This is a genomic window from Pseudomonas sp. MWU16-30322 (assembly GCF_020515535.1).
Taxonomy (GTDB): Bacteria; Pseudomonadota; Gammaproteobacteria; order Pseudomonadales; family Pseudomonadaceae; genus Aquipseudomonas; species Aquipseudomonas fluorescens_H.
In genome coordinates this window covers 1-113,775 of sequence record NZ_JAIWYL010000012.1, presented here as the reverse complement: position 1 = coordinate 113,775, position 113,775 = coordinate 1, and the positions used below count along the sequence as shown (strand labels likewise).

General features: G+C 60.2%; 108 protein-coding genes, 1 tRNA gene and 5 pseudogenes (1 of these 114 only partly in view). 77 read left to right on the top strand and 37 right to left on the bottom strand.

The features are described 5' to 3' along the window. The 26 genes from LCH64_RS23600 to LCH64_RS23475 all read left to right on the top strand — a co-directional run. Positions 1 to 81 carry the 3' end of a hypothetical protein gene (locus LCH64_RS23600; protein WP_047297555.1) on the top strand. It extends 249 nt beyond the left edge of the window, so 81 of the gene's 330 nt are visible here — the last part of the coding sequence; its start codon lies off the left edge, out of view; the stop codon is at positions 79 to 81. Further along, the gene (locus LCH64_RS23595; RefSeq protein WP_226501422.1) at positions 78 to 422 is read left to right on the top strand and encodes a hypothetical protein; all 345 of its coding nucleotides are present in this window, start codon (positions 78 to 80) and stop codon (positions 420 to 422) included. The genes LCH64_RS23600 and LCH64_RS23595 overlap by 4 nt, the downstream gene beginning before the upstream one ends. A gap of 190 nt (positions 423 to 612) precedes the next feature. Next, the gene (locus LCH64_RS23590) at positions 613 to 801 is read left to right on the top strand and encodes a hypothetical protein (protein WP_226501421.1); all 189 of its coding nucleotides are present in this window, start codon (positions 613 to 615) and stop codon (positions 799 to 801) included. A 63-nt stretch (positions 802 to 864) separates the two neighbouring features. Further along, the gene (locus LCH64_RS23585) at positions 865 to 1,056 is read left to right on the top strand and encodes a DUF2158 domain-containing protein (protein ID WP_226501420.1); all 192 of its coding nucleotides are present in this window, start codon (positions 865 to 867) and stop codon (positions 1,054 to 1,056) included. A 49-nt stretch (positions 1,057 to 1,105) separates the two neighbouring features. Further along, positions 1,106 to 1,729: a putative metallopeptidase gene (locus LCH64_RS23580; RefSeq protein ID WP_226501419.1), complete on the top strand. Its 624-nt coding sequence runs from the start codon at positions 1,106 to 1,108 to the stop codon at positions 1,727 to 1,729. Between the two features lie 31 nt (positions 1,730 to 1,760). Next, positions 1,761 to 2,222, top strand: coding sequence for a DUF2280 domain-containing protein (locus LCH64_RS23575; protein ID WP_226501418.1), 462 nt, complete (start codon positions 1,761 to 1,763; stop codon positions 2,220 to 2,222). Next, positions 2,209 to 3,510, top strand: coding sequence for a terminase family protein (locus LCH64_RS23570; protein WP_226501417.1), 1,302 nt, complete (start codon positions 2,209 to 2,211; stop codon positions 3,508 to 3,510). The genes LCH64_RS23575 and LCH64_RS23570 overlap by 14 nt, the downstream gene beginning before the upstream one ends. After that, positions 3,507 to 4,925 (top strand): DUF4055 domain-containing protein, encoded by a 1,419-nt coding sequence (locus LCH64_RS23565; RefSeq protein WP_226501416.1) that lies wholly within the window; start codon positions 3,507 to 3,509, stop codon positions 4,923 to 4,925. Before LCH64_RS23570 ends, LCH64_RS23565 begins: the two co-directional genes overlap by 4 nt. After that, a complete protein-coding gene (locus tag LCH64_RS23560; protein ID WP_226501415.1) occupies positions 4,900 to 5,988 on the top strand; it encodes a minor capsid protein in 1,089 nt (362 codons plus the stop codon). Before LCH64_RS23565 ends, LCH64_RS23560 begins: the two co-directional genes overlap by 26 nt. Positions 5,989 to 6,012: 24 nt before the next feature. Further along, entirely contained in the window at positions 6,013 to 6,762 is a 750-nt protein-coding gene (locus LCH64_RS23555; RefSeq protein WP_226501414.1) for a hypothetical protein, read from the top strand. Between the two features lie 137 nt (positions 6,763 to 6,899). After that, positions 6,900 to 7,628 (top strand): hypothetical protein, encoded by a 729-nt coding sequence (locus LCH64_RS23550; RefSeq protein WP_226501413.1) that lies wholly within the window; start codon positions 6,900 to 6,902, stop codon positions 7,626 to 7,628. Positions 7,629 to 7,640: 12 nt separating this feature from the next. Further along, complete coding sequence (locus LCH64_RS23545; RefSeq protein ID WP_226501412.1) at positions 7,641 to 8,603, top strand: major capsid protein; 963 nt, start codon at positions 7,641 to 7,643, stop codon at positions 8,601 to 8,603. Positions 8,604 to 8,648: 45 nt separating this feature from the next. After that, the gene (locus tag LCH64_RS23540) at positions 8,649 to 9,239 is read left to right on the top strand and encodes a hypothetical protein (RefSeq protein WP_226501411.1); all 591 of its coding nucleotides are present in this window, start codon (positions 8,649 to 8,651) and stop codon (positions 9,237 to 9,239) included. Positions 9,240 to 9,296: 57 nt separating this feature from the next. Continuing rightward, positions 9,297 to 9,800 carry a DnaT-like ssDNA-binding protein gene (locus LCH64_RS23535; RefSeq protein WP_226501410.1) on the top strand — a complete coding sequence of 168 codons (504 nt, stop codon included), beginning with the start codon at positions 9,297 to 9,299 and terminating at the stop codon, positions 9,798 to 9,800. A gap of 33 nt (positions 9,801 to 9,833) precedes the next feature. Then, positions 9,834 to 10,007 (top strand): hypothetical protein, encoded by a 174-nt coding sequence (locus LCH64_RS23530; protein ID WP_226501409.1) that lies wholly within the window; start codon positions 9,834 to 9,836, stop codon positions 10,005 to 10,007. A 44-nt stretch (positions 10,008 to 10,051) separates the two neighbouring features. Beyond that, positions 10,052 to 10,420, top strand: coding sequence for a hypothetical protein (locus LCH64_RS23525; RefSeq protein WP_226501408.1), 369 nt, complete (start codon positions 10,052 to 10,054; stop codon positions 10,418 to 10,420). Continuing rightward, positions 10,417 to 11,013 carry a hypothetical protein gene (locus LCH64_RS23520; protein WP_226501407.1) on the top strand — a complete coding sequence of 199 codons (597 nt, stop codon included), beginning with the start codon at positions 10,417 to 10,419 and terminating at the stop codon, positions 11,011 to 11,013. Before LCH64_RS23525 ends, LCH64_RS23520 begins: the two co-directional genes overlap by 4 nt. Further along, the gene (locus LCH64_RS23515; protein ID WP_226501406.1) at positions 11,010 to 11,426 is read left to right on the top strand and encodes a phage tail terminator-like protein; all 417 of its coding nucleotides are present in this window, start codon (positions 11,010 to 11,012) and stop codon (positions 11,424 to 11,426) included. Before LCH64_RS23520 ends, LCH64_RS23515 begins: the two co-directional genes overlap by 4 nt. 70 nt (positions 11,427 to 11,496) lie before the next feature. After that, complete coding sequence (locus LCH64_RS23510) at positions 11,497 to 12,153, top strand: phage tail protein (RefSeq protein ID WP_226501405.1); 657 nt, start codon at positions 11,497 to 11,499, stop codon at positions 12,151 to 12,153. A gap of 3 nt (positions 12,154 to 12,156) precedes the next feature. Beyond that, positions 12,157 to 12,537 carry a phage tail assembly chaperone gene (locus tag LCH64_RS23505; protein ID WP_226501404.1) on the top strand — a complete coding sequence of 127 codons (381 nt, stop codon included), beginning with the start codon at positions 12,157 to 12,159 and terminating at the stop codon, positions 12,535 to 12,537. Positions 12,538 to 12,584: 47 nt separating this feature from the next. Then, positions 12,585 to 12,857, top strand: coding sequence for a DUF1799 domain-containing protein (locus LCH64_RS23500; protein ID WP_226501403.1), 273 nt, complete (start codon positions 12,585 to 12,587; stop codon positions 12,855 to 12,857). 27 nt (positions 12,858 to 12,884) lie between these two features. Then, a complete protein-coding gene (locus LCH64_RS23495) occupies positions 12,885 to 15,935 on the top strand; it encodes a phage tail tape measure protein (RefSeq protein ID WP_226501402.1) in 3,051 nt (1,016 codons plus the stop codon). Then, positions 15,935 to 16,273, top strand: coding sequence for a phage tail protein (locus LCH64_RS23490; RefSeq protein WP_221614771.1), 339 nt, complete (start codon positions 15,935 to 15,937; stop codon positions 16,271 to 16,273). Before LCH64_RS23495 ends, LCH64_RS23490 begins: the two co-directional genes overlap by 1 nt. 9 nt (positions 16,274 to 16,282) lie before the next feature. Further along, the gene (locus LCH64_RS23485; protein ID WP_226501401.1) at positions 16,283 to 17,032 is read left to right on the top strand and encodes a phage minor tail protein L; all 750 of its coding nucleotides are present in this window, start codon (positions 16,283 to 16,285) and stop codon (positions 17,030 to 17,032) included. Between the two features lie 2 nt (positions 17,033 to 17,034). Beyond that, positions 17,035 to 17,820, top strand: a complete 786-nt coding sequence (locus LCH64_RS23480) for a C40 family peptidase (RefSeq protein WP_226501400.1) — start codon at positions 17,035 to 17,037, stop codon at positions 17,818 to 17,820. 2 nt (positions 17,821 to 17,822) lie between these two features. Continuing rightward, a complete protein-coding gene (locus LCH64_RS23475) occupies positions 17,823 to 17,969 on the top strand; it encodes a hypothetical protein (protein WP_226501399.1) in 147 nt (48 codons plus the stop codon). Between the two features lie 283 nt (positions 17,970 to 18,252). Here LCH64_RS23475 and LCH64_RS23470 read toward each other — a convergent pair whose 3' ends face one another. After that, on the bottom strand, positions 18,253 to 18,501 hold the full coding sequence (locus LCH64_RS23470; protein ID WP_226501398.1) for a protein L: 249 nt from the start codon (positions 18,499 to 18,501) through the stop codon (positions 18,253 to 18,255). Between the two features lie 131 nt (positions 18,502 to 18,632). Here LCH64_RS23470 and LCH64_RS23465 point away from each other — a divergent pair, with 131 nt between their 5' ends. The 6 genes from LCH64_RS23465 to LCH64_RS23440 all read left to right on the top strand — a co-directional run bounded on the left by LCH64_RS23465 (position 18,633) and on the right by LCH64_RS23440 (position 21,104). Beyond that, positions 18,633 to 19,037: a GNAT family N-acetyltransferase gene (locus tag LCH64_RS23465; protein WP_226501397.1), complete on the top strand. Its 405-nt coding sequence runs from the start codon at positions 18,633 to 18,635 to the stop codon at positions 19,035 to 19,037. A 77-nt stretch (positions 19,038 to 19,114) separates the two neighbouring features. Then, on the top strand, positions 19,115 to 19,456 hold the full coding sequence (locus LCH64_RS23460) for a hypothetical protein (RefSeq protein ID WP_226501396.1): 342 nt from the start codon (positions 19,115 to 19,117) through the stop codon (positions 19,454 to 19,456). Between the two features lie 16 nt (positions 19,457 to 19,472). Further along, positions 19,473 to 19,802 carry a hypothetical protein gene (locus LCH64_RS23455; protein WP_226501395.1) on the top strand — a complete coding sequence of 110 codons (330 nt, stop codon included), beginning with the start codon at positions 19,473 to 19,475 and terminating at the stop codon, positions 19,800 to 19,802. A 2-nt stretch (positions 19,803 to 19,804) separates the two neighbouring features. Continuing rightward, positions 19,805 to 20,203, top strand: a complete 399-nt coding sequence (locus tag LCH64_RS23450) for a DUF2846 domain-containing protein (RefSeq protein ID WP_226501394.1) — start codon at positions 19,805 to 19,807, stop codon at positions 20,201 to 20,203. A 26-nt stretch (positions 20,204 to 20,229) separates the two neighbouring features. Then, entirely contained in the window at positions 20,230 to 20,838 is a 609-nt protein-coding gene (locus tag LCH64_RS23445) for a tail assembly protein (protein ID WP_226501393.1), read from the top strand. Beyond that, positions 20,835 to 21,104 (top strand): hypothetical protein, encoded by a 270-nt coding sequence (locus tag LCH64_RS23440; protein ID WP_226501392.1) that lies wholly within the window; start codon positions 20,835 to 20,837, stop codon positions 21,102 to 21,104. The genes LCH64_RS23445 and LCH64_RS23440 overlap by 4 nt, the downstream gene beginning before the upstream one ends. Here LCH64_RS23440 and LCH64_RS23435 read toward each other — a convergent pair. Continuing rightward, on the bottom strand, positions 21,082 to 21,306 hold the full coding sequence (locus LCH64_RS23435) for a hypothetical protein (protein ID WP_003225208.1): 225 nt from the start codon (positions 21,304 to 21,306) through the stop codon (positions 21,082 to 21,084). The two genes, LCH64_RS23440 and LCH64_RS23435, sit on opposite strands and share 23 nt — an antisense overlap. Positions 21,307 to 21,436: 130 nt before the next feature. Between LCH64_RS23435 and LCH64_RS23430 the strand changes: the two are divergent. The 8 genes and pseudogenes from LCH64_RS23430 to LCH64_RS23395 all read left to right on the top strand — a co-directional run bounded on the left by LCH64_RS23430 (position 21,437) and on the right by LCH64_RS23395 (position 28,888). Then, positions 21,437 to 25,003 (top strand): annotated as a pseudogene (locus LCH64_RS23430) (phage tail protein). Continuing rightward, the gene (locus LCH64_RS23425) at positions 25,000 to 25,353 is read left to right on the top strand and encodes a hypothetical protein (protein ID WP_226501391.1); all 354 of its coding nucleotides are present in this window, start codon (positions 25,000 to 25,002) and stop codon (positions 25,351 to 25,353) included. The pseudogene LCH64_RS23430 and the gene LCH64_RS23425 overlap by 4 nt, the downstream one beginning before the upstream one ends. Continuing rightward, on the top strand, positions 25,350 to 26,012 hold the full coding sequence (locus LCH64_RS23420; RefSeq protein ID WP_226501390.1) for a hypothetical protein: 663 nt from the start codon (positions 25,350 to 25,352) through the stop codon (positions 26,010 to 26,012). Before LCH64_RS23425 ends, LCH64_RS23420 begins: the two co-directional genes overlap by 4 nt. A gap of 26 nt (positions 26,013 to 26,038) precedes the next feature. Next, positions 26,039 to 27,043 (top strand): hypothetical protein, encoded by a 1,005-nt coding sequence (locus tag LCH64_RS23415; protein WP_226501389.1) that lies wholly within the window; start codon positions 26,039 to 26,041, stop codon positions 27,041 to 27,043. After that, positions 27,043 to 27,393, top strand: coding sequence for a hypothetical protein (locus LCH64_RS23410; protein WP_226501388.1), 351 nt, complete (start codon positions 27,043 to 27,045; stop codon positions 27,391 to 27,393). Before LCH64_RS23415 ends, LCH64_RS23410 begins: the two co-directional genes overlap by 1 nt. Beyond that, positions 27,386 to 27,679 (top strand): hypothetical protein, encoded by a 294-nt coding sequence (locus tag LCH64_RS23405; protein ID WP_226501387.1) that lies wholly within the window; start codon positions 27,386 to 27,388, stop codon positions 27,677 to 27,679. Before LCH64_RS23410 ends, LCH64_RS23405 begins: the two co-directional genes overlap by 8 nt. Positions 27,680 to 27,735: 56 nt before the next feature. Continuing rightward, positions 27,736 to 28,061: pseudogene (locus LCH64_RS23400) on the top strand (cell wall hydrolase); the annotation flags it as partial. 152 nt (positions 28,062 to 28,213) lie between these two features. Further along, a complete protein-coding gene (locus LCH64_RS23395; RefSeq protein WP_226501386.1) occupies positions 28,214 to 28,888 on the top strand; it encodes an SGNH/GDSL hydrolase family protein in 675 nt (224 codons plus the stop codon). Positions 28,889 to 29,062: 174 nt separating this feature from the next. Here the strand turns inward: LCH64_RS23395 and LCH64_RS23390 are convergent, their stop codons facing one another. After that, positions 29,063 to 30,238, bottom strand: coding sequence for an acyltransferase (locus LCH64_RS23390; RefSeq protein WP_226501385.1), 1,176 nt, complete (start codon positions 30,236 to 30,238; stop codon positions 29,063 to 29,065). A gap of 141 nt (positions 30,239 to 30,379) precedes the next feature. Between LCH64_RS23390 and LCH64_RS23385 the strand changes: the two genes are divergently transcribed. Both LCH64_RS23385 and LCH64_RS23380 read left to right on the top strand, forming a co-directional pair. Then, on the top strand, positions 30,380 to 30,805 hold the full coding sequence (locus LCH64_RS23385; RefSeq protein WP_226501521.1) for a cell wall hydrolase: 426 nt from the start codon (positions 30,380 to 30,382) through the stop codon (positions 30,803 to 30,805). Beyond that, a complete protein-coding gene (locus LCH64_RS23380; protein ID WP_226501384.1) occupies positions 30,805 to 31,308 on the top strand; it encodes a lysis system i-spanin subunit Rz in 504 nt (167 codons plus the stop codon). The genes LCH64_RS23385 and LCH64_RS23380 overlap by 1 nt, the downstream gene beginning before the upstream one ends. Here LCH64_RS23380 and LCH64_RS23375 read toward each other — a convergent pair. Together LCH64_RS23375 and LCH64_RS23370 are read right to left on the bottom strand one after the other, a co-directional pair. Further along, a complete protein-coding gene (locus tag LCH64_RS23375) occupies positions 31,298 to 31,981 on the bottom strand; it encodes an SOS response-associated peptidase family protein (RefSeq protein WP_226501383.1) in 684 nt (227 codons plus the stop codon). The genes LCH64_RS23380 and LCH64_RS23375 overlap by 11 nt on opposite strands. Before the next feature lie 22 nt (positions 31,982 to 32,003). Then, positions 32,004 to 32,729: a hypothetical protein gene (locus LCH64_RS23370; RefSeq protein WP_226501382.1), complete on the bottom strand. Its 726-nt coding sequence runs from the start codon at positions 32,727 to 32,729 to the stop codon at positions 32,004 to 32,006. 328 nt (positions 32,730 to 33,057) lie between these two features. On the opposite strand from LCH64_RS23370, the gene LCH64_RS23365 reads away from it, so the two are divergent. Beyond that, positions 33,058 to 34,122 carry a fimbrial protein gene (locus LCH64_RS23365; protein WP_226501381.1) on the top strand — a complete coding sequence of 355 codons (1,065 nt, stop codon included), beginning with the start codon at positions 33,058 to 33,060 and terminating at the stop codon, positions 34,120 to 34,122. 53 nt (positions 34,123 to 34,175) lie between these two features. On the opposite strand, the gene LCH64_RS23360 is transcribed toward LCH64_RS23365, so the two are convergent. Both LCH64_RS23360 and LCH64_RS23355 read right to left on the bottom strand, forming a co-directional pair. After that, entirely contained in the window at positions 34,176 to 34,385 is a 210-nt protein-coding gene (locus LCH64_RS23360) for a hypothetical protein (protein ID WP_226501380.1), read from the bottom strand. Positions 34,386 to 34,584: 199 nt separating this feature from the next. Then, positions 34,585 to 34,672 (bottom strand) — tRNA-Ser (locus LCH64_RS23355). A 122-nt stretch (positions 34,673 to 34,794) separates the two neighbouring features. Between LCH64_RS23355 and LCH64_RS23350 the strand changes: the two genes are divergently transcribed. Further along, positions 34,795 to 35,466 carry a Bax inhibitor-1/YccA family protein gene (locus LCH64_RS23350; RefSeq protein WP_003224442.1) on the top strand — a complete coding sequence of 224 codons (672 nt, stop codon included), beginning with the start codon at positions 34,795 to 34,797 and terminating at the stop codon, positions 35,464 to 35,466. Positions 35,467 to 35,535: 69 nt separating this feature from the next. Here LCH64_RS23350 and LCH64_RS23345 read toward each other — a convergent pair whose 3' ends face one another. Together LCH64_RS23345 and LCH64_RS23340 are read right to left on the bottom strand one after the other, a co-directional pair. Next, complete coding sequence (locus LCH64_RS23345) at positions 35,536 to 35,862, bottom strand: YceK/YidQ family lipoprotein (protein ID WP_003224443.1); 327 nt, start codon at positions 35,860 to 35,862, stop codon at positions 35,536 to 35,538. A 58-nt stretch (positions 35,863 to 35,920) separates the two neighbouring features. Next, complete coding sequence (locus LCH64_RS23340; protein ID WP_007915449.1) at positions 35,921 to 36,358, bottom strand: Lrp/AsnC family transcriptional regulator; 438 nt, start codon at positions 36,356 to 36,358, stop codon at positions 35,921 to 35,923. Positions 36,359 to 36,508: 150 nt separating this feature from the next. Between LCH64_RS23340 and LCH64_RS23335 the strand changes: the two genes are divergently transcribed. Further along, positions 36,509 to 37,405, top strand: a complete 897-nt coding sequence (locus LCH64_RS23335) for a DMT family transporter (protein ID WP_226501379.1) — start codon at positions 36,509 to 36,511, stop codon at positions 37,403 to 37,405. Here the strand turns inward: LCH64_RS23335 and LCH64_RS23330 are convergent. The 3 genes from LCH64_RS23330 to LCH64_RS23320 form a co-directional block, all read right to left on the bottom strand. Next, entirely contained in the window at positions 37,392 to 39,281 is a 1,890-nt protein-coding gene (locus LCH64_RS23330) for an acyltransferase family protein (protein ID WP_226501378.1), read from the bottom strand. The two genes, LCH64_RS23335 and LCH64_RS23330, sit on opposite strands and share 14 nt — an antisense overlap. Positions 39,282 to 39,360: 79 nt before the next feature. Further along, a complete protein-coding gene (locus LCH64_RS23325) occupies positions 39,361 to 40,401 on the bottom strand; it encodes an FUSC family protein (protein WP_226501520.1) in 1,041 nt (346 codons plus the stop codon). Between the two features lie 46 nt (positions 40,402 to 40,447). After that, positions 40,448 to 42,073 (bottom strand): NADP-dependent glyceraldehyde-3-phosphate dehydrogenase, encoded by a 1,626-nt coding sequence (locus LCH64_RS23320; protein ID WP_003224452.1) that lies wholly within the window; start codon positions 42,071 to 42,073, stop codon positions 40,448 to 40,450. Between the two features lie 372 nt (positions 42,074 to 42,445). On the opposite strand from LCH64_RS23320, the gene LCH64_RS23315 reads away from it, so the two are divergent. The 14 genes from LCH64_RS23315 to LCH64_RS23250 all read left to right on the top strand — a co-directional run bounded on the left by LCH64_RS23315 (position 42,446) and on the right by LCH64_RS23250 (position 56,682). After that, a complete protein-coding gene (locus LCH64_RS23315; protein WP_226501377.1) occupies positions 42,446 to 42,808 on the top strand; it encodes a c-type cytochrome in 363 nt (120 codons plus the stop codon). A gap of 76 nt (positions 42,809 to 42,884) precedes the next feature. Then, complete coding sequence (locus LCH64_RS23310; protein ID WP_226501519.1) at positions 42,885 to 44,213, top strand: D-arabinono-1,4-lactone oxidase; 1,329 nt, start codon at positions 42,885 to 42,887, stop codon at positions 44,211 to 44,213. 74 nt (positions 44,214 to 44,287) lie between these two features. Next, complete coding sequence (locus tag LCH64_RS23305; RefSeq protein WP_226501518.1) at positions 44,288 to 45,496, top strand: DSD1 family PLP-dependent enzyme; 1,209 nt, start codon at positions 44,288 to 44,290, stop codon at positions 45,494 to 45,496. A 266-nt stretch (positions 45,497 to 45,762) separates the two neighbouring features. Continuing rightward, a complete protein-coding gene (locus LCH64_RS23300; protein WP_226501376.1) occupies positions 45,763 to 46,374 on the top strand; it encodes a transposase in 612 nt (203 codons plus the stop codon). A 74-nt stretch (positions 46,375 to 46,448) separates the two neighbouring features. Next, positions 46,449 to 48,047, top strand: coding sequence for a ShlB/FhaC/HecB family hemolysin secretion/activation protein (locus LCH64_RS23295; RefSeq protein WP_226501375.1), 1,599 nt, complete (start codon positions 46,449 to 46,451; stop codon positions 48,045 to 48,047). A 12-nt stretch (positions 48,048 to 48,059) separates the two neighbouring features. Next, positions 48,060 to 49,859 carry a MotA/TolQ/ExbB proton channel family protein gene (locus tag LCH64_RS23290; protein WP_226501374.1) on the top strand — a complete coding sequence of 600 codons (1,800 nt, stop codon included), beginning with the start codon at positions 48,060 to 48,062 and terminating at the stop codon, positions 49,857 to 49,859. Positions 49,860 to 49,870: 11 nt separating this feature from the next. Then, positions 49,871 to 50,296 carry a biopolymer transporter ExbD gene (locus LCH64_RS23285; RefSeq protein WP_003224462.1) on the top strand — a complete coding sequence of 142 codons (426 nt, stop codon included), beginning with the start codon at positions 49,871 to 49,873 and terminating at the stop codon, positions 50,294 to 50,296. Positions 50,297 to 50,299: 3 nt separating this feature from the next. Further along, a complete protein-coding gene (locus LCH64_RS23280; RefSeq protein WP_226501373.1) occupies positions 50,300 to 51,004 on the top strand; it encodes an energy transducer TonB in 705 nt (234 codons plus the stop codon). A gap of 53 nt (positions 51,005 to 51,057) precedes the next feature. Then, positions 51,058 to 52,755 (top strand): putative porin, encoded by a 1,698-nt coding sequence (locus LCH64_RS23275; protein ID WP_003224465.1) that lies wholly within the window; start codon positions 51,058 to 51,060, stop codon positions 52,753 to 52,755. A gap of 18 nt (positions 52,756 to 52,773) precedes the next feature. After that, positions 52,774 to 53,403 (top strand): DNA repair protein, encoded by a 630-nt coding sequence (locus tag LCH64_RS23270; RefSeq protein ID WP_201137799.1) that lies wholly within the window; start codon positions 52,774 to 52,776, stop codon positions 53,401 to 53,403. A 21-nt stretch (positions 53,404 to 53,424) separates the two neighbouring features. Beyond that, positions 53,425 to 53,895 carry a YbjN domain-containing protein gene (locus LCH64_RS23265; RefSeq protein ID WP_003224470.1) on the top strand — a complete coding sequence of 157 codons (471 nt, stop codon included), beginning with the start codon at positions 53,425 to 53,427 and terminating at the stop codon, positions 53,893 to 53,895. After that, positions 53,892 to 54,839: a peptidylprolyl isomerase gene (locus LCH64_RS23260; protein ID WP_226501372.1), complete on the top strand. Its 948-nt coding sequence runs from the start codon at positions 53,892 to 53,894 to the stop codon at positions 54,837 to 54,839. The genes LCH64_RS23265 and LCH64_RS23260 overlap by 4 nt, the downstream gene beginning before the upstream one ends. 161 nt (positions 54,840 to 55,000) lie before the next feature. Next, the gene (locus LCH64_RS23255; RefSeq protein WP_226501371.1) at positions 55,001 to 55,981 is read left to right on the top strand and encodes a LysR family transcriptional regulator; all 981 of its coding nucleotides are present in this window, start codon (positions 55,001 to 55,003) and stop codon (positions 55,979 to 55,981) included. A 191-nt stretch (positions 55,982 to 56,172) separates the two neighbouring features. Then, entirely contained in the window at positions 56,173 to 56,682 is a 510-nt protein-coding gene (locus tag LCH64_RS23250) for a GNAT family N-acetyltransferase (protein ID WP_226501370.1), read from the top strand. Between the two features lie 19 nt (positions 56,683 to 56,701). Here the strand turns inward: LCH64_RS23250 and LCH64_RS23245 are convergent, their stop codons facing one another. Continuing rightward, on the bottom strand, positions 56,702 to 57,394 hold the full coding sequence (locus LCH64_RS23245) for an aspartate/glutamate racemase family protein (protein ID WP_226501369.1): 693 nt from the start codon (positions 57,392 to 57,394) through the stop codon (positions 56,702 to 56,704). 205 nt (positions 57,395 to 57,599) lie between these two features. Between LCH64_RS23245 and LCH64_RS23240 the strand changes: the two genes are divergently transcribed. Next, positions 57,600 to 58,091: a hypothetical protein gene (locus LCH64_RS23240; protein WP_226501368.1), complete on the top strand. Its 492-nt coding sequence runs from the start codon at positions 57,600 to 57,602 to the stop codon at positions 58,089 to 58,091. Positions 58,092 to 58,221: 130 nt separating this feature from the next. On the opposite strand, the gene LCH64_RS23235 is transcribed toward LCH64_RS23240, so the two are convergent. Further along, positions 58,222 to 58,443 carry a CcoQ/FixQ family Cbb3-type cytochrome c oxidase assembly chaperone gene (locus tag LCH64_RS23235; RefSeq protein ID WP_103485598.1) on the bottom strand — a complete coding sequence of 74 codons (222 nt, stop codon included), beginning with the start codon at positions 58,441 to 58,443 and terminating at the stop codon, positions 58,222 to 58,224. 15 nt (positions 58,444 to 58,458) lie between these two features. Next, on the bottom strand, positions 58,459 to 59,886 hold the full coding sequence (gene ccoN, locus LCH64_RS23230) for a cytochrome-c oxidase, cbb3-type subunit I (protein WP_003224481.1): 1,428 nt from the start codon (positions 59,884 to 59,886) through the stop codon (positions 58,459 to 58,461). A gap of 225 nt (positions 59,887 to 60,111) precedes the next feature. Here ccoN and LCH64_RS28400 point away from each other — a divergent pair. From LCH64_RS28400 to LCH64_RS23210, 4 genes and pseudogenes are all read left to right on the top strand, one after another. Next, a pseudogene (locus LCH64_RS28400) lies at positions 60,112 to 60,201 on the top strand (metal ABC transporter ATP-binding protein); the annotation flags it as partial. Between the two features lie 39 nt (positions 60,202 to 60,240). After that, positions 60,241 to 61,914 carry a nitrite/sulfite reductase gene (locus LCH64_RS23220; protein WP_226501367.1) on the top strand — a complete coding sequence of 558 codons (1,674 nt, stop codon included), beginning with the start codon at positions 60,241 to 60,243 and terminating at the stop codon, positions 61,912 to 61,914. Beyond that, positions 61,911 to 62,390 carry a DUF934 domain-containing protein gene (locus LCH64_RS23215; protein WP_226501366.1) on the top strand — a complete coding sequence of 160 codons (480 nt, stop codon included), beginning with the start codon at positions 61,911 to 61,913 and terminating at the stop codon, positions 62,388 to 62,390. The genes LCH64_RS23220 and LCH64_RS23215 overlap by 4 nt, the downstream gene beginning before the upstream one ends. Before the next feature lie 284 nt (positions 62,391 to 62,674). Continuing rightward, a complete protein-coding gene (locus tag LCH64_RS23210) occupies positions 62,675 to 63,649 on the top strand; it encodes a hypothetical protein (protein WP_226501365.1) in 975 nt (324 codons plus the stop codon). Positions 63,650 to 63,793: 144 nt separating this feature from the next. On the opposite strand, the gene LCH64_RS23205 is transcribed toward LCH64_RS23210, so the two are convergent. After that, positions 63,794 to 66,163 carry a tetratricopeptide repeat protein gene (locus LCH64_RS23205; protein ID WP_226501364.1) on the bottom strand — a complete coding sequence of 790 codons (2,370 nt, stop codon included), beginning with the start codon at positions 66,161 to 66,163 and terminating at the stop codon, positions 63,794 to 63,796. Between the two features lie 214 nt (positions 66,164 to 66,377). On the opposite strand from LCH64_RS23205, the gene LCH64_RS23200 reads away from it, so the two are divergent. After that, positions 66,378 to 67,049, top strand: a complete 672-nt coding sequence (locus tag LCH64_RS23200) for a DUF3313 domain-containing protein (RefSeq protein WP_226501363.1) — start codon at positions 66,378 to 66,380, stop codon at positions 67,047 to 67,049. 48 nt (positions 67,050 to 67,097) lie between these two features. Here LCH64_RS23200 and LCH64_RS23195 read toward each other — a convergent pair whose 3' ends face one another. The 15 genes and pseudogenes from LCH64_RS23195 to LCH64_RS23125 all read right to left on the bottom strand — a co-directional run bounded on the left by LCH64_RS23195 (position 67,098) and on the right by LCH64_RS23125 (position 85,278). After that, positions 67,098 to 68,102 carry a DUF3829 domain-containing protein gene (locus LCH64_RS23195; RefSeq protein WP_226501362.1) on the bottom strand — a complete coding sequence of 335 codons (1,005 nt, stop codon included), beginning with the start codon at positions 68,100 to 68,102 and terminating at the stop codon, positions 67,098 to 67,100. Beyond that, positions 68,099 to 69,727 carry a J domain-containing protein gene (locus LCH64_RS23190; RefSeq protein ID WP_226501361.1) on the bottom strand — a complete coding sequence of 543 codons (1,629 nt, stop codon included), beginning with the start codon at positions 69,725 to 69,727 and terminating at the stop codon, positions 68,099 to 68,101. Before LCH64_RS23190 ends, LCH64_RS23195 begins: the two co-directional genes overlap by 4 nt. A 100-nt stretch (positions 69,728 to 69,827) precedes the next feature. Further along, positions 69,828 to 72,332 (bottom strand): fused MFS/spermidine synthase, encoded by a 2,505-nt coding sequence (locus LCH64_RS23185; protein WP_226501360.1) that lies wholly within the window; start codon positions 72,330 to 72,332, stop codon positions 69,828 to 69,830. Positions 72,333 to 72,525: 193 nt separating this feature from the next. Beyond that, on the bottom strand, positions 72,526 to 74,115 hold the full coding sequence (locus LCH64_RS23180) for an arylsulfatase (RefSeq protein WP_226501359.1): 1,590 nt from the start codon (positions 74,113 to 74,115) through the stop codon (positions 72,526 to 72,528). A 71-nt stretch (positions 74,116 to 74,186) separates the two neighbouring features. Further along, on the bottom strand, positions 74,187 to 75,209 hold the full coding sequence (locus LCH64_RS23175; RefSeq protein WP_226501358.1) for an HAD family hydrolase: 1,023 nt from the start codon (positions 75,207 to 75,209) through the stop codon (positions 74,187 to 74,189). Then, the gene (locus tag LCH64_RS23170) at positions 75,206 to 76,621 is read right to left on the bottom strand and encodes a hypothetical protein (RefSeq protein WP_226501357.1); all 1,416 of its coding nucleotides are present in this window, start codon (positions 76,619 to 76,621) and stop codon (positions 75,206 to 75,208) included. The genes LCH64_RS23175 and LCH64_RS23170 overlap by 4 nt, the downstream gene beginning before the upstream one ends. After that, positions 76,618 to 78,198: a VWA domain-containing protein gene (locus tag LCH64_RS23165; protein ID WP_226501356.1), complete on the bottom strand. Its 1,581-nt coding sequence runs from the start codon at positions 78,196 to 78,198 to the stop codon at positions 76,618 to 76,620. The genes LCH64_RS23170 and LCH64_RS23165 overlap by 4 nt, the downstream gene beginning before the upstream one ends. A 1-nt stretch (position 78,199) precedes the next feature. Beyond that, positions 78,200 to 79,192 (bottom strand): VWA domain-containing protein, encoded by a 993-nt coding sequence (locus LCH64_RS23160; RefSeq protein WP_226501355.1) that lies wholly within the window; start codon positions 79,190 to 79,192, stop codon positions 78,200 to 78,202. Further along, positions 79,179 to 79,778, bottom strand: a complete 600-nt coding sequence (locus tag LCH64_RS23155) for a DUF4381 domain-containing protein (protein WP_226501354.1) — start codon at positions 79,776 to 79,778, stop codon at positions 79,179 to 79,181. Before LCH64_RS23155 ends, LCH64_RS23160 begins: the two co-directional genes overlap by 14 nt. Next, entirely contained in the window at positions 79,775 to 80,710 is a 936-nt protein-coding gene (locus LCH64_RS23150) for a DUF58 domain-containing protein (RefSeq protein WP_226501353.1), read from the bottom strand. Before LCH64_RS23150 ends, LCH64_RS23155 begins: the two co-directional genes overlap by 4 nt. Next, entirely contained in the window at positions 80,707 to 81,687 is a 981-nt protein-coding gene (locus LCH64_RS23145; protein ID WP_226501352.1) for a MoxR family ATPase, read from the bottom strand. Before LCH64_RS23145 ends, LCH64_RS23150 begins: the two co-directional genes overlap by 4 nt. Positions 81,688 to 81,709: 22 nt before the next feature. Beyond that, entirely contained in the window at positions 81,710 to 82,660 is a 951-nt protein-coding gene (locus LCH64_RS23140) for a transporter (protein ID WP_226501351.1), read from the bottom strand. 12 nt (positions 82,661 to 82,672) lie between these two features. After that, a complete protein-coding gene (locus LCH64_RS23135; protein WP_226501350.1) occupies positions 82,673 to 84,085 on the bottom strand; it encodes a DUF1254 domain-containing protein in 1,413 nt (470 codons plus the stop codon). A gap of 46 nt (positions 84,086 to 84,131) precedes the next feature. Continuing rightward, positions 84,132 to 84,515 (bottom strand): annotated as a pseudogene (locus LCH64_RS23130) (hypothetical protein); the annotation flags it as partial. Between the two features lie 337 nt (positions 84,516 to 84,852). Then, the gene (locus LCH64_RS23125) at positions 84,853 to 85,278 is read right to left on the bottom strand and encodes a YciI family protein (RefSeq protein ID WP_096797339.1); all 426 of its coding nucleotides are present in this window, start codon (positions 85,276 to 85,278) and stop codon (positions 84,853 to 84,855) included. Between the two features lie 365 nt (positions 85,279 to 85,643). Between LCH64_RS23125 and tpx the strand changes: the two genes are divergently transcribed. The 7 genes from tpx to LCH64_RS23090 all read left to right on the top strand — a co-directional run bounded on the left by tpx (position 85,644) and on the right by LCH64_RS23090 (position 98,803). Further along, complete coding sequence (tpx, locus tag LCH64_RS23120; protein WP_003224497.1) at positions 85,644 to 86,144, top strand: thiol peroxidase; 501 nt, start codon at positions 85,644 to 85,646, stop codon at positions 86,142 to 86,144. 176 nt (positions 86,145 to 86,320) lie between these two features. Further along, the gene (locus tag LCH64_RS23115) at positions 86,321 to 87,628 is read left to right on the top strand and encodes an MdtA/MuxA family multidrug efflux RND transporter periplasmic adaptor subunit (protein ID WP_226501349.1); all 1,308 of its coding nucleotides are present in this window, start codon (positions 86,321 to 86,323) and stop codon (positions 87,626 to 87,628) included. Beyond that, positions 87,625 to 90,726, top strand: coding sequence for an MdtB/MuxB family multidrug efflux RND transporter permease subunit (locus LCH64_RS23110; RefSeq protein WP_226501348.1), 3,102 nt, complete (start codon positions 87,625 to 87,627; stop codon positions 90,724 to 90,726). The genes LCH64_RS23115 and LCH64_RS23110 overlap by 4 nt, the downstream gene beginning before the upstream one ends. Positions 90,727 to 90,868: 142 nt before the next feature. Beyond that, complete coding sequence (locus tag LCH64_RS23105) at positions 90,869 to 93,976, top strand: efflux RND transporter permease subunit (protein WP_226501347.1); 3,108 nt, start codon at positions 90,869 to 90,871, stop codon at positions 93,974 to 93,976. Further along, a complete protein-coding gene (locus LCH64_RS23100) occupies positions 93,973 to 95,442 on the top strand; it encodes an efflux transporter outer membrane subunit (protein WP_226501346.1) in 1,470 nt (489 codons plus the stop codon). The genes LCH64_RS23105 and LCH64_RS23100 overlap by 4 nt, the downstream gene beginning before the upstream one ends. 288 nt (positions 95,443 to 95,730) lie before the next feature. Then, complete coding sequence (locus LCH64_RS23095) at positions 95,731 to 97,812, top strand: EAL domain-containing protein (RefSeq protein ID WP_226501345.1); 2,082 nt, start codon at positions 95,731 to 95,733, stop codon at positions 97,810 to 97,812. 244 nt (positions 97,813 to 98,056) lie between these two features. Then, a complete protein-coding gene (locus LCH64_RS23090; RefSeq protein ID WP_003224509.1) occupies positions 98,057 to 98,803 on the top strand; it encodes an SDR family oxidoreductase in 747 nt (248 codons plus the stop codon). Positions 98,804 to 98,937: 134 nt separating this feature from the next. Here LCH64_RS23090 and mapR read toward each other — a convergent pair whose 3' ends face one another. The 3 genes from mapR to LCH64_RS23075 form a co-directional block, all read right to left on the bottom strand. Then, on the bottom strand, positions 98,938 to 100,347 hold the full coding sequence (gene mapR / locus LCH64_RS23085; protein WP_008087199.1) for a GntR family transcriptional regulator MpaR: 1,410 nt from the start codon (positions 100,345 to 100,347) through the stop codon (positions 98,938 to 98,940). A 168-nt stretch (positions 100,348 to 100,515) separates the two neighbouring features. After that, positions 100,516 to 101,946 (bottom strand): cytochrome c oxidase accessory protein CcoG, encoded by a 1,431-nt coding sequence (gene ccoG, locus LCH64_RS23080; RefSeq protein WP_103484500.1) that lies wholly within the window; start codon positions 101,944 to 101,946, stop codon positions 100,516 to 100,518. A 195-nt stretch (positions 101,947 to 102,141) separates the two neighbouring features. Continuing rightward, entirely contained in the window at positions 102,142 to 102,390 is a 249-nt protein-coding gene (locus LCH64_RS23075; RefSeq protein ID WP_226501344.1) for a DUF3203 family protein, read from the bottom strand. A gap of 122 nt (positions 102,391 to 102,512) precedes the next feature. Between LCH64_RS23075 and LCH64_RS23070 the strand changes: the two genes are divergently transcribed. Further along, positions 102,513 to 103,025, top strand: coding sequence for an MgtC/SapB family protein (locus LCH64_RS23070; protein WP_226501343.1), 513 nt, complete (start codon positions 102,513 to 102,515; stop codon positions 103,023 to 103,025). A 41-nt stretch (positions 103,026 to 103,066) separates the two neighbouring features. Here the strand turns inward: LCH64_RS23070 and LCH64_RS23065 are convergent, their stop codons facing one another. Continuing rightward, complete coding sequence (locus LCH64_RS23065) at positions 103,067 to 103,225, bottom strand: hypothetical protein (RefSeq protein WP_003224520.1); 159 nt, start codon at positions 103,223 to 103,225, stop codon at positions 103,067 to 103,069. Positions 103,226 to 103,442: 217 nt separating this feature from the next. Here LCH64_RS23065 and LCH64_RS23060 point away from each other — a divergent pair, with 217 nt between their 5' ends. From LCH64_RS23060 to LCH64_RS23045, 4 genes are all read left to right on the top strand, one after another. Then, on the top strand, positions 103,443 to 105,440 hold the full coding sequence (locus LCH64_RS23060; protein ID WP_226501342.1) for an alpha-1,4-glucan--maltose-1-phosphate maltosyltransferase: 1,998 nt from the start codon (positions 103,443 to 103,445) through the stop codon (positions 105,438 to 105,440). A 183-nt stretch (positions 105,441 to 105,623) separates the two neighbouring features. After that, positions 105,624 to 108,965: a maltose alpha-D-glucosyltransferase gene (gene treS, locus LCH64_RS23055; RefSeq protein WP_226501341.1), complete on the top strand. Its 3,342-nt coding sequence runs from the start codon at positions 105,624 to 105,626 to the stop codon at positions 108,963 to 108,965. Between the two features lie 2 nt (positions 108,966 to 108,967). After that, positions 108,968 to 111,199: a 1,4-alpha-glucan branching protein GlgB gene (gene glgB / locus LCH64_RS23050; RefSeq protein WP_226501340.1), complete on the top strand. Its 2,232-nt coding sequence runs from the start codon at positions 108,968 to 108,970 to the stop codon at positions 111,197 to 111,199. A 223-nt stretch (positions 111,200 to 111,422) separates the two neighbouring features. Then, entirely contained in the window at positions 111,423 to 111,797 is a 375-nt protein-coding gene (locus tag LCH64_RS23045) for a hypothetical protein (protein WP_226501339.1), read from the top strand. Positions 111,798 to 111,860: 63 nt separating this feature from the next. Here LCH64_RS23045 and LCH64_RS23040 read toward each other — a convergent pair. Together LCH64_RS23040 and LCH64_RS23035 are read right to left on the bottom strand one after the other, a co-directional pair. Further along, positions 111,861 to 112,079 (bottom strand): annotated as a pseudogene (locus LCH64_RS23040) (hypothetical protein); the annotation flags it as partial. 194 nt (positions 112,080 to 112,273) lie between these two features. Beyond that, entirely contained in the window at positions 112,274 to 113,056 is a 783-nt protein-coding gene (locus LCH64_RS23035; protein WP_003224531.1) for an endonuclease/exonuclease/phosphatase family protein, read from the bottom strand. Between the last annotated feature and the right edge of the window lie 719 nt (positions 113,057 to 113,775).

Here is a 113,775-nt window from a genome sequence, read left to right as displayed (position 1 = left end):
GCAGCCATCAACCGGGCCATCAAAGCCGCTGACCTCTGGGCGCTCATTCGCCAGCGGTTCGGGGGAGGCAATCCACCATGAGTCTTGAACTGATCAACTCTATCGCCTGCGGCTTGATTGCCTTGTGGGCGACCTGGTGTGTTCTGAGCGGTCGAGTGCGGGACGGCGTCATCGGCAAGCTGATCTATTCGGCGATCGCCATTAGCGGCTTCGTGGTTATGGCGCGCAGCCAGAACATCTTCTTCGGCCCGACCAGTGCCGGACTGACCTTGCATGTCGCCCTGGCTCTGGCCGGTTCCCGGCACATCTTCATGGTCACATGCTGGCAGCGGGTGAAGGTCTGGCTGTGCCGGACGCTGAACTGCGAGCACTGCCTGCACTGTGACAAGGCACCTGGTGGTATCGAGCGCCGGAGCAAGTAAACCGCGCCATGTTTTCGAATGCGCCAAATCGTGGCGCGCAATCATGAGGAATCACCCATGGACAACCAGCACAAGAAAATCACCGGCTAGGTGTTGACCAGCGCCTGCTTGCACTGGCCAAGACGAACTTGCAACAAGGCTTCATGTGGTTTGTGCGCTCTGTCGCGAAGCCTGCTGATCCATTCAGCTGATGGGCAAAGTCACGCGCTTACGGCATGTGCTTCCCATGGGGCAGGACGTCAACGCTGCTGTAAGCGCTCTCGACAAGGCCATTGCCGATGCCGTGGACGCCGCCAAGGCTGCCGGGCTGCCCCAGGGCCTGATCGTTGGATTGCTCCACGGCCATGCCCATGCCCAGACCCAAAACATGGTTAGCTAAGGCCTGGTTGAAATGATGTCATTTGCGCATCATCATACGAGCTCATTAAAAAGGAGTTGTGCAGTGTCTAATATTGAAAAAGGTGATGTTGTTGCACTTAAAAGTGGCGGGCCGAGCATGACGGTGAATGATATTGTCGCTGAGTGGGGGACCGGCGAGATGTTAGCGAAATGTACATGGTTCAATAGTTCTGACATGACACAGCACGAAAACTTCGCCCTCTTCACGCTTAAGAAGATTGACTTGGAAGGATAGGCAATCAGGACCCCGCGCAATGCGGGGTCTTGTTTTATGAGTGTGGCGCATGAATAGACCATTCCCGTCATCCGCAATGCTCGCGAGATCCGAGTTATCTGACTTCGGTATCAGCCTCACCCCAGCTCCCGAAGTGTGGGAATGGCTCCAAGCCGAGATCCTTGCCGACACCGGCAGCATTTACAACGAAGACCATGCTCACCTGCTGGATGCAGACATCCGGGTCATGTGGGCGTCGTCGAGCTTCGAGAAGCAGGGCAGGACAGTGCTTGGCCAGGCCGAGCAAGTAGGGTTCCGCACCGGAGGCTGGCAGAAAGCCCGTATGGAGCAACAGATGCGTGATTGGTTCGGCGACGTGCCGGCTTTCATCATCACTCTGGCTGCTGACTACTGCGCCGACTGTACCGATGCTGACTTCTGCGCATTGGTCGAACACGAGCTGTATCACATAGCCCAAGCGACCGATAAGTACGGCCAGCCAGCATTCACCCAAGACGGATTGCCAAAGCTTGAGATGCGCGGACACGACGTCGAGGAGTTCGTCGGTGTGGTGCGTCGCTATGGAGCAAGCCCAACAGTTCAAGAGCTGGTGGACGCTGCAAACAATCCTGCTGAGGTGGGGAAAATGAACATATCGAGGGCCTGCGGAACCTGTCTGCTCAAGTCGGCCTGATTCTGGACAGGCTCTGGACGGATGAAAACCTATGGCAGCCCTTCAAAACGACGTGAAGGCCTTTATCGTTCAGGCCTTGGCGTGCTTCGACACGCCGTCACAGGTTGTTGAAGCCGTCCAAAAGGAATACGGGATAACGGTGACTCGCCAACAGGTAGAGACGCACGATCCCACAAAGGCATCAGGGAAAGGCCTGGCCAAGCGCTGGGTGACGATGTTTGAAGACGCCCGCAAGCGCTTTCGCGAGGAAACCGCCGAGATCCCGATCGCCAACCGCGCCTACCGTCTTCGGGCCATGAACCGGTTTGTCGAGCGGGCCGAGACGATGAAGAACATCGGCCTCGCCATGCAGATCCTTGAACAGGCCGCGAAGGAAGTCGGCGACGTCTACGTCAATCGCCATCGGAAGGATGAGCCTGACGACGAACCGGCAATCCCGACGCGCATTCAGGTCGACGTAGTGGATGCGAGGAAGCCGAATGCCGAGCCTTAACGTTCCGCAGTCGCAGTTCCTCCTGTTGCCCCACAAGTTTCGCGCATTCGTTGCTGGATTCGGCTCCGGAAAGACCTGGGTCGGATGCTCAGCGCTCAGCAAGCATTTCATGGAGTGGCCGGGCGTCAACGCCGGTTACTTCGCTCCGACTTACCCGCAGATCCGCGACATCTTCTATCCCACTATGGAGGAGGTGGCCTACGACTGGGGGCTGAAGACCAAGATCAACCAGGCGAACCATGAGGTTCACATCTACAGCGGCCGGCAGTATCGCGGCACTGTGATCTGCCGGTCGATGGAGAAGCCACAGACCATCGTGGGCTTCAAGATCGGCCACGCTTTGGTGGATGAGCTGGACGTGCTGACGTCGATCAAGGCGCAGCAGGCCTGGCGCAAGATCATTGCCCGGATGCGTTACAACATCCCTGGGCTGAAAAACGGCGTGGACGTGACCACGACGCCGGAAGGCTTCAAGTTCGTCTTTCTCCAGTTCGTGAAGCAGTTGCGCGACAAACCGGCGCTGAAGGAAATGTATGGGCTGATCCAGGCCAGCACCTTCGACAACGAGCTGAATCTGCCGGATGACTACATCGCCTCGCTGATGGAGTCGTACCCCGAACAGTTGATCCGCGCGTACTTGAACGGCCAGTTCGTCAACCTGACGTCCGGGTCGATCTACCACGCTTACGACCGCAAGCTGAACCAGTGCTTCGACACGGTCCAGCCCGGCGAACCGCTGTTCATCGGCATGGACTTCAACGTCGGCAAGATGGCGGCGATCACCCACGTCAAGCGTGATCAGGGACTGCCGCGCGCCGTGGACGAGTTGATGGATGGCTACGACACGCCGGACATGATCCGGCGTATCAAGGAGCGGTACTGGGAGCACACCGGCAACGACTTCAGAAAGACCTGCGAGATCCGCATCTACCCAGACGCCTCCGGCGATTCGCGCAAGTCGGTCAATGCCAGCCTTACCGATATCGCCATGCTCAAGCAGGCAGGCTTCACGGTCATCGCGCCGGCGGCCAACCCACCAGTGAAAGACCGGATCAACGCCATGAACGCCATGTTCTGCAACGCGCAGGGCGAGCGGCGTTACCTGGTCAACCCGTTTACCTGCCCGACCTACGCCGACGGCCTGGAGCAGCAGATCTGGGCGCCCAACGGTGAGCCGGACAAAAGCCAAGGTAACGACCACGCCAACGATGGCGGCGGTTACTTTATTCACCGCGAGTACCCGATTATTAAACCGGTCACCGCTATCAAAATGGGATACGCCCGATGAGCAACGACGTCTCCTTCAAGCGGGCGGACTACATAGAAGTACTGGATCGCTGGTCGACCGTGCGCGATGTCTGCGCTGGCCAGCACCGGGTTGTCGACCGACTGCCTTACATCAACGCTCACGACAAGTCGCCGGAGAACGTAGACCGAAACAAGGCCTATCGCGAACGGGCGGTGTTCAAGAACGCCACCGGTCACACGCGCAATGGCTTGCTCGGTTTGGCGTTTCACAAAGATCCGACGCTGACAGTCGCCAAGAAGATGGAGTACCTGCAGGACAACGCCAACGGCTCCGGCGTGAGCATCTACCAGCATTCGCAGGGCACGCTCGAAAAGGTGCTTGAGGCTGGGCGGCATGGTCTGTACGTCGACTATCACCAAGACAGCGGCACCGGTGGGCACTCGGTGATCCTGTCGTACTGCGCAGAAGACATCATCAACTGGCGTACAGGCATGGTGAACGGTCACAGCGTTCTGACCCTGGTGGTGCTGCGCGAGTCGCCGGAGATCGAAGACGGCTTCGGCTTCAAGGTGGTAGAGCAATACCGGGAACTGGCTCTCGAGGATGGTGGCTTTGTCTGCCGCGTTTGGCGCCGGTCCGGGCCGAAAGGGGGCGGGCCGCTGGCTGTTGTTGAGGAGTTCAAACCCACCGGCGCCGCCGGCCGCCTGAAGGAGATCCCATTCACCTTTGTCGGCGCGCAGAACAACGACCCGAGTATCGACGAGTCACCGCTTTACGATATCGCCATGATCAACCTGGGCCACTATCGGAACAGCGCCGACTACGAGGACAGTGTCTTCTGGTGTGGCCAAGCTCAGCCGTGGATTTCCGGTCTAGACGAGCAGTGGCGCGACTGGATGGAGAAGAACGGTGTTTATGTCGGCTCCCGCGCGCCGATGATGCTGCCAACCGGTGGCGCCTTTGGTTATGCCCAGCCGCTGCCGAACACGCTGGTCAAAGAGGCAATGGCCGACAAGAACCAGATGATGATCGAACTGGGCGCCCGAATGGTCGTGGCTTCTCTCTCATCCAAGACGGCGACCGAAGCCCGCGGTGATCAGTCGGCATCGACGTCGGTGCTTGCCGGCTGTGTGGCGAACGTCAGCGAGGCGTACACCCGCGCGATCATGTGGTGCTGCGCCTACATGGGCGTCGACGACGCGAAGGTCGCTTACCAGATCAACCAGGAGTTCGTGGAACTGACGGCTGATCCGCAAATGATCACCGCGCTGGTCGGCCTCTGGCAGAACGGCGGCTTCGCCAAAGCGGATCTTCGGGCGTACCTGCGCAAGTTGGGCCTGATCGCGCCCGAACGCACAGATCAGCAGATCGATGGTGAGCTGGCAGAGCAAAGTGACGGCTTGGGCCTGGACGACGAGGACAAAGTAGATGGCGGCAAACCAAGCAATCCTTGACGCCACGATTCGGCACGCGGTCTTTCTCGAAAAGCTGAAGGCCGGGGAGGTCGGCAAGTTTGCTCCCTTCCTCAAAGAGATCGACCGCTCGATCCGCGATCGGCTGACTCAGTCGGATCTGACCGAGTACAACGTGAAGCGGCTGGAGGTGCTGCTGAAAGAGGTCGACAGTCTGCTGCTGGGCATCTTCGACCGTTACAGCGCGCAACTGAACCTCGACCTGATCGACATCGCCAACTACGAGGCTGAGTTTGAGGCGTCGAGCCTGGCCCGGTCGGCGCCGGTGGGTGTCTCGTTGGATGTGGTTGCGCCCACGGCGGCGGCTATCCGCACCGCGGTGCTGACCAATCCCCTCAGTGTGCGCGGCACCGGCGGAGGTAAGCTGCTGAAGTCGTTTATCAAGGGATGGACCAGTGCTGAGTGCGAGCGCGTCACCGGCACGATCCGGCAGGGTTTCTTCGAAGGGCAGACGAACTTCCAGATCATCCGCAACATCCGTGGTAGCAAGGCAACCGGCTACAAGGACGGGGTTCTTGCCACCACCAACCGCAATGCCAGCACGGTGGTGCATACCGCGATTCAGCATGTGTCGTCCCAGGCGCGCATGGAGGTGGCCAAGGCCAACACGGACATTGTGTCCGAGGTTGAGATGGTCGCCACGCTGGACAGCAAGACCAGCCAGCAGTGTCGGTCGATGGATAAGCGCCGATTCCCGGTCGATTCCGGGCCGCGCCCACCGTTTCACCCGAATTGCCGAACCACGTTCGTCCTACTTACCAAGCTCAACGAGATGTTCGCCAAGGGCGCTACGCGGGCGGCGGTGGGCGCAGGTGGAGCAGGGCAGGTCAGCGCGAGCCTCGACTATTACCACTGGCTTCAACAACAGCCCGCGTCGTTTCAGGACGTGGCAATCGGGCCGGTGCGGGCAAAACTGTTCCGCGAGGGCGGCCTGAGTGTCGATCGCTTCGCAGAGCTGCAGCTTGATCGCAACTTCGCACCGCTGACGCTGGTGCAGATGAAAAGTCTGGAGCCGCTGGCTTTTGAGCGTACGGGTTTGCTATAACGCCTCCAATAAAATGGAGGTGGTATGAAGTATTTTGTTGTATTCGGCTTACTTATTGCGTGCGCGGTGAGCAGCCTTTTAGGCCTGACTCTGGGCATAAACCTAAATCCAAGTTCGACTACCAAATATGTACTTAACTGGGGGAGTTTAGGTGACTGGGTTGCCGGGCTAGGTACATTTTTTGCCGTTGGTGTTGCACTATGGCAGTCATTTGCTCAATCGCAAAAGGAGCGAATCAGGACTCTCGTCATTGATAAAAGTGAGCCCCATTCCTGGACGCTGCGTATTGTTTCAGAGGGACTAATACCCGTAACCGTTTTAGGCGCTGAGATTCATTTAAAGGAACTCAGGTGTAAGCTCCCATTTTCAAATGTGCAGAAACTGAATCTGCAGTTTCCTCAGCGGCTTGAGCGAGGTGATGTGCTACAGCTGATTGAGGTAGATGGTGGAAGCTTTGAAAAACTTGCAGAGGCATTGGCAGCGCCATTGGTAGCCTCCCTAAGTCAAATCGGAGTTCGCCCTCGTGATATGAGTTATGGGCTGAATGAAGAGTATTTCGCTGCCCTAGAGTCCCATAGAAAAGCAAAAGCGAAAATTGTGATTAGATTGGCTCATGACGACGTCAGCCATGATATGGCTTCGAGCCTAGTTGACGATTTGTTTTCGATAGTTATTGCTAAACACAGAGCGTTAGCGGAGAAGGAAGCCAAACAAAAAATAGCGGAAGACCAAGCTTTTTTAGATGAGATTCGACAGTTCGCATCCAAGGAATAATTTTTCCTGTGGCTCTTAATCTCAAACCTTAATTGCAAGTAATTTTAAATAAGCTTCATTGTTTCAGAGCAAACCGCCCTCGGGCGGTTTTTTATTGTCTGCAAAGCGGGCAACACTTACCCAAAGGGTGCATCAACGTGGCAGAAGAAAACGAAATCGACCTGAACAACCCGGCAATCAAGGCCGCTATCGCGACTGCCGTTGAGGCCTCCGTATCTGGTCTGAAAACCAAGAACTCCGAATTGCTGGGCAAGCTGAAGGAAACCACCGGCAAGCTGACCCAGTTCGAAACGCAGTTCGAAGGCATCGACATCGACGCTGTGAAAGGCCTTCTCAGCCGGGCCGGCCAAGACGAAGAAACCAAGCTGCTGACAGAGGGCAGAGTGGACGAGGTATTCAACCGCCGCACCGAGCGCCTGCGTGGCGACTACGACAAGCAGTTGAAGACCGTCACCGCGCGAGCCGAAAAAGCCGAAGCCTTCGCCGCCAAGTTCCAGGGCAAAGTCTTAGGCGATTCCGTGCGCGGTGCAGCGCTGAAAGCGGGTGCTCTGCCTGAAGCAACTGACGACATCATCCTGCGCGCCAAAGGCGTGTTCTCGCTGAACGAAGAGGGTGAAGCGGTCGCCGTTGATGAATCCGGCCAGGTCATCCTCGGCAAGGACGGAAAGACCCCTCTGACCCCGCTCGAATGGGCGGAATCCTTGCGCGAAAGCGCACCTCATCTGTGGCCCAGGGCTACAGGAACGAATGCCCTGGGCGGGGGTGGCGGCCAGGCTGCATTGAAGCGCTCCGAAATGACTGCCGAGCAAAAGCGCGACTACCAGCGCAAGCACGGCCAAACCGCATACCTGCAATTGCCCAAGTAAGGGGATTCACCCATGGCAACGACTGTGAACAGCGACCTGATCATCTACAACGATGAGGCGCAAACCGCATACCTGGAGCGTGTCCAGGACAACCTCGACGTATTCAACGCATCGTCCAACGGCGCGATCGTGCTCGACAACGAGCTGATCGAAGGCGACTTCCGCAAGCGCTCGTTCTACAAGATCGGCGGTTCGCTGGAGCATCGCGACGTCAACTCCACCGGCAAGGTGACCGCGAAGAAGATCGGCGCGGGTGAAGCTGTTGGAGTCAAGGCGCCGTGGAAGTACGGCCCGTACCAGACCACCGAAGAGGCTTTCAAGCGCCGCGGTCGTCCGGTCGACGAGTTCTCCCAGATCATCGGCGCCGACGTTGCCGACGCCACTCTGGAAGGCTTCATCCAGTACGCTACCGCCGCGCTGCGCGCCTCGATCAGCTCTAATGCTGACATGGTGGTTTCGGCCAACATCGAGACCGACGGCAAGAAGACCCTGACCCGCGGAATGCGCAAGTTCGGTGACAAGTTCGGTCGTATCGCGCTGTGGGTCATGCACTCCAGTGCTTACTTCGACATCGTCGACGAGGCGATCGCGAGCAAGGTCTACGAAGAAGCCGGTGTCGTAATCTACGGCGGACTGCCAGGCACCCTCGGCAAGCCGGTGCTGGTCACCGACACCGCGCCTGCAGATGTGATCTTCGGCCTGCTGCCAAACGCTGTGGTGATCACTGAATCGCAAGCGCCTGGCTTCCGCTCTTACGCGGTGAATGACGAAGAGAACCTGGGTATCGGCTACCGCGCGGAAGGCACCGTCAACATCGATGTTCTCGGCTACAGCTGGAAGGAAGCCGCTGGCGGTGCGAACCCAACGCTTGCCGCCGTGGGTTCGGCTGCGAACTGGGTCAAGCATTCCAACAGTAACAAGGTGACTGCTGGCGTGCTGATCACCCTGACCACTACGCCACCAGCCGGCGGCTGATACTGGCCCTTACAGCGGCCAGCAATGGCCGCTACGGAGACTTTTATGGAACTGGTTTACTCCACTCAAAACTCGGACTTCGATCCGGAAAAGCGGTACCGCAACCCAGCGCACTTTGATCGACCTGAAGCGGGTGTGACCCACGCAGTTGTGATTGGCGACTGGCCGAAGGTGGTCGAGGCTTATGAGGAGCAGGGCGTCGAAGTTTCTTTGTTGAAACCGCTGACCAGCCAGCCAGGTGAATCGGATCGTGCCGACACCATCGCCAGTCTGGAGCAGGACAACGCCATGCTGCGCGCCGAGCGCGACGGCATCCTGCGACTGATTCAGGCCGCCGAGGGGCAATCGGAGTTGGAACACCCGGGCGCCGGCGAACTGCCAGTCCGCTTGTTCGGTGCTCTGAAAGAGATTAACGAGGGTTTCGAAGCTCTCACGAGCGAGCGTGACAACCTGGCGAGCGAGGCCGAATTGCTTCGCGCTGAAGTCTCGCGCCTGAAGGCTGCTGCAGAGCCAGTCGACAATGCCGAAAAGATCGCTGGCCTCAAAGCGCAGCTCGACGCCGCCAACGTGACGTATCGGGCGAATGCTTCGGTAGAATCGCTGGAAAAGGCAGTTGCTGACCTGCAGCAGGCGTAATAACCCGGGTGCCCGGTAACGTGGCACTCGATCCAGAACACCACAGCGAGCTGATTCATGACTCTCATCATCGAGGACGGTACCGGCAAGCCTGACGCCGAAAGCTACGCATCTGCCGAAGACTTGGCCATGTACGCCGTGAAGTTCGGTGTGACCATCCCGGCGGAGGTTCCAGCGCAAGAAGCGCTGCTGCGCCGGGCCGCGCTGGCAATGGACGGCATGACGTGGAAAGGGCGAAAGTCCAACAGCGAGCAGGCTCTGTCCTGGCCACGCCGCGGCGTCGAGCTGGATTACGAGATCAAGCCCGACAGATATCTGCCAGCGCGGATCCAATACGGACAGATGGCGTTGGCCGCCGAGATCCACACCGACGACGTCGACCCGATCGAGAAGCGCAAAGGCGCGGTCACGCTAGAGCGTGTCGAGGGCGCGGTAACTCGCGAGTACGCGACGATCCCGAACACCAGCGGCCGACTGTTGCCGGCGGCGCCGGATCGCCCGAGCGCGACGCAGTTTGCCGACTACCTGCAAAAGCGTGGTTTGTTCGCTGTTCGGGCCTGATACATTGGTCTGATCACCGTCAGGTAGCCGACCATGAGCATCGAAGACGAAAAGTTACGTTTGAAATTCACTGATGAAGAATGGCTTGAGATCGAAATTCAAGCTGCATCTATGAAGATGAGCGTCCAAGAATATCTGCGGATGATTCTAAAGGAGGGCATCGCCGAAATGATCGGCGAGCCTGATCCAGCCAAAACTCTTCATTAAAAATTCTGACGGCCTGAATTCAGGCTAAAACGCTTGGAGCCACCATGGCCTTCTACGACGAAATGGCCGTGATGGCTCTGGAGATGATCACAGAGTTCGGCCAGCCCGTGACCATCAGCAAGACGGTGCCGGGCGAATACGATCCAGATATCGGCGGCGAAGCTCCAGGCGTGCCCGTGGAGCAGACCGCCCAAGGCATCCTTCTCGACTTCACCGGTCAGGAATTCCAGACCAACAGCCTCATCAAGCAGGGCGACAAGAAACTGAAGATCGCCGCGCAGGGGCTGGAATGGGTTCCGGGTCTGCTGGACAAAGTGATCATTCAGGGGTGCACCTGGTCCATCGTGCCGCCGTTGAAAGAGGTGAATCCCGCCGGGACGCCGATCCTCTATGAGTTGCAGGTGCGGTCGTGAGCCGGGCGGGTGCCGGCCAGTCCGGTAGCTTTGCGCTGAGCCTTGCCGAGTTTGCAGCCCAGACCAGCGAAGCCATCGACGCGAGTGTGCGCGAGATCATCATCGAGGTCGGCAGTAGCCTGATCCGCATGTCTCCCGTGGGTAACCCGGAGATATGGGCGCAGAACGCTGTCGCGGCCCAGTACAACAAGGCCGTTGACGTCCACAACTCCGCGCTGCGCAGCGATCCTGCCAACCTGACCAAGGGCGGCAGGCTCAAGAAGGGTCGCAAGCTCAACGACGGCATGGACATCGTCGCACCGGAAGGCTATGTCGGCGGCCGGTTCCGGGCGAACTGGCACCTATCCATCGGCGTGGTCGAGAATGTCACCTTCGACGAGGTGGATCCTAGCGGCGCCGAGACCATCGCGGCATTGGTCGCCGCCATCAGCGACTTCACCGCCGGCCAGATGGTCTACCTAATCAACAACTTGCCCTACGCGATCCCGCTAGAGTTCGGCCATTCCACACAGGCCCCCGGCGGCATGGTCCGGGTCACCGTGGCTCGCTTCCAGCAGATCGTGCAGGAGGCCATCAGGAACAATCAGGTATGAGTCACGCGATCATCGCCTCGATCTATGAGGCAAAGCTCATCACTTGGAACAATGCCAGGCCGCAGAAGCTGAAGATCGTCTTCGAGAACACGGTCTACACGCCAGCAGCGGATGAAACTTACCTGCGGGCGTTTACGATACCGGGTGATACCACGAGCAACACGATCGGCGGCGATCACCGGCTGTTCACAGGTGTGTTTCAAGTCAGCATCATCGCGCCGGCCGGTACAGGGAAAGCAAAGACGAATCCTATCGTCGATGAGCTGACAGGCCTGTTCCCTCTGTATGCTCGGGACACGAAAGGGGCTGTGACTGTGGTGACTATGTCGCCAGTTGATCCGGGCTCAGGCATCACCGGCGATTCCGCGTACACCGTTCCGGTCTCGTTCACCTATCGAGCCGACACCAACTAATCCGCCCATTGGGCAAACCCAGAACCCGCCATCGAGCGGGTTTTGTCATTTCTGAAAAGGGGAATCACCCATGGGCTACAAAATTCCGAACGGCGGCACTTTCCAGCACGCTGCTACCTATGCCGCTGCATTGGCGTTCGCTTCCATCACTAACGCTACAGAAGCGGTGGCCACGGTTGTGGGCGGTACTCTCGTCGCTGGCGATATCGTTCTGCTGACATCTGGCTGGAGCAAGCTCGACAGCAAGGTGGTCCGAGTGAAGGCGGCGACTGCTACGGCGATCACGCTGGAAGGCATCGACACCACCGACACCCAGATCTTCCCGGCCGGTGGTGGTGCGGGCACCATGCGCAAGGTTCTGACCTGGGTGCAGATTCCGCAAATCTCCGACGTTGCCTTCTCCGGCGGTGAACAGAACTACCTCGACGTGGTTTTCCTCGAGGATGACCAGGGCAAGCAAATTCCGACCGACAAATCGGCAGCCAGCATGGTGCTGACCTTGGCGGATGACCCTGCTCAGGACTTCAACAAGGTGCTGATGAAGGCTGATGCCGGCAAGCAGGTTGAGGCTGCGCGCCTGAACCTGCCGGGCAATGACACGCTGCTGTACGGCGCTTACACATCGTTCTCCAAGCAGCCAGCAGTTTCCCGCAACAACCTGCTGACTCGCACTGTGAACCTGGCTCTTCAGGCCGAGCCGACCCGCTACCTGACCGCAGTGGTGTAACCCATGGCAAAAATCAGAATCGCCCAGAATCCGACGTTCCAAGCAATGGTGCTGATCCCGATCGTTGGCAGCGCGCCTGAAAAGATCGAGTTCACGTTCAAGTATCGCGACCGGCTGGAACTGGCCGCGCTTTTCGATGAGTGGAACGAGAATCGCAAGGAAGCCTTGGTCGCGCTCGGGGATCAACCATCGCTTTCTGAAGTGGTTGCTGCTGATGCAGCCCAGCAGGTTCAGCAAATCAAGGATCTGGTGGCTGGCTGGGCCTTCGACGACAAGTTCGATGAGAAGAGCATCACCGCGCTGGTGAAGTCGTGCCAAGGCGCAACCGAGGCGGTAGTCGAAGCCTACCAAGGCGCCTACAACCAGGCCCGCCTGGGAAACTGACGGACGCCGCGCGCGCACTTTATGCGCCAGCGGCGCCGGTTGAGTTGATGAGCATGTTCGGCCTCGCACCGGGCGATCTGGAAGAGGAAACAGAGGTCTGGCCATGCAACTGGCCGGCCTTCCTATTGTTCAACCGAATGTCCACGCAGTGGCGGGTCGGCACCGGTGGTGCCATCGGTCTTGATTACAACTGCATTCGAGACGTCGCCGGCTTCCTTGGCATCAAGAAAAAGAAACTCGCTGAAATCTTCCCTGACCTGCAGGTGCTGGAAGGCGAAGCCCTGCGCGTCATGGCGGAGGAAAGGGAAAACAGCCCGTAATTACGGGCACTTATTCAGGGTGAGTCGATGAACATTGCAGAGCTCGGCGTCAAGATCGACTCGGCCGATGCAATCGAGGCCAAAACGAGCCTTGATGAAATGGCAAAGGCCGGTGGCCGGGCCGAGCAGTCCGCCGTTTCGCTGATGAACGAAATGCAGGCGCTGGAGAAATCGCTTTCTACCAGCGCCAAGACCACACAGGACCTCGCCAAACAGCGTGATGCGTTGGCGAAGCTGACTAAGACCGGCGCCTATGGCGAAGCTGAAGCCGCGAAGATCTCGGCGCAGCTCGACAAGCAGCAGGTAGCGCTGGCCAAGTCGGCAATGGATGAACAGAAGGCACTGAACAGCCTGCTGGGCGCCATTGACCCGGCTCGCGCTGCGCTGGCGAAGCTTGATACCCAGGTCGAGCAACTGGGCAAACATCTAGATGCCGGCCGGATCAGCCAGGACGAGTACAACACCGCCCTGAGCAAGATCGACAAGGACTACGACAAACTCAACAGAACCACCACTGGCTTCGACGAGCTGCGCCTAGGCACTCGTCAGGCACAGGAAAACGTCGTTCAGCTGGGCAATGCGCTTTCCTCGGGCGACTGGGGGAGCGGTGTACGAGCGGTTGCGCAGTTGGGTGCTGGTGCGGGCGAGGGTGCCGCAGGCTTGCTTGCGATCCTCGGGCCACTTGCGCTGGCCACCGCCGCTGTGGGTGGACTGGCGTACGCTTTCTACAAAGGCAGCGAGGAGCAGGACAGCTACAACAAATCGCTGATTCTTACCGGCAACTACGCCGGCGTCAGCGCTGGCCAGCTTGGCGACATGGCGCGTCAGGTTAGCGCCACAGTTGGCACCACCGGCCAAGCGGCTGAAGTTCTGGCGCTGCTGGCGGGCAATGGCAAGATTGCGGGAGAGAGTTTCACCGGAATCACCCAGGCTGCCGTGTCGATGCAGGAGGCGACTGGCAAGGCCGTAAGCGAGACGGTTGCTGAGTTTTCCAAGCTTGCCGACGATCCAGTCAAAGCATCTGCCGCGCTGAATGAGCAGTACCACTATCTGACTGCGTCGGTTTACTCGCAGATCACCGCGCTGGAAAAGCAGGGCGATCATGCCGGTGCTGTGAAGCTGGCTACCGAGTCGTTTGCTGACGCGATCAACGAGCGCACTCCGAAAATTCTGGAGAACCTGAGTTTCTGGGAGAAGGGCTACAACGCTGTAGCGCGTGCCGCTGATGGGCTGAAGAACATCGGGCGTAGCGATATTGGCGCCGATATCGAGCAGGCTCGTCGGGATCTATCCCGGGCTCAGTCCGGTGATGTCGGCCTATTTCAGAACAAGCAGGAGATGATCGATCTCTACCAGAATCGACTCAACATGCTTGAGGATCAGAAGGCTGCTGAAGCCGATATCGCCAAGTGGCAGGGAGAGCAGGCAAAGGCCCAAGGGGAAGCCATCTCGTCGATGGCGAAGGTGGACGCACTCACAAAGTCAGCTTGGACGAATGAACAGAAGCGCACCGAGGCGATCAAGGAGTACAAGCGACAGCTCGAAGATATCCGCAAGGTCGCGCCCAACGACCCTCGCCTGAATCAGGCCGCGATCGACAAGAACCTGGCGAACATCAACGACCAATTCAAGGATCCCAAGGCTGCCGGAACTCAGGTCGATTTGACCATCTTCAACAATGCCAAGAACAACCTGACAGCCATAAGCGAAGAGTACAAAAGCGCCCAGAAGGAGCTGGACGCCGCGCAGAAGGCTGGACTCATTTCTCAAGCCGACTATGCCCTGAAGCGCGAAGCGCTGATCGGCAATGAGCGCGACGAGGTGACAGCGGCCTACGAGGCTGAGATCGCCGCACTGGAAGCCGCCAAGGCGAAAAAAACCACCTCTGCTGCGCAAAGCATCCAACTAGACCAGAAGATTGCCGATGCGCGAGCGGGGATGGTCAAGGCGCAGAAAGAGGCGGACAGCCAGCTTGAGGTTCTGGCCACGAACGAGAGCGGTCGGCTTGCTCGACAAGAGCGGTCGATCACGACCTACGTTCAGGCACTGGCCCAGCAACAGAGGGCTCTGGAGTTGGCAGGACAGCGCGCCGTTCTCGGCGTCGGCCAGGGCGATCGTCAGAACGCTCTCAACAACGAGCTGAACAGCCAGCAAGACCGGTTCGCACAACAAGCGCTGGAACTCGCGAATCAGAAGTCAGATCCATCGCGGAATATGTCGGAGGAAGAGTTCTCCCGCAAGTCGCAGGCGCTCGCCGACGCGAACAAGGCGGCCACCGACCAAATCCGCCAGAACTACGCGGATGTGGAAAAGGCGCAGGGTGATTGGACCAAAGGCGCGACATCGGCCTGGGCCAACTACCTGGACTCGGCGAGCAACATTGCCGGCCAGACGAAAACCCTGTTCGGCAACGCCTTCAGCTCGATGGAGGATGCGGTCGTCAACTTCGCCATGACCGGGAAGCTATCGTTCGCCGACTTCACCAAGTCCATTCTGGCGGACATGGCGCGGATCGCGACCCGTCAGGCCAGTTCCGCGTTGCTGAGCAGCCTTGTCGGTGCTGCCACCAGTTACTTCACTGGCGGAGGCGGCGGTAACGGGCTGGCGGCTGGATCTGCTGGTGCAACGTCTTCGAATCTCGGCGCGTCCTCGGCTGGTTATTCCAGCAACTACTTCCCGCAGGCGCTCGGTGGTGCCTGGTCGTCGGGCGTGCAGATGTTCGCAAACGGCGGCGCCTTCACCAACAGTGTCGTCAGCACGCCGACCGCCTTCGGGATGGCCGGCGGCCGAGCGGGCGTAATGGGTGAGGCGGGGCCGGAGGCGATCATGCCGCTGACCCGCACTTCCAGCGGCAAGCTGGGTGTTCTTGCTGCCGGCGGTGGCTCCGGAACTGCAATCAGCATCAGCGCACCGGTCACGGTGGTGACGCAGGATCGAGGCTCAGAGGGGATGCAGATCGACCAGCAGGCTCTGTCGAGAAACCTGCAATCGCAAATGCAAGCCGTGGCCGAGAAAGCCGTCGCTGACTCTTGGCGCGCGGGCGGTACCAGCTTTCGAAATGCAAATGGGAGGGCATGATGGCCATCGAGAAATTCACCTGGCCAACCGAGCGCGGAGAAACACCCGATATCACTTATCGGGTGCGCACCTCGAAGTTTGGCAACGGCTACGCGCAGAACGTCGGCGACGGCCCGAACAACAAAGAGGACTCCTACCCGGTTACCTGCGTCGGCCAGAAAGCCAAGGTGCTTGAGATCATGGCGTTCCTCGACCGGCACGCCGGTGCGAAAGCGTTTCTCTGGACAACACCGCTCGGCGAACTCGGACTATTCACCTGCAAAAATCCCGCTCCCACACCTATGGGCGGCGGCGTCTTCAAACTCACCGCCACGTTCGAGCGGGCATTCCAACCATAAGGGGCAATCATGCCGCTGATCAGTGATATCCAGGTGCTTGAGCCTGGCAGCGAAGTGCTGCTCTTTGAATTGGACGGCACAGACTATGGCGCGGACGTTCTGCGTTTTCACGGGCACGCAATTCCGCACACGGCAGCCGAACTGATTGCCGCCGGCGACAATGCAGATCAGCTACCGGCGAAGGCAATCTACTGGCAGGGCAACGAGTACAGCGCTTGGCCGATGCAGATCGACGGTATTGAGGCAAATGGCGACGGCACGGCGGTGCGGCCGACGTTGTCGGTTGGCAACGTCAATGGGCGCATCACTGCGCTCTGTTTGGCGTTCGAGGATCTGCTCGAGTTCAAACTGACGATGCGGCACACGCTCGGCAGCTACCTCGATGCGGCGAACTTCCCGGCCGGCAATCCAACGGCAGACCCGACCCAAGAGACGATCGAGGTCTGGTACATCGACCAGAAAACGAACGAGGACGGGGAAAACGTCAGTTGGGAGCTGGCCAGCCCGGGCGACGTCGGCAACGAGTCGATTGGGCGGCAGGCCACGACGCTTTGCCACTGGTGCCTCACTGGTGGCTACCGCGGGCCGAACTGCGGCTACACCGGACCATACGTGACCAAGGACGGAATCGTTACCGATAACCCCGAGCTGGACGAGTGCGACGCCACTTTGGGCAAGGGCTGCATACCTCGCTTCGGCGAGGGTAACCCGCTGCCGTTCGGTGGCTTCCCTGCTGTTTCCTTGATAGCGCGGAGCTGACCATGCGTAAGCACATCTTGAACGCGATCCAGGCACACGCGGCGGCCGAGTACCCGAAAGAGTGCTGCGGCCTGTTGATAGCCATGGGCCGCAAACAGCAGTATTACTCGTGCCGCAACATCTCGACCGAGCCGAACGAAGAATTCCGGATCGACCCGGAGGAATACGCGGCAGCGGAGGACCTCGGCGAGGTGATCGGCGTGGTGCACTCGCATCCGGATGCCACCAGTCGCCCGTCACCGCGCGACCTGGCCATGTGCGAGGCGACGGCCATGCCGTGGCACATCCTCAGTTGGCCCGAGGGCGACCTGCGCACCGTGATTCCTTCCGGCGAGGTGCCGCTTCTCAAACGGCCATTCGTGCACGGCGCCTGGGACTGCTGGCAGGTCTGCGCGGATTGGTACAAGCGCGAGTGGGGGCTGGGGTTCGAAGCCTTCAAGCGCGCTGACGGCTGGTGGGAGAGCAAGGACAACACCAGCCTGTACGAAGCGAACTACGAGGCAGCCGGCTTCTACCGAGTCGATCAACCGCAGCGCGGCGACATGATCGTGATGGAAGTGGGGCGCACGGTTTACCCGAACCACGCCGGGATATTCCTCGGTACTGATCCGGCGTTGCCGGGAGAGGATGCTGCGACGTTCGGCCCCGGGCCTTTCCTGCTGCATCACCTGTACGGCAGGCCGTCAGAGGTCATTGTCTTCGGCGGGCCATGGCTGGACAGGACGCGCCTGATTCTCAGGCACAAAAATGCAAGATTGCTCAATAATGCGATTTGTCGCAGGAGGTAGGTATGGAAAATTCAGATTCGCTTGAAAAACGAGTTTCTCCTCTTGAAGAATGTGTGGAGCAGCAAACCGCTGACAACAGCAAAATGCAGCTCCACGCCGAGAAGCTTGCCGAATTTATCGCGGGGCTTTCGGCTGCTCATCACGAATGAGGCATGCTGATTTCGCGGTCTCGATTACTTTGTTGTAGGTCGCATAGCCGCCTTGTCCATCATCTTTATGAGTTGATCGCATCTCTTCGACCAACCTGACAAACAGCTCATGATCGAGCGAGTCGGTTTTCCTCACAGATGCAATTAACGCTGTCACGATTTGGCTGAGTGCAATTACTGTTTCGCTTCAAGCTGGGTTGCTCACATTGACCTCCAGGTCATTAACGCGCCGAAATTGGCGCAATCCCAGTCCTTGGGCTTGCAGGCAAAGGACTGGGGGAATTCAGCTTGTTTTAGTTCTCACGATCAGTTGCCAAAGGACTTCTACCGAAGAATCAGCGTGCTGATGCCTGTTTTGAGGGGGAAATGGCTGACCAGCATTCGACGTGATTTCGTCACCGCACCCTTGGCAACGATAGATTCCAGAAACCGGAACCGTGTCGCCGATCTCGTAGAGGGTGGTCCAGTGGGCGTGTCCGGGCGAGTTAGTTTCACTGATGTATCGACGCGTGGCTTGAGTTACGTATGCCATTGCGCTCTCCTTGAGCTTTGGAGGCATAAAGCTACTATGCCGCCACTGTTTCGAGCTACTGGGCTTTCGTCCACGCTGGATGGAAGGCCAGTGGAAACTTAAAGCTGTTTTCCGGATGCGGGGGATTGGACATGACACTCAAGCTTTTGTACGTCGCTCAAGATGAAGCGAAAAAGATCGCGGACCAACTGCTAGAAACTGATCCGGAGGCTTTTCCACGGGCGATGGACGGAAAAAGTTCGAGGAAACAAGAGTGCGTTTTGATTGAAAATAACGGGAATCCGATTGGATTCGCTAATGTGACGTCCGGGGACGGAGCTTGCGAGATTTACAGGTTTTTCATTGCGGCCGATGACCGGAATAGCGGATTCGGTAAGGCTGCTGCGAACCTGCTGATGGAGGATCTTCAGGCAAGAAAAATTTATCAGGGCTGCTATCTGGAGATCGCCGAAGACAAGATCGAGTTTTGGAATAAAGCGATTAATGATCTCGAGCTACTGAGTGATGATACCGGAATGCATTACAAAGAGTTTTGATGCCCAGCTCCACCGCACCGTTCTATTCTGGGCTTTTCCAGTGATACCTTTCCCGCTTTCCCACAGGAGTGACCTGCATGAAATTGATCGTAGGAGCGTTGGCGGTAGCGCTGTTGGCGGGTTGCTCTGATAGCGGACCAATAAAGGTTGGGCCTGACACCTACACGATTTCGACTCGGGTGCCTTTCGGCGGACCTGCCTCTGCGAAAGGCCAAGCCTTGAAGGAGGCGAACGTGTTTTGCGCCTCACAGGGGCGTGAAATACTCCTCGACCACATGCAGGCAAGTGAATGTGCGCTGCATGGTGGTTGCGGCGAAGCGGAGATCTATTTCTTCTGTTTGGCAGCCGGTGATCCTCAGTTGAAGCGGCAGAAGTACAGTCCTGATCCAACTCAGAAAATTGAGATCGACCAGCGTTGAATTTTGGATTTAGAGAATGTGTAGCCTGTCTCGCTTAAACGAACTATTTTTCGAGAACAATTGCGTTGCTGCGATCAAGCTCGAAATGGTGGATTTCAAGTACAGCCTCAGCTTGACTATGTCCTCATCGGAAGACCCAGAAACAGAGGGTGTGACGGCTGTTTTTCATGATGTCAGCTCACTGAATCTAAGCGGCTTCGGCGGCGGACTAACCCAATTCATGGACCTCGTCGTGACTCGCTTCGACCGCGGTCTGGATAGAATCCGTTACGAGCTAAGGGATATTGAGGACGAAAAAATTTCGTTCTATTTCTTCGCCTTCAGCGTGCGAGACCATAAGGAGTAAATATGCGGATTTTGATAGGGGCGCTGGCGGTAGCGCTGTTGGCGGGGTGTGCGACTTCGCCAGTTCCGTCCAGTGAAGCCGACCCGGTCCCATCGTCCCGATTGTTTGCGTTTCAAACCCCGGCGCATGGTGATTCGGTACTCATTGTCACCCGGGATACTGGCTTTGTTGGCAGCGGCTGCAATACGACGGTAAGCATCGACGGTCGCCGGGCAGCAGAAATCGCCTCAGGCGAGACCGCGAAATTCCGCGTTGCTCCAGGTGAGCACATTTTATCTGCTTCATCCTGCGGAAGCGGCCTGAAAGAAAGGGAAGCGAACATCAAAGCAGGAATCACCAAGAAATTCAGGATATCCATAGACTCAGCAATGAGCATGGACTTATCACCCACCATGCAATGACAGAAGCCGCCTTCGGGCGGTTTTTTATGTCCGGAGAAAAAGCCTTGGCAGCCACGCTCAGTAATAACCCAGCCATGACCACCATTCTTCTTTCTGGCCCGCTCATCAAGCTGTTCGGCCGTGTTCACTATCGTGAGCTTGGCAGCAGATCCGTGGGCGAGGCCTTCAAGGCGCTCAAGTGCACACTGGAAGGATTTGAGGCGGCGATCAAGGACCTTGAACGAAAGGGGATGCGTTTCGCGATTTTCAGGAATAGGAAAAACGTAGCTGAAAAAGATTTCGGCCTCGGTGGAACCCAAGAGATTCGCATCGTCCCGGTCATTTCTGGCAGCAAGCGGGCAGGCCTTCTTCAAACAATTATTGGTGCGGTTCTGGTAGTTGCCGGCTCGTACTTTGGCCAGCCCTGGGCCGTGCAATTGGGCGCTGGACTGGTAGCTGGTGGCGTCATTCAGATGCTCAGCCCTCAAGCCAAGGGTTTGAAGCAGAGCGCCTCCCCCGAAAACGCCCCGTCCTATGCCTTCGGCAGCGCCAAGAACACCACGGCCAGCGGAAACCCGGTACCGATCTGCATCGGCGAACGCCGGTGGGGCGGGATGATCATCTCGGCCTCGATCCTGGCCGAGGACAAAGCATGACCAACCATTCGACTTACCAGATCACCGTTCGCGAGCTGTATCGGATCGAGAATGGGGCTGTTTGCGGCGACGAAGCGATCGTCGCCATTACATCTCAGGGACAGGAGATCGACCGCCTTCGGTTCGCTGGGAAATGCTGCTCGGCAGACGGCTTCTCGCGCAACTACTGGGGCAAGGCCGGGCTAACCGCCTCGCTGATTTCTGGTAACTGCAAGATCGAATTCAGCGTGCAACAGCCTGGCGCTATGGCTGAATTCCGCCCATGAAGTTGTCGGTGCCAAGTTCGTGAGAGCCGTACTCCACCTGATATCCAGTTCCGCGATTCGCGGCTTCAGACTCAGCAGCGTCCTTCGATGCGTAAATGTCGATGAACTTCCAAGGCGCTGATTGAATAACGCCCCAGCCAAGCACCCAGCCAGAGTTGTCGGGATCTTTCGGCAAATTCTTCGCAAGACTTCTGATTGACATGACCGCTCCTTGGTTGTGAGAGGTCAGGAAATTACTACTCCACAGCGCGTGGTCGCTACTGGCATTTCATCCACGCTGTATGGACACCCACACCGCCCATGAGGCGGTTTTTTTATGCCTGGAGGAAAGTATGGGCGCAGCGCAACAGATCGAGATCTACGGCGAGAAGGGCGGCAGCAGCAAGCCGAAGTCGCCGGTCGAAGCCAGCGACAGCCTGCGCTCGACCAACCTGGCGAAACTGCTGATCGCCGTGGGCGAGGGTGAGTTCGACAGCATCCCGACCGATTACGACATTTACCTGGACAACACGCCGATCCGCGATGCCAGCGGCAACTACAACTTCCCGAACGTGAAGTGGGACTGGCGCCCGGGCTCAGTGGATCAGACCTACATCCCGGGCATCCCGTCCGTGGAAAACGAGACCTCGCTGAACATTGAGCTGCGCAGCGATTCGCCGTGGGTGCGCTCGATCACCAACACCCAGCTTTCCGCCGTGCGCATGCGTTTGGCGTGGCCGGCGCTGCAACGGTCCGATGACCAGGGCAACGTCGGCGGCTACCGGATCGAGTACGCCATCGACGTGGCCACGGATGGCGGCGCCTATCAGCAGGTGCTGGTGGACGCCGTCGACGGCAAGACCACCACGCGATACGAGCGATCGCGCCGCATCGATCTGCCGACCGCCACCACGGGCTGGCAGATCCGCGTGCGCCGCCTGACGCCGAACCAGAACAGCAACAAGGTCGCCGACACCATGCTGGTGGCCGGCTACACCGAAGTGATCGACGCCAAGCTGCGCTATCCGAACACCGCGCTGCTCTATATCGAGTTCGACGCCGAGCAGTTCACCAACATTCCGGCGGTGACCGTGAAGTGCAAGGCACGGCGCTGGATGGTGCCGAGCAACTACGACCCGATTCAGCGCACCTACACCGGGACGTGGGACGGCTCGATGAAGTCGGCCTGGACCAATAACCCGGCGTGGATCACCTACGGCATCTGCACTGAAGACCGTTTCGGCCTGGGCAAGCGCATCAAGCCTTTCATGGTCGATAAGTGGGAGCTGTACCGCATTGCCCAGTATTGCGACCAACTGGTGCCGAACGGCCTCAGCGGTCAGGAGCCGCGTTTCCTCTGCGACATGAACCTGCAGGGCAAGGCTGACGCCTGGTCGCTGCTGCGCGATATCTCGGCGATTTATCGGGGCATGACGTATTGGGCGTAAGGCCAACTGGTGATGCAGGCGGACATGCCGCGTGCGCAGGACTTCGACTACGTCTTCACCCGGGCCAACGTCATCGACGGCAAGTTTTCGTATGGCAGCGCCTCGGCGAAAACCCGGTACACCCGGGCACTGGTCAGCTACGACAACCCGGCGAACAACTACGACACCGACGTCATACCGTTCGCGGATCTGGATCTGCAGCGCCGTTACGGCGACCGGCCCACCGAGCTGAGCGCCATCGGCTGCACCCGCGCCTCCGAGGCCCAGCGCCGCGGCAAATGGGCGATCTTGAGTAACAACCAAGACCGCACCGTGTCGTTCAAGACCGGCATGGAGGGCGTGATTCCGCTGCCGGGCCACATCATTCCTGTGGCGGACTCACTCCTTGCGGGCCGGGAGGTCGGCGGCCGGATCTCGTCAGCGGCTGGCCGCGTGGTGACGCTCGATCGCGATACCCAGGCCAAGGCGGGTGATCGATTGATCATCAACCTGCCGGGCGGCCGCGCCGAAGGGCGCACCGTACAAAGCGTCAACGGCCGCGCCGTTACGGTGACTGTCGCCTACAGCGAGCCACCGGTCGCGCAACTGCAATGGGCGCTCGATGCTGACGACCTGGCAATTCCGCTATACCGCGTTCTGCGCACCAAGCGCACCACCGAGGGCGACTTCGAGATCAGCGCGCTGCAGTTCGAGCCGAGCAAGTTTGCCTACATCGACACCGGTGCGCGCCTGGAAGAGCGGCCGATCAGCGTGATTCCGATCACCGTTGTTCCGGCGCCGCAGAGCGTTTCGCTGACGTCGACGTCTTCGGTGGTGCAGGGCCTTTCCGTGGCCACGATGACCATCAGTTGGCCTGCCGTGGATGGAGCGGTCGGCTACGACGTCGAATGGCGCAAGGACAGCGGCAACTGGATCAAGCTGCAGCGCACCGGCATGACCAACGTGGACGTGGTCGGCATCTACGCCGGTGCTTACGTGGCACGGGTCCGCGCGGTGAGTGCGTTCGACATCTCGTCGCAATGGCGCAACTCGATCTTGACCAACCTCAAAGGCAAGGAAGGCTTGCCGCCGGCACTGAGCTATTTGACGGCCACGCCGCTGCTGTTCGGCATCTACCTGAAGTGGGGTTTCCCTGCTGGCGCCGAGGATAGCCAGCGTACTGAAATCTGGTATGGGCCCACTACCAGCTTGGACGCCGCTACCAAGTTGACTGACCTCGCGTACCCGCAGAGCGATTTCTCAATGCTCGGTCTGCGCGCCGGCGTGACGCTCTATTTTTGGGGGCGGATCGTCGACAGGATCGGCAACATCGGGCCGTGGTACCCGATCGGGATGGGTGTGCAGGGGCAGTCGAGCGCGGACGCGGCGGCGATTCTGGAGATGATCGCCGGCGAGATCGGCCGCACGGAGCTTGGGCAGGATATTCTCGACGAAATCGACAAGATCCCGGGGTTGCAGGCGCAGATTGACGCACTGGATGCGCTCAAAGGCTACGACCCGCAGGAGACCTACGAGGAGTACGACCTGGTCGTGGTGGGTAAGCGGATCTTTCAGGCGACCGGACCGGTGCCGGTCGATAAGCCGCCGCCCAACCCGGCCTACTGGCTCGATGTCGGCCAAACCGTGCAGACAGCCAACGGGCTTGCTCAGCAGGTTGCCACCAACACCGCCGAGATCACTGAGCTCGACGGCGTGGTCACGGCGCAGGCGACGGCGTTTCAGGCACTGCGCGCGGCTTCGCGAGATGACAATGGCGAGGGCGAACTGGCGGATGCCCTAAAAGGCTGGTCCAGCACTGCTGCGATTGCCACGGAAGAGAAGGTCAGAGCCTCGGAAAACGAAGCGATGGCACGGCGCGTGACTACCTTCGACGCCAAAATCGGAGAGAACGCGGCGAACATCACCGAGCTTGAAGAGGTGGTGGCCACGAACGAATCAGCGACCGCGACGAAGATCGATCAGCTGAATGTTTCCGTCGGACAAAACTCGGCGGCCATCCAGCAGACGGCCACAGCCTACGCGGACACGGCCGGCAAGCTGAGCACAATGTGGTCTGTGAAGATGCAGGTCACAGCGAATGGGCAGTACGTTGCGGCCGGAATTGGCCTGGGCATTGAGAACACCGGCGCCGGCTTGCAAAGCCAGTTCCTGGTCAGTGCTGACCGGTTCGCCATCGTCAACACCATCGCCGGAGGTGCGATCTCGGTTCCGTTCGCGGTTCAGGGCGGCCAGGTGTTCATGAACTCGGCGTTCATTCAAGACGGCAGCATCACGATGCTGAAGATCGGCCAATACCTTCAATCTGACAACTATATCCCTGGAACACTTGGCTGGAGGCTGGATAAAGCCGGCAACCTTGAGTTCAATGGTCCAGCGCCTGGGGGAGGTCGTTTAACGATGACCAACCGAGCAATCAAGGTTTTCGACCAAAACGGGGTGAAGCGCGTGCAACTTGGAGACCTCGACGCATGACTTATGGAGCGAGAGTCTGGGACGAGAACGGCAATCTGGGGATGGACACCAACAGCTTCACGTACCAGGTGTTGTGGCAGGGCGTGATTGATTTCAGCGGTACTACGCCCAGCTACACGCTCAACATCCCGGGATTCAATCCAACCAACTGCGTTTTCATGATCATCCCGACGAGGGCGCAGGATGTGCAGTCATCTGAAACAGATGGCTCTGGTAATGCAAAGTCTTATCCGTATGTGACGACGGCGGTGGGACAAGTGGTTGTTCGTCCCAAGAACCCTTCGGCCAGCGCCTCAACAATTCAATCAAGAATCGTCGCCAAAGGCTACGCAATCAGGTACGGGACATGAGGTATGGCTTTCAGAGCATCAATGACAACTCGTTTGTTCAAATCGATTCGGAGGCGCCGAGGCTCTGCGTTCTTACCAAAGGTACCTATTCCGGCGTTGCAACTGCATCAGGAACGTTTGCCCGAGCAGTGACCAGCCAAGACCCGCCAATGGTGTTCATTCGTCCTGATCAGGGCGGCGCGATTCAGGTTCCAATTTCTGTGTGGTTCACCGGCGGTCCGGGTAACTGGACTGGTTTTGCCATGAACGCATCAAAAGTCAACGAAACCCTGAGCGGTCAGTATTTCGTGGCGGCATGGGCTTCGATGGGAACCGCGGCGTACGGGATGCGACTTTGGGATGGTGCTGGCGCACTCGTTTACGACAGCGGTGCGCCGGCGGTTGTCGTCACTTTCGCTGCTGGCAACTGGACTTATCTCGGAACTGAGCAGCTCAGCGTTGGGCGCCGGTACTTATGGGGTATCAGCAAAAGCCTCGGGGTAGGTGAGTACGTGTCCCTCAATCCTTTCACGATGAACTGCCACAACGACGGTTCTGGTGGTGGCTGCGCTCTCGGGGTCGATTACGCAAACGGTCGAATCATGATGTACAGCCTCGCCTTTACAGCCTGGACCGATCAGGGCCACCGGCCATTCCTCTGCGCCAAATTGCTGGCCTGACCCTAATACTTTTCTGGAGATAATCGATGCCCTGGTACAAAACCGGGACGGTTTCTGTCGTCCAAAATTCCAATGCAGTGCTCGGCATAGGTACTGCGTTCATTGCAGGCTGCCGCGTGGGTGATGCGTTTCGCGGCCCAGATGCCGGATGGTACGAGATTATCGGAATCGGCAGCGATACGACGATTTCCATCTCGCCGAACTATCAAGGTACGACCAGCACATCAGGTACTTACGCGCTGGCGCCAATGCAAGGCTACGTGAAGGACTCGGCTGATGCGCTTCGGGCGCTGGTCAACCAATTCGGTGGGGTGATCGCCGTGCTTGGCAATACCCCGACGACCGTCGGTGTTCGAAGTGCGCTCAATCTGACCAATACGGACGGCTTGCCAGAGGGACCGACGAACAAATACATGTCCGCTAACGGGGTGCGAAGCATCACTCTGACTGGATTGGATGTTGTAACGCAGGGTGCGGTCGCTTCGACCGACACCATTCTGTCGGCGATCGGCAAACTCCAGGCTACGAAGGCGGCCAAGGGCGTAAATGCGGACATCACGCAGATCACGGGGCTGACGACCGCGCTCAGCATCGCGCAGGGCGGTACCGGCGCGACGACCGCGCCGTTGGCTCGCGCTGCGCTTGGGCTGACGATCCTCGGCACGGTCAGTCAGTCCGGCGGAGTGCCCACGGGCGCGCTAATGGAGTACGGAAGCACCGCGACGGGACAATTCTGGAAGTTTGCGAGCGGGCTGATGATCTGTACGCAGGCCGAATCGAAATCGCTCAGCTTAAGCAATCCTTATGGCGGTTCCTATTTTGATTCGGCGAGCTGGACCTACCCGGCGGCCTTTGTTGCCGGGTCGTCGCCTTCAACGTACCTGACTGCGCTTTTGTCCTCCCGTATTACTGATACAGCCTCAACAGGGACAACCAGCAATTCGGGCGCCACACTTTTTGTGCTCGATCGCAGTGGTCCGGCTGCAGGCGCTTATGCACTTAAGTGGCTCGCCGTAGGGAGGTGGTTTTGATGAATATTGTTCTGGTCCCCCAGCGCCGTGACGACACGTTGGTGATCATTAAATCAGGTGAAACGCTCATTCTGAACGGGGAAGTATTCGATTTTTCCCTCATGGGTAATGGTGACACCCTGCCACAGGCCGCTATTCACTCAGACTGGTTTGCCAGCGACATCACCCGAATCGACGGCGAGTTGGAAATCACGCTGATTTTGCCGCTCCCCATCAACTACAGCCCAGAGCAGGCGTTTCCAGCACCTCTGGAAAACGTGCCGGATGGTCGAGTTGCGTTTCCGCAACCCTTGCCGGTCCCGGCGATTGTCGACGCGACCACAGATCGGCAGGAGGTGGCTGATGAGTAATATCGAATGGTCGATGCTGGTCACGAAGGAAATGAAGGACGCCGCCGCGGCCAAGGCGCTTTTCGAACAAAAAGCTCAGGTCGAAGATGCATGGCGAGCCCGGGAACTGGAAAACGTTGCGCGCCAACTGGAGGCCATCGAGGAAGACGAGGCCGAAGAAACCCCGCCTGATCTTTTGCCCGGAACACGCAAGCAATGGCTGAAGTATCGAGGCCAGGTCAGCAACTGGAAAGCCGGCGCTGATCGCTTTCCTGAGCAGGCAGATCGCCCCGTCCGCCCCGAATGAACGAATCATCAAATAAGCCCGCCATCGAGCGGGTATTTTTTGCCTGGAGAAAAGTGATGCCTGTAACCGAAAAAGACCGCGACATCCTCGCCCGCACACTGTGGGGCGAAGCCCGCGGCGAGGGAACAGCTGGCCAGATCGCCGTGGCCCGGACGATTCGCAACCGTGTTTTCGATGGAAAAACCAATTCGTGGTGGGGCGAGGGCTACGCCGGCGAGTGCCAGAAGCCGTACCAGTTCAGCTGCTGGAACAAGACCGACTCGAACTATCAGTTCCTGATCGGCGTGAAGCAGATCCCGTTCCGTGAGCTGGCGCAGTGCGGATTGCTGCTGACCAGGTAATCGACGGTAAGGTGCCTGATCCCACGGGCGGAGCCACGCACCTGAATGCAGGGGGGCAAACTGTTTGGGCGTCTGCTCTCGTGTCACAGATGAGGGATTGGGGGCTTTGGCCGTAACGATTTCCGGGCGACGCCTGACCCAAATCTCTGTAACATTGCGGGCTGACCTATCTCTGGGAAGAGAAAATTAAGCCGTGAAACGATTTTTCCTGTTACTCCTCGCATTGGCCTCAGTTCCCGCATTTGCGGATATACAGCACACCAGATGCATTATCGCTGGCGATTCAATTCAAACTTACGTGTATGCGAAGGGGCGTCCAGGTGACGCTAGCAAGCTTACAGCGAGCCTCATCCCTACAATGACCAACGTTTCTATAGCCAACATGTCGGGCGGTGGACAGCGCATGGCGAGCGGCGGCGCACCAGGGTGGGGGCTTGCTCAAAATCTTCAAGCCCTTTGGTACGTGACTGGAAGTAAGCAACCGGACTGCATGATTATTACTCTCGGAACTAATGACTGGGGAAGCCCTGAAATTGGCCTGAAAGAATACGCGGACGCTTACAAAAAAGTCATCGATTACAGTAAAGAAAAAGGCGTGACAGTGGTCTGCGTTCTTCCAACTTGGAACAAGGAAGAGAAGGTCCTGAAGCCGCACGCGGATGGCGAGTGGACGATTCAGCAGTTTCGAGATGAAGCTGCAAAAGTCTGTGGTGATGAAGGTCTGAAAATCTTCGACCCTACGAAAATTGGACTCAAGCCATCGGATTTTCCTGATGGGCTACATATGGGTGCCCACGGCCACCAAATCTTCGCTAAAGCGTTTGTAAAGCAAATGCAGGAATGGAAAATATTCCCAACCAAAGCATAAATTTGTCTATTGAAGAGCCCGCCTTATTGGCGGGCTTTTTTATGCCTGGAGAAAGCCATGCCCATCACTCAGCAGCAGTTGCTGCAGATCCTCCCGAACGCCGGCGCCAAAGCCGGCGTTATGACCAGATACACCTAAATGCATCTGGCCATGAGGTTATGACGAATTGGTTGATTACACGAATGCAGGCTCACGGGTATTGGCTTTAGATACCAGATATTTTTTGGATTTCTCGATGCCTCGCTTCCTGAGCGGAGTCTCTACGAATCGGTAGTTCAGCTCGGCAAACACAGCGATCAAGACAATAGCGGTCACACAAAATCGGATGTTGTAGTGGGAGTCGAACTCGAATCCTACACCCTCAATCCTTGACCAAATCTCTCGGGTCAGCCAGAAGGAAGGATTGTGAACTAGGTAGATTGCAAACGACCTCGCACCGATATAGGCAAGGACGCTTCTGGTTTTTCCTTCAGGAAAAAGGTAACCGCCCTGATACGAACCCAGCCAGACAGTCACAGTACAAAGCAAAGTGACCATGGTGAAAACAAAAGGTATAACGCCACCATTGGATGGCGTTATTAGGATTGCAGCTACTAAAGCGAGGGCGGTGAAGTATTTTATTGCACTATTAGCCAGGAATTTAGGCTCTATAAGCGTATAAGCTTTGGTGTTTTTGAAGATTGCCAAACATACACCTAGCAAAATTCCATCCATGCGGGTGTAGAGTACGTGCAAGAAACTGGAAGAGTTGAAATACATAAATCCGGTTCCGATCAACACGGCAGCCCCAAGCCACATGATCCACCGAAGCTTCAGGAAGAACAGGAAGGGGAACAAGAAATAGAACTGCTCCTCAAGCGAAATGCTCCAATAGATACCATTGCTTCCGCAGAGTTTATTGCCCAGGGTGCTGGCGTAACAGCTCGCAAAGTGAATGTTCGATACAAACATTGCAACTGACAGGCCATCGAATATGTTGGCTTTTAGTGTTCCGAATATACCTGACTGATTAAATGTTACTGACAATACGCTCACAATGAAAAGCCAGAGCATTGCAGATGGGAATATCCTGTAAGCCCTGCGTATGTAAAAAGAAACCATTTCTTTCACGAACGTTGATTTGTCCTCTAGCCTTGCTGCTGAGTGAAAAGTTTTATAAAAAGCGTTAGCAATTACGAATCCAGAGATACAGAAGAATATATCGACACCGGCCCATAGCCCATATGACCAATTGCCGATTTGAGGATACCAAAATAGCAGATTTCCTAAATGACCCATGACTGGCAGGAAGACGGCAATTGCTCTTAATGCTTCTATTTCATAATTTTTTTGGTGCTTGATGACAGACATCGGGGGAGTCCCTTCATTTTTTTCGCGAGAGTTTACACGAGTAGTGAATTATTTCTGAGTAATTCAATGAGGTGCGCGCGCCGTGTGAACGCGGAATACAAGCCCGCCGTCGAGCGGGATTTTTTTGCCTGGAGAAAACAGATGACCGCAACTGAAAAAGATCGCGACGTGCTTGCCCGAACAATCTGGGGTGAGGCGCGCGGCGAAAGCCTTGCTGGAAAAATTGCTGTGGCATGGACCGTTCGCAACCGGGTGAACGATGGCAACACCAGTTCGTGGTGGGGGCAGGGCTACGCCGGCGTGTGCCAGAAGCCGTACCAGTTCAGCTGCTGGAACAAGGGTGACCCGAACTATCCATTCCTGAGTGGCGCGCGGGAGATCCCGTTCCGTGAGCTGGCGCAGTGCCGGATTGCTGCTGACCAGGTAATCGACGGTAAGGTGCCTGATCCCACGGGCGGAGCCACGCACTACTACGCGCGCAGCATGAAGGCGGCGCCGGGGTGGGCGGCGAAGGCGAAGCAGACGCTGCAGCTTGGTGGCCACGTCTTCTTCAAGGATGTGCCGTAATGGTCGTTCCGTGGCGAGAGATCGGTGCGGCCGCGCTGTTGCTGCTCGGCGCCGGCAGCGCCTGGCAGTTCCAAGACTGGCGCTACGGCCGACAGCTCGCTGAGCAGGCCAGACTGCACGGGGAGACATTGAACCAACTTGCCACGGCCGGCGCCGATGCGCAGAAGGCCGAGCAGGACAAGCGGCTGGCGCTCGAACAGCGGCTGACGGCCAGTGACAAAACCCACTCCGAGAAAATGACCAATGCTCAAAAAGACCAGGCTCTGCTTCGCGATCGCCTTGCCACTTCTGATCTGCGGCTGTCAGTCCTCATCGATGCGGGTGCAGCCGGTGGCTGTTCAGTGCCTGCCACCCCCGGCGCCGGCGGCGTGGATCATGCAGCCGTACGCGCCCAACTTGACCCGGCGCATGCTCAACGAATTATCGCCATCACCGAAACCGGCGACCGGGGGCTGATCGCGCTGCAGGCATGCCAGGCGTATATCCGAGAGCTCACTCGCTGACTGGGCGGATCAGGTCGGAGCCCTGATTTCGGACATTCCCCACCGCGCGGTCGACTTTGAACCATTCGAACACTTCGGTCGGCTCCCCCTGATGAAGAACCATCTGCTCCGCACGCTCTTTCTGCGTTGCCGGGTCCAGCCATTCACGGGCGAGCTCTGGTGACAGTACGACCGGACGCCGGTCGTGGATGTCCACCATGCCGCCGGCGCTGTCGGCGGTGATGATCACGAACCCATCGTGCTCGCCCGGCCCGTGCTCGTCGTTCGGGTATTGGCCAATGGCGGCGCACAGGATCGGCGACTGGTCCCGGTGCCTGATCAGGTACGGCTGCTTCTTCGGCCCGCCTTCGTCGACCCACTCGAACCAGTTATTGATCGCGATGATCGCCCGGTGCGGCCAGATTGCGCGGAAGAACGGGCCGTGGGCGACTTTCTCAACGCGTGCATTAATTGGCGCGGCACGATCCTTTGCCCAGTGTGGGCGCCATCCCCACCGAACCATGTCGGCGTGCAGGAACTGGCCTTCTTGGTGAAAGAGGGCCAGTTGCGCGGTTGGCGCGGCGTTGTACCGCTCGAAAGGCTGCTTCCCGGTCGAGTTGACCAGGGCGTTCGGCATGCTCAGCGCCGCCACGAAGTCGTGAATGCCGCTGTACTGGGAGAGTCGTCCGCACATTGCCAGATCCTCGCATGAGCCTTCAGCGTAGACCCGCTGGCGCTGGCTTCGTCACAAAACCTTTTCCGGCGCAGGTTGGGCAGTCATCACGCGCATCAAAGCGATCGGCGCAGGTGGGGCACATACAGAAAATCGCTGACTCGATGTGAGGGCGAACCCTTTCAAAGGCGTGTAGGTTGCGCTCTTCCTGGGCTACTTGAGCCGCATCAACCAGAGCGCGGTAAGCGTCTGGATCATCCATTGGCTTGTAATCAATCCCGCGAACGACCCGTTCGGTTTCAACCAGCCGGTACCGGCGCCCATTCAGTTCCAGAATCAGGCCCGAGATTGTCCCAATCTTTCGGGAAAGCCCCAGAGTCAGCCGCACCCCGTCCGCGCCAGAGTAAACCTTGCCGTCGTAGGGAAAGGAGGCGCCCCGTGGTTCGTCGCTTTCGAAATTGAAGATCGACCGGCTGATATTGCCAAGCAACTTTCCGGTGTCGACCTGCACGACATCATAGGTCGACGCTCCGCGATACTGGCCTGGCGAGTTTTGCAGCTCCTCCACGGCGTGCCAGTAGGCGGCGTCTGCCATCTCGTTTAAGTCGAACCGCTCAAGCTGGTCGATCAGTCCTTCTGCATACAGTGCCGCCGCGATCTGATGAAGGGTTTCACGATGCGCCTCGGGGTTTTGCATGCGAAAGTCCTGGTCGTCGAGAGTTGCGCGCCATCGCTGGAGCCGGAGGGATTTGGCTTGGTCGAAATTCATGGAAGGAGATTCGCTGTACAAATGCTGTATGCATGTACAGTAATTGAGACGAGGCAGGTGGGCGAGGTCAGCTCGACGAACTGCATGTCAGTCGTCGATTCGAACTGAATACTGAGCGGTAAGACGGGGGGATTGCATGTTCCCGGTCTTCCGAGGCCACTCCATGCGCACTAGGAAATTTCCTACAAGATGACGGGAAGCAAGCTACAGGCCTAACAAGGTTTTCCACCGAAAATCTCACCCCCGTACTGGCGTTCGCACCAGTAATTACTGAACTCGCAGTCTGATGGTCATGGTTCGATCAGGCTCATTCACTAGGGCCTGAGAAATGAAAATTGGATCACGATTACTGAGCTATGTGTGCTTGTCAGCCCTGACGCTGGCTTCGGCGCCTGCGCTAGCCATTTGCACCTGGGTTTCGGGTAACAACGCCCCCAAGCAATTGACACTTGCCGCCGGTACAGTGTTTGCACCGCGGGACGTTCCGATCGGTACGACACTGAATACCACATCGACGATGCTTCAACTTAACTTTGGCGATACGCTGAGCTGCTATGGTTCTGCCACATACAACACGACCCTTATCGGCCCCCTCGCTCTAAATGTGCCCGTCGATGTGTTGAGTGTTCCAAGCAATGCGCTGCTACAAACCAACGTGCCCGGAATTGGTTTGGCAATTTATATGACAGGCTTTGCATCAGCTTGGCAGCCACCGGTAGGCAACCCGTCCCGTTTCATTCCCTTCAACATGAGTCGCACAGCACCGTCAACGGCGACCATGTCCCAGGCCATGATGCGTTACGCGCTGATCAAGACCGGTGAGATCGCCCCGGGCACACACAGTATTAGCCAGCTGGTGGCCACTGGATCATCTGACATGGGGCATATGTTCGATTTAAACTTCACTGCCACTGTGACATTAGCCGGTTGCTCGATGCCCGCAGCCCCAGGCAACCAGATTGATGTGCCTATGGGGAATTGGGAAAAACGAGTGTTTAACGGCAAAAACTCCACCACAGATGCGCAGCCTTTCGCTATCACCCTCAATTCCTGCATCGCGGGTAGCAATTACCCGAAAAATGGGGCTAACGCTTATTTTTCGGGCAACTTCGCCAACATTCAGATTGACGGCAACAGGACCTCAACAATTATTGACGCGGACAACGGCATACTGAGTCTAACGAGTGATTCCACCGCCAAAGGCGTGGCAATTCAGATATTGCAGGACGGTGGCACCCCGATGAATCTCGGGAGACCGGTGCAACTCAATCGTGTTCTCAACGGAACCACTACGGTTCCTCTTAAAGCGCGTTATATCCAGACGGGAGATGGTCCCACTCCAGTGCCGGGGAGTGCTAACGGTGCTGCCAGTTTTTCTGTGACATACCGCTGATACCATCTCGGTCGCTGACACTTTCACAATGACAGGGGTGCTTTCGATAGCGGTCACTCGGGCGCCATCAAAACGGCCAAGGTCATCTTGATGAACTCCTCGTTTTTGTCGATCGTCCAGAGTGCTCCGCGCACGTTCTCGGCGACATCTGCCGATCCGCGCTGCTCGACCCAGTTGGACAGCTCTATGATGGCAGCCTCGAGGGCGAGCTGGTTTTCGTTGATCTTGAATAGCAGGGAAGGGAGCAAGTCGGAGTTAGGCATTTTGGTTTCCTTGGTAGCCAGGGAATGAGCGTAGCACCGTGTTACATGAAGGGTTTTTAACGATTGGCAGGACGCCGGAGAGGGGAAAGTTTTGTAACGCGTTGCAAAAAGTTTTGTAACGCCTTGGAAAAGTCCACTAAAAGCTCAACCCTCAGAAACGAAAAAGCCCTGAATAATCAGGGCTTTGTCGTATCAAATATGGCGGAGGCGATGGGATTCGAACTCATGGACCTGTTACAGTCGACGGTTTTCAAGACCGTTGCCTTAAACCACTCGGCCACACCTCCGTTGCGTTGCGGGCGCCATAATACCTGAATGAAACACACTGTCAAACTCTGTGCATGGCTTGTTACAGAGCGTCTGTTATGATCTTTGCGACTGAACGTTTCAAACCAACAGGAGTGTCGCCATGCGCGAACAGGATTACGCAGTTCACAACAGCGTGCAGGCTGAGCAGCTAGAGGTTAGCCGCGTCCTGCGCAACACTTACGGCTTACTGGCGCTCACCCTCGCATTCAGCGGTGTGATGGCTTTCGTGGCCCAGCAGATGCGCGTCGGCTACCCGAATATTTTCGTGGTGCTGATCGGCTTTTACGGGCTGTTCTTCCTTACCAACAAACTCCGTGATTCCGCTTGGGGCCTGGTGTCTGCATTTGCGCTGACCGGTTTCATGGGTTTCCTGCTTGGCCCGATCCTCAACCGTTACCTGGGCATGCAGGGCGGCGCTGAAGTGGTCAGCTCGGCATTTGCGATGACTGCGCTGGTGTTTGGTGGTCTGTCGGCCTACGTGCTGATCACCCGCAAGGACATGAGCTTCCTCGGTGGTTTCATCACCGCCGGTTTCTTCGTGTTGCTGGGTGCAACACTGGCGGGCATGTTCTTCCAGATCAGCGGTTTGCAACTGGCGATCAGCGCCGGTTTCGTGCTGTTCTCGTCGGTCTGCATTCTGTTCCAGACCAGCGCGATCATCCACGGTGGCGAGCGCAACTACATCATGGCGACCATCAGCCTGTATGTATCGATCTACAACCTGTTCATCAGCTTGTTGCAGATCTTCGGCATCATGAGCCGCGACGACTGATTGCTGTTGTGAAATAACGAAAAACCCGCTTCGGCGGGTTTTTTGTTGTCTGCGAAAATACAAGCGCGATCAGTTGATCACAATGCTGCCGTCCGCCTGCTGCTTGTAGAGGGTGTAGGGCAACAACAGGGTGTCGAGTACGCCGGATGCGGCGGCATCGATCAGCACGCCGGGGTTGGCGTTCTTGTAGTCGAACGCATCAACGCCATCCTTCAGTTCGGCATGCATCAGGCAGAAGTCGTAGGTCACGCCGCTGTAGATCCGCGGTACCGCACCGCAGTAGGTTTTCTCGTTCCTGAGACGCTCAGCGGTCTTCTGGTCACTGCTCACAACGGTCTGCACCGTGCCGCACCCGCTGAGCACCAATGCCATCAGCATCACTGCCTGAATATTCATCGCCGCCAATCCTTCGCCGGAAAAACCTCAATCTACGCCGAATACGCGCAAAACGCACTCATGCCATCGGCGGCAATCGACGTTTGACCGGGGTTTTCTTGACGATCGCGGTGTTGGTTTCAGCCAGTGTATTGAGCCGGTCGAGCAGGGTGTCCAGTTGCTCCATCGAGCGCACGTGCAGGCGCGCGATAAAACAATCTTCGCCGGTGACCTTGTCGCACTCGGTGAACTCCGGGATCGACAGGATCTGCCGTTCCACTTCCTGCAATTGCCCCGGCAGCGGTCGCACCCGGACGATCGCCTGCAGTTGATAACCGAAGCATTTGGGATCGATTTCGACCGTATAGCCCTTGAGCACGCCACGCTCTTCCAGCCGGCGTAACCGCTCGGCCACGCTGGGCGACGACAGGCCGCTGATCTGCGCCAACGCCTTGAGCGAGCGGCGCGAGTCTTCCATCAGGGCGCTGATGAGGATCTGGTCGATATCGTCGGTCATGGGGCAACTCCGGGATTAGGCATTTGAAGGAAACCACCCGCGATAAAGAAGGCAGAAATCCAGTTTAGCCTGCTTTTTACGCTGGAGGCGTGCGCGGTCGGCTTGGCATACTTTTGCCACGCTTTCGTCAAACGCTAAGGGAGATCGATGATGGACAAAACAATCCGCCGCGGCTCATTCGAAATGACCGCTGCCATGCTGATTTCCGGAACCATCGGCTGGTTCGTGCTGGTGTCCGGGCAGCCGGTGCTGGACGTGGTGTTCTGGCGTTGCGTGTTCGGCGCCGGCACCTTGCTGTTGATTTGCGCGGCGTTCGGCTTCTTGCGCCCGGGTATCCTGACCCGCACCACGTTCCTCCTCGCGGTACTCAGCGGTGTGGCGATTGTCGGCAACTGGGTGTTGTTGTTTGGCTCGTATTCCCGGGCCTCGATTGCCATCGGGACGGCGGTCTACAACGTGCAGCCGTTCATGCTGGTCGGCTTGGCGGCGTTGTTTCTCGGCGAGAAAATCACCCTGCAGAAACTGTTCTGGCTGGCGATTTCCTTTCTCGGCATGTTGGCGATCGTCAGCGCCCATGGCGGGCCGGGTGAGGGCGGTGGCGAGTATCTGCTGGGGATTGCGCTGGCATTGGGCGCGGCGTTGCTCTACGCGATAGCGGCGCTGATCATCAAGCGTTTGACCGGCACACCGCCGCATCTGATCGCCCTGATCCAGGTCTGCACCGGGGTGCTGCTGCTCGCGCCGTTCGCGCACTTCAACGGCCTGCCACAAACCAGCGGAGCATGGGCCAGTCTGGTGACGTTGGGCGTTGTCCACACGGGCCTGATGTATGTGCTGCTATACGGTGCGATCCAGAAACTGCCAACTGCACTGACCGGAGCGCTGTCCTTCATCTACCCGATTGCGGCGATTTTCGTCGACTGGTTCGCCTTCGGCCATCGCCTGGAAACCCTGCAATGGCTCGGTGTAGCGGCAATTCTGCTGGCCGCCGCCGGCATGCAGCAGGGCTGGGGCCTGAAAACCCGGCGTCAGCTCAAATCGGTTTGATCAGATCCTTGAACAGGCCTTTTAGCTGCTGATTGCCGGCATCCACCAGATGGTTGTCATCGAAGTACAACGGCACGCCGTCCCTGGACCCCATGCAGTTGCCGTTGGGGCACAGGTACGGCGTCGGGTCGATCACCGTCGCGTTGCAGCGGCTGGCGGCGGCTTCGATCGTCGTGATGGCGATGCGGTTGCGCTTCTCATATGTCTGTAATGGCAGGGAAATATCCGTGGTTTGCCGGAACAATCGCAGGTTCAGATTCAGGCCCTTGTAGACGCTGAAGGGCATTTCCGGGATCGGTTTGACGATATACACCGGATGGTTTTCAGCGATCGAGCACACCGTGCTGACGTACTCTTCGGTATAGGCGTCGGCAAACGAGGCCTGCCGCTCGGGAAAGGAAATCCGGTAGCTGTTTTCCCGACCCGAGTCCGCGTACAGCGCCGCGCGACTGAACAGCACCACAGGGATTCCGGAATATTCGGTTTTCAGTTGTTGCAGCTTCTCCTGATTGAAGCCCCGGCACTGGCTTTCGACGGTCTTGTCGTGCATGGCGAAGTGGGCCAGGGTCGGGCAACCGCCCCGTGCCCAGGACAGCGCCGCCTGCGGGTTTTCCATTTGCACCGCCGCTGCAGTCGATTGCGCATGACTGTCGCCATACAGAATCACCGAAACCTCGCCGGTACCCAGTTTGCAATCCGCCGCCGCATAAGCGTTGGGGTAGCACTCCTGCGGATACAGCTTGCTGGTGTATTCCGGCTGGCCGAGCTCGACCAGCGCCGGGCGCCAGTCGGGGTGGTCCTTGACCAGCGAAGACGTCACTGCCGACACGGCAACCACGCCCACTGTCAGCGACGCGAACTTGATCACCGTTCGTGTGGCGGTCGTACCGCTCTTCACCTTGGATTCAACCAGGTAGTAGGACAGGGCGCCCATTGCGAACGACGCGATCATTGCGCCGATCACGTGCGGCCAACTGTTCAACAGTCCGCACAGGTACAGCAGCACCACCAGCGGCCAATGCCACAGGTACACCGAGTAGGAAACGCTCCCGACAAATTGCAGCGCAGGATGGCTGCTGAACGCGGACCGGGTGTTGCCGTGAATCACCAGCATCGTCCCCAGTACCGGCACCAGTGCAAGGTAGCCCGGCCACACATCAGCTTCAGAGAAAAACAGCACGCTGATGCCAATCGCCAACAGTCCGAGCCCTTCACAAATCGCGCCGCCACGCTGGCTGAGCCGCAGGGGAAACAGAAAGACCAGCCCGCCAGCGATCATTTCCCACGCACGGGTGGGCAACATGTAGAACGCAAACGTCGGGTTGAGGCGTGTCACAACGACGGACGCCGCGAGTGAAATCAGTGCCAGGGCGACCAGGGCCAAGCGGGTCTTGCCGGTACCGAAGAATCTGTGCAATCCCATGATCAACACGGGATAGAGCATGTAGAACTGCCACTCGACCGACAGCGACCAGGTGTGCAGCAGCCAGTTTTCACGCAGCGGCGCAGCGAAGTAATTGCCGCTTTGGGCGAAGCTGAAGTTCGAACTGAACAGCAGGCTGCTCTTGATCGTGCGGATAGTTTCGCGCAAATCGTCCAGCGGCAGATAGACGTAGCCAAAGACCAGCAACGCAACGCACAGGGTCAGCAAGGCGGGAATGATGCGTCGGGCGCGGGAGGCGTAGAAACCGAGGAGGGAAAAGTTCTGTTGTTGCACGCCATTGAAGATGATGCCGGTCATCAGGAACCCGGAAATGACGAAGAACACGTCTACCCCGGCGAACCCGCCCTCAAACCCTGGCACCTTGAAATGAAACAGCACGACCGCGAGCACAGCCAGTGCCCTGAGGGCGTTGATACTTTTCCTGAATTGCATTTATGCGTCCATGTCACATCCATTTTGCGGCGCATTGTAATGATGATGTCTGCTTTGTTACATGGATTTTTCCGCTGACTCAGATGTTCCAGCGCGGCGCGGTCATTGCCAGGCGTTGACGCAACTCGCCGATGTTCGCCGCCAGTTGTCGGGTCAGCAAGCGGTAACCGTCCAGCGTGCTGTAGACCGGTGTGTCGAGGCTGGCGTCCGGTAGCTCCAGCGGGCGCGCCAGGCGTTGCGCCGCCCCGGATTTCAAGGCCCGGGCCATGCCGATCAGTTGCACGCGGATCACCCGGTGCTCGGCCCGCAGCGCCGATTGCAGATGCGCCATGGCTTCAGGGTCGTTGGCATCGGGGCGGGTGTTGCCGAGAATTTCCAGGGTACTGACGCACATCCGCAGGTTGCGCTGAATCGCGTCCAGTTCGGTCATGGAAATCTTCACTTCCTTGGACACTGAAGGCATCAGCGAGCGCAGTTGCACCATCACCGTGGTCACCCGGCCCATCAGCTTCAGATGTTCATCGGCGCTGACCGGTTGGCCGCTGATGATTCGTCCGTACAACGTGGCGCAGTCGCGCAAGGCATCGGCCAGGTTGTAGCGCCACGAATACACCGCGTACAGCGGCAGGGCGAAGGAGAACGCCAGGGCCAGGGCGATGCCGATCAGGATGTCGACGCCGCGCCACAAGCCGTCGGTGATCGGGTTGTCGCCATGTCCGGCGACGATGAACACGGTAATTGCCGAAAGCAGGGCGGTGTAACCGCCTTTGCCGATGGCGTGATAGGAGAAGAACCCGCAGACCACCGCCATCGCAAAGTAGGTCAGCCACGGCATGCCGAGCCATGCCTGTTGGGCCACCAGCACCAGACCGACGCCGGCACCGATCAGGGTGCCGGTGGCGCGTTCGGCGGCTTTCTTGCCGATGTTGCCGTGGTGTTGCAGACCGCCGATCACCACCAGCATGGTCACCGAAGCCCACTCGCCGTGGGGCAGGTTGATGCCGGTGGTCAGCAGAATGGTCGCCAGCAGCCCCAGTGCTACCCGCACCGCGTGAATCACTCGGGCGTGCTGGTAGCGGCGGTAGGGGTCCAGCAACGGACGCAGGATTCGCCGCAGCAGCGGTGGCAGTCGGTGGGTGCTGAAGGTGCTCAGTGCAAAGTCCTCGTCAGAAGATGTAGTCGGTGGTCAGGAAGCTCGAATCGCGGCCGCGAATGATTTCGCTGATCAGATCCTTGTTGCTGTCCTGGAACTTGGTCGCTACCAGTGTGCGGATCGAAAACACCCGCAGCGCATCGTGTACCGACAGCGTGCCCTCGGCGGAGTTCTTGCGCCCGTTGAACGGGTAGGTGTCCGGCCCGCGCTGGCACTGGGCGTTGAGGTTGATCCGCCCGACCTGGTTGGCAAAAGTGTCGACGAGTCGGCCGATCGCCACCGGGTTGGTGCCGAACAGGCTCAGTTGCTGGCCGAAGTCCGATTCCAGCACGTAATCGATCACGGTATCGAGATGGCGGTACGGCACGATTGGCACCACCGGGCCGAATTGTTCTTCGTTGTACACGCGCATTTGCGGCGTCACCGGGTACAGCACGGCTGGGTAGAAGAACGACTCACGACTCTCGCCGCCGTTCGGGTTGACCACTTGTGCACCCTTGCTCTGCGCATCGGCCACCAGACCGTGCAGGTAGTCGACCTTGCCCGACTCCGGCAGCGGCGTCAGTGCCACGCCGCTGTCCCACGGCATGCCCGGCTTGAGCGTGGCGAGTTTGGCGTTGAATTTTTCGATGAAGGCGTCGACCACGTCCTCGTGCACAAACAGGATCTTCAGCGCGGTGCAGCGCTGGCCATTGAACGACAGCGAACCGGTGACCGCTTCGCTGACTGCGTTGTCCAGATCGACTTCCGGCAGGACGATGCCGGGGTTCTTCGCATCCAGACCTAGCGCGGCGCGCAAACGGTGCGGTTTCGGGTGCAGTTTCTTCAGGTCGCTGGCGGCCTTGTTGGTGCCGATGAAGGCGAAGATGTCGATCTTGCCGCTGGCCATCAGCGCGCTGACCGTCTCGCGGCCGCTGCCGTAGATCACGTTGATCACGCCAGTCGGGAAACTGTCGCGGAACGCCTCGAGCAGGGGGCGGATCAGCAGCACGCCGAGCTTGGCCGGTTTGAACACCACGGTGTTGCCCATGATCAGCGCCGGAATCAGCGTGGTGAAGGTTTCGTTCAGCGGATAGTTGTAAGGGCCCATGCACAGTGCGACGCCGAGCGGCACGCGGCGGATCTGGCCGAGGGTGTCCTGCTCCAGTTCGAAACGGCTGGAGCGGCGGTCGAGCTCCTTCAGCGCGTTGATGGTGTCGACGATGTAGTCGCAGGTGCGGTCGAACTCTTTTTCCGAGTCCTTGAGGTTCTTGCCGATCTCCCACATCAGCAGCTTGACCACGGCTTCGCGCTGCTGGCGCATACGCCCGAGGAACGCTTCGACGTGCTGGATCCGTTCGGCCACGCGCATGGTCGGCCACTGGCCCTGACCGCGATCGTAGGCGCGCACGGCGGCGTCGAGGGCGGTGAGGGCGGTGTCGGCGTCGAGCAGTGGCGTGCTGCCGAGGATCACTTGTTCATCGCCGCTTTCGCCATGGATATAGACCGGGCTACGCACTTGTGCGAGCGGGCCGTCCCAGCGCCGCAGTTCGCCATCGACGAGGTATTCGCGTTGCTCGACCTGACCGTCGAGGCGGTATTTTTCCGGGATGTCGCTGACAGAAGGGAACAGATTGCCAAGGATGTTTGCTGTGGTCATGTCGCTACCCCGTGTTGATGTCCGTATACAGATCAAAAAGTCTTTACAGGTTATACGCCTGAATGCGCCGACATTTAAACCCGCCAATGTCACGCGAATGTCACGCAGAGAGGCGGAACAGAGCTCTGACTGGTTTATGAAATCCAATGTGGGAGCGGGCTTGCTCGCGAATGAGTCCTTTCAACTGACATCCTCATGGCTGACACACCGCATTCGCGAGCAAGCCCGCTCCCACAGTTGAATTGTATGGTTTGAACATTTTCTGCTGGCCCCCGAAGTTCCCCTCACTGTCCCGCAATGCCCTCAACCCGCTGGCGCCGCTGCCTTAAGGTGGGCTCACAACAATAAACGGCATCCCACGCGAGGATCGTTATGCGGGCATTGCGATTGACCTTTTTGCTGGCGCTGGCGATTGCGCTGCCTGGCTGCGGCGATGACGCCAAACCTCCAGCCACCCATCGTGTTGCGAGCAACGCCACCCCCTCCGACCCGGCACTGGCGCAGATCTACACCAACAGCTGCCAGCTGTGTCACGCCAATCCGGCCGCCAACGCACCATTGACCGGTGACCGTAAAGCCTGGGAACCGCGTATCCAGCAGGGCGCCGACACGCTGCTCGACCACGCCATCAACGGCTACAACGGTATGCCGCCGATGGGCCTGTGCGTCGAGTGTTCGGAAGAACAATTCCTGCAACTGATCGGCTTCATGGCCGACCAGCCCCTCCCACAATAAGGGTGCGCGCATGAGCATGGATCTGACACGCCGGCAGTTGTTGCAGCGGGCAAGCATCGTCGGCGCATTCAGTGCGCTGGCGGCCAATCCCGCGCTGGGGCAATTGATGCGCGCGCCGCGACTGATTCCCTGGCGCAACTGGTCGGGCGGGCAGAGTTGCCTGCCGGCGGCGCGATTGGCGCCGAAGAATCTCGATGAACTGAGCGCTGCGATTCGCCAGGCCCAGGGCAAAATCCGCCCGGTCGGTTCGGCGCATTCGTTCAGTGCGCTGGTGCCCACCGACGGCACGCTGCTGTCGCTGAGCTACTTCACCGGGCTGCTCGATCACGACCCGAAAACCCTGCAGGCCGAATTCGCTGCCGGCACGCCGATGTCGCGCATGGGCGTGCCGCTGAAGGACGTCGGCCAGGCGCTGCAAAACATGGCCGACATCGACTACCAGACCCTCGCCGGGGCGATTTCCACCTCGACCCACGGCACCGGCAAAACCTTTCAGTCCTATTCCGCCCACGTCTGCGGCATGCAATTGGTGACGGCCAATGGTGAGGTGCTGGACTGTGACAGCCAGCGCCATCCCGAGGTGTTCAACGCTGCGCGGGTGTCCTTGGGCGCACTGGGCGTGGCGACGAAAATCCGCCTGCAAAATCGCCCGGCCTATCGCCTGCGCGAGCGTCAATGGATCGCCAGGACCGAAGAGCTGCTGGAAGACCTCGACAAAAACACCCGCGAAAATCAGCACTGGGAAATGCTCGTGGTCACCCATTCCGATTACGCCTTGTCTATCGCCCTCAACGAAACCAGCGACCCGGCCACGCCGCCGATCCCGCCCGAAGAGGAGGGCGGCAACGAGTTCGTGACCCTGATCGAGAAGATCGACAAGTACGGCAGCGATTTCCCTGAGCTGCGCAGCACGCTGCTCAACAGCCTGCGGCATCTGGCGAATTTTGATGATCGGGTCGGTGACTCGTTCGACATCTACGCCAACGTGCGCACCGTGCGGTTCAACGAAATGGAATACTCGGTGCCTGCCGAACACGGCCCGGCGTGCCTGCGCGAGATCCTCAAACTGATTCGCGACAAAGACCTGCGCACCTGGTTTCCCATCGAGTATCGCTACGTGAAAGCCGACGATATTCCGCTGAGCATGTTCGAGGGCCGCGACAGCTGTTCGATCTCGGTGCATCAGCACTATCAGATGGATCACCACAACTTTTTCGCGGCGGTCGAGCCGATTTTCTGGAAGTACAACGGTCGCCCGCACTGGGGCAAGTTGCACACGCTCAACGCCCGCACGTTACAGCCGCTGTATCCGCGCTGGCGCGAGTTTGTCGAGGTGCGTCAGGCGCTGGATCCGAGCGGACGCTTTCTCAATGCGCATCTGTCGTCAATTCTGGGGGTGAGCTGATGGCGCTCAATCGACGCAATTTCATGCTCGGCACATTGGGTGTCGGCGCTTTACTGGTGGGCGTGGGCGCCTGGCTGCGACCGGGTGATCAAGGTGCGCCGTACAGTGAGTATTTCCGCGCGCTGAACAATGAACTGAAAGACAAAGGCCCGATGCGCCCGGTGCTGGTGATCGATCTGGATCGCCTCGATCACAACATCGACGTGGTGATGCAGTCGGTCAAACGCGGCGGCAAGCAATTGCGTCTGGTGGAAAAATCCCTGCCGTCGCCGGGGCTGTTGAGCTACATCGCGCAACGGGCCGGGACGCAAAAACTCATGTCGTTTCACCAGCCGTTTCTCAATCACGATGCGGTCACGTTTCCGCAGTCCGACATTCTGCTCGGCAAGCCGTTGCCGGTGCGTTCAGCCGAGCTGTTTTATCAAAACCACAAAGGCTCGTTCGATCCTTCCAGACAACTGCAATGGCTGCTCGACGGGCCTGAGCGCTTGCAGCAATACCTCGCGCTGGCGCAGGGGCTGGGCACGCGGATGCGCATCAACATCGAGCTGGATGTCGGCCTGCATCGCGGTGGGGTCAGTGATGTGAATGTGTTAGGGCAGATGCTCACGCTGATCAGCGCCAATCCGCAGCATCTGCAGTTCGCCGGGTTCATGGGTTACGACCCGTTCGTGGGCATGGGCGTACCGGGGATTCTCGGTTCGCCCGAGGAACTGTTCGCCAAGGTCATGGTGATTTATCAGCGCTGCGTCGATTTCACCCGCCAGCAGTTTCCGACGTTGTGGAATGACAACCTGTGCCTGAACACCGCCGGCAGCCCGAGTTACCGCATCCATGAAAACGAGCAGCTGAGCACCGAGGTTTCGGTGGGCACGGCGATGCTCAAACCGACGCACTACGACCTGCCGTCGCTGGTCGATCACGTGCCGGCGACCTACATCGCCACGCCTGTGTTGAAGAGTACGGGGGCGGTGAACATTCCGGCGCTGGATGATAAGTCGCGGCTGTTCTCCTGGTGGGACACCAACCAGCGCCAGACCTTTTTCATTTACGGCGGCAACTGGATGGCCGAGTTCGAATCGCCGCCGGGGTTACAGAGCAACGGTGTATACGGACGCAGCTCGAATCAGGAGATGGTCAACGGCTCCAACGCCGTGGGCCTGACCATCGAAGATCAAGTGTTCCTGCGCCCGACCCAGACTGAAGCCGTCCTCCTGCAATTCGGTGATCTGCTGGCGGTGCGTGGCGGCAAGATTGTCGACACCTGGCCGGTCTACACCTGACCCGAAAACACCTCAGATCCCCCTGTGGGAGCGGGCTTGCTCGCGAAGGCGTCCTGTCAGCTGACACCCCCATGGCTGATACACCGCATTCGCGAGCAAGCCCGCTCCCACAGTTTGATTTATGTGCCGCTCACACCATCTGTAATGAAGCTTTTATGACAAAAGTTCGGTAGCACATAGCCAGTCCGGTCATGCCTATGTAACGCGCTTGAGGGGCCCAACGGGGCGCTTTTCACAAGCCGAGGCGGGACGCCGGGAGTGAGGCAATGGGGACTATGGAACGCTACTCGAAAGTGGGCATGCAGGAGCTCGATCAGCGCCTGTCGAAGATCGTCGAAGCGGCGCGCAAGAAGCCGGTTTCGGTGTATCGCTACGGTGCGCCGTGGGTCTGGATCGTGTCGCAGGATGACTGGCAGGGCGCCTTGAAAGAGGTCTCCAGCTACATTCCGCCAGGCCATTCGCTGGTCTTGCTGCGCCCGCAGATCGACGACTTGCTCGATGCCCATCAAGACCTGCTGCACGAACTCAATGCCGAGCCCGGCATGCTCATCCCCGCGCAAACCGTCATGCACATCCTGCTCCTGCAACTGCTGTATTCGGTGCCCAGCGAGCAGCAACTGTATGAACAGCTCAATTACAACCTGCTGTTCCGCTGGTTCGTCGGTCTTGGCCTGAACCAGAAAGTCTGGAGCTTCAACGTCCTCAGTCGCGACATCGCCACGCTCCTCAACAACCCGCGTGCGGTGCAGCTCATTCAGAAAATCATCGGCGAAGTGTTCTGCGGTGCCTTGCTGCAAATGCCCGAGTTCTCCTTGAACTTCGCGCTGTTGCATACCTGGCTCGGCAAGCACAGCGGTGCCGCGCCCGTCAGCAATTAGCCGCGCCAGCCATTGGATGCAACACACAAGGCGTGCAACAGCGCCAACAGGTCATCGCGAATTCAGGGGGTAGTGTGGATCAGATTTTCACGTCACGGCTGGCGCTGTGGGGCTGGCTGCTGGTGACGGCCGGCGCGCAACCGGCATTCGCCGAAGAGGCTGCCGAAGCCGCTGCGCCGCAACGTCTGGTGGACGTCAACGAATACTTCGTGCGCGGCAACACCGTGCTCGACGCCAGGGCCATCGAAGAAGCGGTGTACCCGTTTCTCGGCCCGCAGAAAGCCATGAGCGACATCGAAGGCGCCCGCGATGCCTTGCAGAAGGCCTATCAGGAGCGCGGCTACCAATCGGTGTTCGTCGAACTGCCGGAGCAAGCGGTGGCGGACGGCATCGTCTATCTGCAAGTCAGCGAAACCAAGGTCGGCCGGGTGCGCGTGGTCGGCGCCAAACACTATTCGCCGCTGGACATCCGCGACAACGTCCCGGCCCTGAAAGAAGGCGAGGTGCCGGACTTCGCCAAGGTTCAGGGCGAACTGGCGCAGCTCAATAAAACCCCGGGCCGTCAGGTCATGCCGCTGGTGCGCGAAGGTCAACGCCCCGGCACCATGGACGTCGATTTGCAGGTCGAAGACCAGAACCCCTGGATCGGCAGCATCGGCCTCAACAACGACTACAGCGCCGACACCGAAAAGCTCCGCGCCGTGACCAGCCTCGGCTACAACAACCTGTGGCAGCTCGGCCACAGCATCAACCTGACATTCTTCACCGCGCCGCAAGACACCGACAACGCCAAGGTCTGGTCGGGCTCCTACACCGCGCCATTGACTGAGCGCTGGAGTGTGCAGTTCTCCGGTTATCAGTCCGACAGCAATGTCGCCACCATCGGCGGCAGCAACGTGCTGGGCAAGGGCCATTCCTACGGGGTGTCGGCGATCTACACGCTGCCGTCCAGCGGCAGTTGGTCGAACTCGCTGTCGGCCGGTATCGACTTCAAGGACTTCGACGAACGCCTGACCCTGTCCGGCGAGAGCGACAAGGTGCCGTTGAAATACGCGCCGTTCACCTTCGCCTACAACGGCTTCCGTTACACCGAAAAGAGCCAGCTCGGCCTCGGCCTGAGCCTGGTCGCTGCCACCCGCAGCATTTTTGGTTACGGCAGTTCCGACGAAGATTTCGACTACAAACGCTACCGCGCCAACCCGAGTTTCGCTGTGCTCAAGGGCGACAGCAACTTCACCTGGACCTTCGACAACGACTGGCAGAGCGCGAGCAAAGGCGCGTTCCAGCTGGCGTCGGGGCCACTGGTCTCCAACGAACAGTTTTCCGCCGGCGGCGCGACCTCGGTGCGCGGCTATCTGGCGGCCGAGCGCACCGGCGATGACGGCGTGCTGCTCAGTCAGGAACTGCGCACCCCGTCGCTGGCGAAATACGCCGGCAGCTGGATGCAGGAATGGCGCTTCTACGCCTTCGCCGAAGGCGCGCAACTGTACCTGCGCGACGAACTGCCGGACCAGGACGCCAGTTACGCCCTGGCCAGCGTCGGCGTCGGCACCCGCGCCAGCCTCAGCAAATGGCTGTCCGGCAGCCTCGACTGGGGCTACCCGCTACTCGAAGGGCCGAACACCTCGAAGCAGGAATCGCGCCTGCACTTCAACCTTCAAGCCACTTTCTAAAGGAGCACGTTCATGCAGCGCCTCATTCTTTCGTTGTTGATCTGCCTGGGCTTCGTGCTCCCGGCCACGGCCCAGGCCTGGTGGCAGGACGACTGGCATTACCGCAAACAGATCGCCGTCGACACCACGCCGCAGGGCGCCGGGATCAATCAGGCGCTGGGCCGCACCGCGTTGCTGGTGCGCCTGCACACCGGCAATTTCACCTTCGATGGCGTCAAGGAAGACGGCGCGGATTTGCGCTTTGTCGCCGCCGATGACAAGACCGTGCTCAACCACCAGATCGAAAGCTTCGATGCGCTGATGGGCATGGCGCTGATCTGGGTCGATGTGCCGAATGTCGAGGGCGGCCAGCGTCAGGACATCTGGATGTACTACGGCAACCAGAAGGCCCCGGCGACCGGCAACGGCCAACTGACCTTCGATCCGAATTACACCGCGCTGTATCACTTCGACGGCGCTACCGGCACCCCGGCCAAGGACACCACCGCCTACGGCAACACCGCACAAAGCGCCACCGGCGCGGCGATTGACGGTGTGATCGGGCGCGCCTTGCAGTTCAGCGGTCAGCCGTTGTTGCTGCCGGCCAGTCCATCGTTGCAGCACAGCGCTGGCAGCGCGTTCACCTTCAGCGCCTGGCTGCGTCTGGATCAGGCCAATGGCGAACAACTGATTCTGGCCCGCCGTGAAGGCGCCAACAGTCTGCTGGTCGGGGTCAATCAGGGGGTGCCGTTTGTGGAGATCGACGGCCAGCGCGCCGTGGCCACTCAGCCGCTGAATCCCGGCCAATGGCAGCACGTCGCGCTGACCGCCGAAGGTTCGAAAGTCAGCCTGTACATCAATGGTCGTGAGAGTGCGACCCTCGCTCAGGCGATGCCGGCGTTCAATTCGGTGATGGCGATTGGCGGCGATCTGGCCGCAGGCCCGTACCAGCCATTCGTGGGCGCCATTGACGAACTGCGCCTGTCGAAAGTCGCGCGTCCGGCGCCGTTGCTGCTGGCCGACGCCACCGCGCAAGGCGCCGAGTCGAAACTGGTGGCCTACGGCGTCGATGAAGAACAGTCCGGTTTTGGCTTCGGCAGCCTCGGTTTCCTGCTCAACGCGGTGCCGGTCGACGCCTGGGTGATCATCGCCGTGCTGGTGCTGATGATGTTTCAGTCGTGGATCATCATGCTGCGCAAGAACCGCACCCTCAGCCGTGTGAGCAAGGCTAACGAGGATTTCCGCGAGCAATTCGCCAAGGTCGGCACCCGCCTGGAAATGTTCGCTGACGACGCGCAACTCGCTCAGCGTCTGCAGCATTCGCCGCTGTGGCGTCTGTACTCGGTGGCGGTCAAGGAAATCCGCACCCGCCGCGAGCAGGGCGCCGATACCTCCTCGGTGTCCGCCGCCACCATCGAAGCCATCCGCTGCTCGATGGACGGCGTGCGCACCCGCGAGAACCAGGCCCTCAGCTCGAAACTCTCGACCCTGTCCAACGCCATCGCCGGTGGCCCGTACATTGGCCTGCTCGGCACCGTGCTGGGGATCATGGTGGTGTTCCTCGGCACCGCGATGGCCGGCGACGTCAACATCAACGCGATCGCACCGGGCATGGCCGCCGCATTGCTCGCCACCGCCATGGGCCTGTTCGTCGCGATCCCGGCGCTGTTTGGCTACAACCGCCTGATCACCCGCAACAAGGAAGTCAGCGCCGACATGCGCGTGTTCGTTGACGAGTTCATCACGCGTCTGGCGGAGATGCACGGCGAGAGCCAGTTCAGTGAGGCGTCGCATCAGCGCGGTCATCACGCCAACCACTCCGTACCGGCCTGAGGAGCACTGCCATGGCGTCTGTAAATGCCTCCCACGACGATGACGAAGATGCAGCGGTGGACAGCATCAACATCACCCCATTGGTCGACGTGCTGATGGTGGTGCTGGTGATGTTCATCCTCACCGCCACCGCGCAGGTCTCCGGGATCCAGATCAACCTGCCCAAGGCCAGCGCCTCGGTGTCGCTGTCGGAGGCCAAGACCAAGGCGATTTCGGTCAACGACGGCGGTCAGGTGTTCCTCGACGCCTACCCGGTGACCCTGGCCGAGCTGGAGGAACGCCTGCGCATCGAGAAGGCGCAGAGCCCGGACTTCCCGGTGATCGTGCGCGGCGACGCGACCGTGCAGTACCAAAAGGTCATCGAAGTGCTGGATCTGTTGCGCCGGCTCGAACTGTCCCAGGTCGGTCTGGTGACCGGCAAACCGACGCAGGGCTGAGTGATGACCGCACAACTCCCGATCGAGCCCTTGCCGGTGAAGAAATCACCACTGCGCTACGTGAAGTGGGGCGCCGGGCTGTTGCTCGGCGCGCTCGCCGCGTGGTTCCTGTGGCAGTGGGCCAATGACATGAGCGGCGTGCGCCGTGAAGCGCCGAAGGTGCCGACGATCATTCCGTTGCCGCCACCGCCGCCGCCACCTCCGGAAAAACCACCGGAGCCGGAAACCCCGGTGGAAGAAAAAGTCGTCGAGCCTGAGCCAACGCCCGAGCCGCAGGAGGTCAAGCCCGAGGAAGAGGCGCCGCCATCACCGGCGGACGATCTGGCCAACCCGATGCAAATGGACGGCGACGCGCAGAGTGGCAACGACGCTTTCAACATCGGCGCCGGCAAGGGTGGCGGCATGGCCGGTGCGGGTGGCGGACGCCTGGGCACCGGCACCTATAGCCAGTTCCTCGCGTTCACGTTTCAGCGCTTGCTGCGCGAGAACCCCGACCTGCGCAACCTGGCGTTTTCGCTGCAGGCCGATGTGTGGCTGAGCAGCGTCGGCGAAATCACCCGGGTCGAGCTGGTCAAGTCCAGCGGCAATCCCGAGATCGACACCCAGGTGCTGGCGGCGCTGCGTAACGCGCCGCACCTGAGTGAACGGCCACCGGCCTCCATGACTTTGCCTGTGCGCCTGTCCCTGCAAGGGCGGCGTCCGGGTTAACCCACTTATTCATTGCCAAGCATTCAAGCTTTGCCAAAAGGAGTTGTGTGCAGATGATTTCCAACGTGAATCGATTGTCCCTGGCGGTCGGCATGGTCATCGCGACCCTGGTCGGCCAGGCCGCGGCAGCGCCGGCGCCCTCGGAGAACGCCACGATCAATCTGATCCGCTTGCTGGTCGAGCAGGGCATTCTGAAACAGGACAAGGCCGACGCGCTGATCGCCCAGGCGCAGAACGAAGCCGCCCAGGCCAGGCAGGCAGCGGCATCGACTGCGGTGGCGGCAGGGCCGGTCGCAGCGCCGGGCGATGTGCGCGTGCAGTACGTACCGGCCGCGGTGCGCGACCAGATCCGCGATCAGGTCAAGGCCGAGGTCATGGCCACCGCCAAGCAGGAAAACTGGGCGGCGCCCAACACCTTCCCGGACTGGGCTTCGCGTATCAGCTTCGATGGCGATATCCGCCTGCGCGACGAATCGCGCTACTACTCGGGCAGCAACAGCAACGAAATCGTCGACTTCGCCAAGCTCAACAACAACGGCCCGTACGACGTGAACCCCAACAGCAGCACCAGCCTGCCGCCGCTGCTCAACACCCGTGAAGACCGCACCAACCTGTTCCGCCTGCGTGCGCGGTTGGGCATGAAAGCGGTGATCTCGCCGGAGTGGACCGCCGGCATCCGCATCGGCACCGGCTCGGACAACAACCCGGTGTCGACCACCCAGACCCTCGGCGGCGGTTTCGCCAAGAAGGACATCTGGCTCGATCAGGGTTACCTGAACTGGAAACCCACCGATGAGCTGACCCTGACCGGCGGGCGCTTCGCCAACCCGTTCATGTCCACCGACATGCTCTATTCCAATGACCTGAACTTCGACGGTGTGGCGGCGATCTTCGACCACAAGCTCAACCGCGACTGGGGCGTGTTCGGCACCGTTGGCGCGTTCCCGGTGGATTACACCAACGACACCACCACCAGCAACGGTTTCGACAAGGAAGAAAGCGACAACAAGTGGCTGTACGGCGCGCAGATCGGCGCCAAGTGGGCGATCAACAGCAACAACCGCCTCAAAGGCGCTTTGGCCTACTACCGTTTCGACGACATTCAAGGCCAACGCTCCAGTCCTTGCGAACCGTGGGCCGGCGCCCCGGGCTGCGACACCGATGGCACCCGTGCGGCGTTCATGCAGAAGGGCAACAGCGTGTTCCTGCTGCGCGACATCACGCCGAACCCGGCCAACCCGACCACCACGCCGCAGCCGCAATTCGTCGGCCTGGCGTCGGAGTTCAACCTGCTCGACCTGAACCTGGTGTGGGACGCCGACCTGCCGCAAGACTTCAAATTGCGCAGCCAGGGCAACTACATCCACAACCTCGGTTACGACGAAGGCGACATGCGCAAACGCGCCGAGGGGCAGATCGTCAACAACCTCAACAGCAGCGGCGACATCGAAAGCGGCGCCAATGCGTGGATGGTGCAGTTCACCCTCGGCAACGCGCTGGACCTGAAGAAGCAGGGCGACTGGAACCTGTTCGCCGGCTACAAGTACATCCAGCCGGATGCCTTGCCTGACGGCTTCAACGATTCGTCGTTCCACCTCGGCGGCACCAACGCCAAGGGCTACTTCCTCGGCGGCAATTACGGTCTGGCGAAGAACGTCTACGCCACTGGCCGCTGGCTGAGCACCGAGGCGGTGTACGGCGCGCCGTTCGACATCGACGTCTTGCAGCTTGAGATCAACACGCGCTTCTAAGGCGCCGGGAGTACGGTCATGCACGCACGAGTTTTACTGTTGGGGCTGAGTTTTTTCATGGCTCAAGGGGCCAGTGCCGAAGGTATGGAGGAGCGCTTGCGCACCCAGTTGCGCAGCACCACCCAGCAGTTGCAGGCCCTGCAGAGCCAGCAGGCCCAGGCCAGCGCCGCGCAACTGGCGGCGCAGAACGAGGCCAAGGCTGCGCAGGCGCAGATCAAGCAATTGACCGCCGAACTGGCCAAGGCCAAAGGCGTGGCCGAGCAGTTGGCCGGCCAGCAGCAGAACCTGCACAGCCAGGCGCAGGCGCAAATCGCCGCCAGCAGCGAACAGGTCGGCAAGTTCAAGAAAGCCTACGACGAGTTGTTGGTCATGGCCCGTGCCAAAGAAGCAGAACGGTCTAAGCTTCAGGCGCAATTGGCTGAACGTGACACACAAGTGCAGCAATGTTCAGTCAAGAATCAGCAGATGTATGGCGTCGCCAAGCAGATCCTCAGCGCCTACGAAAACATCGATGTGGCCGAGGTGATGAAGATCCGCCAGCCCTTTGCGGGCAGTGCCCGGGTCAAGTTCGATGAGCTGGCCCAGGGGTTCGGTGACGAGCTGTACAAGACTCAATTCGACGCGCCGCAAGCCGCGCTCGCACACTGATTTACCAACAAGGAAGAAGTCATGACTCAATTGATCAGCCATGTGTCCCCACAATCCCTGACCGAAGTCCTGCAAGCGGCCGGTTATCGCGTCAACCAGACCGAACAGAACGGCATCGTGCAGTTGCTCAGCGCCAGTCAGGGCATCGGCTATGCCGTGCGTTTCGGCAACCCGGCGGTGGAGCAGGGCAGCTACGTCGATTTCACTTTCAGCTGTGCGCTGCGGGTGCAAGGTGAGTTGCCACAGGGCGTGGCCGAACAGTGGAACGCCACCCGGCGTTTTGCGCGGTTGTCGTTGCAGGGCGAGTTTCTGGTGATGGAGATGGACGTGGTGCTGGCGGCCGGTGTGAGCCACGATCACCTGCGCGGCAATCTGGAATTGTGGGATCGCCTGTTGCAGGAGTTCATCGTCTACCTGCGTGATTTCAGCCAGGCCGCACAAGCTTCGACGGCAAAAGTCGCCACCGCTGAGCAAGAGGAAGTCGCGCTGTGAAAAAGCCTGCCATGGTGATCGGCGCCGGGGCAGTGGCGCTGTTGGTGGTAGCCGTGGCGCTGGTGCTGCGACCAGGTGCTGACCCGGTTGCCGCCCAGCAATCGTCGCCGTTGGCGGCGGTTGCTGCGGGGCCGGCAGTGGCGCGGTTGGGCAATCAGCAAGTGACGCCGCAGGAGTTGCAGGCGTTGCTGGCGACCGTCCCGCCGGCGACTCGTGAGCAATTGCGCGGCAACCGTGAAGCGCTGGAGCGCTGGATTCGTGCGCGGCTGGCGGAAAAAGCCGTGCTGGAGCAGGCCGACGCTCAGGGCTGGGCGCAGCGTCCGGACGTGGTGCGGCAAACCCGCGCGGCCACCGAGCAGATCGTCTTTCGCGATTACCTGCGCTCGGTCAGTACAGTCCCGGCGGACTATCCGAATACGGCCGAGTTGCAGCAGGCGTATGACGCCGGCAAGGCCAACTGGCAGACTCCGGCGCTGTATCGGGTCAGCCAGATTTTCCTCGCGGTGCCGGATGCCCAGAGTCTGGAAAACGTGCGCAAACAGGCGTCTGAGCTGAGCAAGAAAGCCCAAGGCGCGCCGGGGGATTTTGCCGCGCTGGCGACCCAGTATTCGCAGGATCGCCTGACCGCCGAACGGGGCGGTGATAGCGGGCTGCAACCGTTGCAGCAACTGGTGCCGGAGGTGCGGGGTGCGGTGGCGAAATTGAAGGTTGGTGCGGTGTCCGATCCGGTGCAGAGCGCGGCGGGTTTCCATGTGATCAAACTCACCGAACAGCAACCGGCACGTACCGCGACCCTCGACGAACTGCGCGATCAACTGACCCAGGCCTTGCGTGCGCAACGTCAGGAGCAGATTGCCCAGGCGTATCTGGACGGGATGCTCAATACCGCGACGTTGAGTATTGATGGGGCTGAGCTGAACAAGGTCCTGGAAGAGAAGCACTGATCGTGATTCACCGCAGATCCCGGGTGGGAGCGGGCTTGCTCGCGAAAGCGGTGGGTCATTCAACAAACAAGTTGGCTGGCATGGCCCCTTCGCGAGCAAGCCCGCTCCCACATTAGAACCGTGGCGTTTTCCAAAATACAAAGATCGACAGGGAGTCATCGATGTCATTCACCGAACCCGCAGGACGACAGGGTAGCCCCGACTATCGCTGGGCACAGGGCGAGCGCGAGCCATGGCTGGCGCAAGCCGCGACCATCGATGCCGACGTCGCGCAATACTTTCTGGTCAGTGCCCGCTGTGGCTGCTTCATGCAGGCGGCGCGCAGTCTCAACGTGCGTTCGACTCTGCTGCGCAAACAACTGGCGCAGCTCGAGCAGGAACTGCAGCACTCGCTGTTCAGCTTTCAGGGCAGCGCCCTGAGCCTGACCCGCGAAGGTCAGCAGTTGCAGGCGCAATTGGTCGCGCTGGCTCACGAACGCAAACTGCCGGTGGTCGAGCAACCGTTGATCCGCCTGGCGGTTGCCGAATCGATCCTGCATGACATTCTCGGTCGCGACCTGATCGCGTTGCTGCGCCGCAATGCCAGCGTGCGCCTCGAGATCATTGCGCTGGACAGCGAGTTGGCCTTGCGCGCAGTCAGCGCCGACGTGGTGCTGTGGCTGGCCCACGGCGAGACCCCCAGCCCCGGCCCGACCTTCGCCACCAGTCAGCCGCAGGCCCTGGCGCGTCTGGATTACCTGCCGCACATCGCCAAACGCTATTCCCGCGTCACCGCACGCCCGGAGAGTGCCGAAGACCTCAGCGATTTCATGCTGGTGCAATGGCAACACGACCGGCAGATCGACAGTTTCCGGCCGTGGAATCACCTGGTCGAACAGCGTCTGGCGGGTGTGGTGCAGATGCAGTCTTATGAACTGATGCTGGAAATGATCCGTTGCAGCGCCTGCATTGGTTTGCTGCCGGCGTACATGAGTCGTTTCGACCGGGGGCTGGTGGCGTTGCCGGGGCTGTTTGATGAACCGATGCAGCTACAGGCGTGGCTGGCGGTGAATGCTGAATCCCTGAACGTCGCCGAGGTGCAAACCCTGGTCGAGCTGATCCAGCACACCTTCAATGAGCGCCAGGAGTGGTTCCAGACCTGAGCCAATCCTTCCACACCTCCAACCCCCTGTGGGAGCGGGCTTGCTCGCGAAGGCGTCAGCACATTCAATATCCGCGACACCTGGCACACCGCTTTCGCGAGCAAGCCCGCTCCCACAGTTTGAAACCTCGCCAAATTGATAACCGGCAGTTTAGAGTGATCAGCCACACATCGATCCAGGAAGGATCCGCCATGCCCGACCACAACCCCGCCATCACCCTCGAACGCTTCAACGAATCCCACATCGAGGCCGTTACCGCGCTGTACAATGATCCGGCCGTGACCCGGCAGGTGTTGCAGATGCCGTTTCAGTCCACCGAGATCTGGCGTCAACGGTTGCTGGCGGAGAACGAGCGGATGGTCAAACTGGTGGCGCAGCACCAGGGCGCGGTGGTCGGTCATCTCGGGCTGGAAAACTATTCGCGGATTCGCCGCGCGCACGCCGGCAGTGTCGGCATGGCCGTCGCTGTGGCGTGGCAGGGCAAGGGTGTCGGGTCGAAACTGCTGGCGGCGGCGCTGGACATCGCCGACAACTGGATGAACCTGCACCGGGTCGAACTGTCGGTGTACGCCGACAATGAGCCGGCCATCGGTCTGTATCGCAAGTTCGGTTTCGAGACCGAAGGCCTGTTCCGTGACTACGCCGTGCGCGACGGGCAATGGGTCGACACCCTGAGCATGGCCCGTCTGCGTCGTCGATAAGCCAAAAAATCCTGTGGAGTCAATCGTCCAAGGCGAACGCCACCGCCGACTGCGCATGCAGCTCGGTGGTGTCGAGCAGGGGCAGGGCGCTGTGTTCGGGTTTGAGCAGCAGGCCGATTTCCGTGCAGCCGAGGATGATCGCCTGAGCGCCGCGCGCGGTCAGCGCTTCGATCACCCGTTGATAGATCTGGCGCGACTCGTCGCTGATCACCCCGACGCACAGTTCGTCATAAATGATCCGGTGCACGTCCTTGCGCTCGGCGTCGTCCGGCACCAGTACCGTCAAACCCTGCGCAATCAGACGCTGCTTGAGAAAGTCCTGCTCCATGGTGAACGCCGTGCCGAGCAGGCCGACCGTGTGCGCGTCAATGTCCAATGCCGCCTGCGCCGCCGGTTCGGCAATGTGCAGGAACGGAATGCTGATCGCCGCCTGAATCTGCTCCGCGACCTTGTGCATGGTGTTGGTACACAGCACCACGCATTCGGCGCCGCCGGCCTCGAGCCTGCGTGCGGCATCCACCAGAATCGCCGCCGCAGCGTCCCAGCGCCCGGCGTGCTGGGCCTGTTCGACCGGGCCGAAGTCGACGCTGTACATCAGGATTTGCGCCGAGCGTAGCGGGCCCAGGCGGTCGCGGACCTGTTGATTGATGAGACGATAATATTCAGCGCTGGATTCCCAGCTCATGCCGCCGATCAGCCCGATAGTGCGCATTGAAATTCCTCGAACGATGGCCCGTAGCGAAAAGTCGGGCCCGGGCCGAGTGTCCATCGGTTCAGGGGCGTATGCCAGTACAAAACAACTGTACCGTTGATCCTTTTGCCAAGTGTCACGGTGCCGACGCCCGAGGTTTAACGTACGCCGGCGCGTCGATCTGTCACTATCGACTATCGCAGGCTCTCCCCCGAGGAACGTACCGATGAACGACGTACAACAACTGGGCGAAATGCTTCGTCACTATGCCGAGAGTGAAGCACACAAGAAGCAACTGTTCGAAACGCAGTCCCAGGCGTGGGCCAGCCGGATCACCGAGCTGTTCGGCCATATCCAGCAATGGCTGGAACCGGTACAGGCACCGAATCTGCTGGAGGTGAGCCGCGAGGCTTACGTCGCGTTCGGCCCGAGCACACCGGTGGAAACCTCGACCTTCAAGACGGAAAAACTCAGCATCGTGATCGCCGGCAAACCGGTGGAATTCGTGCCGGACGTGATGGGCAGTGCCGGGCAGATTTCCCTGGCGGTGATGGGCCTGACGGCGGCGCGCTATGGCAGCATTTCGCTGGTGGGTTTGCCCAGTGGCGAGTGGCAATGGCGCAAGACCAATGGCCTGAAGGATCCGGACACGTTTGTGTTTGATGCGGACTTTCTGGCGCAGCAGCTGCAGAACCTGATTCCGCGCGATCGCGCCTAGATCTCAGGATTTGCACAAGTCCCCTGTAGGAGTGAGCCTGCTCGCGATAGCGGTATATCAGTCACCATACAGTTGGCTGAATGACCGCAATCGCGAGCAGGCTCACTCCTACAAAGGGGCGGTGGTGGGGTTACATCTCGAGGTTGACCCAGCCCGGTTTCGCCTCTTCCGGCGCCACCGCCTTCACGGTTTTCCCCGTCGCCAGCTCCACCCGCCGTGCCACCTCCGGATCATCGGCAAACGGCACCATGCTCGCATCGTCGAGGCTTTCCGCCGTCTGGTGGCGCAGGCAATACTCCACCGCCAGCCACAGAAACACCACGCCCAGCACATTCAAGAAAATATCGAACATATTCGGCTCCCTGCCTCAGGCGATCTGTGCCTGGCTGCGCGCCAGCGACACGTCGGCAACCCGCACCGTGCGCCAGACGTTATAGGCCATCAGCAGCATGCCGCTGAGGAAGAACACTCCGCCGGCAAAGCGCACGATGAACCCCGGATGACTGGCCTGCAGTGCTTCGACGAAGGAGTAGGTCAGCGTCCCGTCCTCGTTGATCGCCCGCCACATCAGGCCCTGAGTGATGCCGTTGACCCACATCGAGGCGATGTACAACACCGTGCCGATGGTCGCCAGCCAGAAGTGCAGGTTGATCAGCGGCGTGCTGTACATCTGCTCGCGGCCAAAGACTTTCGGCACCATGTGATAAGTCGCGCCAAAGGTGATCATCGCCACCCAGCCCAAGGCCCCGGCGTGAACGTGGCCGATGGTCCAGTCGGTGTAGTGGGACAGGGCGTTGACGGTCTTGATCGCCATCATCGGGCCTTCGAAGGTCGACATGCCGTAGAAGGCCAGCGACAGCACCAGGAACCGCAGAATCGGGTCGGTGCGCAACTTATGCCAGGCACCGGACAAGGTCATCATGCCGTTGATCATCCCGCCCCAGCTCGGCGCCAGCAGGATCAGTGACATTGCCATGCCGAGGGACTGCGCCCAGTCCGGCAGGGCGGTGTAGTGCAAATGGTGCGGGCCGGCCCAGATATACAGGGTGATCAGCGCCCAGAAATGCACGATCGACAACCGGTACGAATACACTGGGCGGTTGACCTGTTTCGGCACGAAGTAATACATCATCCCGAGGAACCCGGTGGTCAGGAAGAAACCCACCGCGTTGTGCCCGTACCACCACTGCACCATGGCGTCGGTGGCCCCGGAATACACCGGATAGGATTTGAACCAGTCCACTGGGATCGACAGGTGATTGACCACGTGGAGCATGGCGATCACCAGAATGAACGCGCCGAAAAACCAGTTGCCGACGTAGATGTGTTTGGTCTTGCGCTGCACCACCGTAGTGAAAAACACGATGGCATACGCGACCCAGACCACCGCCATCCACACCGCGCCGGAGAATTCGATCTCGGCGTATTCCTTGGTGGTGGTGTAGCCCATCGGCAGGGTGATCAGCATGATCACGATCACCGATTGCCAGCCCCAGAAGGTGAAGGCCGCGAGCTTGTCCGAATATAGCCGCACCTGGCAGGTGCGCTGCACCGCGTAGTAACTGGCGGCGAATTGCGCGCTGCCGGCAAAACCGAAAATCACCAGGCTGGTGTGCAATGGCCGCAAGCGGCCGAAGGTGGTCCAGGGCAGGTCGAGGTTCATGTCCGGCCACACCAGTTGCGAGGCGATCCATACCCCCATCGCCATGCCCACGACACCCCAGAAAACCGTCGCGATAACGAATTGGCGGACGACCTTGTAGTTATAAGCCTGTCCGATTGTTGCTGTGCTCATGGTCAGTTCTTCCACGGTTGCAAAGTCTTGCCAGGCCACCCGGTCTGGCACGAGCTGCACTGTAGGAACAGCACCGGAAACAAAACAGGCTCAGGAATATTTCATTTGTACGGATCAGATTGAAGTGCTGCCTGCGGCCATCTGCCGCGCCCTGATACGGTTTTTATCGTTTCAGGTGAATCTGTTGCGTGCTGCGCTGCTCGTCCATAGTCAGGGGAAAATCCTGTGGGAGCGGGCTTGCTCGCGAAAGCGGTGTGTCAGTCAACAAGTCAGTTGCCTGACACACCGCTTTCGCGAGCAAGCCCGCTCCCACAGTTTTGAATTTGTGTTCAAACCTGATGAGGTGGCTGCTGCATGTATCAATACGACGATTACGACCGCGCACTGGTGTTCGAGCGCGTTGCGCAGTTTCGCGATCAGGTCGAGCGCTTCATGGCCGGTGAGTTGAGCGAGGAAGAGTTCCTGCCGCTGCGCCTGCAAAACGGCCTGTACCTGCAGAAGCACACGTACATGCTGCGGGTAGCGATTCCCTACGGGACCCTGAGTGCCGAACAGATGCGTACGCTGGCGAGCATCGCCGCCGATTACGATCGCGGCTACGGCCACTTCACCACGCGGCAAAACCTGCAATTCAACTGGATCGAACTGGCGCAGGTACCGGACATCCTCGAGCGCCTGGCGCAGGTCAACATGCATGCGATCCAGACCTCCGGCAACTGCGTGCGCAACATCACCACCGAGGCCTTTGCCGGCGTCGCGGCGGACGAAATGATCGACCCGCGCCCACTGGCAGAAATCCTCCGCCAATGGTCGACGATCAACCCGGAATTCCTGTTTCTGCCGCGCAAGTTCAAGATCGCCATCTGCTCGGCGAAGCAGGATCGCGCGGCGATCATGATGCATGACATCGGCCTGTATCTTTACCCGGGGCGCGACGGGCAAATGCTCCTGCGGGTGATCGTCGGTGGCGGGTTGGGGCGCACGCCGATCCTCGGTCTGCAGATCCGCGAAGGTTTGCCGTGGCAGCATCTGCTGTCGTACGTCGAAGCGGTACTGCGGGTCTACAACCGGCATGGCCGGCGCGACAACAAGTACAAGGCGCGGATCAAGATTCTGGTCAAGGCGCTCGGCATCGAGGCATTTGCGAGGGAAGTCGAAGAAGAGTGGCAGCACCTCAAGGACGGTCCAGCGCAGTTAACCGAGGCCGAGTATGAGCGGGTCGCCCGGGCATTCGTGCCGCCGATCTATCACACCCTGGCTGACACCGATCTGGACTTCGGCACGCGTCTGGCCGAAAGCCCGGCGTTCGCCCGTTGGGTCGCGCGCAACGTGCAGCCGCACAAGAAACCCGGTTACACCAGCGTGGTGCTGTCGACCAAACCCGGTTTGAGCGCACCGCCGGGTGATGTCACCGGGTTGCAGATGCTGGCGGTGGCCGACTGGTCGGAGCGTTTCGGTTTTGGCGAAATTCGCATTGCCCACGAGCAGAACATCGTCCTGCCCGATGTACGAAAGTCTGACCTGTACGAACTCTGGCAGCTTGCCTGCGAGCGCAATCTGGGCAGCGCCAACGTTGGCCTGCTGACCGACATCATTGCCTGCCCGGGCGGCGATTTCTGCGCGCTGGCCAACGCCAAGTCGATTCCGATTGCCCAGGCGATTCAGGCGCGTTTCGACAACCTCGATTACCTGCACGATCTGGGCGACATCAGCCTGAACATCTCCGGTTGCATGAACGCCTGCGGCCATCACCACATCGGCAATATCGGCATTCTGGGTGTCGATAAAAACGGCAGCGAGTGGTACCAGATCACCCTCGGCGGCGCGCAAGGCAAAAACAGCGCACTGGGCAAAGTCATCGGCCCGTCGTTCAGCGCAACCGAAGTGCCACAGGTGATCGAACGGATCATCGGCACCTTCGTGCGTTATCGCGAAAGTGAGGAACTGTTTGTCGACACCGTGGCGCGCATTGGCCTGGAGCCGTTCAAGGAACGGGTCTACCCGAAAGTGCTGGAGGTGTCGGCATGAACAATCTGCTGCGCTTGGAGCAGGGTGTTGCGCGGTTGATCGAGGATGATCCGTGGACGCTGGTCCGCGAGCCGGAGCAGGGCAGGCCTGCGGGGTTGCTGATCCTGCCGCTGGCGCACTGGCTGCAATCGCCCTCGACCCACGCGGTGTGGCTGAGCCCGGACGATGAAGTCGAAAGCGTGGTGCCGTGGCTGGCCTCGTTGCCGTTGATTGCGCTGGACTTCCCGAGCTTCCGCGACGGTCGCGCCTACAGTCAGGCGTATCTGCTGCGCAGCCGGTTCGGCTGGACCGGCGAGTTGCGGGCGATTGGCGATGTGTTACGTGATCAGCTCAGCCATATGCGTCAGTGCGGGTTCGACAGTTTTGCGGTGCGCGAGGACAAGTCCGCTGAAGACGCATTGAAGGGCCTAGCGGGCATGAGCGTACTGTACGGCCGCTCGGTGATTGAGCCGCGCCCCCTGTTCCGTAGACGCTGAAGACTCTGTGGCGAGGGAGCTTGCTCCCGCTGGAGTGCGCAGTACTCCCAAACAGGCATGATGCGATCCGCCAGATAAATCGTGTTGTCTGGTTGGGGGCGGCTTCGCCACCCAGCGGGAGCAAGCTCCCTCGCCACAGGTGTTTTGCGGTGACAAGCAAGGGAAACCCTTACATCCCGCAGCATTCCCGGATTTTTCCTTGGGTCGATGCTGGCCTTTTGGTAGAGTCCCCGTCGCCAGCGGGTTTTCGGCTGGACGACGGAACGAAGAAGGGAGTCTGGGTAGTGAGTGCGGGCAAAAAGATTTTGGGCCTCACGGCGTTGCTGTTGATGCTGACGCTGTGGGCCAGTTACTTCTATGTGTTCAAGGAAAACCGCGACGGCCAGTTGGGCGGCGCCGGTGAAAGCACCGCGTGGTGCGGCGCGCCGCCGTCCACCGAAGCGGCGCTGTTGGGCAAGGATCAGCTGACCTTGCGCGTCACCAACAACCTGCGCGGCGAGTTCATGCTCAGTGGCTCGCTGGTGGTCTCCGAACGCACCTTCAACCGCTACGATCTGGGCCGCAACGAACTGCGTCTGCGCCTGGAACCGTTGCAGTGGTCGTACGGTGTGACGCCGATTTTCCTCGAGCAGGTCAAGGTTCAGCCACTGAGCCGCAACCTCGCCTCACCGACCAAAAGCGCTTACGCCGAGCTTGAACCTCGCCCGATCGGCGTGCAGGGCCAGGTCACCGACTTTCCGTTCGACACCTATCGCTACGGCTACAAACCGGTGCTGTATTACCTCAAGGGCAGCGAGCGCATTGACCTGCGCTTCAAGAACATCACCACGCTGATGGACCTGTCCAACACCTTCACGCCGATCCAGAAGTACAACCGCGTCGAGTACATCAACGAGAAAAACTCGATGATTCGCGACGAGGACTACAAGGCCTACGGCCCGCACGAATGCGCGTTCAGCGTCGAGCGTAAAGGCTCGTTCAAGGTCGTGGTGCTGTTGTTGCTGCTGGTGCTGTGCCTGCCGTTGCTGCACGTGTTCTATCGCGACGAGCCGGGGATCGACTTCCTCGCGACGCTGGTGGCGATTGCCGTGGTGCGGGTGCTGCTGGTGGGGCCGGTGCAGGACTTCCAGCTGTACAACATCGACTTCCTGTTCGGCGCGGCGATTCTGCTGGTGGGTTCGGTGTCGCTGATCAAGGCGATGCGCGCCAACAGCCGGCGCGAGATGGCATTGAAGAGTGGGGCGACGTCTTCCTGGTAATACTCAGTGTTCGAGACCAACACTGACCCTGTGGGAGCGGGCTTGCTCGCGAATGCGGTACATCAGTCACCCTTGATGTTGGCTGAGGGAATGCATTCGCGAGCAAGCCCGCTCCCACAAGGGATCCGCGTCATTCCTTACCGGTCACTTCAGTGCCGGATCACCCATGTTCATCTTCTTCCACCCCTGCAACAGCACCTGCGCCTTCGGCTCCTGGCCGTTCTCCAGGTAATACTGGATCAGCGACAGCCGCGCATTGCGGTTCGCCGGTTGCGCCTTGAGCAAACGCTCCAGCTCGTCACACGCCTCGGTTACCTTGCCACTGTCGTGCAACGCTACCGCCAGCACATAACCGTACTGCGCGTTCTGTGGCTCCAGTTGCGTGGCTTTATGCAGGGCGCTCATGGCTTCGGCGGTCTTGCCGGCGCGGATCAATGACAGGCCACGGGTGTGTTGCAACAGCGCTGCCTCCGGGTGCGCCTTGAGGCTGTTGTCCAGCAGGGTCTGGGCTTCCTGACCGCGACCATTGGCCTCCAGCCATTGCACCAGCGTCACCAGCGCCGGGTAGAAGTCCGGATCGCGCTTGAGTGCGGTGCGCAGCAATCCTTCGACCTCGGCAGCGCGGCCACTGGCTTGATACAACATCGCCAGGTTCAGGTTGGCCTCGGCCCGTTCCGCGAGACTTTTCTGCACCGCCTCGTACTCGGCAATCGCCGCGTCCCAATTGTCCTGCGCGGCGCCGAGGCCGTTGTTGCGCGCAACGCTGAGCAGATCCCGCGCCGAGACAATGCGCACGGCTTTCACCGGATCATTGAGCATCGGCGTCAGCAACGCTGCGCGCTCCGCGGGCGGCAGGAAGGCACTGATCGCCCGCACCGCACTTTCGCGCACCTGCGGCGCGGGATTTTTCAGGTCCTGCGTCGCCAGCTTCAGGGACTGATCGCTTGGGTAAAGCGGCAGTTCAGCCAGCAACGTCGCCCGTTGAATCGCCGGCAGATTGCTGCGCTGCAATTGCTCATGCAAAGCGTCCGCCGCGCCCGGCTGACCGTTGCGGATCAGCCACAAACTTTCGTCATAGCGCGGCGCCTGCGCTGCAGTGGCGGAAGCCTTCCATAACTTGAACTGCGCGGTGACCTTGTCGCCGGCCTTGCCTTGGTGACAGCTCAGGCAAGCGTTCGGTGTACCGAGTTTCTGCGCGCGCTCCGGGTCGGGAATGCTGAAGCTGTGGTCATGGCGGAAGTCGTTGCCCATATAAAACTTGCCGGGCATGTGGCAATCCACGCACTGCGAGCCGGGCTGGCCCAGGGTGTGGCGGGTGTGTTCGATGGAATCGTAGTTTTTCGCTTGCAGGCCCTTGCCGTCGACGCCTGCGACCGAAGTCTTGCCAGCGGTGTTGTGGCATTGCAGACACACCGCGTTGCCCGGTGCCTTGAGTTCGGTGCTGTGCGGGTTATGGCAATTGCTGCAACGCACGCCCTTGTCGAACATCTTGCTCTGCAGAAACGAGCCGTGCTCGAACACTTCATCCTTGATCTTGCCGTCCAGTGCATACAGTTCGCGGGTGAGGGTGCTCGGCAAGTAGTCGTCCATCAGCCGTTTGCCGACGGTGTAGCCATCGCCCAACGGCGCACGGCGCGCGTGGCAGCGGGCACAGGTCTCGATTTCGACGGTGGCGTTCTTGTCCTTGAGGTCTACAGCGAAACCCTTGTGGATCAGGTCGTCTTTTTTCTGCGTCCACTCCAGGTGATTCGACGCCGGACCGTGGCAAGCCTGACAGCCGACGCCGAGGCTGTTCCATTGGCTGCTGAAGGTGTTGCTGGCCGCATCGAAATTGCGCTTGAAGCCGGTGGTGTGGCACTCGACGCACATGAAGTTGGCATTCTGGCTGGGTTTGCTCCAGTGCAGTGGATTCTTGAAGTTCACGCCCTGGCCGGGGTAGAGGTGAAACCAGCGGTGTTTCTCGGTATCCCACGCCACGCCAAGCGCCTGCAAACGGCCTTCGCCGACCTCGATCAGGTATTGCTGCAACGGGGCGATGCCGAAGGTGTAGGCGACCTTGAAATCGGCGTTCTTGCCGTCGATGCCCGGCGTGTTGACCCAGAATTCGTCGCCCTTGCGCGAGAACCGGGTGGTCTCGTTTTCGGCCTTGAAGGTGACGTTGTTGAAGTCGCCGAGCAGGGTTTCGGCATTCGCTGCCTGCATCGCCAATTGGTGATGCGAGCCTTGCCAGTCCTTGACCTGCTCGGTGTGACAGCCCTGGCATTGTTGCTCATCTACCATGGTCGCGGGCTTCTGCGCCAGCGACTGCGGTTTGTTGGTAACCGGTGCGGCGGCTGCAGGTGCGCTGATCAGCGGCGGCCTCTGCGGCGCGGGCGCGGGACTGAAAAGAAACCAGCCAATGCCCGCCACTGCCGCCAGCAGCACGCCGATGGTGATGGGGAACAGATAACGTGAAAGGGACGGTCGGGACGAATCAGGATCAGGCTGTACGACTTTATTTTTATGCTTGGGCATTAAGACTTCCGTGGTCCAGGTGCGTTTGCCTGCAGGCGTGCGTTCAAGCTCGTTGCAGCTTTGCCGGATGAGTCGGTGTCTGTCAAATGGCGGTTGTGATCAACTGCGCAACCGTATGTGAATCTTCAATGTTTACAGGGCAAATCCGCGGACATTGGCTATACCTGTAACTCCCCCCAAGCAATTTCTTCGGCTTTCTGACAGGAGTTACAGCATGAAGCTTGCACTGATGATGAGCACCCTCTGCATCGCCACACTGGGAGTGGCGGGGTGTTCGAGTAAGGTTGTCGAGCCTGACCAGTACTCCGGGTTTTTGAAGGACTACAGCCAGCTCAGGGAAGCCAGATCACCGTCGGGCGCCGAGGTGATGCGTTGGGTCGATCCGAAGCTCGACATCAACAAGTTCACCAGCGTCTACGTCGAGCCAACCCAGCTTTATCCACGGCCGCAACCGACGGTGAAGATTCCACAACAGACCCTCAACGGCATCACCAACTACTACGATCAGGCGCTAAAGCGCGAAATCAGCAAATCCTTGCCATTGGCCAACGGCCCCGGCCCCGGTGTGATCGTGGTACGTGCCGCGATTACTGCCGTGAGCAGCAAGACCGAAGGCCTCAAACCGTATGAAATCATCCCGGTTGCGCTGGTTGCGGCAGCGGTCAGCACCGCCAGCGGTATCCGCGATCAGGAAACCACACTCGCCACCGAAGCGGTGTTTCTCGACGGCGGCAGCAATAAGGTTGTGGCCCAAGTCGTGCGCAAGGGCACGGGTAAACCACTGTCAAACGACACTCAGGTGATGAAAACCGAAGATGTCAAAGCGGTGATCGATGGCTGGGCGGCGGACATGCATCAGTCCTATCTCAAGCTCAAGTCGAAGTAAGATCCGTCAGCGGGATCGTTCAGGGCGAACGATCCCGTGCGTGTTTCATCAGAACTCGGCTCGGGCCTGGCGGTTGTAATGACTGAGCAGACCGTCGTAACTACGGTTGACTGCGTGGAAGTCGTCGCTCAGTTGCTGCGGTGGTGCGTGGTTCTGCCAGTCCTTGTGCAGTGTGTTCAAGGCCGCCAGATACCGGGTCGCTGGCTCGCCGATGTGGAACCACAGATCCCGCGCCGCGTCTGTCTTCGTCCTGAACGCGTTGTTTTGCGAGACGAGGAAGGGTTCCCGGCGATCCCATGCCTGCTGCAGCTTTGCCGTGGTGTCGGCCAGCAATTGTGGCGTCAGTGTGCGGTTTCTCATGCCTTCATCGAGCAAGTCGATAGTTTCTCGGGCCTGGATCATGTATGCCAGTAAATACCAATGGATATCCTTGCCCAGACGCGCTTCCATCCGATTCAGCTGTTCGGAGCGTTGCGCGGCGTCCAGTGGCAGCAAGGCTTCTCTCAGGGCCATTGACGCCTTGATGTAATCGCTCGCAGCGGCCTCGATAAATGCAGAATTGGCAATGATGACCGCCGGGTTTTGCGACCCGGTCGAAAAGCTGGCTTCCCTGTAAATCCGGCCGACCGGAATCACCGTCGCGAGTGTATTCAGCGAGCGAGCGTATTCAGTTGCCTTTCGCGCCAAATCGGGCTGGTAGGCCAGTAATTCGAGTTTTTCGGCGAGGCCTTGAGAGCAGACGTCGCGCTGTATGTCGCGCACATTCAACGCATCGCTATCGTCGAAATCCTTGAGGCCAAGCATCCATTGCTGGTTGTGAGGCTGAGGCGGCTGGGGATTCTTGTAACGGTCGTAAGCCACTCGCCATTGCACGTCGACCCGGTTGACGCAGTTGATGAGCGGGCTCAGGGCATTGGCCTGAGCGGTGATCGGCGCATCGCGTCCGTCCAGCCAGAGGTCGAGTTGTGAGAAGGGCCGACTGGCCCCCATCAATCCCATCACGACAACGGCGATCACCACTCCAATGGGGAACAACAAGTTCGGGTTTTTCACGGTCGCGCCTCCTTGCCGTACCACTGCTCAACGGTGGCCGGTGCGTTGCATTCGGTGGTGGTCGCCGGCATACGGCTGCACGAGCGTTCAGTCCAGGGTTGCAACCCCTGATTGCGGTTGACCGTGCCTTGGCTGGCGATCACGTTGATGACACCCAGCACAACGACCAGAACCACTATCCCCAGGCTCGTCAGACAGATTTTCAGAATGGGGCTGCTCTGCTCCCAGGAGACCTGCGGTTTGACCTGGCGCCGCCGTACCAGCCCGAAAACTGCGAGGGTTGCGGTGTATACAACGCCAGCGATCGGACCCAAAAACCAACTGAGTCCGGCTGCCATCAGCGCACAGGGAATGAGGTCGCGCAGTACTCCGAACGGTGGTGAGTCGGAGCGCAAGCCCAGGCAAAGGCGTGCACTGAGCCGGTCATCCAGTAACCACCAGCGATGGGCCAGGTCATGCACCAGCCAATTGAGCCCGGCTGCGATCACGGCAAATACGACCGTCGTGATCATGACAATATTGATCAGACCGCTGACGCGCAGGCCCTGCGGGATGAAGTGGGTAAAAGAGCCGATCAGACAAGCCAGCACGACACCCACGTATGTCGGCCAATCGTTGAAACTCAATTCCCAGTCGCGCCAGAAAAACGCGGTGCCACCGGGCATTTCCGCCCAGACCTGTGGGTTATTGGCGTACAGCGCCGAGCTCAACTTACGGCACTGCGCCCAGTCTTCTTCGCGCAGGCGTCGGGCCAGAGCGCGACGTTGATTGAAGGGCCCGTTGCCCAGGAGCATGCGCGCGGCGCGGTGTTCAGGCGTGGCGAGCGGTTCCTCGGCAAGCTGGCGCTGCCGCGCGAGAAAAATCGGCGCTTCATGACGGGTGAGCAGACGCGTCCATTCACTCTCGGGGCAACGGTTGGTTGGGCCTGGATGCCAGCCCTGGCCGGCGCATACCTGTTCGAAAAGGTTCGAGGACCAGTAACGGCTATCCAGCAGCAATTGACTGAGGAGCAGGTTGAGCCATTGCCGGTGCACTTCTGCGTCGAGCCACAGGTACTGCGTGCAAGACTTGTACGCCTGCAGAAAATCTTCGTCGTCCTCTAGTTCAAGGGCGTCACGCAGGGGGCGAGCGATACGCTCGCGCTGCTGAGCGAGCAAAAGCGTGATCGATTCCTCGTCCAATTCAAGGCGCTGCCAGGCACTGAACCAGTGAAACGTGGGAATCGCCCAGTCCACCAGAGATTCCGATGTATCGGGATGCGCGATGCAGTGCTGCAGCACAGTGTCTTCGAGGATATGCGCGCAACCCTGTTGGATGGCCATCGCATGACGCTGGACCAACTCGTCGAGGGTGATGCCCGTCAGCGGACGCGTCACTTGCTGCAGCGCGTCGACTTCCACCACCGTCAGACCGGTAAGGTCCCAGGTGTCGTCGTCATCCTGCTGGTCGTCGTTGAACTGTGCCCACTCCTTGTAGTTGAGAGCTTGCTCATACGCGTCACGCAGGCGTTGAAAGCCTTCAGCGTCGTCGTCCGGACGGGTCTTTTTGAGGAGGGCAGCGTATTGGCGTTTGATACTGCGCGTATCGGCGTCGGGCGTCAGGCCCAGGACGGTCCAGCAACTCATTGCGTATACAACTCCATGAAAACCTGCGACGCGATCCAGTGATGGCAATTTGATTTTGCGCACCCTACCTGTTTCGCGTCGAAAAGTCCTCAGCCGTTGCTCATTTGCCGACGAACCAGCGGAAGTACGGATTGCCGCCGTCGCTCTGCATCACTTCGCTCATGTCCCGACCCCAGGCATCGCGGTCGCCGTTGTAGGCATGCAGGCTGGCCCGATAAAACTGCATCAGTCGTTGCCGATGAATTTGCATCCGCTCGATGAACCCGGCGTCGGCATTCACCAGTGGCGGCGGCACATACAGATCCAGCAGCGTCGGCAGCACCCGGGTAATTTCCTTGCTGCGCACCCACGGCGCGTATTCGATCCGGGGCTGATCGTCAGTCACCGCCGGGGCGTTTGCCGCGAAGCGCTCAAGGCCTGCGCGGTCGGTGACCCAGGTCGCGAGCAACGCTGGCGCCGAGCCAATCCCGACATCCTGCAAAGTGCTGCGTACGCTGGCCTGCTGGAAGCGCTCGGTGATTTTCGTCGCGTCCAGTTCCATCGGCTGCAGCGAACCCACCAGCAGCATCTCGTGGAACTCGCTGGTCCACAGCGAGGCATGCGGGAACACGTCGAGGAAGCTGCGCACCAATGAGCGCGAGTCATCGATATTCTGGGTCGGCAACGGTAACCATTGCGCGACGATCCCTTGCTGCTCCAACCGACTGGCGGCCAACTGATAGAAGTCCCGCGAGTACAGATTGACCACGCCGGCCGCCGACGGCGGGGGCGGTTCGAGGGTGATCAGATCGTAGGTTTGCGGGCTGCGCAGCAGTTCCTGACGGCCATCGCGCAAGCGCACATCGACGCCGGGATCGCTGGCGGCGTTGAAGTTGCCTTTGAACAGGAGGGCTGCCTTGACCACCGATGGCAGCAGCTCGGCGACCACCCTATGTTCCAGCCCCGGATAGCGCAGCATGGCGCCGGCAGTGATCCCGGTGCCGAAACCGATCACCAGCGTCGAACGCGGCTCGCCATTGTGGATCAGCAGGGGCAGCAGCGCCTGGATGCGCATGTAGCGCAGCGATGGCATGGCATCGCCGGTATTGGACACGCCCTGAATGTACAAACGGTGGAACGTGTTTTCACCACGACCCTGAGCGACCACGGCCACGGTGCCGCCACGGCCTTCTTCGTAGAACGCCAGCGTGCCGTTGCGCGCCCCGGGCAGCAGGCTCGCGAGTTTGTCCACCGGGGTCAGCAGCGCAAGCGCGACCGACACCAGCCCCAGCGCGACCACGGCTTGACGCCGACCTTTCTTGACGTGGTGGCCCTTGCGTACGGCCACGTAGCCGATGCCGGCAGCGATCATCGCCAGCAAGCCCAGCGTGCGCACCAGCCCCAACAGCGGGATCAGTAGAAAACCGCAGAGCATCACCCCGACGATGCCGCCCAGGGTATTGAACGCGACCACTGCACCGACGTCGCGACCGACGCGCTCACGCCCCACACTCAAGCGCAGCGCCAGCGGAAACGCCGCGCCGAGCAACAGCGTCGGCACGAATACGATGCTCAGTGCCGCCACAGCAAAACGTGCGCTCATGCCGGCCAGCTCGCTGGCGCCCAAGGCCAGCACCCAGCTCTCGGCCTGACTTTGCACCCCTGCCAGCCAGCGACCGAGCAGGGCGATTTCCAGCAAGGCGATCAGCCCGGCACCGGCAATCAACAGACCGAACACGCCCCAGGGATCACGGATGCGCTCGACGCGACGGGCGAGCAGGGCGCTGCCGATGAACAGCCCGGTCAGGTAAGTGGCGAGCACCACGGCAAACGCATAGGTGCGGGTGCTCATGAACTGCACGATCGACTGTGACCAGACCACTTCATAACCCAAGGCTACGCCGCCGGCGATGGAGTACAGCCACAACGCCGTGCGGTCTGCGGCTTTCTCGGTGTGATGTTTGATCGGCGCCGCAACCGGCGTCGGATGCTGACGTTGCAGCCACAGCGCACCGGTTGCGGCCAGCAGATTGAGCATCGCCGCAAACAACGCACTGCCACGCACACCGAGGGTGGCAATCAGCACGAACGCGGCGAGCAGGGTGCCAACAATCGCGCCGAGGGTGTTGGCCGCGTACAGCTGACCGCCGGCCTTGCCCGGCTCAGCCGCCAGCGAGCGCACCAGTACCGGAAGCGTGCCGCCCATCAACACCGCCGGAATCCCCACCAGCGTGAACGGCAATAACCAGGCGAGAATGCCGACATGGCCTTGTAGCCAGGCAAACGGGCTCGCCGCCAGGCTCATCGCAACCGTCGCGCCAACACCGAGTATCGCCACCAGCACTTCCAGCCCGGCATAGAGCAACACCGGTTGCTGCAAGCGATCGGCCCAACGCCCGAACAGCCAGCCGCCGATGGCCAGCCCGGCAAAAAACGCGCTGATGCCGGCAGTGATGGCATAGACCTCGACGCCGACCACCAGCGACAGCTGCTTGATCCACAGCACCTGATACACCAGCGCAGCGGCGCCGGAGATGCACAGCAGCAGGGCGGGGATCAGCAGCGCCGGGGTGGCGGCGTGCGTGGTGGGTATGGCCGACGGCTTGCTGGCGATACGTGAGGACATGCGGTTTGCCTTATTTCAGTTCAGAAAGTGCTGTGACGGTGCTGGCCTCTTCGCGAGCAAGCCCGCTCCCACAATGGATCTCGGGTTTAGCGAAAATCCCTGTGGGAGCGGGCTTGCTCGCGAATGGGCCGACACGGTTTCAGATTTGAAACCAGGCCGCCTGCCGATGAGGGCGGGCGGCGGTTCAACGGTCTTACTGTGCAGCCGGTGCCGCTTTCATTTTCTCTTCAATCTTCGCGTCAACCGCGGCACGGATCTGGTCGATGCTGAAGCTGGCCGGTTTCTGGCTTGGCGGGTATTCGATGAAGGTCTGCAGGAAGCGTGCTGCCTTGGTTGTCGCAACGGCGACCAGGTAAACGTTTTTGGTCGACCAGTCGTAGTATTGATCGGAAACCACGTCGGCCCGCTCGTACGGGTCCATTCTCAAGTTGAAGATCTTGGGCACACGCAAGGGAGTGAACGGGTTGCTCCAGACCGCAAAACCACCCGGCGCTCGCTGCTCGGCGAAGACGGCCTTCCAGTTGCCAAAGCGCATTGAAACCAGCATGCCGTCGTCGTTGAAGTAGTAGAACTCCTTACGCTCACCGTTGGGTTGCTGGCCGGTCAGATAGGGCAACTGGTTGTAACCGTCCAGATGCACTTTGAAGTTGCTGCCTCCGGAAGTCGGCGACCAGCCCTTGAGCAGCTTGTCTTTCACCTCGGTATCACCGGCTGCAGCCAGCAAGGTCGGGAACCAGTCCAGACCCGAGAACATCTCGTTGGACACTTCCCCCGGCTTGATCTTGCCCGGCCAGCGAACCATCGCCGGTACGCGGTAGGCGCCTTCCCAGTTGGAGTTCTTCTCGTTGCGGAACGGCGTAGTCGCCGCGTCCGGCCAGGAGAACTGATTCGGGCCGTTGTCGGTGGTGTAGACCACGATCGTGTTGTCGGCGATTTTCAGGTCGTCGAGGGTCTTGAGCAGTTTGCCGACATCACCGTCGTGTTCCAGCATGCCGTCGGCGTATTCGTTGCCGGGCATACCGCTCTGGCCCTTCATCGAATCACGTACGTGGGTAAACAGGTGCATGCGCGTGGTATTCATCCAGACGAAAAACGGCTTGTCGGCCTTGGCCTGTTTCTCGATGAACGCTTGAGCGGCAGCGGTGGTTTCGTCGTCGATGGTTTCCATGCGCTTGGTGGTCAGCGCGCCGGTGTCCTCGATCTTGCCGTCGGCGAAACTGTGGATTACGCCCCGTGGCGAGTTGGCTTTGACAAAGTCCGGGTCATCCTTGGGCCAGTAGGGGCGTTCCGGTTCCTCTTCGGCGTTCAGGTGATAGAGGTTGCCGAAGAATTCGTCGAAACCATGGTTGGTCGGCAGGTATTCATCCTTGTCCCCAAGGTGGTTCTTACCGAACTGGCCGGTGGCGTAACCCTGAGACTTGAGCGCCTGAGCGATGGTGATATCGCGCTTTTGCAGACCCACCGTCGCACCCGGCGCACCGACTTTCGACAGGCCTGTACGCAGTGGCGTCTGGCCGGTGATGAACGAGGAGCGTCCGGCGGTGCAGCTGTTCTCCGCGTAGTAGTCGGTGAACATCATGCCTTCTTTGGCAATCCGGTCGATGTTCGGGGTCTTGTAGCCAACCACGCCCATGGAATAGGCGCTGATGTTGGTCTGGCCGATGTCATCGCCAAAGATCACCAGAATGTTGGGTTTCTCAGCCGCTGTGGCAGTTGCCGACAGCGCCATCACCGAGGTTGCCACCAGGGCGAGTTTCGGTAGCCACTTGCGTATGCGAGTCATCTGACTTGCTCCTTATCGCGGGGGTCGTTGTTGCGACTTACGTTTCTTGCAGTCCTGCATCACGTTTTTTCTTATTGCACCTGCCCGGTTGCCGGTGGATCGAACGGGTAGATCCGGCGCCATTCGGTCGCCATGTCCACCACGGTCCAGCCACGGGAATTCGCTTCGTCGAGGGCTTTGTCCAGCCGCCCGATATCGGATTTTCGGTCATAGGCCCACTCGCGTCTGGCGTCGGTGTGGTGCAACAGACCCATGAACCGCTTGCCGGGGCCGGCGGCGGTCCACTGCAGCATCTGCAGGTCGCCGTCGGAGTTGCCGAACGCGAGGATTGGACGCTTGCCGATCACTGCGTTGATGCTCTCCGGTTTGCCCGGGCCATCGTCGTTGTGCGCCAGTTTTTGCGTACGCAGAATGGAAGCCTTGCCATCCTTGAACTGGAACGCGGTGACGAACGTGGTGCCGATCACCTGTTCCGGCGGGATGCCGTAGACCTTTTCGGCAAAAGCGCGCATGAACGCGGTGTCGCCGCCGGAAACGATGTAGGTCTTGAAGTCCTGGCTGCGCAGGTAGTCGAGCATTTCCAGCATCGGCTGGAAGATCATTTCGGTGTAGGGCTTGCCGGTTTTCGGATGCCGCGCCTGGCTCAGCCAGGTCTTGGCGTAGTCGTCGAAAGCCTCGGTGGTCATGCCGGTGTGGGTGGCGCCGAAGATCTTCAGGATGCCGTCCATGCCGCTGGCGGCCAGTGCGTTGTGGTCGTTTTCCAGCACGGCTTTGAATGGCTGGGTGGTTTTCCATTCGGGGTGCTGCGGCGCATTGCGCTTGACCTCGTCGAGGGCGAACAGCAACTCGAAATACATCGGCTGCTCGCTCCACAGGGTGCCGTCGTTGTCGAACACCGCGATACGCTCGGCGGGTTTGACGAAGTCCTTGCTGCTCTGATCGGTGACTGCTTGCACGAACGCGATGATGTTGGTTTTTGCCGGGCCGTCATTCCATGACGGCAGCGGTTCGCTGGCTTGGGCCAGCAGTGGCAATGCCAGCGCAAACAACAGCGCCAGGCTGAAGTGTTGACGCTGCGGCGGTGAATTGGTCATGGGAAATCCCTTTCATCAACGGGGTTGAGCGGACGCAGGGCTGGGGCCGGTTTGTGCTGCCGTTGTTCGGCCTGACTGTGAAGCGTAGTCAACGATTGGCGCAGTTGAACGAGTGTTTGTTCCGGGGCTGGCTCACGACCGTAAAGGCCGCGCAACAGGCCTTGCAGGCGCGGCCCGGCATTCACCAGTTGCAGCCCCAGCCGACTGCGGCGCAGCCACAGGTACAGCGCGCTCAACTGCGCCGGATGAGCTTGCAGTTGCGGGTTGATCTGTTGCCAGGCGAAGTCGGGCGACTGTTCCCAGGCCAGTCGCCGCGCCTGCTTGCGCGCCTGCCATTGGCGGCGGGCGCGCATCAGCGCCGGACGCAGCCAATAACCCGTGCCGATACAGGCCGCGAGCAGTGCCAGCCACAGCAGCCAGCGCGTGGAAAAATGCAGGTTGTTGTGGTTGAGTTGCTTGAGATCTTCAGTCACTGAAAACACTGGTTTGTGCGCGCTGCCGGCAACGGCCTCCAACGTTACGACCGGCACCTGCGTGGTGCGAATTTGCTGCGCTTTGACATCCCACCATTTCACCTCGATGGCGGGCAGGGTGTAAGCGCCAGGCTTGTCGATGCGGTAGGTGGCGGCGTCGATCCGCTGACCACCGAGAACGTTGCCGCGACCGTCATCCAGGCGCATAACTTGTGGTGTCTTCAGATAACGACTCAGACCGGCAACGTCGCTCAATGGCGGAACCGGCAGAGCCATCGCCAGTGCGCCATCGGCCTGCAGGACCAGTTGGCGGGTGATGCTGTCGCCGATTTTCAAGGGCGTTGCCGAGTTGCTTACAGTTTGGCTGAAGCGCAGCCCGCTGGCCACCAGCGGCGTTTCTCCGGGTTCGAAACCGGGTGGCTGGACGGCGCTGAAGTGCAGAGGCTGACTTTGTGCGCTGAGCGCTGTAGTGGCCTGACCCGGTGTCGCGCTGACCGTCAACGCCGGAATGTCGAAGCTGCGTGCGACATTCGGGGTGATCAGATAGCTGTAGCGCAAGCCGCTGAAGGATTGCCCGTCGATGGTCTGATTCAGGTGCCGGGCCTGGCCATCGGGCGGCGTTACCAGAGCACCGTCGAGTTTCAGCTCGGGCAGGGCGGCGGCGCGGGTGAACCAGGTGTCGGTGAGCACGTCGACTTGCAGCTCGACCAGACCGCCGACCATGGCGCCTTCGGCGGGTTGCAGGTGGGCCTGGATTTTCAGTTGGGGTTCGGCGGCAGAGGCCTGGATTGTGAAAAGGCAACTGGTGAGCAGGGTCAGCAGGGTTGCGGTGATCAGGTGGGCGCCATCGCGAGCAGGCTCACTCCTACAGGGGATTTGTGTGCGCCGAAAATCTTCTGTAGGAGTGAGCCTGCTCGCGATGGCCGCAACCCGGTTCATGGTTTGGCCCCCGATTGATCCTGCAAACTGAACTTCTGCTTGAGAAATTTCGCCGGCGAAGTTGTCAGGTTCTGCAACCACAATGCATCGGAGGTCGCCTGCTCGGTCTCGACCTTTTTGCTCTGGCCCTTGCCCGGTGCCTTGTCGAATTTCACCTCGTTCGGTTTGGTCTCGGGGGCGTTCTTTTCGGCGCTGTCGGTGTCCTTGAGCAAGGCCTGAGCCAGCGCCAGATTGGCCGTGGCTTCGGGGAACTGCGGTTGCCGCTGCAAGGCCTGGGTGTAAGCGGCAATCGCCTGATCGAACTTGAAGCGCCGCACGTAAATGTTGCCCTGGTAGAACCACGCTTGCGGCGTGTCCAGTCGAGCGAACGTCGCCAGTGCAAGGTCATAGTCCGCCGCGTGATAGGCCGCCACGCCTTTCCAGTACGGATCGACAAACAGCGCCGCCGCCTGCGGCCAATGCTCATGCTCGACGGCCCAGCGCCCTTGTTGATCGCGGCTGAAAAACGTATCGGTCAGTGCACTGGCCTGTGCCGGTGCAGCCGGCCAGCCAAGGCCCGCGGCCAGCACCAGCGCCGGCACCCAGTTGACGCTCCAGCCCCTGCGCACACCCACCAGCGCCAGCAAGAGAAGTGGCCAGCACAGCCAGTAACCGGCGTCCTTCCAGTGCAATTGCTGCTGTTCGGCGCTGGTAGTCTGGAAGTGCTGCTGGGCGTGCAACTCGATCCAGTCCAGATCATCATCGTCGAGGGTGAGACTGCCCAGCGGCGCGTCGACAGCGGCGGCCAATTGCTTGAGTGCCGCCGGATCGAAATGGCCGAGCAGCGGACGCCCGTTGCTGTCGACTGCCGGCTGGCCGTTGGCGCCCTGAATGATGCCGCCATCCTCGTTACCGACCGCAAGCACCAGCACCTGCAATTGGCTGCCTTTCAATAGCTTGTCGAGGCCATCGAGTTGCGCAGTGTCGGCACCGTCGGTGATCAGCAGCAGGCTGCCCGGGGTTTGCTCGGCGCTGAGCAGGCGCCGGGCCTGCTCGATGACGGCGCCGACGTCCTTGCCGGGCTTGTCGATCAACCCGGTGCCCAGCGCTTGAATGAAGGTGTCGAGCAGCGCCGGATCGTCGGTCGGCGGCAACACCAGATGCGCGCTGCCGGCATAGGCAATCAGCGCCGTGCGAGCGCCGGCGCGACGCTGGATCAAGTCGTGCAGTTTGTGTTTGGCCGCTTCCAGGCGCGTCGGTGGTACGTCACTGGCATCCATCGATGGCGATAGGTCCACGGCGACGAGCAGGGGGGCGCGGTTCTCCAGAAAGTCCGGGCGATCCTGCTCCCAGGTGGGGCCGGCGGCAGCGACGGCTCCGAGTACCAACACCGCGCACAGCCAGTACACCGGGCGCAGACGCTGCTGATCCGTTGGAGTGACCAACAGATGTGGCAGCAGGTGTTCGGCGATATTGCCGCGCAGCCGTCGCTGCAGGTCGCGGCCGCGCCGCCAGATCGGCGGCAGCAGCGCAGCGCACAGCGCGAGCAGCAGCCACAGTGGGCGCAGGAAGTGCAAGTCACTGAGATTGATGTCCATCTCAGGCCTCCTGCCGCTGACGGGCAAGCGCCAGTCGCGGGCGCAGCAGGGCGCCGAGGTGATACAGCGCTAACAGTGCCAGCGCCGCGCCCAGTGGCCAATGGAACAACTCGCGCTGCGGCTGATGGCTGAGGGTTTTCACCTGATGCGGAGTAAGGCGGTCGAGGGTGCTGTAGACCTGGTCCAGCGCGATGCGGTCTTCGGCGCGGAAAAACTGCCCGCCGGTAGTCTGGGCGATTTGTTGCAGCCCGTGCAGATTGACCTGCGCCTCGCCGGAGGCCGTCGGATCGCCGATGCCGATGGTGTGGATCACCACGCCCTTGTTGGCGGCCATCTCGGCAGCATGATCGGGGGTGATCGCGCTGCTGGTGTCATTGCCGTCGGTGAGCAGGATCAGCACCTTTTGCTGTTCGTGCGCCTTGTCCAGCAACTTCAGGCTCAAGCCGATAGCATCACCGATGGCGGTATTGGGCCCGGCCATGCCGATGCCCGTGTCAGCCAGCAACAGCGAAAGGCTGGCGTGATCGAGGGTCAGCGGCGCCTGCGGATAGGCGCCGCTGCCGAACACGATCAGACCGATGCGGTCGTCCTTGCGCTTGTCGATAAAGCCTTGCACCACCTGTTTGACGGCAGCCAGGCGATTGATTTTCTGGCCGTCGGCATTAGTGAAATCTTCGGTTTCCATCGACTGCGAGATGTCGATGGCGAGCATCAGGTCGCGTACCGGCTGCTGACGCTCGATGGGTTTTTCAACGAATACCGGTCGGGCGGCGGCGAGCAGGATCAGCGTCCAGACCAGCAGGTTCAGCAGCAGTTGCCAACGGTTGTGGCGATTACCGACCCGGCTCGGCGTCTCGCCGACTGCACGGCTCATGGCCCCGAAAAACGGCACACGCACGGCGCTGCGCGCTTCCTGATACGCCGGCAGATAACGATAGGCCAGCCACGGCAGCGGCAGCAGGAGCAACAACCACGGGTAATCAAGCTGCCACATGGTGCTGCTCCACCCAGTGTTGGCAGGTGTCGAACAGCGCCTGACGCTGTTCGGCGGGGATGGCGCGCAGGGTGGCGTCTGGGGCGTAGGCGAGTTGGGCGAGTTGATCGTGGAAGTCATCGGGCAGCTTGGTTTTGCAGTGCTGCTGCAGAAAGGCTTGCCACTCATCTCTCCCCAGCGCCGCAGGACTCTGTGGGAGCGGGCTTGCTCGCGAAAGCGCTGTGTCAGGCGCCATCAATGTTGGATGTGCCGACGCCTTCGCGAGCAAGTCCGCTCCCACAGGGATTGTGTTCCAATTCCGGGCTTGGGTCGGCATCGAAAGCGCCACGCGTTTGAGCAGTTCGGGCAACTCGCGCAGAGCGTTCAAGTCATCACTGCGCCCACGCAACTGCGCCAATCGCACCAGCGCCTCGCGCCGATACTGATCCCGTCGCCATTGCCCATAACGTCGCACGCCAACTATCAGCGCCAGCACAACCAACAGCGCGAACAACGCCCACCAACCCCAGGTCTGCGGCGCATAACTGACCGGCGCCGGCAGGCTCAGCTCTTTGAGCTGGCTGATGTCGGGGATATTCGGGTTCATCGCCGCGGGCCGGCAGACTTGCCAAGCTCGGCACGCAATTGCGCGTGGGCCTCTTCGGCGGTGCTGAACATCATCAGCGGTACCTGACTGCGGCGCAGCAGGGTGGCGACATCCTTGAGCCGGCCACCGAGGTAATCGCCCAATGGCTGATGCACGCTGCGTTTGTCGACGGCCAGTTCCACCTGCAATTGGCCCTGGGTGATCAGCAGTCGTCCGTTGCTCGGCAGTTTCAAGGCCAGTGGGTCGTAGACTTGCAGGGCGATCACGTCGTTGTGTGCGCGCAGTTGCCGCATCAATTGCAAGGTGCGCTCTCCGGCGCCTGCAAAGTCGCTGACGATGCAGATCAAATGGTCATGCCCGGCCAGTGCGAGGCAGCGCTGCAAGGCCTTGTCCAGTTGATCCTCGTCTTCGGCGTCGGGGTTGGCCGCGTTCAGCGCCTGATTCTGTTCTGCCACGCGGCTGAGCAAGGCTTCAACCCGTTTGCGGCTGCGTAACGGCGCGATGCTGTCGATGCGTTGATCGTTGAACACCAGACCGCCGACCCGGTCACCGGCGTTGAACACCATCCACGCCGCCAGCGCCGCGAGTTCGGCGGCGAGGGCGGATTTGAAACTGCGTTGCGAGCCGAAGAACATCGACATGCGCTGATCGACCACGATCAACGCCGGGCGATCGCGTTCTTCGGTGAAGGTGCGTACCACCGGTTTGCCGGTGCGCAGCGAGGCGCGCCAGTCGAGGTGGCGTAAATCATCACCGGGCTGATAGCGGCGCAGCTCATCGAAGTTCAGACCACGGCCACGCAGGCGCGAGGCATGGTTGCCGGCGAGGATGCTGCCCTGGGGCTGGCGCGCCAGAAAGCTCAGGTCACGGGCCTTGAATTCCAGCGCCATCAATTGCGCCAGAGACACGTAGACCAGGCCATCCGTGTTCATGCCGGAATCGCCACTTTATCCAGCAAACGGTCGAGCACCTGATCGGCAGTCACGCCATCCGCGACCGCGTCGTAGCTCAATTGCAGGCGATGGCGCAGCACCGGATGCACCACGGCGCGCACGTTGTCCGGCGAGACGAAATCCTGGCCCTGCAACCACGCATCGGCCCGGGCGCAACGGTCCAGGCCGATGCCGCCCCGGGGGCTGGCGCCAATGCTGATCCAGCGTCCGAGGTCTGCGTCGTAATCGGCCGGGTGGCGAGTGGCGTTGATCAGGTCGATCAAGTAGCGGTCGATGGCCGGCGACACATGCACCGCGCTGACCTCCTTGCGCGCGGCGAAGATCACTGCCTGCGAAAGACTGAAGCCCTTGCTCGGCGCGGTGTTCGCGCCCTGAGCAAACTCTTCGGCGCGCAACAGGCGCAACACCTGGCTTTCGTTGTCGGCGCTGGGGTAATCCAGCAGTACCTTCATCAGGAACCGGTCCATCTGCGCTTCCGGCAGCGGATAGGTGCCTTCCTGTTCGATCGGGTTTTGTGTCGCCACCACAATGAACAGCTCCGGCAGCAGGTGACGGGTGCCAGCCACGGTAATCTGCCGTTCTTCCATGGCTTCGAGCAGCGCCGCCTGCACCTTGGCCGGAGCGCGGTTGATCTCGTCGGCAAGGATCAGATTGCCGAACAGAGGCCCTTGCTGGAAGCGGATCTCGTTTTGCCCGGCCACCTGATGCAGCACTTCCGCGCCGGTGATGTCCGAGGGCAGCAAGTCCGGGGTGAACTGGATGCGACTCATCTTCGCGTCCAGGTGTGTGGCCAGCGCCTTGACCGTGCGTGTCTTGGCCAGCCCCGGCAGGCTTTCCAGCAGTAAGTGCCCGTTGGCCAGCAGGCCGAGGAGGATCTGCCGGATGACCTGATCCTGGCCGAGTACGGCTTCGGCGATGCTCGCTTGCAGGGCGTTGAGGTCGGTGAGTGCGGTCATGGGACAGTCCTTTGTGGCCGGTCTAGAAAAACGCCAGGGTCATGTTGACGGCAATCCCGTTGCCTTCAGGGCGGTTCTTGGTGTCGAACTCCGGCACCCAGCGCGCACTGAAGCTGGCCTGGGCGTCGGCGAATTTACCGGCCCAGGCCACCACCGGCCCGGCGCCCACCGAGCGGCCACGGAAGCCGTTGAGGCTGTCGGCGGTCTGGCCCTTGTCGTCGGTGACCTGCTGGATATAGCCGGCCGCCAGGCCGGCGCTCCAGCCACTGCCGAAACCGTGGGTCCACAAGGCATCGAGGGTGAAGATGTTGCCGTTGCGATAATCGGTGGCGGTGTTCTGGGTGTAGAACTCCAGGCCACTGGACAGGGTGAACTCGCCACCCTTGCCATCCAGATGGGTAAAGGCCACGGTGGGCATGAACGTGTAATTGTTCTGCCCCGGGTTGGCCAGGCGATTGTCGTTGTAGGCGCCGGTCGGCACGTAGATCGGCAGGGAGAACGCGATGTGGTTCAACTCGTCGAAGTGGTAGCCGGCGGCAATCGGGGTGACCAGCGCGTCAGCGAACTGGGTGCCGGAATCGCTGGTGCCGAGGGTGCGTCCGCGCGGGCCGGTGATGGCCGCGTCGATGTCGGTGTACTGCAGCGGAACACCGATTGCCGAGGCGAAGTTCCATGGGCCTTTGCCGGTGTCCCAGATGTGCGTCAGGTTGGTCATGGTGTAGGAGACTTTCATGTCAATCCCGGCACTGACTTCACCGGAAATCGGCGCGCCGCGACTGCCCTTGAGCGATCCGTCGTACCAGATGCTGGTCACCGAGACGACCCAGCCCGGTTCCGGCGGGATGATCCCGGCGTTGGAATACACCTGCTGCCCGGTGATCGGTCGGCCCACGCCACCCTCGGCTGCATAGAGTTGAGTACTACCGATCATGCACAGCGCCAGCAGCGGACGCACAACGTAAGGCTTGACCATCACTGGCTCCGTTTATTGTTTTGAGTTGACCGGGGTGAGCAACGGCATTTTCCATTCGCCGCTGGCCACTTCCGGTTTCGGCAGGTACAGGCGCAACACGCCGTAGAACGGACCGTTTGGTGCCGGCAGCCAGTTGGCTTGCTTGTCCTTGCCGGGATTGTTGTGCTGCACGTAGAGGGTCAGTCCGCCGTCGGCATCGAGCTTGAGATCCGGCAGCATTCGCGAGTTGATCAGGTAGCGATTGAGCGGGTTGGCCACCAGTAATTTGCTCTTGCCGTCGTACATGGTCAGCGACCAGAAGGCGTCGGCCGGAGGCAGGGCGCCCTTGTCGAAATGCAGGGTGTAGTCGTGTTTCGCTGCGTCGGCCGGCTGGCCGTCCTTGTCGACGAAATAGCCGATGTAGTTCGCCTCTTCGGCAGAGTTGCCGAAGATGCCCATGTTGGCGCCGGCGTAGCGATACAGGTAATTGCCCTTGAGGTGATCGCGGGTGCCAAACAGGTCACCGCTGCTGATTTCGTGCGTGTCGACCTTGTCTTTCTTGAACGCGGCGAATTCGGCCTTGGCGTCACTGATGCCGTCTTCGAGGGCCTTGCGTTGCTCGGCGCTGAGTTTTTTCAGGTCGAATGGCTGACCGGCGCCGATGCCGATTTTGCCGAAGCGTGCGAGCAGGTCTTTTTCAACATCCTGCGGCGGGGTGAAAGCGAGCATGAAGTTCAGGTAGCGGAACAGATCCGGGGTTTCGCTCATGGTCGGCGTCGGTTTTGGCCAACTGATTTTCGGTGCCGGCGCCGGAGTTTTCTGTTTCACATAGTGGCTCAGGGGTTCGACCTTGTAGCTTTTCTGGATCTGCCTGACCTTGCCCAGATCCTTCTCGTCGAACAACTGCGTGCGGTACAGCGCATAGGCGATGTTGCTTTCACTGCGCACCAGCCGGTCGATGTTGATCGGTTGCTGACCCTGCCAGTCAGGCCCGGCGATCATGAAATGGCCGCCGTTGTTGCCGGTGCTGCGGGTGCCCAGATAGGCGAAGTTCTGCGTGTAGGCATCGATCAATTGCACCGAGTAATAACGGTGCTCTTCGATCGGCGGCAAGGTCAGGATCAGCGGTTCGCTGCGCAGATCCATCCAGACGAACGAGTAGGGCGTGTCGGCGTTCGGCGTGACGAACGCGGTGTCCTTGGCAGTGAAAGCCTTGGCAGTGTTGCCGATCTGGTTGAACGGTGCCTTGAAGTTCGGGCTCTTGCTGTCCACGGCCTGGGTGTACAGGGTCTTGTACATCTCCACGATCGGGAAGCCATAGAGATACGCGTCCTTGGCGATGCCGCGGGTCTCTTCGGGGCTGGCGCTGAAACTCTGGGCACCGACGCCGCAACTGACGAACATCGTCATCAGGCTGTAACCGGCGACTTTGATGGCTCCTTGCATGGCGTATTCCTTATTTGCCGAATGTCACGTTGATGCCGGCGAACAGGGTGATCTGCGGGCCGATGCCCAACTGCACGCCGTCGGTCTTGAGCAGGAAAATGTCGAACAGATTGAGATCACCGATGCCGGTGCTGTAGCCGCCGTGCGGGTCGGGGCGGGTGCTGATCGGCATCGTTGCGCGCAGTAGCTGCGGGACTCCGATCAAATCGTTTGGCGCAATCGGCAAGGCGCCGCGCAGTAAGGCATCGTTGGTGTGCAGGTTGCTGTCGAACAGCTTCGGCGTGTAGTAATCCTGCAGGTTGGCGCCGGGCGCCAGGTTCAGCGGGTTGTTGCTTTTGTTGGCCTCTTCGGCGTTATTCGCCAGGGCACAAAATACAGGCGCCAGCGAACTCGCCAGCAGCAAGGCGTGCATCCCCAAGTTCTTCGACATGTTCCCCGTTTCCCTGGTGGCTACTGCATGGACGACCCGGCACTTCTCGGCCGTTGGACATATTTCCTTTTTTATCAAGCCTGTAGGACACGTCTGATTGACGCTAGCAGCTAATGGGGAGTTAGCCAGTCGAGGGGATTAATTCTTTGGTTTTGTGTACGGCTTCGCAGTCGAGTGGTGAACTGATCAATTAAATGTGTGTTGTCAATGATGACGCTTTCGCGGGCAAGCCACGCTCCCACAGGTATTGAAGCGCTCACAAATCCTGTGACCGACTCGATACCTGTGGGAGCGTGGCTTGCCCGCGATGGCAATTTCAATTCAACGTGGCGTTGGATCAGGCATTTTTCTTCGCTTGCTCGCGAACACGCTCTTCCTGCGCCCGCGCCTCAGGAGTGAACTCGGCGCCGAAGTCCTCGGCGGAGAAAATCTGGCGGATTTCGATATCAGAATCGCCCGGCATCGGATTCGGGCAGCGCTTGACCCATTCGATGGCTTCTTCCTTCGACTTCACTTCCCAGATCCAGTACCCGGCTACCAGCTCCTTGGTTTCGATGAACGGGCCGTCGATGACCGTGCGCTTGTCGCCGGAGAAATGCACGCGCGCGCCTTTGCTGCTCGGGTGCAGGCCATCGGCGTCGATGAGGATGCCGGCCTTGACCAGTTCTTCGTTGAAGTTGCCCATGGCGGTGATCAGTTCTTCACTGGGCATGATGCCGGCTTCGGAGTCGGCGCTGGCTTTGACAAGAATCATGAATCGCATGATGGTTTCTCCAGGGAACGGGGTTGATTCACTGCTTAGTCGAACGGGCAGGGCGTGAATCGACAGGTCCTCTGAATAAAAGATGCAGTCCGGCGTTTTAACAAGCAGCAAAAGCACTACGGACCACACGGATCCCCTGTAGGAGTGAGCCTGCTCGCGATGGCGTCATTTCAGTTAGCGAATAGCTGTCTGATATACCGCCATCGCGAGCAGGCTCACTCCTACAGAGGATCGTTGCGCGGTTGTATACAGTTTTTTGCGCAGCCCCCTGACAATTTTCATTCAGGGCATAGGTCGTCGGACAATTTCGTGGTTAACTTCGGCCTCTTGCATGCTCATTAACCACGTTCAGAAGGACTAAAGTCATGGCTCAAGTCACCCTCAAAGGCAACCCGGTTCAAGTCAACGGCCAGTTGCCACAAGCCGGTTCCAAGGCGCCAGCCTTTTCTCTGGTTGCCGGCAATCTGTCCGACGTCACCCTGGCGAGCTTCGCCGGCAAGCGCAAAGTGCTGAACATCTTCCCAAGCGTCGACACTCCGACCTGCGCGACTTCGGTCCGCAAGTTCAACGCTCAGGCCAACGAACTGGCCAACACCGTGGTGCTGTGCATCTCGGCTGACCTGCCATTCGCCCAGGCCCGCTTCTGCGGCGCCGAAGGCCTGGAAAACGTGCAGAACCTGTCGACCCTGCGCGGCGCCGAGTTCATCGAGAACTACGGTGTAGCCATCGCTGACGGCCCGCTCAAAGGCCTGACCGCCCGCGCCGTGGTGGTGCTGGACGAGAACGACAACGTGCTGCACAGCGAGCTGGTCAAGGAAATCGCTGAAGAGCCGAACTACGACGCAGCACTCGCCGTACTGAAATAAGCGCTTTTACAATTGTTAACGGCCTGGCCCTGTCCAGGCCGTTTTCATTTGTGTATCAGTGTCTTGCCACACACCTTGAAACGTAAGTTGAAAGTAAATAGCCGGTAAAGCTGCTTTGCTTAAATCCGATCAGTGCTTATCGTTCAGCCTCCCGTAAAAAGAAGCCCACGCGCCCAATGGTAAATCAATCCATGCAATCGTCCCCTCGCAACTCCCGTCGCTGGCTGATCAGCCTGCTCGTCCTGTTGGTCATCGCCGTACTGTGCTGGAAATTCTGGCCCGCCGGTTCGGCCCACAAGGAGGGCGCCGACAAGGCTGCGAGCGGCCATGCCGGACGTTCGGGGATGATGCGGCCGGGCTTCGGCGGGGCGGCCGGGCCGATTCCGGTGCGTGTGGCACCGGCGGTCACGGGTGACTTCCCGCTGTATTACAAGGCCCTGGGTACGGTCACCGCTCTCAATACCATCAATGTGCGCAGCCGGGTGGGCGGCGAACTGGTGAAGATCAATTTCGAGGAAGGCCAGATGGTCAAGGCCGGCGACCTGCTGGCAGAGATCGATCCGCGTCCTTACCAGAATGCCTTGCTCCAGGCGGAAGGCACCTTGCTGCAGAATCAGGCGCAGTTGAAAAACGCACAGGTCGACGTCGAGCGTTATCGTGGCCTGTATAAGGAAGACAGTATCGCCAAGCAGACCCTGGACACCGCCGAAGCGCTGGTCGGCCAGTATCTGGGCACGGTCAAGACCAATCAGGCGGCGGTCAACGACGCCAAGCTCAATCTCGAATTCACCAAGATCCGCGCACCGATTGCCGGTCGCGTCGGCCTGCGTCAGCTCGATGTCGGCAACCTGGTGGCGGCGAACGACACCACGTTCCTCGCCGTCATTACCCAGACACAGCCAATCAGCGTGGTGTTCACCCTGCCGGAAAACAATCTGGAAACCGTGCTGGCGCGTTACCACAGCGGCGCCAAACTGCCCGCTGAGGCATGGGATCGCGGCGACACCAAAATCCAGGCCACCGGCGTCCTGCAAAGCCTCGACAACCAGATCGACGTCGCCACCGGCACCCTGAAGTTCAAGGCCCGTTACGATAACCGCGACCAGGCGCTGTTCCCCAATCAGTTCGTCAACGTGCACCTGCTGGCCGACACCCTCAAGGGTGTAGTGCTGGCACCGTCGGCAGCCATTCAGTTCGGCACCAATGGCACCTTCGTCTATGCAATGGACGGCGACAAGAAAGTCACCATCCGCCAACTGAAGATCGGCGCGAGCGATGGCAACAACACGGTGATCACCGAAGGTCTCGCCGCGGGCGACCGCGTGGTGCTCGAAGGCACCGACCGCTTGAAGGAGGGCAGTGAAGTCGAAGTGGTCAACGACAGCAATGACGTGCCGACAACGCCGACCGAACACCTGCAAGGCAAGCCCGCAGCCAGCGCGCATGACACCGCCTCTACAGACAAGGCCAAGAAGGGCGCATGAACATTTCGCGGCTGTTCATCCTCCGTCCGGTAGCGACCACCCTGAGCATGCTGGCCATTGTTCTGGCCGGTCTGATTGCCTATCGCCTGCTGCCGGTCTCGGCGCTGCCGCAGGTCGATTACCCGACCATTCGCGTCATGACCCTGTACCCCGGCGCCAGTCCGGACGTGATGACCAGTGCCGTGACCGCGCCGCTCGAGCGCCAGTTCGGGCAAATGCCCGGCCTGACGCAAATGGCCTCGACCAGCTCCGGCGGCGCTTCGGTGCTGACCCTGCGTTTCAGTCTCGACATCAACATGGACGTCGCCGAACAGCAGGTGCAAGCCGCGATCAACGCTGCGACCAATCTGCTGCCAACCGATTTGCCGGCACCACCGGTGTACAACAAGGTCAACCCGGCGGACACCCCGGTGCTGACCCTGGCGATCACTTCAAAAACCATGCTCCTGCCCAAGCTCAATGACCTGGTCGACACGCGCATGGCGCAGAAGATCGCCCAGATCAGCGGCGTCGGCATGGTCAGCATTGCCGGCGGTCAGCGTCAGGCAGTGCGGATCAAGGTCAACCCGGAAGCCCTGGCGGCGAACAGCCTGAACCTCGAAGACGTGCGCACCCTGATCGGCGCGTCCAACGTCAACCAACCGAAAGGTAACTTCGACGGCCCGACCCGGGTCTCGATGCTCGACGCCAACGACCAACTGACGTCGCCCAAGGACTACGCCAACCTGATCCTCGCCTACAAGAACGGCGCGCCGCTGCGTCTGAAGGATGTGGCGGAAATCGTCGACGGCGCCGAGAACGAACGTCTCGCCGCGTGGGCCAACCAGAATCAGGCGGTGCTGCTGAACATCCAGCGTCAGCCGGGGGCCAACGTGATCGAGGTGGTCGACCGGATCAAAGCGTTGCTGCCGAGCATCACCGATAACCTGCCGGCCGGCCTCGACGTCACCGTGCTCACCGACCGCACCCAGACCATCCGCGCCTCGGTCACTGACGTGCAGCACGAGCTGCTGATCGCCATCGCTCTGGTGGTGATGGTGACCTTCCTCTTTCTACGGCGTGCCAGCGCGACGATCATTCCGTCGGTAGCGGTGCCGCTGTCGCTGATCGGTACGTTTGGCGTGATGTATCTCGCCGGGTTCTCGGTCAACAACCTGACCTTGATGGCGCTGACCATCGCCACTGGTTTTGTGGTCGACGATGCCATTGTGATGCTGGAAAACATCGCGCGCTTCATTGAAGAAGGGGACAGCCCGATGCAGGCCGCGCTCAAAGGCGCGAAGCAGATCGGCTTCACCCTGATCTCCCTGACCCTGTCGCTGATTGCGGTACTGATTCCGCTGCTGTTCATGGCCGACGTGGTCGGGCGGCTGTTTCGCGAGTTCGCCATCACTCTGGCGGTGGCGATCCTGATTTCCCTGGTGGTTTCGCTGACCCTGACGCCGATGATGTGCGCGCGACTGCTCAAGCGTGAACCGCAAGAACACGAGCAGGGCCGTTTCTACCGGGCCAGTGGCGCATTCATCGACTGGATGATCGCTGCTTACGGGCGCAAGTTGCAGTGGGTGCTCAAGCACCAGCCGCTGACCCTGATGGTGGCCATCGGTACCCTGGCGCTGACCGTGTTCCTTTATATGGTTGTACCCAAGGGCTTCTTCCCGGTGCAGGACACCGGGGTGATCCAGGGCATTTCCGAGGCGCCGCAGTCGATTTCCTTCGCGGCCATGGGCGAGCGTCAGCAGGCGCTGGCCAAGGTGATTCTCGAAGATCCGGCGGTTGAAAGCCTGTCGTCCTACATCGGTGTCGACGGCGACAACGCCACGCTCAACAGCGGTCGCCTGCTGATCAATCTCAAGCCGCACGGCCAGCGTGATCTGAGCGCCACGCAGGTGATCGCGCGCCTGCAACCGCAACTGGACAAGCTGGTCGGCATCCGCCTGTTCATGCAGCCGGTGCAGGATTTGACCATCGAGGATCGGGTCAGCCGGACCCAGTACCAGTTCAGCATGTCTTCGCCGGATGCAGAATTGCTCAGTCAGTGGAGCGGGCGTCTGGTCGAGGCCTTGGCCCAGCGTCCGGAGTTGACCGACGTTGCCAGTGACTTGCAGGACAAGGGTCTGCAGGTCTATCTGGTGATCGACCGTGACGCAGCCTCGCGCCTTGGCGTTTCGGTGCAGAACATCACCGACGCGCTGTATGACGCCTTCGGCCAGCGGCAGATCTCGACCATTTACACCCAGGCCAGCCAGTACCGCGTGGTGTTGCAAGCGCAGGCCGGGGAGAAGATCGGGCCGGCGGCGCTGGATCAGATTCACGTCAAGACCACTGACGGTGCGCAGGTGCGCCTGTCGAGCCTGGCTCATGTCGAGGAGCGTCAGGCGCAACTGGCGATCACCCACATCGGTCAGTTCCCGGCGGTGATGATGTCGTTCAACCTGGCGCCTGGCGTGGCGCTGGGGCATGCGGTGGACATCATCGATCAAGTCCAGAAGGACATCGGCATGCCGATTGGTGTGCAGACCCAGTTCCAGGGCGCGGCCGAAGCGTTCCAGGCCTCGCTGTCGAGCACCTTGCTGCTGATTCTGGCGGCGGTGGTGACCATGTACATCGTGCTCGGCGTGCTTTACGAAAGTTACATCCACCCGATCACCATTCTCTCGACCCTGCCGTCGGCGGCGGTCGGCGCCTTGCTCGCGTTGCTGCTCAGCGGCAATGACCTGGGCATGATCGCGATCATCGGCATCATCCTGCTGATCGGTATCGTCAAGAAGAACGCGATCATGATGATCGACTTCGCCCTCGACGCCGAACGCACGCAGGGCATGGCGCCGGAGCAGGCGATCTATCAGGCGGCGCTGCTGCGTTTCCGGCCGATTCTGATGACCACCCTGGCCGCACTGTTCGGCGCGGTGCCACTAATGCTCGCCACCGGTTCCGGGGCGGAATTGCGTCAGCCACTGGGTCTGGTAATGGTCGGCGGTTTGCTGGTGAGCCAGGTGCTGACCCTGTTTACCACGCCGGTGATCTACCTGTACTTCGACCGCCTCGGTCGGCGCTTCGGCAAAACCAATGCCGACCGCGAAGAGGTTTCGGTATGACTGTCCGTACACATTCCCCCTGTGGGAGCGGGCTTGCTCGCGAAAGCGCTGTATCAGGCGACATGAATGTTGAATGTCAGACCGTATTCGCGAGCAAGCCCGCTCCCACAGGGGATTGGTGTGATGTTGGGGATTGCGGTCAATGAACCTCTCCGGTCCTTTCATCAAGCGCCCGGTCGCGACCATGCTCCTGAGCCTGGCGATCATGTTGCTGGGCGGTGTCAGCTTCGGCCTGTTGCCGGTGTCGCCGCTGCCGCAAATGGATTTCCCGGTGATTGTGGTCCAGGCCAGCCTGCCCGGTGCCAGTCCCGAGGTGATGGCGTCCACGGTGGCGACGCCACTGGAGCGCTCGTTCGGCGCGATTGCCGGCGTCAACACCATGAGCAGCCGTTCCAGCCAGGGTTCGACCCGGGTCATTCTGCAATTCGACCTCGACCGCGACATCAACGGCGCGGCGCGGGAAGTGCAGGCGGCAATCAACGCTTCGCGCAACCTGTTGCCGAGCGGGATGCGCAGCATGCCGACCTACAAGAAGGTCAACCCGTCGCAGGCGCCGATCATGGTGCTGTCGCTGACTTCGGATGTGCTGGAAAAAGGCCAGCTCTATGACCTGGCCTCGACCATCCTCTCGCAAAGCCTGTCCCAGGTGCAGGGCGTAGGTGAAGTGCAGATCGGCGGCAGTTCGCTGCCGGCGGTACGCATCGAACTCGAACCGCAGGCGCTGAACCAGTACGGCGTGGCGCTCGACGATGTGCGCAAGACCATCGCCGGGGCCAACGTGCGCCGGCCCAAGGGCTCGGTCGAAGACAGCGAGCGCCTGTGGCAGATCCAGGCCAACGACCAGTTGGAGAAAGCCAAGGATTACGAATCACTGATCATCCACTACAACAACGGCGCAGCCCTGCGTCTGAAGGACGTGGCCAAGGTCAGCGACGGCGTCGAAGACCGTTACAACAGCGGTTTCTTCAACGATGACGCGGCGGTGCTATTGGTGATCAACCGCCAGGCCGGCGCCAACATCATCGAGACGGTCAACGAGATCAAGGCGCAGTTGCCGGCCCTGCAAGCGGTACTGCCGGCCAGCGTCAAACTGAACCTGGCAATGGATCGCTCGCCAGTGATCAAGGCCACGTTGCACGAAGCGGAAATGACCCTGCTGATTGCCGTGGCACTGGTGATTCTGGTGGTGTTCCTGTTTCTCGGTAACTTCCGCGCCTCGCTGATTCCGACATTGGCGGTGCCGGTCTCGCTGGTCGGCACCTTCGCGGTGATGTACCTGTATGGCTTCTCGCTGAACAACCTGTCGCTGATGGCGCTGATTCTCGCCACCGGGCTGGTGGTGGACGATGCGATCGTGGTGCTGGAAAACATCTCCCGGCACATCGACGAAGGCGTCAAACCGATGAAAGCCGCGTACCTCGGGGCCAAGGAAGTCGGGTTCACCTTGCTGTCGATGAACGTCTCGCTGGTGGCGGTGTTTCTGTCGATCCTGTTCATGGGCGGGATTATCGAGAGTCTGTTCCGCGAGTTCTCGATCACCCTGGCGGCGGCGATCGTGGTGTCGCTGGTGGTGTCCCTGACGCTTACGCCGATGCTCTGTGCGCGCTGGCTCAAACCACATACCCCGGGTGAAGAAAACCGTTTGCAACGCTGGAGCCGGCGGACCAACGACTGGATGGTCGGCAAATACGCCACCAGCCTCGACTGGGTGTTGCGTCATCGTCGTCTGACATTGCTCAGTCTGTTGATCACGGTCGGGGTGAACGTCGCGCTGTATGTCGTGGTGCCGAAAACCTTCATGCCGCAACAGGACACCGGTCAGTTGATCGGTTTCGTGCGCGGCGATGACGGCCTCTCGTTCAGTGTCATGCAGCCGAAAATGGAAACCTTCCGCCGCGCCGTACTCAAGGATGACGCGGTGGAAAGCGTCGCCGGGTTCATCGGTGGCACCAACGGCACCAACAACGCCTTTATGCTGGTGCGGTTGAAACCGATCAAGGAGCGTCAGCTCTCGGCGCAGAAAGTCATCGAACGTCTGCGCAAGGAAATGCCCAAGGTTCCCGGCGCCCAGTTGATGCTGATGGCGGATCAGGACCTGCAGTTCGGCGGTGGCCGCGAGCAGACCACTTCGCAATACAGCTACATCCTGCAAAGCGGCGATCTGGGTTCGTTGCGCGAGTGGTATCCGAAAGTCGTTGCCGCGTTACGGGCACTGCCCGAGCTCACGGCCATCGACGCCCGCGAGGGGCGCGGCGCGCAGCAGGTGACGCTGATTGTCGACCGCGATCAGGCCAAGCGCCTCGGGGTCGACATGAACATGGTCACGGCGGTGTTGAACAACGCCTACAGCCAGCGGCAGATTTCGACCATCTACGACAGCCTCAACCAGTATCAGGTGGTGATGGAGGTCAATCCGAAGTATGCGCAGGACCCGGTAACGCTCAATCAGGTGCACGTGATTACCGCTGACGGTGCGCGGATTCCGTTATCGACCATCGCCCATTACGAAAACAGCCTGGAAGACGACCGCGTCAGCCACGAAGGCCAGTTCGCTTCCGAAAGCATCGCTTTCGACATGGCCGAAGGGGTGACGGTGGAGCAGGGCAGTGCCGCCATCGAGCGGGCGATTGCCAAGGTCGGTCTGCCCGAAGACGTGATCGCAAAAATGGCCGGCACCGCCGATGCCTTTGCCGCGACCCAGAAAAGCCAGCCGTTCATGATCCTCGGTGCGCTGCTGGCGGTGTATCTGGTACTCGGTGTGCTGTATGAAAGCTACATTCACCCGCTGACGATTCTCTCGACCCTGCCCTCGGCCGGCGTCGGCGCGTTGCTGTCGATCTATGCGCTGGGCGGCGAGTTCAGCCTGATCTCGCTGCTCGGACTGTTCCTGTTGATCGGGGTGGTGAAGAAAAATGCGATTCTGATGATCGACCTGGCGCTGCAACTGGAGCGCCATCAGGGCCTGTCGCCGCTGGAGTCGATCCGCAGTGCGTGCCTGCAACGGCTGCGGCCGATTCTGATGACCACCCTGGCGGCGATCCTCGGCGCCTTGCCGTTGCTGCTCGGCCGTGCAGAAGGCGCGGAAATGCGCCAGCCATTGGGCCTGACCATCATCGGTGGCCTGATCTTCAGCCAGGTGCTGACTCTTTACACCACGCCTGTGGTTTACCTCTATCTCGACAAGCTGCGCCACCGCTTCAACAAGTGGCGTGGCGTGCGTACTGACGCCGCTCTGGAAACTCCGCTATGACTGACCGTTCGCTTCTCAATCTGGCCACTGCGCGCGGCTCGCGCCTGTTGAGTCTGTCGCTGTGCGTGGCGATGCTCAGTGCCTGCGCCGTCGGCCCGGACTATCAGCGCCCGCAGACCGCCGTGGTCGCGCAATACAAAGAGGCCGAAGGCTGGCGCCAGGCCAATCCGAGTGACTCGCTGGCCCGTGGCGCCTGGTGGGAGTTGTATGGCGATCAGCAGCTCAATGGCCTGATCGAGAAACTCAACAGCTCCAACCAGACCGTGGCGCAATCCGAAGCCCAGTACCGTCAGGCCCAGGCTTTGGTGCGCAGTGCCCGGGGGGCGTTTTACCCGAACGTCGACCTGAGCCTGGGCAAGACCCGCTCCAGCCAGGGCACCGGCAGCAGCAGTTCGAGCCTGAGCAGTTCCGCCAGCGGCATTCGCGACACCTACAACGCGCAGTTGGGCGTGAGTTGGGAAGCGGATATCTGGGGCAAGTTGCGCCGTGGCCTGGAAGCCAATGAAGCCAGCGCCCAGGCCAGCTTCGCCGATCTGGCGGCGATGCGCCTGAGCCAGCAGTCGGAACTGGTGCAGAATTACCTGCAACTGCGGGTGATCGATCAGCAGAAGAGGCTGCTCGAAGCCACCGTCACGGCTTACGAGAAATCGCTGCAAATGACCCAGAACCAGTACCGCGCGGGCATTTCCGGGCGCGATGCGGTGGCGCAGGCACAGACTCAGCTGAAAAGCACGCAGGCCGATCTGGTGGACTTGATCTGGCAACGGGCGCAGTTTGAGAATGCTATCGCCGTCCTCACCGGGCAGGCGCCGGCCGAGTTCAGCATTGCCGAAACCCAGAGCATTCCGAACCTGCCGCAGATTCCGCTGAGTCTGCCGTCGCAGTTGCTGGAACGCCGCCCGGACATCGCGTCGGCGGAGCGCTCGGTGATTGCCGCCAACGCCAACATCGGTGTGGCAAAAGCCGCGTATTACCCGGACCTGACCTTGAGCATGAGCGGCGGCTACAGCAGCAGTACCTCGAAAAATCTGTTAACGCTACCGAACCGTTTCTGGTCGGTCGGGCCGAAACTGGATTTGCCGATCTTCGACGGCGGGATCCGTTCGGCCGAGGTTGACCGTACCGAGGCGGTGTATGACCAGACCGTCGCCAAGTACCGCCAGACCGTGCTCGACGGCTTCCGTGAAGTGGAAAACTATCTGGTGCAATTGAAGGTGTATGAAGACGAGGCGGCGGTGCGGCAGGAAGCACTGGATGCGGCGCGCGACTCGCTGCGTCTGACCCAGAATCAGTACAAGGCCGGTTTGATTGCCTACATCGATGTGGTTGTGGTGCAGGCCACGGCGTTGAGTAACGAGCGCACGGTGCTGAACATTCTGCAGAGCCGCTTGATCGCCAGCGTGCAATTGATTGCGGCGCTGGGCGGTGGCTGGGACGGACAACTCGATGTCAGCGACAATCGCTGATCCGTGGGAGCGAGCCTGCTCGCGAAGGCGTCAGTTCGGTCGACATCTGCGATGAACATGCTGGTTTTTTCGCGAGCAGGCTCGCTCCCACATCGATCGCGCTGATTGCAGGAATCCTGGGAGCGAGGCCCGGGCCAGAGCCTCGCAAAACCATCAAACAAGCGTTTCATCGGGTTGATGGCAAAATGATTACTTTGTCAGTGCGTTCTTCTGCGCAATCAGTACAATCGCCGCATTTGCCCGGCCGAGAATGGATGCAGTACGGCGCGGGTGGTTGCGAGAATCCCCATGCTCATCGGTAATTATTCCTTCACTCTGGTTTTCATTTCGTTGTGTGTGGCGATTCTCGCGTCCTACACCGCGCTCGACCTGACCGGGCGCATCGCCAGCGCCCGTGGGCGCGCAGTGCATCTCTGGACGGCGGGCGGTGCGCTGGCGATGGGGGTTGGCGTGTGGTCGATGCATTTTATCGGCATGCTGGCTTTCAAGCTGCCGATCGATCTGGGCTACGACATGGCGATTACCGCGCTATCGCTATTGATCGCGGTACTGTCCTGCGGGTTTGCCCTGTGGCTGGTCAGTCAGCCGAAACTGCCTGTGTTGCAACTGGCCTTTGGCGCCTTGGTCATGGGCGCCGGCATCAGTGCGATGCATTACACCGGCATGGCCGCGCTGCGCATGACCCCGGGGATCGATTACGACCCGACGCTGTTCGGCGCGTCATTGCTGATCGCGGTGGGTGCTTCGGCAGCGGCGTTGTGGATCGCCTTCCGCTTGCGCCAGCAGTCGCCGTATGTGCGCCTGATCCGCGGCGGCGCGGCGGTGATCATGGGCATTGCCATTGTCGGCATGCACTACACCGGGATGGCCGCCGCGCAGTTTCCCGCTGGCAGTTTCTGCGGTGCGACGCTTGACGGGCTCAAGGGCAATGGCCTCGACAATCTGGTGCTGATCACCACCCTGGCGGTGCTGTCGATCGCCTTGCTCACTTCGATTCTCGATGCTCGCCTCGAGGCGCGGACCGCCGATCTGGCGCATTCGCTGACCCTGGCCAACCGTGAACTGACGCAACTGGCGTTGCATGACACCCTGACCGGCCTGCCGAACCGCATGTTGCTGGACGACCGGATCAATCAAGCGATGAAAAAGGTTGAGGAACAGGGCGGCTGTTTTGCGCTGATGTTCATCGATCTGGACGGTTTCAAACCGGTCAACGATGCCTTTGGCCACCACATGGGTGACCAGTTGCTGCGCGAAGTCGGGGTGCGCCTGCGTGAAGACTTGCGCAGCCAGGACACGCTGGCGCGGATCGGCGGCGACGAATTCGTGCTGCTGGTGCGCCTGACCGAACCCGACGATGCCCTGAGCCTCGCCGCGCGCCAGGTCGGGTTGATTGCCCAGGCGTTCCGCGTGGCCGAGCACGACTTGCAGATATCCGCCAGCGTCGGCATCGCCTTGTACCCGGGCAATGGCCAGAGCGCTCAGGAACTGCTGATGAACGCCGACGCGGCGATGTATCACGCCAAGGGCGGCGGCAAAAACGGCTACAGCTTCTTTGATGCCTCGATGAATAACAACGCGCGCAAGCAACTGCAACTGTTGCAGGATCTGCGCGCAGCGCTGGAGCACGGTCAGTTCAGCCTGTATTTCCAACCCAAATTCGACGCCGCCAGCGGTCGTCCGGTCGGCGCCGAAGCGCTGCTGCGCTGGCAACATCCGACCCAGGGCATGTTGCTGCCGGACAAGTTCATCGATCTGGCGGAGAAAACCGGTCTGATCATCGCCATCGGCGAATGGGTGCTCAACGAAGCTTGCCGGCAGATGCGCGAATGGTACGTGCTCGGTTACACCGACTGGCGAATCGCGGTGAACCTCTCGGCGTTGCAGTTCTGCCACGCGGGGCTGGTGCAGAGCGTGGCCAAGGCGCTGGCGACGCATCATCTGCCGGCCAACAGCCTGACTCTGGAAATCACCGAAACCACGGCCATGAGCGATGCCGATGCGAGCATGACGGTGTTGCAAGAGTTGTCGGACATGGGCGTCGACTTGTCGATCGACGACTTCGGCACCGGCTACTCGAGCCTGATGTACCTCAAGCGTTTGCCGGCCAATGAGCTGAAGATCGACCGCGGATTTGTCCGTGATCTGGAACACGACAGCGACGACGCGGCCATCGTCTCGGCCATCGTGGCGCTCGGACAGGCATTGGGTCTGCGGATCGTCGCCGAGGGTGTGGAGACCGGAATGCAGCAGGACTTCCTCACGCAGTTGGGGTGTGATTCGTTGCAGGGTTATTTGTTGGGGCATCCGATGCCGGCGGATGTGTTCCTGCAGAACATTGCCCGTGGAGAGGCTGTGGCGGCTGTCTGACTGCAGCCTGTGGCGAGGGAGCTTGCTCCCGCTGGGGCGCGAAGCGGCCCGCGCTTTTACTCGGTTGTACCGTGTTGGCCGGATTCGCGTCTGCTTCGCAGCCGAGCGGGAGCAAGCTCCCTCGCCACAAAAAACATCTCAGTCCCGTACATGGTTTTGTCTTTGACAGAGCCCATGCAAAACCGCCCAATGGCGGTTATTCTTCCACCCGACTGTTACGTGTGCATTGGGGGGAAGGGCCAGCATGGATAAAGTCATTGTGATCACCGGTGGCGGGCGCGGAATTGGCGCCGCTACGGCGTTGTTGGCTGCCGAGCAGGGCTATCGGATCTGCATCAACTATCAGTCGGATGAACAGGCCGCGCAAAGCGTGCTGGAGCAAGTGCGGGCGCTGGGGGCCCAAGCCATTGCGGTGCGCGCCGATGTCAGTATCGAAGACGAAGTGATCGCGCTGTTTCAGCGGGTCGACACCGAACTGGGTCGGGTCACCGCGCTGGTGAACAACGCCGGCACCGTCGGGCACAAATCGCGGGTCGATGAAATGTCCGAGTTCCGCATTCTCAAAATCATGAAAACCAACGTGCTGGCACCGATCCTCTGCGCCAAACACGCGATCCTGCGCATGTCGCCCAAACATGGAGGGCAGGGCGGCAGCATCGTCAACGTCTCGTCGGTCGCGGCACGCCTGGGTTCGCCCAACGAGTATGTCGACTACGCCGCGTCCAAAGGTGCGCTCGACACCTTCACCATCGGTCTGTCCAAGGAAGTGGCGGGCGAGGGGATTCGCGTCAACGCGGTGCGTCCGGGTTATATCTATACCGATTTCCACGCGTTGAGCGGTGATCCGGACCGGGTCAGCAAGCTTGAGTCGGCGATCCCGATGGCCCGGGGCGGGCGGCCGGATGAGGTGGCGGAGGCGATTGTCTGGTTGCTGTCGGACAAGGCTTCCTATGCCACCGGGACGTTTGTTGATTTGGGGGGCGGGCGTTAAGTCCAGAGAGTTTCGCTGTCAGGTCGGCCCTCTTCGCGAGCAGGCTCGCTCCCACCCTGGATTTGTGCAGGACACAGAACCAATGTGGGAGCGAGCCTGCTCGCGAAGGCAATAGCCCAGACAACACAGGGCTGTCAGAACGACCGCACAATCCGCCCCAACGTCTCCATCGCTTTCTCCGAGTCCTCGGTCCACGGGCTGCCGTAATTCAACCGGATACAGTTCCGAAAGCGCTGGGTCGGCGAGAAGATCGGCCCCGGCGCGATGCTGATGCCCTGCGCCAATGCCATCTGAAACAATTTCAATGAATCCATCTGCGGTGGCAGTTCCAGCCACAGGAAATAGCCGCCCGCTGGCTGGCTGACGCGGGTCTGCGCCGGGAAGTAGCGGGCAATCGCCGCGAGCATCGCGCTTTGCTGTTCTTCCAGGGCGTAGCGCAGTTTGCGCAGGTGGCGGTCGTAGCCGCCGTGTTGCAGGTAGTCGGCGATGGCCGCTTGTGCCGGCATCGAGGCGCACAGCGAGGTCATCAGTTTCAGCCGTTCGATTTTCTGCGCGTAGCGCCCGGCAGCGACCCAGCCGATGCGGTAGCCGGGGGCCAGGCTCTTGGCGAACGAACCGCAGTGCATCACCAGTCCTTCCGTGTCGAAGGCCTTGGCCGGTTTCGGTGCTTGCTGGCCGTAATAGAGTTCGGCGTAGACATCGTCCTCGATCAGCGGCACCTGATGCCGGCGCAGCAGTTCCACCAGTTCCTGTTTCTTCGCCTCAGGCATGGTCGCGCCCATCGGGTTCTGGAAACTGGTCATGCACCAGCAGGCCTTGATCGGATGCCGTTCAAGCGTTTGCGCCAGTACACCGAGGTCAATGCCGTCACGCGGGTGCACGGGGATTTCCACGGCTTTGAGTTTCAAGCGCTCCAGCACTTGCAGGCTGGCATAGAACGCCGGGGCTTCGATGGCCACCAGATCGCCCGGCTCGGTGACCGCTTGCAGGCACAGGTTCAGCGCTTCGAGGGCGCCGTTGGTGATCAGCAGTTCTTCCATGGGCAACATCAGCCCGCCGACCATGTAGCGCAGGGCGATCTGCCGGCGCAGTTGCGGATTGCCCGGCGACATGTCGGTGACCACCATGCGCGGGTCCATCTCCCGCGCCGCGCTGGCCAGCGAGCGCGACAGGCGTTGCAGCGGGAACAGTGTCGGGCTGGGGAACGCCGAGCCGAAGGGCACGGTGCTCGGATCCTTGATCGATTCCAGTACCGAGAACACCAGTTCGCTGACGTCGACTTCGGTGGAGTCGTTGACGTGGCTGCTGATCACCGGCTCCGAGAACGGACTGGGTGCGTGGGTGTTGACGAAATAGCCGGAGCGCGGCCGGGCGCGGATCAGACCTCGACGTTCCAGCAGGTAATAGGCCTGGAACACCGTGGACGGGCTGACCCCGTAGGTCTGGCTGGCGTAGCGCACCGATGGCACCCGTTGCCCGGGGCCGAGGACGCCGGAGCGGATCAGTTCAGCGATGTCGTCGGCGAATTTTTCGTAGCGTTTCATCGGTATCCCGCGATGGACTGAATTCGGATTGCTTTTTGTGGCGAGGGAGCTTGCTCCCGCTGGGCTGCGTAGCGGCCCCAAAAGCTTGTGAGTGCTACGCACTCAAGCGGGAGCAAGCTCCCTCGCCACAGGTATCGCAGTGTCAAAAGAGGACAGCATCTTAAAGGCTCAGCGATTCATCGGCGCCACAAACCTGCTTTTCGCCACGCTATAAATCTCGGGCTCGTCGCTGTCGGCAATCTTGAAGCTCAAGGTTTGCGAGCTGCTGGCCGGGCGCTCCGTGGTCATCGCCACCGACACCGGCACATCGACAATCTCACCCGGCGCCAGGCTCAGTTCGGTCTTGCCCTGCAACTGGAAGCCGTCGCCATCCACCAGGCTCAGGTTGTAGTCCTGACGCTGCTGGGTCTTGTTGATGACCTTGAGGGTGTAGATGTTCTCGATCTGGCCCTGACCGTTCTCGCGGAACAGCCCGCGATCCTTGGTCACATCCAGCGAGACCATCGGCCGTTCGACCAAGGCCAGCGCCAGAGCGCCGATCATCACCAGCAGCACCGCGACGTAGCCGATCAGCCGTGGCCGCAGCAGATGGGTCTTGCCGCCCTGCAATTCGCGCTCGGAACTGTAGCGGATCAAACCGCGCGGGTAGTTCATTTTGTCCATGATTGAATCACAGGCGTCGATGCACGCCGCGCAGCCGATGCATTCCATCTGCAAGCCATCGCGGATGTCGATGCCGGTCGGGCACACCTGCACGCACAACTGGCAGTCGATGCAATCGCCGAGGCCGGCCTCGGCGGGCTTCACATCGCGTTTGCGCGGGCCACGGTTTTCGCCACGGGCGACGTCGTAGGAAATCGCCAAAGTGTCTTTGTCGAACATCACGCTCTGGAACCGCGCATACGGGCACATGTGCATGCACACCGCTTCGCGCAGCCAACCGGCGTTGATGTAAGTGGCGGCGGTGAAGAACAGCACCCAGAACAGGCTGACCCCGCCGATTTGCAGGGTGAACAGCTCTTCAGCCAGCGGACGAATCGGCGTGAAGTAGCCGACGAAGGTCAGCCCGGTCAGCACGCTGATCGCCAGCCACAGGGTGTGCTTGGCCGCGCGCCGCGCCAGTTTGTTCAGGCTCCAGGGCGCCGCTTGCAGTTTGATCCGCTGGTTGCGCTCGCCTTCGGTGACTTTCTCGCACCACATGAATATCCATGTCCAGGAACTCTGTGGGCAGGTGTAGCCGCACCAGACCCGGCCGGCGAACACGGTGATGGCGAACAGGCCGAACGCGGCAATGATCAGCAGCGCCGAGAGCAGGATGAAATCCTGCGGCCAGAAGGTCGCGCCGAAGATGTGAAATTTGCTTTCGGCCAAGTCCCACAGTACGGCCTGACGACCGCCCCAGTTCAGCCACACGGTGCCGAAGAACAGCAAAAACAGAAATCCCGCGCCGCTCATGCGCAAGGTGCGGAACAGGCCGGTGAAACTGCGGGTGTGGATGTGATTGTCGGTGGAACCGGCCTTCGCCTTCATCGGGCGACCAGGCACATTTTTTATGGTGGGGCTTGCTTCTACGGTTCGGACGGGGATTTGTTCGCTCATGGTCGTTCGCTCATCAGCCTCCATCAGGCGGATGAACTATGAGCGCCGAACTGTTTGCATAACAGGCTCAGCTATTTGAATAAAAAGCGTATCAGATGGCTTCTGATCCGCGCCCTGCGACAAGTTGAAGCAGCACGCAGACGCAGGCGCAAACGCCTATCGCAGGCGTCTGCGCCGGGTGTTGATCCGGGTCAGTCAAATCACCGAATCACTCTCGTCGGCCTTCAGATGCTTGCGACCATCCTTTGCGCCGGCGACGGTCAAGGCATCAGCTTCCGCTTCGGTGATGTAAACGCGCCGACTTTCAATTTCCACAAACGACATGGCCTTTTCACTATCTGTTTTGACTTCCAGCGTGTCGCAAATGCGAATTTCCTCGCCATTTTCGATGGTGAAAAAACACACTTTTGCTTCGGGATTGGATTCATCGATTCGAACGGGCATGGGGCTGTCCTTTTTTCTCGGGTGTCTGAGAGGTTAGGGCGCGCGCTTTGCCGATCGTTCTGCGCAACTGATTAATGGTCGCTGCTGTCCATCCACTGACGACATATAAAAAGGACGGAGCGATGAACGCTTGGTGGGATGAAGTGTGGGAAACGCTGCAAGCAGAATTCGCTGACGTCGGCGATGCCTCGCAACTGACACGCATCACCGTGCGCCTGTTGATGGCAGCGGTGCTGGGCGGGATTCTCGGTTTTGAACGTGAGCACAAGGGCAAGGCCGCCGGGGTGCGCACGCACATGCTGGTGGCGCTCGGCGCGGCGTTGTTTGTGCTGGTGCCGCAGACTTCCGGGGCTGAATCCGATGCGATGAGTCGGGTGTTGCAGGGAGTGATCGCCGGGATCGGCTTCTTGGGTGCCGGGACGATTCTGAAAAATCAGGAAGGCGATGAAGGCCATGTCAGAGGGCTGACCACGGCGGCCGGGTTGTGGATGACAGCGGCGATCGGGGTGGCGGCCGGCCTGGGCAGGGAGGCGACTGCGTTGCTCAGCACGTTGTTGGCGTTGGGGGTTTTCAGCGTGATGCCGCGAGTGGTCAGGTTGTTCGAGAAGGATGACGAGAAAAACCAACACCTGTAACCGATCGTTCCCATGATGGATGGGAACGATCGATCGGTTCCTTAGACGATCACCGGCGGCATCGTCGTCGGCGGCTCTTCCTTCGGCGGTGGCGTGGTGCCCGGTGGTTCCTGCTCAGGGATCGGCTGCGGCTCGGTCTCGGGCAGCGTGGGTTTGTCGATGTTCGGATCAGGCGTTTCGGCCGGGATCGGGATGTTCATCTGTAGACCTCCGTGTGGCACATGGCGTGAGAAGTGCTTAAGTGGATTGACCACCGTGTGATGAATTCGATCCGCTTTTTTGTCCAGGCAAATCCCTGTGAACTTTTCCCCGCGCCGGTCGCTCGGAACCTAAGTCAGTTCAAGTCGGGGCCGGTGCCTCGTTGTGACCACCGATCCGGCACAAGAGCGTCCTTGGGGCGTTAAGGAGAGATGCTCGATGTCTGCTGAAAAACCTTCAGAGCAGAGCTACAACCCGCATATGCCGCTGTCGCAGGCGTTGCTGCTGCCGCGCATCGTGATCGAAAACACCATGCCGACTCTTGATGGCGGCCAGTTTGCGGTCAAGTCGATTGCCGGTCGCGACGTCGTCGTCACCAGCAAAGTGTTTGCCGACGGCCACGACAAGCTCGCGGTGCGCATCCGCTGGCACGAGGAGGGCGCGGAGGCCTGGCAGAGCGAGGTCATGAATGACCTCGGCAACAACAGTTGGGAAGGGCGCTTTCGCCCTGAGCATCAAGGACGCTTTGTGTTTTGCGTCGAGGCCTGGATCGATCACTTCGCCAGTTTCCAGTACGAACTGGAGAAAAAGCACAACGCTGCCGTCCCGGTTTCATTGGAGCTGCAGGAAGGCCGCAGCATGGTGCAGCAGGCTGCCGAGCGCAGCGAAGGTCAGCTCAGCGAACAACTCGCCGCGTTGCATCATGAATTGTCCGGCCTGCTCGAAACCGAGCAGGTGGCGCTGTTTCTGCACCCGCGCAGTGCGCAATTGATGGCCCAGGCCGATCACCGCGCCTATCTGAGCCTGAGCGCCGAATTCCCGATGGACGTCGAACGGGAACTGGCCGAGTTTGCCAGTTGGTACGAGCTGTTTCCGCGCTCGATCACCGACGATCCCACCCGTCACGGCACCTTCAACGACGTGCACGCGCGTCTGCCGATGATTCAGGACATGGGCTTTGATGTGCTGTATTTCACGCCCATTCACCCGATTGGCCGCGCCCACCGTAAGGGCCGCAACAATTCACTGACCGCTGGCCCCGATGATCCGGGCAGTCCGTACGCGATCGGCAGCGAGGAGGGTGGTCATGAGGCGATTCACTCGCAGCTCGGTACCCGCGAAGACTTCCGCCGGTTGGTCGCTGCTGCCGCTGAGCATGGTCTGGAAATCGCCCTCGATTTCGCCATTCAGTGTTCCCAGGATCACCCGTGGCTCAAGCAGCATCCGGGCTGGTTCAACTGGCGCCCGGACGGCACGATCAAATATGCGGAAAACCCGCCGAAGAAATATCAGGACATCGTCAATGTCGACTTCTATGCGCCGGAGGCGATTCCCAGTCTGTGGGTCGAGCTGCGCGATATCGTCATTGGCTGGGTCAACGAGGGTGTGAAGATCTTTCGCGTCGACAATCCGCACACCAAGCCGCTGCCGTTCTGGCAATGGCTGATCGCCGATGTGCGGGCGCTGCACCCGGAGGTGATCTTCCTCGCCGAGGCATTCACCACACCAGCGATGATGGCGCGCCTGGGCAAGGTCGGTTACAGCCAGAGCTACACCTATTTCACCTGGCGCAACAGCAAGTCCGAGCTGGCGAGCTACTTCACCGAACTCAACGAGTCGCCGTGGCGCGAATGCTACCGGCCGAACTTTTTCGTCAATACCCCGGACATCAACCCGGCGTTCCTGCATGAGTCGGGGCGGCCGGGGTTTCTCATCCGCGCGGCGCTGGCGACCATGGGCTCGGGCCTGTGGGGCATGTATTCCGGTTATGAGCTGTGCGAAGCGGCGCCGGTACCGGGCAAAGAGGAATACCTCGATTCGGAGAAGTACGAGATCCGCGTCCGCGACTTCAATGCGCCGGGCAACATCATTGCCGAAATTGCCCAGCTCAACCGAATCCGCCGGCAGAACCCGGCGCTGCACACGCATCTGGGGCTGAAGGTCTACAACGCGTGGAACGACAACATTCTGTACTTCGGCAAGCGCAGCTTTGACGGCAGCAACTTCATTCTGGTGGCGGTGAGCCTCGATCCGCACAACGTGCAGGAAGCCAGTTTCGAACTGCCGCTGTGGGAGATGGGCCTGCCCGATGACGCGACGACCCACGGTGAGGACTTGATGAACGGGCATCGCTGGGACTGGCATGGCAAGTACCAGTTCATGCGGATAGACCCGGCGTATCAGCCGTTCGGGATTTGGCGGATTACTGCCGCCTAAGGTCGTGCACAGAACCTTGTGGCGAGGGAGCTTGCTCCCGCTCGGCTGCGCAGCAGTCGTAACCCAAGTGAACGCGGTGCATCAGAACAAATGCAATGGGGCTGCTTCGCAACCCAGCGGGAGCAAGCTCCCTCGCCACAGGTATTAGCCGCGTGGCTTTCCAGAATTCAGCAGGAGTTTCACATGGCGAAGAAACCCAAGGCAGCCACCTTTATCAAAGACCCGCTCTGGTACAAGGATGCGGTGATTTATCAGGTTCACGTCAAATCGTTTTTCGACTCCAACAACGATGGGATCGGCGACTTTCCCGGCCTGATCGCCAAACTCGATTACATCGCCGATCTCGGCGTCAACACTATCTGGCTCTTGCCGTTCTATCCCTCGCCCCGTCGCGACGACGGTTACGACATTGCCGAATACCGCGGCGTGCACAGCGACTACGGAACCATGGCCGACGCCAAGCGCTTCATCGCCGAGGCGCACAAACGTGGTTTGCGGGTGATCACCGAGCTGGTCATCAACCACACCTCGGATCAGCACCCGTGGTTCCAGCGGGCGCGCAAGGCCAAGCCCGGTTCGGCGGCGCGAGATTTCTATGTGTGGTCGGATGACGACCAGAAATACGACGGCACCCGGATCATCTTCCTCGACACCGAGAAGTCCAACTGGACCTGGGATCCGGTCGCCGGTCAGTACTTCTGGCACCGTTTCTATTCGCACCAGCCCGACCTGAATTTCGACAACCCGCAAGTGATGAAAGCCGTGCTGTCGGTGATGTGCTACTGGCTGGACATGGGCATCGACGGCCTGCGCCTTGACGCCATCCCGTACCTGATCGAACGCGACGGCACCAACAACGAGAACCTGCCGGAGACCCACGACGTCCTCAAGCAGATCCGTGCCGAGATCGACGCGAATTACCCCGACCGCATGCTGCTGGCCGAGGCCAACCAATGGCCGGAAGACACCCAGCTGTACTTCGGTGACACCGATGCCGAGGGCGTCAACGGCGATGAATGCCACATGGCGTTTCACTTCCCGCTGATGCCGCGCATGTACATGGCGCTGGCCCAGGAAGATCGCTTCCCGATCACCGACATTCTGCGGCAAACCCCCGAAATTCCGGCCAATTGCCAATGGGCAATCTTCCTGCGCAACCACGATGAATTGACGCTGGAGATGGTCACCGACAAGGAGCGCGACTACCTGTGGAATTACTACGCCGCTGACCGTCGCGCGCGGATCAACCTCGGTATTCGCCGGCGTCTGGCGCCGTTGATGGAGCGTGACCGCCGCCGCGTGGAATTGCTCAATAGCCTGCTGTTATCGATGCCGGGCACGCCGACCCTGTATTACGGCGATGAAATCGGCATGGGCGACAACATCTACCTCGGCGACCGCGACGGCGTGCGCACGCCGATGCAATGGTCGATCGACCGCAACGGCGGTTTCTCCCGCGCCGATCCGGCCAGTCTGGTGTTGCCGCCGATCATGGACCCGCAATACGGTTATCTGTCGGTCAACGTCGAGACCCAGGCTGGCGACCCGCATTCGCTGCTCAACTGGACCCGGCGCATGCTCGCCGTGCGCAAGCAGTCCAAGGCCTTCGGGCGCGGCACGCTGAAAATGCTTTCGCCGAGCAACCGACGGATTCTGGCCTACACCCGCGAATTCACCGACGCTGACGGCAAGCACGAAATCATCCTTTGCGTGGCCAACGTCTCGCGCAGCGCGCAGGCGGCGGAACTCGATCTGTCGGCCTACGTCGGCATGGTCCCGGTGGAGATGCTCGGCGGTAACGCGTTCCCGCCGATCGGCCAGTTGAATTTCCTCCTGACCCTGGCGCCTTACGGTTTCTACTGGTTCGCCCTGGCTGCGGAAAACCAGATGCCGAGCTGGCACGTAGAACCGGCGCAGAGCCTGCCGGACTTCACCACGCTGGTGCTGAAAAAACGCATGGAAGAATTGCTCGAAGCGCCGACCCGCAACACGCTGGAGCAGGGCATTCTGCCGAGCTGGCTGCAGAACCGCCGCTGGTTTGCTGGCAAGGACGCGGCCATCGAGCAGGTCAATCTGGCCTACGGCGTGCGCTTCGGCGATGCGCAGCACCCGGTGCTGCTCAGCGAGATCGAAGTCACCAGCGCCGGGCAGACCAGCCGCTATCAACTGCCGTTCGGTTTCATCGCCGAAGATCAGGTCGGGCCGGCGTTGCCGCAGCAACTGGCGTTGTCACGCGTGCGTCGTGGGCGACAGGTCGGTCTGATTACCGATGCCTTCAGCCTGGAAACGTTTGTTCACGCGGTGTTGCAAGGCATGCAGAGCGCCACTGTGCTCCACTCCGAACAGGGCGAGATTCGTTTTGCGCCGACCGCGAAGCTGGAAAAACTCGGCCTCGGTGCCGAGTCGGAAGTGCGCTATCTGTCGGCCGAGCAGTCGAACAGTTCGGTGGTGATCGGCAACAGCCTGGTGCTGAAGCTGATCCGCAAGGTCGCCTCAGGTGTGCACCCGGAACTGGAAATGAGTGCGTACCTGACCGAGGCCGGTTTCGAGAACATCTCGCCGCTGCTCGGCTCGGTGATCCGTCGCGATGGCGCTGGCGAAGATAATCTGCTGATGATCGCCCAAGGCTATCTGAGCAATCAGGGCGATGCCTGGGAATGGACGCAGAACAACCTCGAACGGGCGCTGCGTGATGAGCTGGCCGACTCGATGTCCGAGCAGGAGCAGCACTACAACGCCCTCGGCGAACTGAAGGACTTTGCCGGCATGCTCGGCCAGCGTCTGGGTGAAATGCACCAGGTGCTGGCGGCGCCAACCGACAACCCCGACTTCGCCCCGCAAACCACCAGTGCCAAGGATGCTCAAGCCGCCGGCAAGGATGTTGCGGCGCAGGTCGAGCATGCCTTGAAGCTGCTCAAGCAACATCAAAGTCATCTGAGTGCGGCGGATCAGAAAATGGTCGCGCGGCTGCTGGACAACAAGAAGGTCATCCTCGGCCATGTGCAGGAACTCGCGCAAAAAGCCGTGGGCGGCTTGCGTATCCGTGTCCACGGCGACTTGCATTTGGGTCAGGTGCTGGTGATCAAGGGCGATGCCTACCTGATCGACTTCGAGGGTGAACCGGCGCGGCCGCTGCACGAACGGCGCGGCAAACACAGTCCTTACAAAGACGTCAGCGGCGTGCTGCGTTCCTTCGATTACGCAGCGGCGATGACCATCAACGTGCACAACGTCGATCACAGTCCAGAGTCCGAAGCGGCCCGCCATCGGGTTGCCGAGCGCTATCTGCGTGAGGCGCGCGAGGCATTTGTTCAGGCATATCGCCAAGCGGCAGCTAGTCTTGATCATGCCTGGCAGGATCCTGCAGGTGCCGACGCTGCGCTTGCGCTGTTCGGCCTGGAGAAGGCGGCCTATGAAGTGGCCTATGAAGCCGAAAATCGCCCCACGTGGCTGCCCGTGCCGTTGCACGGTTTGTATGGGTTATTGACAGGGCTTAAACCCTTTTCCGATCTTGGTGGAGAGTAGTCATGAGTTTCTCGAACAAGGAACAGGGTCACGCTAAAGAAGCGTTATTGCCAGCGGCACAGGACATCGACGCGCTGGTGCGCGCCGAACATCACGACCCGTTTTCCATTCTCGGTCCGCACGGCGATGGAGCCGGCGGACAATTCATCCGCGCTTATCTGCCGGGTGCATTGAAAGTAGAAGTGCTGGACAAGGACAGCGGCGAAGAGCGCGGTGAACTGACCGCCACCGAAACCCCGGGGCTGTTTGTCGGCCACTTCGCGCAGGCGCGGCCGTATCTGCTGCGCACCCGCTGGGCCGGCGGCGAACAGGTGGCGGAAGATCCCTACAGCTTCGGTCAGTTGCTCGGCGAAATGGATTTGTATCTGTTCGCCGAAGGCAATCACCGTGATCTGAGCAGCTGCCTCGGCGCGCAATTGACTACGGTCGATGGCGTCGACGGCGTGCGTTTTGCCGTGTGGGCGCCGAATGCCCGGCGGGTGTCGGTGGTCGGTGACTTCAACGTGTGGGACGGTCGCCGCCATCCGATGCGCCTGCGCCATCCATCCGGGGTCTGGGAGTTGTTCATTCCGCGCCTGCAGGCGGGCGAGTTGTACAAGTACGAGATCCTTGGCGCCCACGGCATCCTGCCGTTGAAGGCCGACCCGATGGCCCTGGCCACCAGCCTGCCGCCGGACACCGCCTCGAAAGTCGCCGCACCGTTGCAGATCAATTGGCAGGATCAGGACTGGATGAACGGCCGCCGCGAGCGGCAGAAGCATTCCGCGCCGCTGTCGATCTACGAATTGCATGCCGGATCGTGGCAATGCGAGCTGGACGATCTGGGCGAAGTCGCCCGCCAGTACACTTGGCCGGAACTGGCCGAGCGGCTGATTCCTTACGTCAAGGAACTGGGTTTCACCCACATTGAACTGATGCCGATCATGGAGCACCCGTTTGGCGGCTCATGGGGTTATCAGTTGCTCTCGCAATTCGCCCCGAGTGCCCGATACGGCACGCCGGAGCAATTCGGTGAGTTCGTCGACGCCTGTCACCGCGCCGATATCGGCGTGATTCTTGACTGGGTGCCGGCGCATTTTCCTACCGATACCCATGGCCTGGCGCAGTTCGACGGCACGGCGTTGTATGAATACGGCAACCCGCTGGAGGGCTTCCATCAGGACTGGGACACGCTGATCTACAACCTGGGGCGCACCGAAGTGCACGGCTACATGCTGGCGTCGGCGCTGCACTGGTTGAAGCATTTCCACATCGATGGCCTGCGCGTCGATGCGGTGGCCTCGATGCTCTATCGCGACTATTCGCGCAAGGCCGGCGAATGGGTGCCGAACCGCCACGGCGGGCGCGAGAATCTGGAAGCCATCGATTTCCTCCGCCACTTGAATGACGTGGTCGAGCTGGAAGCCCCGGGGGCGCTGGTGATCGCCGAGGAGTCCACCGCATGGCCGGGCGTCAGTCAGAGCACGCAGCAGGGTGGTCTCGGTTTCGCCTATAAATGGAACATGGGCTGGATGCACGATTCGCTGCACTACATCCAGCAGGACCCGGTGTACCGCGCGCACCATCACAACGAATTGAGTTTCGGCCTGGTTTACGCCTGGTCCGAGCGTTTCATCCTGCCGATTTCCCACGACGAAGTGGTGCACGGCAAACATTCGCTGATCGACAAGATGCCCGGCGACCGTTGGCAGAAATTTGCCAACCTGCGCGCCTACCTGAGCTTCATGTGGACCCATCCGGGCAAGAAACTGTTGTTCATGGGCTGCGAATTCGGCCAGTGGCGTGAGTGGAATCACGATCAGCAACTGGACTGGTACCTGCTGCAATACTCGGAACACAAAGGCGTACAGAAACTGGTCGGCGACCTCAATCGCCTGTACCGCGAGGAACCGGCGCTGCACGATCAGGACGATGCGCCGCAGGGTTTCCAGTGGCTGATCGGCGATGACGCGATCAACAGCGTGTACGCGTGGCTGCGCTGGAGCAAGGACGGCAAACCGGTGCTGGTGGTGGCCAACTTCACCCCGGTGCCGCGTCAGTCGTACCGCGTGGGCGTGCCGTTCGCCGGACGCTGGAACGAACTGCTCAACAGCGATGCTGACACCTACGCCGGGTCCAACTATGGCAATGGTGGCGGGGCGTTTACCGAAGAGGTGGCGAGCCATGGCCAGTCGCTGTCGCTGGAGTTGAACCTGCCGCCGCTGGCGGTGCTGATTCTCAAGCCGGAGGGCTGATCCGGCACTGCGGTGCTGCAATTCGCGAGCAGGCTCGCTCCCACATTGAAATGAATGTGGAAGCGAGCCTGCTCGCGATTAAAGGTCTTAAAATTGATCATGTCTACTGTCAGAAGTGACAGTAGACGCTGGGGCTGTAGATAGTTTTCACTACATTGGCGACTCAGGTGGAGCTACGCCTTCCCATCTACCGCATCCTTTTCCAACTGATCGATAGAGGGACATGAACATGTCAGCAAATACAGAACAATGGAGCGAGAGTGTTTTGTTGTACGCGGCTCCTGTGATTAAAGAAGCGGTCGGGAATGTCGTGACAATAACGCCAGCCATGACCCATCTGACACAGGTGGCCAGACCCTATGAGGGCATTGAAGTCGGTCAGGTTGTGGTTTTTTACGTCCGGAATTACGGCGGCAGCTCTGGCTCCAGCGGTGACATCACAATCGTGGATATCAACAGCGACATTCAATGGTCTATGCCAAAAACCATGTTCCGAAACTCGCGTGCTATCGACATCTTTTTCAAGGTCCGCAAGGATGGTCAACCCGTAGGGGACTCATCAGAAGACCAATACCTTATCGAGCACGAGAGCAAGTAACAGTAATGCATCGCTCGTTCCCGGCAGTGCCGGGAACGAGGTTGCCGGGTGTATTACCAACTCGTTGATCAGACCGGTCTCGTTGGCGGGCAGGGTCAGGCTGTTGTTGCCCGCGAGATCGGTCAGCGAACCGCTGGTGCCACTGTCTCAGGTGAAGGCGTCGTTGCCGGGACCCGGAACCAGTGAGCAAGCGGCGGAGGCGGGTGAACTGGCGAGCAATAGCGAGGCAGGCAAGAACAGCGTCTGCGGCAATGCCCGCAGGTATCTGGAGTAGCGCGTCATGGCGATTCCCTACAGCCAAATTCGGGGAAATCATCCTTGAACGAGCACAGGATCAGCCTCACGTTGCTACTGAGGCACCACATGAGATCCATGCTCTAACGAATTGAATGCGCTACTCCTTGAGCTGTTTTAGGTGTAGATGGATTTGATCTGCCTTCAAGTGCGTCTGACTAACGGTCATGTCAGAACCGCAACTAAAGATGCACTTCCACCGCCAGCGGCAAATGGTCCGACAGGTGCGTCCACGGTTTGTTGCCAAGGATTTGTGGGTCGTGGCTGCTGGCGTTGCGCAGGTAGATGCGGTCCAGGCGCAGCAGCGGAAAACGGGCCGGATAGGTCTTGGCGGGACGGCCGTGGTGGCGTTCGAACGCTTCGTGCAGGTAATCGCGGCGGGCCAGGGCTACGTTGCCCTGCAACTGCCAGTCGTTGAAGTCGCCGGCGATGATCACCGGCGCATCGTCGGGCAATGATTCGAGCAACTGGCAAAGCAGCTGCAACTGCAATTGGCGATGACTTTCCAGCAGACTCAGGTGCACGCAGATCGCGTGGACTTCGGCGTGGCCCGGTACGTCCAGCACACAGTGCAGCAAACCGCGGCGTTCGGGGCCGGTGATCGACACGTCGAGATTGCGGTATTCACGGATCGGGTACTTCGACAGCAGGGCATTGCCGTGGTGGCCATCGGGATAAACCGCGTTGCGCCCGTAGGCGAAATCGCTCCACATGCTGTCGGCGAGAAATTCGTATTGCGAGGTTTGCGGCCATTCGTTGTAGCGATTGGAATGTCGCTCGTGTTCGCCCACGACTTCCTGGAGAAACACCAGATCGGCCGAGGTGCTGCGCACCGCCTCGCGCAGCTCCGGCAGGATGAAGCGCCGATTGAGGGCGGTGAAGCCCTTGTGGGTATTGACCGTCAGCACGCGCAGGCGATGGATGACGGGGGCGTCGACGGCGTGACGCTTGGGATCGCTGGACACGTTCACTCCTCTGAAAAAACGGCTTCCTTCTCATGCGACTGATGCAGTGGGGTGGCAGTTCCTTCCAGATGCCTCAAGCCTGGACACAAATCTTGGAGCCGCCAGGAAACCTGTGGGAGTGGGTGTTGCCATGAGCCATTGGCTCTGCGTTGGTCATGGGTTATGTGCCCTGACAAAAATCCCCTGTGGGAGCGGGCTTGCTCGCGAAGGCGTTCGACCAGACAACAGCAAACCAACCGAGCAAACCTCGGACATAAACGTAACCCCACAAGGACGTTTAAAGTACACGAACCGTTACGCCATAACGGCTACAACGCCTTGCGCCGTTACCTACGCGTACGCCAGAATCCGCCGACTTACGAGACCATACCATGCGCTATATCGTTACTCTGCCACTGCCCATCGGTGGTCGGGTTTAGTAGCCCGTATGGTTTTAGTAAGTGCATGAGTCCCATTGAGCCAGGCGTATCTATGCCTGTACTTCGATGGTGGTTGTGCGCAGGGCGCTCTTGAGCGCGCCGGTCTTGCTAATTCCTCCGGTCTACTAACCTGTGCACAGCCGCCACCCTTCTTTTAGTAGAGAACGGTCGCGGCCCTTGATCAGGAATTAGATATTTATGTTCAAAGCCACACCCAACCCTCCGGACGTCGACCCGATCCCATACGACCCGGCCCTCGATCCACAGAAGATAAAAGCGGCGACCGACCGCGCCATCAAT

Bases quoted from the DNA above. Each gene is read 5' to 3' on its own strand.
- LCH64_RS23485 (WP_226501401.1), top strand. From the start codon at position 16,283: ATGCCGCTGATCAGTGATATCCAGGTGCTTGAGCCTGGCAGCGAAGTG.
- LCH64_RS23320 (WP_003224452.1), bottom strand. From the start codon at position 42,073: ATGACCACAGCAAACATCCTTGGCAATCTGTTCCCTTCTGTCAGCGAC.
- LCH64_RS23375 (WP_226501383.1), bottom strand. From the start codon at position 31,981: ATGTGCGGACGACTCTCCCAGTACAGCGGCATTCACGACTTCGTGGCG.
- LCH64_RS23555 (WP_226501414.1), top strand. From the start codon at position 6,013: ATGAAGTATTTTGTTGTATTCGGCTTACTTATTGCGTGCGCGGTGAGC.
- LCH64_RS23200 (WP_226501363.1), top strand. From the start codon at position 66,378: ATGAAGCTTGCACTGATGATGAGCACCCTCTGCATCGCCACACTGGGA.
- LCH64_RS23455 (WP_226501395.1), top strand. From the start codon at position 19,473: ATGTGTAGCCTGTCTCGCTTAAACGAACTATTTTTCGAGAACAATTGC.
- LCH64_RS23175 (WP_226501358.1), bottom strand. From the start codon at position 75,209: ATGACCAATTCACCGCCGCAGCGTCAACACTTCAGCCTGGCGCTGTTG.
- LCH64_RS23490 (WP_221614771.1), top strand. From the start codon at position 15,935: ATGGCCATCGAGAAATTCACCTGGCCAACCGAGCGCGGAGAAACACCC.
- LCH64_RS23250 (WP_226501370.1), top strand. From the start codon at position 56,173: ATGCCCGACCACAACCCCGCCATCACCCTCGAACGCTTCAACGAATCC.
- LCH64_RS23575 (WP_226501418.1), top strand. From the start codon at position 1,761: ATGGCAGCCCTTCAAAACGACGTGAAGGCCTTTATCGTTCAGGCCTTG.
- LCH64_RS23495 (WP_226501402.1), top strand. From the start codon at position 12,885: ATGAACATTGCAGAGCTCGGCGTCAAGATCGACTCGGCCGATGCAATC.
- LCH64_RS23290 (WP_226501374.1), top strand. From the start codon at position 48,060: ATGCAGCGCCTCATTCTTTCGTTGTTGATCTGCCTGGGCTTCGTGCTC.
- LCH64_RS23235 (WP_103485598.1), bottom strand. From the start codon at position 58,443: ATGTTCGATATTTTCTTGAATGTGCTGGGCGTGGTGTTTCTGTGGCTG.
- LCH64_RS23335 (WP_226501379.1), top strand. From the start codon at position 36,509: ATGGACAAAACAATCCGCCGCGGCTCATTCGAAATGACCGCTGCCATG.
- LCH64_RS23095 (WP_226501345.1), top strand. From the start codon at position 95,731: ATGCTCATCGGTAATTATTCCTTCACTCTGGTTTTCATTTCGTTGTGT.
- LCH64_RS23045 (WP_226501339.1), top strand. From the start codon at position 111,423: ATGAACATGTCAGCAAATACAGAACAATGGAGCGAGAGTGTTTTGTTG.
- LCH64_RS23535 (WP_226501410.1), top strand. From the start codon at position 9,297: ATGACTCTCATCATCGAGGACGGTACCGGCAAGCCTGACGCCGAAAGC.
- LCH64_RS23300 (WP_226501376.1), top strand. From the start codon at position 45,763: ATGGGGACTATGGAACGCTACTCGAAAGTGGGCATGCAGGAGCTCGAT.
- LCH64_RS23410 (WP_226501388.1), top strand. From the start codon at position 27,043: ATGAATATTGTTCTGGTCCCCCAGCGCCGTGACGACACGTTGGTGATC.
- LCH64_RS23275 (WP_003224465.1), top strand. From the start codon at position 51,058: ATGATTTCCAACGTGAATCGATTGTCCCTGGCGGTCGGCATGGTCATC.
- LCH64_RS23180 (WP_226501359.1), bottom strand. From the start codon at position 74,115: ATGACTCGCATACGCAAGTGGCTACCGAAACTCGCCCTGGTGGCAACC.
- LCH64_RS23345 (WP_003224443.1), bottom strand. From the start codon at position 35,862: ATGAATATTCAGGCAGTGATGCTGATGGCATTGGTGCTCAGCGGGTGC.
- LCH64_RS23170 (WP_226501357.1), bottom strand. From the start codon at position 76,621: ATGAACCGGGTTGCGGCCATCGCGAGCAGGCTCACTCCTACAGAAGAT.
- LCH64_RS23330 (WP_226501378.1), bottom strand. From the start codon at position 39,281: ATGCAATTCAGGAAAAGTATCAACGCCCTCAGGGCACTGGCTGTGCTC.
- LCH64_RS23350 (WP_003224442.1), top strand. From the start codon at position 34,795: ATGCGCGAACAGGATTACGCAGTTCACAACAGCGTGCAGGCTGAGCAG.
- LCH64_RS23525 (WP_226501408.1), top strand. From the start codon at position 10,052: ATGGCCTTCTACGACGAAATGGCCGTGATGGCTCTGGAGATGATCACA.
- LCH64_RS23540 (WP_226501411.1), top strand. From the start codon at position 8,649: ATGGAACTGGTTTACTCCACTCAAAACTCGGACTTCGATCCGGAAAAG.
- LCH64_RS23125 (WP_096797339.1), bottom strand. From the start codon at position 85,278: ATGCGATTCATGATTCTTGTCAAAGCCAGCGCCGACTCCGAAGCCGGC.
- LCH64_RS23510 (WP_226501405.1), top strand. From the start codon at position 11,497: ATGGGCTACAAAATTCCGAACGGCGGCACTTTCCAGCACGCTGCTACC.
- LCH64_RS23315 (WP_226501377.1), top strand. From the start codon at position 42,446: ATGCGGGCATTGCGATTGACCTTTTTGCTGGCGCTGGCGATTGCGCTG.
- LCH64_RS23500 (WP_226501403.1), top strand. From the start codon at position 12,585: ATGAGCATGTTCGGCCTCGCACCGGGCGATCTGGAAGAGGAAACAGAG.
- LCH64_RS23265 (WP_003224470.1), top strand. From the start codon at position 53,425: ATGACTCAATTGATCAGCCATGTGTCCCCACAATCCCTGACCGAAGTC.
- glgB (WP_226501340.1), top strand. From the start codon at position 108,968: ATGAGTTTCTCGAACAAGGAACAGGGTCACGCTAAAGAAGCGTTATTG.
- LCH64_RS23100 (WP_226501346.1), top strand. From the start codon at position 93,973: ATGACTGACCGTTCGCTTCTCAATCTGGCCACTGCGCGCGGCTCGCGC.
- LCH64_RS23565 (WP_226501416.1), top strand. From the start codon at position 3,507: ATGAGCAACGACGTCTCCTTCAAGCGGGCGGACTACATAGAAGTACTG.
- LCH64_RS23220 (WP_226501367.1), top strand. From the start codon at position 60,241: ATGTATCAATACGACGATTACGACCGCGCACTGGTGTTCGAGCGCGTT.
- LCH64_RS23340 (WP_007915449.1), bottom strand. From the start codon at position 36,358: ATGACCGACGATATCGACCAGATCCTCATCAGCGCCCTGATGGAAGAC.
- LCH64_RS23595 (WP_226501422.1), top strand. From the start codon at position 78: ATGAGTCTTGAACTGATCAACTCTATCGCCTGCGGCTTGATTGCCTTG.
- LCH64_RS23285 (WP_003224462.1), top strand. From the start codon at position 49,871: ATGGCGTCTGTAAATGCCTCCCACGACGATGACGAAGATGCAGCGGTG.
- LCH64_RS23380 (WP_226501384.1), top strand. From the start codon at position 30,805: ATGGTCGTTCCGTGGCGAGAGATCGGTGCGGCCGCGCTGTTGCTGCTC.
- LCH64_RS23580 (WP_226501419.1), top strand. From the start codon at position 1,106: ATGAATAGACCATTCCCGTCATCCGCAATGCTCGCGAGATCCGAGTTA.
- LCH64_RS23530 (WP_226501409.1), top strand. From the start codon at position 9,834: ATGAGCATCGAAGACGAAAAGTTACGTTTGAAATTCACTGATGAAGAA.
- LCH64_RS23060 (WP_226501342.1), top strand. From the start codon at position 103,443: ATGTCTGCTGAAAAACCTTCAGAGCAGAGCTACAACCCGCATATGCCG.
- mapR (WP_008087199.1), bottom strand. From the start codon at position 100,347: ATGAAACGCTACGAAAAATTCGCCGACGACATCGCTGAACTGATCCGC.
- LCH64_RS23545 (WP_226501412.1), top strand. From the start codon at position 7,641: ATGGCAACGACTGTGAACAGCGACCTGATCATCTACAACGATGAGGCG.
- LCH64_RS23360 (WP_226501380.1), bottom strand. From the start codon at position 34,385: ATGCCTAACTCCGACTTGCTCCCTTCCCTGCTATTCAAGATCAACGAA.
- LCH64_RS23420 (WP_226501390.1), top strand. From the start codon at position 25,350: ATGAGGTATGGCTTTCAGAGCATCAATGACAACTCGTTTGTTCAAATC.
- LCH64_RS23240 (WP_226501368.1), top strand. From the start codon at position 57,600: ATGAACGACGTACAACAACTGGGCGAAATGCTTCGTCACTATGCCGAG.
- LCH64_RS23445 (WP_226501393.1), top strand. From the start codon at position 20,230: ATGTCCGGAGAAAAAGCCTTGGCAGCCACGCTCAGTAATAACCCAGCC.
- LCH64_RS23140 (WP_226501351.1), bottom strand. From the start codon at position 82,660: ATGGTCAAGCCTTACGTTGTGCGTCCGCTGCTGGCGCTGTGCATGATC.
- LCH64_RS23075 (WP_226501344.1), bottom strand. From the start codon at position 102,390: ATGCCCGTTCGAATCGATGAATCCAATCCCGAAGCAAAAGTGTGTTTT.
- LCH64_RS23590 (WP_226501421.1), top strand. From the start codon at position 613: ATGGGCAAAGTCACGCGCTTACGGCATGTGCTTCCCATGGGGCAGGAC.
- LCH64_RS23370 (WP_226501382.1), bottom strand. From the start codon at position 32,729: ATGAATTTCGACCAAGCCAAATCCCTCCGGCTCCAGCGATGGCGCGCA.
- LCH64_RS23090 (WP_003224509.1), top strand. From the start codon at position 98,057: ATGGATAAAGTCATTGTGATCACCGGTGGCGGGCGCGGAATTGGCGCC.
- LCH64_RS23145 (WP_226501352.1), bottom strand. From the start codon at position 81,687: ATGACCGCACTCACCGACCTCAACGCCCTGCAAGCGAGCATCGCCGAA.
- LCH64_RS23110 (WP_226501348.1), top strand. From the start codon at position 87,625: ATGAACATTTCGCGGCTGTTCATCCTCCGTCCGGTAGCGACCACCCTG.
- LCH64_RS23190 (WP_226501361.1), bottom strand. From the start codon at position 69,727: ATGAGTTGCTGGACCGTCCTGGGCCTGACGCCCGACGCCGATACGCGC.
- LCH64_RS23255 (WP_226501371.1), top strand. From the start codon at position 55,001: ATGTCATTCACCGAACCCGCAGGACGACAGGGTAGCCCCGACTATCGC.
- LCH64_RS23505 (WP_226501404.1), top strand. From the start codon at position 12,157: ATGGCAAAAATCAGAATCGCCCAGAATCCGACGTTCCAAGCAATGGTG.
- LCH64_RS23205 (WP_226501364.1), bottom strand. From the start codon at position 66,163: ATGCCCAAGCATAAAAATAAAGTCGTACAGCCTGATCCTGATTCGTCC.
- LCH64_RS23280 (WP_226501373.1), top strand. From the start codon at position 50,300: ATGACCGCACAACTCCCGATCGAGCCCTTGCCGGTGAAGAAATCACCA.
- LCH64_RS23405 (WP_226501387.1), top strand. From the start codon at position 27,386: ATGAGTAATATCGAATGGTCGATGCTGGTCACGAAGGAAATGAAGGAC.
- LCH64_RS23465 (WP_226501397.1), top strand. From the start codon at position 18,633: ATGACACTCAAGCTTTTGTACGTCGCTCAAGATGAAGCGAAAAAGATC.
- LCH64_RS23480 (WP_226501400.1), top strand. From the start codon at position 17,035: ATGCGTAAGCACATCTTGAACGCGATCCAGGCACACGCGGCGGCCGAG.
- LCH64_RS23150 (WP_226501353.1), bottom strand. From the start codon at position 80,710: ATGAACACGGATGGCCTGGTCTACGTGTCTCTGGCGCAATTGATGGCG.
- LCH64_RS23560 (WP_226501415.1), top strand. From the start codon at position 4,900: ATGGCGGCAAACCAAGCAATCCTTGACGCCACGATTCGGCACGCGGTC.
- LCH64_RS23470 (WP_226501398.1), bottom strand. From the start codon at position 18,501: ATGGCATACGTAACTCAAGCCACGCGTCGATACATCAGTGAAACTAAC.
- LCH64_RS23475 (WP_226501399.1), top strand. From the start codon at position 17,823: ATGGAAAATTCAGATTCGCTTGAAAAACGAGTTTCTCCTCTTGAAGAA.
- LCH64_RS23165 (WP_226501356.1), bottom strand. From the start codon at position 78,198: ATGGACATCAATCTCAGTGACTTGCACTTCCTGCGCCCACTGTGGCTG.
- tpx (WP_003224497.1), top strand. From the start codon at position 85,644: ATGGCTCAAGTCACCCTCAAAGGCAACCCGGTTCAAGTCAACGGCCAG.
- ccoG (WP_103484500.1), bottom strand. From the start codon at position 101,946: ATGAGCGAACAAATCCCCGTCCGAACCGTAGAAGCAAGCCCCACCATA.
- LCH64_RS23450 (WP_226501394.1), top strand. From the start codon at position 19,805: ATGCGGATTTTGATAGGGGCGCTGGCGGTAGCGCTGTTGGCGGGGTGT.
- LCH64_RS23185 (WP_226501360.1), bottom strand. From the start codon at position 72,332: ATGTCCTCACGTATCGCCAGCAAGCCGTCGGCCATACCCACCACGCAC.
- LCH64_RS23425 (WP_226501391.1), top strand. From the start codon at position 25,000: ATGACTTATGGAGCGAGAGTCTGGGACGAGAACGGCAATCTGGGGATG.
- LCH64_RS23415 (WP_226501389.1), top strand. From the start codon at position 26,039: ATGCCCTGGTACAAAACCGGGACGGTTTCTGTCGTCCAAAATTCCAAT.
- LCH64_RS23245 (WP_226501369.1), bottom strand. From the start codon at position 57,394: ATGCGCACTATCGGGCTGATCGGCGGCATGAGCTGGGAATCCAGCGCT.
- LCH64_RS23365 (WP_226501381.1), top strand. From the start codon at position 33,058: ATGAAAATTGGATCACGATTACTGAGCTATGTGTGCTTGTCAGCCCTG.
- LCH64_RS23270 (WP_201137799.1), top strand. From the start codon at position 52,774: ATGCACGCACGAGTTTTACTGTTGGGGCTGAGTTTTTTCATGGCTCAA.
- LCH64_RS23155 (WP_226501354.1), bottom strand. From the start codon at position 79,778: ATGAACCCGAATATCCCCGACATCAGCCAGCTCAAAGAGCTGAGCCTG.
- LCH64_RS23065 (WP_003224520.1), bottom strand. From the start codon at position 103,225: ATGAACATCCCGATCCCGGCCGAAACGCCTGATCCGAACATCGACAAA.
- LCH64_RS23440 (WP_226501392.1), top strand. From the start codon at position 20,835: ATGACCAACCATTCGACTTACCAGATCACCGTTCGCGAGCTGTATCGG.
- treS (WP_226501341.1), top strand. From the start codon at position 105,624: ATGGCGAAGAAACCCAAGGCAGCCACCTTTATCAAAGACCCGCTCTGG.
- LCH64_RS23115 (WP_226501349.1), top strand. From the start codon at position 86,321: ATGGTAAATCAATCCATGCAATCGTCCCCTCGCAACTCCCGTCGCTGG.
- LCH64_RS23135 (WP_226501350.1), bottom strand. From the start codon at position 84,085: ATGCAAGGAGCCATCAAAGTCGCCGGTTACAGCCTGATGACGATGTTC.
- LCH64_RS23390 (WP_226501385.1), bottom strand. From the start codon at position 30,238: ATGTCTGTCATCAAGCACCAAAAAAATTATGAAATAGAAGCATTAAGA.
- ccoN (WP_003224481.1), bottom strand. From the start codon at position 59,886: ATGAGCACAGCAACAATCGGACAGGCTTATAACTACAAGGTCGTCCGC.
- LCH64_RS23385 (WP_226501521.1), top strand. From the start codon at position 30,380: ATGACCGCAACTGAAAAAGATCGCGACGTGCTTGCCCGAACAATCTGG.
- LCH64_RS23160 (WP_226501355.1), bottom strand. From the start codon at position 79,192: ATGTGGCAGCTTGATTACCCGTGGTTGTTGCTCCTGCTGCCGCTGCCG.
- LCH64_RS23105 (WP_226501347.1), top strand. From the start codon at position 90,869: ATGAACCTCTCCGGTCCTTTCATCAAGCGCCCGGTCGCGACCATGCTC.
- LCH64_RS23570 (WP_226501417.1), top strand. From the start codon at position 2,209: ATGCCGAGCCTTAACGTTCCGCAGTCGCAGTTCCTCCTGTTGCCCCAC.
- LCH64_RS23515 (WP_226501406.1), top strand. From the start codon at position 11,010: ATGAGTCACGCGATCATCGCCTCGATCTATGAGGCAAAGCTCATCACT.
- LCH64_RS23070 (WP_226501343.1), top strand. From the start codon at position 102,513: ATGAACGCTTGGTGGGATGAAGTGTGGGAAACGCTGCAAGCAGAATTC.
- LCH64_RS23215 (WP_226501366.1), top strand. From the start codon at position 61,911: ATGAACAATCTGCTGCGCTTGGAGCAGGGTGTTGCGCGGTTGATCGAG.
- LCH64_RS23435 (WP_003225208.1), bottom strand. From the start codon at position 21,306: ATGTCAATCAGAAGTCTTGCGAAGAATTTGCCGAAAGATCCCGACAAC.
- LCH64_RS23460 (WP_226501396.1), top strand. From the start codon at position 19,115: ATGAAATTGATCGTAGGAGCGTTGGCGGTAGCGCTGTTGGCGGGTTGC.